General features: G+C 61.6%; 98 protein-coding genes and 1 pseudogene (1 of these 99 running past the window's edge). 41 read left to right on the forward strand and 58 right to left on the reverse strand.

What is annotated here, in order from left to right:
* Positions 1-224 precede the first annotated feature (224 nt).
* The 11 genes from rnr to AC07VF_RS11195 all read left to right on the forward strand — a co-directional run bounded on the left by rnr (position 225) and on the right by AC07VF_RS11195 (position 16,985).
* On the forward strand, positions 225-2,843 hold the full coding sequence (gene rnr / locus AC07VF_RS11145; RefSeq protein ID WP_282367748.1) for a ribonuclease R: 2,619 nt from the start codon (positions 225-227) through the stop codon (positions 2,841-2,843).
* On the forward strand, positions 2,840-3,589 hold the full coding sequence (gene rlmB / locus AC07VF_RS11150; protein WP_495008518.1) for a 23S rRNA (guanosine(2251)-2'-O)-methyltransferase RlmB: 750 nt from the start codon (positions 2,840-2,842) through the stop codon (positions 3,587-3,589). Before rnr ends, rlmB begins: the two co-directional genes overlap by 4 nt.
* A gap of 265 nt (positions 3,590-3,854) precedes the next feature.
* Positions 3,855-4,277 (forward strand): 30S ribosomal protein S6, encoded by a 423-nt coding sequence (gene rpsF / locus AC07VF_RS11155; protein ID WP_065987796.1) that lies wholly within the window; start codon positions 3,855-3,857, stop codon positions 4,275-4,277.
* A 28-nt stretch (positions 4,278-4,305) separates the two neighbouring features.
* Positions 4,306-4,536, forward strand: coding sequence for a 30S ribosomal protein S18 (gene rpsR, locus AC07VF_RS11160; RefSeq protein ID WP_037015707.1), 231 nt, complete (start codon positions 4,306-4,308; stop codon positions 4,534-4,536).
* A gap of 38 nt (positions 4,537-4,574) precedes the next feature.
* On the forward strand, positions 4,575-5,471 hold the full coding sequence (locus AC07VF_RS11165; protein ID WP_346629330.1) for a YybS family protein: 897 nt from the start codon (positions 4,575-4,577) through the stop codon (positions 5,469-5,471).
* 19 nt (positions 5,472-5,490) lie between these two features.
* A complete protein-coding gene (gene rplI, locus AC07VF_RS11170; RefSeq protein ID WP_122533812.1) occupies positions 5,491-5,937 on the forward strand; it encodes a 50S ribosomal protein L9 in 447 nt (148 codons plus the stop codon).
* Between the two features lie 149 nt (positions 5,938-6,086).
* The gene (gene dnaB, locus AC07VF_RS11175) at positions 6,087-7,484 is read left to right on the forward strand and encodes a replicative DNA helicase (RefSeq protein WP_495008611.1); all 1,398 of its coding nucleotides are present in this window, start codon (positions 6,087-6,089) and stop codon (positions 7,482-7,484) included.
* Between the two features lie 127 nt (positions 7,485-7,611).
* A complete protein-coding gene (locus tag AC07VF_RS11180) occupies positions 7,612-9,912 on the forward strand; it encodes a YgiQ family radical SAM protein (RefSeq protein ID WP_495008517.1) in 2,301 nt (766 codons plus the stop codon).
* 247 nt (positions 9,913-10,159) lie between these two features.
* Positions 10,160-13,453, forward strand: coding sequence for a transglutaminase family protein (locus AC07VF_RS11185; RefSeq protein WP_495008516.1), 3,294 nt, complete (start codon positions 10,160-10,162; stop codon positions 13,451-13,453).
* 134 nt (positions 13,454-13,587) lie between these two features.
* Positions 13,588-16,089 (forward strand): circularly permuted type 2 ATP-grasp protein, encoded by a 2,502-nt coding sequence (locus AC07VF_RS11190; RefSeq protein WP_495008515.1) that lies wholly within the window; start codon positions 13,588-13,590, stop codon positions 16,087-16,089.
* Positions 16,089-16,985 (forward strand): transglutaminase family protein, encoded by an 897-nt coding sequence (locus tag AC07VF_RS11195; protein ID WP_192171084.1) that lies wholly within the window; start codon positions 16,089-16,091, stop codon positions 16,983-16,985. The genes AC07VF_RS11190 and AC07VF_RS11195 overlap by 1 nt, the downstream gene beginning before the upstream one ends.
* Before the next feature lie 147 nt (positions 16,986-17,132).
* On the opposite strand, the gene AC07VF_RS11200 is transcribed toward AC07VF_RS11195, so the two are convergent.
* Positions 17,133-17,363 carry a hypothetical protein gene (locus tag AC07VF_RS11200; protein WP_192171083.1) on the reverse strand — a complete coding sequence of 77 codons (231 nt, stop codon included), beginning with the start codon at positions 17,361-17,363 and terminating at the stop codon, positions 17,133-17,135.
* 425 nt (positions 17,364-17,788) lie between these two features.
* Here AC07VF_RS11200 and azu point away from each other — a divergent pair, with 425 nt between their 5' ends.
* The gene (azu, locus tag AC07VF_RS11205; RefSeq protein ID WP_495008514.1) at positions 17,789-18,235 is read left to right on the forward strand and encodes an azurin; all 447 of its coding nucleotides are present in this window, start codon (positions 17,789-17,791) and stop codon (positions 18,233-18,235) included.
* Here azu and AC07VF_RS11210 read toward each other — a convergent pair whose 3' ends face one another.
* The 4 genes from AC07VF_RS11210 to AC07VF_RS11225 all read right to left on the reverse strand — a co-directional run bounded on the left by AC07VF_RS11210 (position 18,236) and on the right by AC07VF_RS11225 (position 22,711).
* Positions 18,236-19,264, reverse strand: coding sequence for a DUF1338 domain-containing protein (locus AC07VF_RS11210; protein WP_495008513.1), 1,029 nt, complete (start codon positions 19,262-19,264; stop codon positions 18,236-18,238).
* Between the two features lie 151 nt (positions 19,265-19,415).
* Positions 19,416-20,243, reverse strand: a complete 828-nt coding sequence (nadE, locus tag AC07VF_RS11215; RefSeq protein WP_282367777.1) for an NAD(+) synthase — start codon at positions 20,241-20,243, stop codon at positions 19,416-19,418.
* A gap of 60 nt (positions 20,244-20,303) precedes the next feature.
* On the reverse strand, positions 20,304-21,503 hold the full coding sequence (pncB, locus tag AC07VF_RS11220; RefSeq protein ID WP_192171079.1) for a nicotinate phosphoribosyltransferase: 1,200 nt from the start codon (positions 21,501-21,503) through the stop codon (positions 20,304-20,306).
* 302 nt (positions 21,504-21,805) lie between these two features.
* Positions 21,806-22,711 (reverse strand): LysR family transcriptional regulator, encoded by a 906-nt coding sequence (locus tag AC07VF_RS11225; RefSeq protein ID WP_282367779.1) that lies wholly within the window; start codon positions 22,709-22,711, stop codon positions 21,806-21,808.
* A 156-nt stretch (positions 22,712-22,867) separates the two neighbouring features.
* Here AC07VF_RS11225 and amaB point away from each other — a divergent pair, with 156 nt between their 5' ends.
* The 8 genes from amaB to AC07VF_RS11265 all read left to right on the forward strand — a co-directional run bounded on the left by amaB (position 22,868) and on the right by AC07VF_RS11265 (position 32,894).
* The gene (gene amaB / locus AC07VF_RS11230; RefSeq protein WP_495008512.1) at positions 22,868-24,358 is read left to right on the forward strand and encodes an L-piperidine-6-carboxylate dehydrogenase; all 1,491 of its coding nucleotides are present in this window, start codon (positions 22,868-22,870) and stop codon (positions 24,356-24,358) included.
* A gap of 233 nt (positions 24,359-24,591) precedes the next feature.
* Entirely contained in the window at positions 24,592-25,875 is a 1,284-nt protein-coding gene (amaA, locus tag AC07VF_RS11235; protein WP_495008511.1) for an L-pipecolate oxidase, read from the forward strand.
* Positions 25,876-26,231: 356 nt separating this feature from the next.
* Positions 26,232-27,368, forward strand: coding sequence for an ABC transporter substrate-binding protein (locus AC07VF_RS11240; RefSeq protein WP_463583871.1), 1,137 nt, complete (start codon positions 26,232-26,234; stop codon positions 27,366-27,368).
* A 184-nt stretch (positions 27,369-27,552) separates the two neighbouring features.
* Positions 27,553-28,467 carry an ABC transporter permease subunit gene (locus AC07VF_RS11245; RefSeq protein ID WP_037015668.1) on the forward strand — a complete coding sequence of 305 codons (915 nt, stop codon included), beginning with the start codon at positions 27,553-27,555 and terminating at the stop codon, positions 28,465-28,467.
* 2 nt (positions 28,468-28,469) lie between these two features.
* A complete protein-coding gene (gene livM / locus AC07VF_RS11250; protein ID WP_495008510.1) occupies positions 28,470-29,765 on the forward strand; it encodes a high-affinity branched-chain amino acid ABC transporter permease LivM in 1,296 nt (431 codons plus the stop codon).
* Positions 29,765-30,640: an ABC transporter ATP-binding protein gene (locus AC07VF_RS11255; RefSeq protein ID WP_423570840.1), complete on the forward strand. Its 876-nt coding sequence runs from the start codon at positions 29,765-29,767 to the stop codon at positions 30,638-30,640. The genes livM and AC07VF_RS11255 overlap by 1 nt, the downstream gene beginning before the upstream one ends.
* The gene (locus tag AC07VF_RS11260) at positions 30,637-31,353 is read left to right on the forward strand and encodes an ABC transporter ATP-binding protein (RefSeq protein ID WP_065987777.1); all 717 of its coding nucleotides are present in this window, start codon (positions 30,637-30,639) and stop codon (positions 31,351-31,353) included. Before AC07VF_RS11255 ends, AC07VF_RS11260 begins: the two co-directional genes overlap by 4 nt.
* Before the next feature lie 770 nt (positions 31,354-32,123).
* Positions 32,124-32,894, forward strand: coding sequence for an SDR family oxidoreductase (locus AC07VF_RS11265; protein WP_065987776.1), 771 nt, complete (start codon positions 32,124-32,126; stop codon positions 32,892-32,894).
* Between the two features lie 200 nt (positions 32,895-33,094).
* Here AC07VF_RS11265 and AC07VF_RS11270 read toward each other — a convergent pair whose 3' ends face one another.
* The 7 genes from AC07VF_RS11270 to AC07VF_RS11300 all read right to left on the reverse strand — a co-directional run bounded on the left by AC07VF_RS11270 (position 33,095) and on the right by AC07VF_RS11300 (position 38,274).
* Positions 33,095-34,231 carry an AGE family epimerase/isomerase gene (locus tag AC07VF_RS11270; RefSeq protein WP_495008509.1) on the reverse strand — a complete coding sequence of 379 codons (1,137 nt, stop codon included), beginning with the start codon at positions 34,229-34,231 and terminating at the stop codon, positions 33,095-33,097.
* Positions 34,232-34,507: 276 nt separating this feature from the next.
* On the reverse strand, positions 34,508-35,080 hold the full coding sequence (locus tag AC07VF_RS11275; RefSeq protein WP_282367795.1) for a HupE/UreJ family protein: 573 nt from the start codon (positions 35,078-35,080) through the stop codon (positions 34,508-34,510).
* A 33-nt stretch (positions 35,081-35,113) separates the two neighbouring features.
* The gene (ureG, locus tag AC07VF_RS11280) at positions 35,114-35,728 is read right to left on the reverse strand and encodes an urease accessory protein UreG (RefSeq protein WP_037015648.1); all 615 of its coding nucleotides are present in this window, start codon (positions 35,726-35,728) and stop codon (positions 35,114-35,116) included.
* A gap of 58 nt (positions 35,729-35,786) precedes the next feature.
* The gene (locus tag AC07VF_RS11285) at positions 35,787-36,461 is read right to left on the reverse strand and encodes an urease accessory protein UreF (RefSeq protein ID WP_495008508.1); all 675 of its coding nucleotides are present in this window, start codon (positions 36,459-36,461) and stop codon (positions 35,787-35,789) included.
* Positions 36,458-36,958, reverse strand: coding sequence for an urease accessory protein UreE (gene ureE, locus AC07VF_RS11290; RefSeq protein WP_192171068.1), 501 nt, complete (start codon positions 36,956-36,958; stop codon positions 36,458-36,460). The genes AC07VF_RS11285 and ureE overlap by 4 nt, the downstream gene beginning before the upstream one ends.
* A gap of 211 nt (positions 36,959-37,169) precedes the next feature.
* The gene (locus AC07VF_RS11295) at positions 37,170-37,802 is read right to left on the reverse strand and encodes a TetR family transcriptional regulator (RefSeq protein ID WP_463583982.1); all 633 of its coding nucleotides are present in this window, start codon (positions 37,800-37,802) and stop codon (positions 37,170-37,172) included.
* Positions 37,803-38,052: 250 nt separating this feature from the next.
* Complete coding sequence (locus tag AC07VF_RS11300) at positions 38,053-38,274, reverse strand: hypothetical protein (RefSeq protein ID WP_122533791.1); 222 nt, start codon at positions 38,272-38,274, stop codon at positions 38,053-38,055.
* 315 nt (positions 38,275-38,589) lie between these two features.
* Between AC07VF_RS11300 and AC07VF_RS11305 the strand changes: the two genes are divergently transcribed.
* On the forward strand, positions 38,590-40,659 hold the full coding sequence (locus AC07VF_RS11305) for an AsmA family protein (RefSeq protein ID WP_495008507.1): 2,070 nt from the start codon (positions 38,590-38,592) through the stop codon (positions 40,657-40,659).
* Between the two features lie 328 nt (positions 40,660-40,987).
* On the opposite strand, the gene AC07VF_RS11310 is transcribed toward AC07VF_RS11305, so the two are convergent.
* Both AC07VF_RS11310 and osmE read right to left on the reverse strand, forming a co-directional pair.
* On the reverse strand, positions 40,988-41,521 hold the full coding sequence (locus AC07VF_RS11310; RefSeq protein WP_065987767.1) for a ferritin-like domain-containing protein: 534 nt from the start codon (positions 41,519-41,521) through the stop codon (positions 40,988-40,990).
* Positions 41,522-41,809: 288 nt separating this feature from the next.
* Entirely contained in the window at positions 41,810-42,148 is a 339-nt protein-coding gene (osmE, locus tag AC07VF_RS11315; RefSeq protein ID WP_133774484.1) for an osmotically-inducible lipoprotein OsmE, read from the reverse strand.
* Between the two features lie 174 nt (positions 42,149-42,322).
* Between osmE and AC07VF_RS11320 the strand changes: the two are divergent.
* Both AC07VF_RS11320 and AC07VF_RS11325 read left to right on the forward strand, forming a co-directional pair.
* A pseudogene (locus tag AC07VF_RS11320) lies at positions 42,323-42,522 on the forward strand (triacylglycerol lipase); the annotation flags it as partial.
* Positions 42,523-42,580: 58 nt separating this feature from the next.
* Positions 42,581-42,817 carry a hypothetical protein gene (locus AC07VF_RS11325; protein WP_037015625.1) on the forward strand — a complete coding sequence of 79 codons (237 nt, stop codon included), beginning with the start codon at positions 42,581-42,583 and terminating at the stop codon, positions 42,815-42,817.
* A 26-nt stretch (positions 42,818-42,843) separates the two neighbouring features.
* Here the strand turns inward: AC07VF_RS11325 and AC07VF_RS11330 are convergent, their stop codons facing one another.
* On the reverse strand, positions 42,844-43,728 hold the full coding sequence (locus AC07VF_RS11330) for a DMT family transporter (protein WP_495008506.1): 885 nt from the start codon (positions 43,726-43,728) through the stop codon (positions 42,844-42,846).
* Positions 43,729-43,879: 151 nt separating this feature from the next.
* Here AC07VF_RS11330 and AC07VF_RS11335 point away from each other — a divergent pair, with 151 nt between their 5' ends.
* A complete protein-coding gene (locus tag AC07VF_RS11335; protein WP_346626821.1) occupies positions 43,880-44,170 on the forward strand; it encodes a PsiF family protein in 291 nt (96 codons plus the stop codon).
* A 187-nt stretch (positions 44,171-44,357) separates the two neighbouring features.
* Positions 44,358-45,368, forward strand: coding sequence for an AI-2E family transporter (locus AC07VF_RS11340; RefSeq protein ID WP_133774480.1), 1,011 nt, complete (start codon positions 44,358-44,360; stop codon positions 45,366-45,368).
* 420 nt (positions 45,369-45,788) lie between these two features.
* Here the strand turns inward: AC07VF_RS11340 and AC07VF_RS11345 are convergent, their stop codons facing one another.
* On the reverse strand, positions 45,789-47,054 hold the full coding sequence (locus AC07VF_RS11345) for an Hsp70 family protein (protein WP_282367805.1): 1,266 nt from the start codon (positions 47,052-47,054) through the stop codon (positions 45,789-45,791).
* Positions 47,055-47,348: 294 nt separating this feature from the next.
* Between AC07VF_RS11345 and cbpA the strand changes: the two genes are divergently transcribed.
* Together cbpA and AC07VF_RS11355 are read left to right on the forward strand one after the other, a co-directional pair.
* Positions 47,349-48,308: a curved DNA-binding protein gene (gene cbpA, locus AC07VF_RS11350; protein WP_172610563.1), complete on the forward strand. Its 960-nt coding sequence runs from the start codon at positions 47,349-47,351 to the stop codon at positions 48,306-48,308.
* 2 nt (positions 48,309-48,310) lie between these two features.
* Positions 48,311-48,607 carry a chaperone modulator CbpM gene (locus AC07VF_RS11355; RefSeq protein ID WP_282367806.1) on the forward strand — a complete coding sequence of 99 codons (297 nt, stop codon included), beginning with the start codon at positions 48,311-48,313 and terminating at the stop codon, positions 48,605-48,607.
* A gap of 174 nt (positions 48,608-48,781) precedes the next feature.
* On the opposite strand, the gene AC07VF_RS11360 is transcribed toward AC07VF_RS11355, so the two are convergent.
* From AC07VF_RS11360 to cbiE, 21 genes are all read right to left on the reverse strand, one after another.
* The gene (locus tag AC07VF_RS11360) at positions 48,782-49,915 is read right to left on the reverse strand and encodes a sensor histidine kinase (protein WP_192173462.1); all 1,134 of its coding nucleotides are present in this window, start codon (positions 49,913-49,915) and stop codon (positions 48,782-48,784) included.
* Positions 49,916-50,188: 273 nt separating this feature from the next.
* On the reverse strand, positions 50,189-51,889 hold the full coding sequence (ureC, locus tag AC07VF_RS11365) for an urease subunit alpha (RefSeq protein ID WP_495008505.1): 1,701 nt from the start codon (positions 51,887-51,889) through the stop codon (positions 50,189-50,191).
* Between the two features lie 141 nt (positions 51,890-52,030).
* Positions 52,031-52,336 (reverse strand): urease subunit beta, encoded by a 306-nt coding sequence (locus AC07VF_RS11370; RefSeq protein WP_065987755.1) that lies wholly within the window; start codon positions 52,334-52,336, stop codon positions 52,031-52,033.
* Positions 52,333-52,869, reverse strand: a complete 537-nt coding sequence (locus AC07VF_RS11375) for a GNAT family N-acetyltransferase (RefSeq protein WP_495008504.1) — start codon at positions 52,867-52,869, stop codon at positions 52,333-52,335. Before AC07VF_RS11375 ends, AC07VF_RS11370 begins: the two co-directional genes overlap by 4 nt.
* A gap of 26 nt (positions 52,870-52,895) precedes the next feature.
* Positions 52,896-53,447 (reverse strand): GNAT family N-acetyltransferase, encoded by a 552-nt coding sequence (locus tag AC07VF_RS11380; RefSeq protein ID WP_463583860.1) that lies wholly within the window; start codon positions 53,445-53,447, stop codon positions 52,896-52,898.
* Positions 53,448-53,508: 61 nt separating this feature from the next.
* On the reverse strand, positions 53,509-53,811 hold the full coding sequence (locus AC07VF_RS11385) for an urease subunit gamma (RefSeq protein WP_020293711.1): 303 nt from the start codon (positions 53,809-53,811) through the stop codon (positions 53,509-53,511).
* 198 nt (positions 53,812-54,009) lie between these two features.
* Positions 54,010-54,855 carry an urease accessory protein UreD gene (locus AC07VF_RS11390; RefSeq protein WP_495008503.1) on the reverse strand — a complete coding sequence of 282 codons (846 nt, stop codon included), beginning with the start codon at positions 54,853-54,855 and terminating at the stop codon, positions 54,010-54,012.
* Between the two features lie 49 nt (positions 54,856-54,904).
* On the reverse strand, positions 54,905-55,603 hold the full coding sequence (gene urtE / locus AC07VF_RS11395) for an urea ABC transporter ATP-binding subunit UrtE (RefSeq protein ID WP_282367820.1): 699 nt from the start codon (positions 55,601-55,603) through the stop codon (positions 54,905-54,907).
* 144 nt (positions 55,604-55,747) lie between these two features.
* On the reverse strand, positions 55,748-56,602 hold the full coding sequence (urtD, locus tag AC07VF_RS11400) for an urea ABC transporter ATP-binding protein UrtD (protein WP_495008502.1): 855 nt from the start codon (positions 56,600-56,602) through the stop codon (positions 55,748-55,750).
* Positions 56,599-57,678, reverse strand: coding sequence for an urea ABC transporter permease subunit UrtC (gene urtC, locus AC07VF_RS11405; RefSeq protein ID WP_495008501.1), 1,080 nt, complete (start codon positions 57,676-57,678; stop codon positions 56,599-56,601). The genes urtD and urtC overlap by 4 nt, the downstream gene beginning before the upstream one ends.
* Positions 57,678-59,267 (reverse strand): urea ABC transporter permease subunit UrtB, encoded by a 1,590-nt coding sequence (gene urtB, locus AC07VF_RS11410; RefSeq protein WP_282367823.1) that lies wholly within the window; start codon positions 59,265-59,267, stop codon positions 57,678-57,680. The genes urtC and urtB overlap by 1 nt, the downstream gene beginning before the upstream one ends.
* A gap of 186 nt (positions 59,268-59,453) precedes the next feature.
* Positions 59,454-60,719, reverse strand: coding sequence for an urea ABC transporter substrate-binding protein (gene urtA / locus AC07VF_RS11415; protein WP_122533769.1), 1,266 nt, complete (start codon positions 60,717-60,719; stop codon positions 59,454-59,456).
* Between the two features lie 249 nt (positions 60,720-60,968).
* Complete coding sequence (locus AC07VF_RS11420) at positions 60,969-64,445, reverse strand: dermonecrotic toxin domain-containing protein (RefSeq protein ID WP_495008500.1); 3,477 nt, start codon at positions 64,443-64,445, stop codon at positions 60,969-60,971.
* 264 nt (positions 64,446-64,709) lie between these two features.
* Positions 64,710-66,083, reverse strand: coding sequence for a PepSY-associated TM helix domain-containing protein (locus tag AC07VF_RS11425; RefSeq protein WP_495008499.1), 1,374 nt, complete (start codon positions 66,081-66,083; stop codon positions 64,710-64,712).
* 85 nt (positions 66,084-66,168) lie between these two features.
* Positions 66,169-66,636, reverse strand: coding sequence for a DUF2946 domain-containing protein (locus AC07VF_RS11430; RefSeq protein WP_495008610.1), 468 nt, complete (start codon positions 66,634-66,636; stop codon positions 66,169-66,171).
* Positions 66,637-66,671: 35 nt separating this feature from the next.
* Positions 66,672-67,148, reverse strand: a complete 477-nt coding sequence (locus AC07VF_RS11435; RefSeq protein WP_346626812.1) for a copper chaperone PCu(A)C — start codon at positions 67,146-67,148, stop codon at positions 66,672-66,674.
* Positions 67,149-67,197: 49 nt separating this feature from the next.
* Entirely contained in the window at positions 67,198-67,614 is a 417-nt protein-coding gene (locus tag AC07VF_RS11440; RefSeq protein ID WP_495008498.1) for a DUF2946 domain-containing protein, read from the reverse strand.
* Between the two features lie 97 nt (positions 67,615-67,711).
* Complete coding sequence (locus AC07VF_RS11445; protein ID WP_346626810.1) at positions 67,712-68,002, reverse strand: addiction module antidote protein; 291 nt, start codon at positions 68,000-68,002, stop codon at positions 67,712-67,714.
* Between the two features lie 145 nt (positions 68,003-68,147).
* Positions 68,148-68,870: a cobalt-precorrin-6A reductase gene (locus tag AC07VF_RS11450; protein ID WP_346626940.1), complete on the reverse strand. Its 723-nt coding sequence runs from the start codon at positions 68,868-68,870 to the stop codon at positions 68,148-68,150.
* Positions 68,871-68,881: 11 nt separating this feature from the next.
* Positions 68,882-69,979 (reverse strand): cobalt-precorrin-5B (C(1))-methyltransferase, encoded by a 1,098-nt coding sequence (locus tag AC07VF_RS11455; protein ID WP_346626809.1) that lies wholly within the window; start codon positions 69,977-69,979, stop codon positions 68,882-68,884.
* Positions 69,979-71,181 (reverse strand): precorrin-6y C5,15-methyltransferase (decarboxylating) subunit CbiE, encoded by a 1,203-nt coding sequence (cbiE, locus tag AC07VF_RS11460; protein WP_495008497.1) that lies wholly within the window; start codon positions 71,179-71,181, stop codon positions 69,979-69,981. The genes AC07VF_RS11455 and cbiE overlap by 1 nt, the downstream gene beginning before the upstream one ends.
* A 208-nt stretch (positions 71,182-71,389) precedes the next feature.
* Here cbiE and cobG point away from each other — a divergent pair, with 208 nt between their 5' ends.
* The 7 genes from cobG to AC07VF_RS11495 all read left to right on the forward strand — a co-directional run bounded on the left by cobG (position 71,390) and on the right by AC07VF_RS11495 (position 78,316).
* On the forward strand, positions 71,390-72,742 hold the full coding sequence (gene cobG, locus AC07VF_RS11465) for a precorrin-3B synthase (protein ID WP_495008496.1): 1,353 nt from the start codon (positions 71,390-71,392) through the stop codon (positions 72,740-72,742).
* Positions 72,735-73,361 (forward strand): precorrin-8X methylmutase, encoded by a 627-nt coding sequence (locus AC07VF_RS11470; protein ID WP_108119017.1) that lies wholly within the window; start codon positions 72,735-72,737, stop codon positions 73,359-73,361. The genes cobG and AC07VF_RS11470 overlap by 8 nt, the downstream gene beginning before the upstream one ends.
* Positions 73,358-74,092, forward strand: coding sequence for a precorrin-2 C(20)-methyltransferase (locus AC07VF_RS11475; protein ID WP_244655966.1), 735 nt, complete (start codon positions 73,358-73,360; stop codon positions 74,090-74,092). Before AC07VF_RS11470 ends, AC07VF_RS11475 begins: the two co-directional genes overlap by 4 nt.
* Positions 74,092-75,801, forward strand: a complete 1,710-nt coding sequence (gene cobJ, locus AC07VF_RS11480) for a precorrin-3B C(17)-methyltransferase (RefSeq protein ID WP_495008495.1) — start codon at positions 74,092-74,094, stop codon at positions 75,799-75,801. Before AC07VF_RS11475 ends, cobJ begins: the two co-directional genes overlap by 1 nt.
* Positions 75,802-76,139: 338 nt before the next feature.
* Positions 76,140-76,931 (forward strand): hypothetical protein, encoded by a 792-nt coding sequence (locus AC07VF_RS11485; protein ID WP_495008494.1) that lies wholly within the window; start codon positions 76,140-76,142, stop codon positions 76,929-76,931.
* Between the two features lie 45 nt (positions 76,932-76,976).
* Entirely contained in the window at positions 76,977-77,681 is a 705-nt protein-coding gene (locus AC07VF_RS11490) for a hypothetical protein (protein WP_495008493.1), read from the forward strand.
* Positions 77,678-78,316 (forward strand): hypothetical protein, encoded by a 639-nt coding sequence (locus tag AC07VF_RS11495; protein WP_495008492.1) that lies wholly within the window; start codon positions 77,678-77,680, stop codon positions 78,314-78,316. Before AC07VF_RS11490 ends, AC07VF_RS11495 begins: the two co-directional genes overlap by 4 nt.
* A gap of 7 nt (positions 78,317-78,323) precedes the next feature.
* Here the strand turns inward: AC07VF_RS11495 and AC07VF_RS11500 are convergent, their stop codons facing one another.
* The 13 genes from AC07VF_RS11500 to AC07VF_RS11560 form a co-directional block, all read right to left on the reverse strand.
* The gene (locus AC07VF_RS11500) at positions 78,324-78,920 is read right to left on the reverse strand and encodes a MarC family protein (protein WP_192173441.1); all 597 of its coding nucleotides are present in this window, start codon (positions 78,918-78,920) and stop codon (positions 78,324-78,326) included.
* 67 nt (positions 78,921-78,987) lie between these two features.
* A complete protein-coding gene (locus AC07VF_RS11505; RefSeq protein WP_346626804.1) occupies positions 78,988-81,783 on the reverse strand; it encodes a hybrid sensor histidine kinase/response regulator in 2,796 nt (931 codons plus the stop codon).
* A 93-nt stretch (positions 81,784-81,876) separates the two neighbouring features.
* Positions 81,877-83,172: a phosphoribosylamine--glycine ligase gene (gene purD, locus AC07VF_RS11510; RefSeq protein WP_282370780.1), complete on the reverse strand. Its 1,296-nt coding sequence runs from the start codon at positions 83,170-83,172 to the stop codon at positions 81,877-81,879.
* Positions 83,173-83,355: 183 nt separating this feature from the next.
* Positions 83,356-84,963 (reverse strand): bifunctional phosphoribosylaminoimidazolecarboxamide formyltransferase/IMP cyclohydrolase, encoded by a 1,608-nt coding sequence (gene purH, locus AC07VF_RS11515; protein WP_346629294.1) that lies wholly within the window; start codon positions 84,961-84,963, stop codon positions 83,356-83,358.
* Between the two features lie 78 nt (positions 84,964-85,041).
* Positions 85,042-85,362, reverse strand: a complete 321-nt coding sequence (gene fis, locus AC07VF_RS11520; RefSeq protein ID WP_007907419.1) for a DNA-binding transcriptional regulator Fis — start codon at positions 85,360-85,362, stop codon at positions 85,042-85,044.
* Entirely contained in the window at positions 85,359-86,372 is a 1,014-nt protein-coding gene (gene dusB / locus AC07VF_RS11525; RefSeq protein ID WP_122533752.1) for a tRNA dihydrouridine synthase DusB, read from the reverse strand. The genes fis and dusB overlap by 4 nt, the downstream gene beginning before the upstream one ends.
* Before the next feature lie 277 nt (positions 86,373-86,649).
* Entirely contained in the window at positions 86,650-88,026 is a 1,377-nt protein-coding gene (locus tag AC07VF_RS11530; RefSeq protein ID WP_495008491.1) for a DUF3426 domain-containing protein, read from the reverse strand.
* Positions 88,027-88,081: 55 nt separating this feature from the next.
* Positions 88,082-88,960, reverse strand: a complete 879-nt coding sequence (gene prmA, locus AC07VF_RS11535; protein WP_192173436.1) for a 50S ribosomal protein L11 methyltransferase — start codon at positions 88,958-88,960, stop codon at positions 88,082-88,084.
* A gap of 175 nt (positions 88,961-89,135) precedes the next feature.
* Positions 89,136-90,485 (reverse strand): acetyl-CoA carboxylase biotin carboxylase subunit, encoded by a 1,350-nt coding sequence (accC, locus tag AC07VF_RS11540; RefSeq protein ID WP_192173435.1) that lies wholly within the window; start codon positions 90,483-90,485, stop codon positions 89,136-89,138.
* Between the two features lie 17 nt (positions 90,486-90,502).
* Positions 90,503-90,955, reverse strand: coding sequence for an acetyl-CoA carboxylase biotin carboxyl carrier protein (gene accB, locus AC07VF_RS11545; RefSeq protein WP_346626798.1), 453 nt, complete (start codon positions 90,953-90,955; stop codon positions 90,503-90,505).
* Between the two features lie 80 nt (positions 90,956-91,035).
* Entirely contained in the window at positions 91,036-91,488 is a 453-nt protein-coding gene (aroQ, locus tag AC07VF_RS11550; protein WP_192173433.1) for a type II 3-dehydroquinate dehydratase, read from the reverse strand.
* 152 nt (positions 91,489-91,640) lie between these two features.
* Positions 91,641-93,437 (reverse strand): protein-disulfide reductase DsbD, encoded by a 1,797-nt coding sequence (locus tag AC07VF_RS11555; RefSeq protein WP_495008490.1) that lies wholly within the window; start codon positions 93,435-93,437, stop codon positions 91,641-91,643.
* 127 nt (positions 93,438-93,564) lie between these two features.
* Complete coding sequence (locus AC07VF_RS11560) at positions 93,565-95,229, reverse strand: GGDEF domain-containing response regulator (protein WP_495008489.1); 1,665 nt, start codon at positions 95,227-95,229, stop codon at positions 93,565-93,567.
* A 348-nt stretch (positions 95,230-95,577) separates the two neighbouring features.
* On the opposite strand from AC07VF_RS11560, the gene AC07VF_RS11565 reads away from it, so the two are divergent.
* The 5 genes from AC07VF_RS11565 (at position 95,578) to AC07VF_RS11585 (ending at position 100,842) form a co-directional block, all read left to right on the forward strand.
* Positions 95,578-96,678 carry a DUF2333 family protein gene (locus AC07VF_RS11565; RefSeq protein WP_192173430.1) on the forward strand — a complete coding sequence of 367 codons (1,101 nt, stop codon included), beginning with the start codon at positions 95,578-95,580 and terminating at the stop codon, positions 96,676-96,678.
* A 3-nt stretch (positions 96,679-96,681) separates the two neighbouring features.
* A complete protein-coding gene (locus tag AC07VF_RS11570) occupies positions 96,682-97,227 on the forward strand; it encodes an NUDIX hydrolase (RefSeq protein WP_192173429.1) in 546 nt (181 codons plus the stop codon).
* A 163-nt stretch (positions 97,228-97,390) separates the two neighbouring features.
* Positions 97,391-97,762: a translation initiation factor Sui1 gene (locus AC07VF_RS11575; protein ID WP_495008488.1), complete on the forward strand. Its 372-nt coding sequence runs from the start codon at positions 97,391-97,393 to the stop codon at positions 97,760-97,762.
* 182 nt (positions 97,763-97,944) lie between these two features.
* The gene (gene speA, locus AC07VF_RS11580; RefSeq protein ID WP_074890462.1) at positions 97,945-99,858 is read left to right on the forward strand and encodes an arginine decarboxylase; all 1,914 of its coding nucleotides are present in this window, start codon (positions 97,945-97,947) and stop codon (positions 99,856-99,858) included.
* A gap of 90 nt (positions 99,859-99,948) precedes the next feature.
* Complete coding sequence (locus tag AC07VF_RS11585; protein WP_495008487.1) at positions 99,949-100,842, forward strand: alpha/beta hydrolase; 894 nt, start codon at positions 99,949-99,951, stop codon at positions 100,840-100,842.
* Here the strand turns inward: AC07VF_RS11585 and AC07VF_RS11590 are convergent.
* Positions 100,832-102,172, reverse strand: a complete 1,341-nt coding sequence (locus AC07VF_RS11590; RefSeq protein WP_495008486.1) for an MATE family efflux transporter — start codon at positions 102,170-102,172, stop codon at positions 100,832-100,834. The genes AC07VF_RS11585 and AC07VF_RS11590 overlap by 11 nt on opposite strands.
* A gap of 663 nt (positions 102,173-102,835) precedes the next feature.
* On the opposite strand from AC07VF_RS11590, the gene AC07VF_RS11595 reads away from it, so the two are divergent.
* Positions 102,836-107,764, forward strand: a complete 4,929-nt coding sequence (locus AC07VF_RS11595; RefSeq protein ID WP_495008485.1) for an alpha-2-macroglobulin family protein — start codon at positions 102,836-102,838, stop codon at positions 107,762-107,764.
* A 162-nt stretch (positions 107,765-107,926) separates the two neighbouring features.
* Here AC07VF_RS11595 and AC07VF_RS11600 read toward each other — a convergent pair whose 3' ends face one another.
* Positions 107,927-108,220 carry a hypothetical protein gene (locus tag AC07VF_RS11600; RefSeq protein ID WP_122535324.1) on the reverse strand — a complete coding sequence of 98 codons (294 nt, stop codon included), beginning with the start codon at positions 108,218-108,220 and terminating at the stop codon, positions 107,927-107,929.
* 173 nt (positions 108,221-108,393) lie between these two features.
* Here AC07VF_RS11600 and pbpC point away from each other — a divergent pair, with 173 nt between their 5' ends.
* On the forward strand, positions 108,394-110,730 hold the full coding sequence (gene pbpC, locus AC07VF_RS11605; RefSeq protein WP_495031055.1) for a peptidoglycan glycosyltransferase PbpC: 2,337 nt from the start codon (positions 108,394-108,396) through the stop codon (positions 110,728-110,730).
* 491 nt (positions 110,731-111,221) lie between these two features.
* Here the strand turns inward: pbpC and AC07VF_RS11610 are convergent, their stop codons facing one another.
* The 6 genes from AC07VF_RS11610 to AC07VF_RS11635 form a co-directional block, all read right to left on the reverse strand.
* Positions 111,222-111,791: a DUF4136 domain-containing protein gene (locus AC07VF_RS11610; RefSeq protein WP_495008483.1), complete on the reverse strand. Its 570-nt coding sequence runs from the start codon at positions 111,789-111,791 to the stop codon at positions 111,222-111,224.
* Positions 111,792-111,833: 42 nt separating this feature from the next.
* The gene (locus AC07VF_RS11615; RefSeq protein WP_192173423.1) at positions 111,834-112,463 is read right to left on the reverse strand and encodes a DUF4136 domain-containing protein; all 630 of its coding nucleotides are present in this window, start codon (positions 112,461-112,463) and stop codon (positions 111,834-111,836) included.
* A 48-nt stretch (positions 112,464-112,511) separates the two neighbouring features.
* A complete protein-coding gene (locus tag AC07VF_RS11620) occupies positions 112,512-113,261 on the reverse strand; it encodes a methyltransferase domain-containing protein (RefSeq protein ID WP_495008482.1) in 750 nt (249 codons plus the stop codon).
* Entirely contained in the window at positions 113,258-113,563 is a 306-nt protein-coding gene (locus AC07VF_RS11625) for a MazG-like family protein (protein WP_192173421.1), read from the reverse strand. The genes AC07VF_RS11620 and AC07VF_RS11625 overlap by 4 nt, the downstream gene beginning before the upstream one ends.
* Positions 113,564-113,778: 215 nt before the next feature.
* Entirely contained in the window at positions 113,779-114,636 is an 858-nt protein-coding gene (locus AC07VF_RS11630) for a MaoC/PaaZ C-terminal domain-containing protein (RefSeq protein ID WP_495008481.1), read from the reverse strand.
* 87 nt (positions 114,637-114,723) lie between these two features.
* Positions 114,724-115,343: the end of a 3-oxoacyl-ACP reductase gene (locus AC07VF_RS11635; protein ID WP_495008480.1), read on the reverse strand. Its footprint extends 736 nt past the window's final position; the window shows 620 of its 1,356 coding nt (coding positions 737-1,356); its start codon lies off the right edge, out of view; the stop codon is at positions 114,724-114,726.

Raw genomic sequence — 115,343 nt, forward strand, 5'->3', positions numbered from 1 at the left:
ACCATCTGGGCAGTTCGTTGATTTCATTCGATATTTCGTTTGATTTCAACTACAACTTGGCAGTGCCGTCGTTGTGGGGCGCATCTTACGGAGGAGATTGAAGGCTGTAAAGCCCCCGTGCAAAAATAATTTGAAATAGCGAAAAGTCCCAGCAAATGCTGTCTTCGCGTTTCAATCTGGTATATGCCAAACTAATTACATCCAGATAAGGTGAACTCATTCTAATGGCCGATTGGCAGTCCCTCGATCCCGAGGCCGCTCGTGAAGCGGAAAAATACGAAAACCCCATCCCTAGCCGTGAGCTGATTCTGGCGCACCTTTCCGAGCGCGGTTCGCCCGCCGCCCGTGAGCAGTTGGTGGAAGAGTTTGGCCTCACGACTGAAGATCAGATCGAGGCCTTGCGGCGTCGGCTCCGCGCTATGGAGCGCGATGCGCAACTGATTTACACCCGCCGCGGCACGTACGCGCCGGTCGACAAGCTGGACCTCATTCTGGGCCGCATCAGCGGTCACCGTGACGGCTTCGGCTTCCTGGTGCCAGATGACGGCTCCGACGACCTGTTCATGAGCCCTGCGCAAATGCGTCTGGTGTTCGATGGCGACCGTGCACTGGCGCGCGTCTCGGGTCTGGACCGTCGCGGTCGCCGGGAAGGCGTGATCGTCGAAGTCATTTCCCGTGCACACGAAACCGTGGTGGGTCGCTACTTCGAAGAAAGCGGCATCGGTTTCGTCCAGCCGGACAACCCAAAAATCCAGCAAGAAGTGCTGATTACCCCAGGCCGTAACAACGGCGCCAAGATCGGTCAGTTCGTCGAGGTGAAAATCACCCACTGGCCGACACCGCGCTTCCAGCCCCAAGGTGACGTGGTTGAGGTGGTGGGCAATTACATGGCGCCCGGCATGGAGATCGATGTCGCGCTGCGTACCTACGACATCCCTCACGTCTGGCCTGAGGCTGTGCTGAAAGAAGCCGCCAAGCTCAAGCCAGAAGTGGAAGAGAAGGACAAGGAAAACCGCGTCGATCTGCGTCACCTTCCGTTCGTGACCATCGACGGTGAAGATGCCCGCGACTTCGACGATGCCGTTTTCTGCGAAGCCAAGCCCGGCAAGCTGCGCCTGTTCTCCGGCGGCTGGAAGCTCTACGTGGCGATCGCCGACGTATCGAGCTATGTGAAGCTTGGCTCGGCGCTCGACGCTGAGTCTCAGGTGCGCGGCAACTCGGTGTATTTCCCCGAGCGCGTGATCCCGATGCTCCCTGAGCAGCTGTCCAACGGCCTGTGCTCGCTGAATCCGCTGGTTGATCGTCTGGCAATGGTTTGCGAGATGACCATCTCCAAAACCGGCGAGATGACTGACTACGTTTTCTACGAAGCCGTGATCCACTCCCATGCGCGTCTGACCTACAACAAGGTCAGCTCGATGCTGGAGCATCCAAAAGCCGCCGAAGCCAAGCAGCTGCGCGAGCAGTATGGCGACGTCGTGCCGCACCTGAAGCAGCTTTATGCGCTGTACAAAGTGCTGCTGGGCGCCCGGCACGTTCGCGGTGCCATCGATTTTGAAACCCAGGAAACCCGGATCATTTTCGGAACCGAGCGCAAAATCGCCGAGATCCGCCCGACCACTCGCAACGATGCGCACAAGCTGATTGAAGAGTGCATGCTTGCGGCGAACGTGGCGACTGCAGCGTTTCTCAAGAAACACGAGATCCCTGCCCTGTATCGCGTCCACGACGGTCCGCCGCCCGAGCGTCTGGAAAAGCTGCGTGCCTTCCTCGGCGAGCTGGGTCTTTCCCTGCACAAGGGCAAAGACGGCCCGACGCCGAAGGATTATCAGGCGCTGCTCGAAACCATCAAGGACCGTCCGGATTACCACCTGATCCAGACTGTCATGCTGCGTTCGTTGAGTCAGGCGGTGTACAGCTCCGATAACCATGGCCACTTCGGCCTGAATTACGAAGCGTATACCCACTTCACCTCGCCGATTCGTCGCTACCCGGACTTGCTGACTCACCGGGCGATCCGCAGCGTGATCCGCTCCAAGCAGGAAACGCCGCACGTTCGTCGTGCCGGTGCTCCCGTCATTCCGAAAGCGCGCATCTACCCGTACGACGAAGCGATGCTTGAGCAGTTGGGCGAGCAGTGCTCGATGAGCGAACGCCGTGCCGATGAGGCCACCCGCGACGTCACGAACTGGCTGAAATGCGAGTTCATGAAAGACCGCGTTGGCGAGTCGTTCCCGGGCGTGATCACGGCTGTGACCGGCTTTGGTCTGTTCGTCGAGCTGACCGATATCTATGTCGAAGGCCTGGTTCACGTCACCGCATTGCCGGGTGATTACTACCACTTCGATCCGGTCCACCATCGTCTGGCCGGCGAGCGCACAGGCCGCAGCTTCCGCCTGGGCGACACCGTTGAAGTGCGCGTCATGCGTGTTGATCTTGACGAGCGCAAGATCGATTTCGAAATGTCCGAGAAGACCACCAGCGCACCGATCGGCCGCAAACGTCGGACGTCCGAGCCTGCCGCGGCAGAGAAGGGCAAGGATTCCAAGGAGTCGTCGTCTGCTTCCAAGTCCGGTCGCCGGACCGCGAAAGAGCCTGTTGCCGAGGCTTATCGGCCAAGTGATGCGGCTGCCAAGAACGCAGAAGTGCGCAAAAGCCGTGAAATGAAGAAAGCGCTGCTGACTGAAGCCAAGGGTGGTAGCAAGGCATCGTCGGGAAAGTCGACGAGTGATTCCGCTGGCGCTTCCGGTAAGTCGAGCAAGCACCGCAAGGGTTCGTCGAAATCGGGCTCGGCTTCTTCTGCAAGCAGTGGCAGTGTTCGCAAACCTAAGGCCAAGTCATGAGTCAGCTGGAAAAAATCTACGGTGTTCATGCCGTAGAGGCGCTTTTGCGTCATCACCCGAAGCGGGTCAAGCAGATCTGGCTGGCTGAAGGGCGCAGCGATCCACGGGTTCAGGTGCTCATCGAGCTCGCTGCGCAGAATCGCGTGTCGGTGGGGCAGGCCGAGCGCCGCGAGATGGATGCCTGGGTTGAGGGCGTTCACCAGGGCGTGGTGGCGGATGTCAGTCCGAGCCAGGTCTGGGGCGAGGCGATGCTCGACGAGCTGCTCGACCGCACCGAAGGTCCGCCGCTGATCCTAGTGCTGGATGGCGTCACCGATCCGCATAACCTGGGCGCCTGCCTGCGGACTGCCGATGCGGCCGGTGCGCTGGCGGTGATCGTGCCGAAGGACAAGTCCGCGACTTTGACGCCGACCGTGCGGAAAGTGGCGTGCGGCGCGGCCGAGGTCATTCCTCTCGTGGCCGTGACCAACCTGGCGCGCACGCTGGAAAAACTCCAGCAACGCGGCCTGTGGGTTGTCGGTACCGCAGGTGAGGCCGAGCAAGAGTTGTATCAGCAGGACCTGACTGGCCCGACCATCCTGATCATGGGGGCTGAAGGCAAAGGCATGCGCCGCCTGACCCGCGAGCATTGCGATTATCTGGTACGTCTGCCGATGGCGGGCAGCGTCAGCAGCCTCAACGTTTCGGTCGCGACAGGCGTCTGCCTGTTCGAAGCCCTGCGCCAGCGCTCGGCTGCCAAGACGTAGTCGTCAGTAGCGAGCTGCAAGCTGCAAGCCTCAAGCTCGAGCCAGTCACGCTCTGGCTTGTAGCTTGTAGCTTGTAGCTTGTAGCTCAAAGCCATTGTTCAAATATTCACCAATCTCCTTGCGCCCCTCCGACCCCTTCTCTACAATCGCGTCCCTTGCTGTCATGGCAGGTGCTCATGTGCCTGTTCCTGTGCAAGATAAACCAGTGTTATTCACTCCTTGTCTGACCGCTTTGGCGGCAGGCTACAACCCGTAAGGAGCATTCATGCGTCATTACGAAATCATCTTTCTGGTTCACCCGGACCAGAGCGAGCAAGTCGGCGGCATGGTAGAGCGTTACACCAAGCTGATCGAAGAAGACGGCGGCAAGATCCACCGTCTGGAAGATTGGGGCCGTCGTCAACTGGCCTACGCAATCAACAATGTTCACAAGGCTCACTACGTGATGCTGAACGTTGAGTGCACTGGCAAGGCTCTGGCCGAGCTGGAAGACAACTTCCGTTACAACGATGCCGTGATCCGTAACCTTGTCATCCGTCGCGACGAAGCTGTTACTGGCCAGTCCGAAATGCTCAAGGCTGAAGAAAACCGCAGTGAGCGCCGTGAGCGTCGCGACCGTCCTGAGCACTCCGACGCCGATGGCGCCGATGGTGATGACAGCGACAACAGCGATAACGCTGACGAGTAATCCACGGACCTTTTGAGGAGCCCATTACATGGCACGTTTCTTCCGTCGTCGTAAATTCTGCCGCTTCACAGCTGAAAATGTGAAGGAGATCGATTACAAAGATCTCAACACCCTGAAAGCCTACGTATCTGAAACCGGCAAGATCGTTCCTAGCCGCATTACTGGTACCAAAGCTCGTTATCAGCGTCAGCTGGCTACCGCTATCAAGCGCGCCCGCTTCCTGGCCCTGTTGGCCTACACCGACAGCCACGGCCGCTGAGACCAGGTAGTCGACAAACGCAGTAAGGGATAGATCGCATGCGCGCCATGGCTGAATTCATCATGCGCGGCCGCATGCAGGCCACTCTCGTAGTGGTTGGATGTGCGGCATTGCCGCTGTTGTTCTGGTTGAGTGCTGCCGCAGGTTGCCTTGTGCTCCTGCGACGCGGAATGAGTGACGCCTTAGGCGTCCTCGCCTGGGCTCTGCTGCCGGCTTTGGTCTGGTGGTATTTCGGTGAACCCCGCACCCTGATGGTGTTGCTGGGTTCTTGGGGGTTGGCCGCCGTGTTGCGTGCCAGCGAGTCCTGGGTCCGCGTGCTGCTGGTCAGCGTAGCGGTTGGATTGTTGTATGCAGTGGTTCTGGGCGCGGTGTTTCGCGAGCCCATCGAAGCCATGGCGGGAGAGCTGCAAAAGCTCTTGCCCCACGTCTTCGGTGATGTCTACCAGCAGATGTCGGTAGAAGAGCGAGCGCGTCTGGGGGCACTGATTACACCCGTCCTCAACGGCCTGATTGCAGCGTTGTTGCAGATCGTCAGCGTGGTATGCCTGATCCTTGGGCGGTACTGGCAGGCGTTGTTGTATAACCCGGGCGGTTTCGGGCGCGAATTTCGCAGCCTGAAACTCCCGCGGGCACCGATGCTGGTGCTGCTGGTGTGCATGTTGGTGGGGCCGAACTTCGGTCCTCAACTGGCGATGCTGACACCGTTGTGCAGCGTACCGCTCATGTTCGCGGGCCTTGCCCTGATTCACGGTCTGGTGGCTGCAAAGCGCCTGACACGGTTCTGGCTGGTGGGGTTGTACGTCACGCTGTTGCTGTTCATGCAGCTGATCTATCCGTTGCTGGTGGTGATTGCCATTGTCGACAGCCTGATTGATTTTCGCGGCCGTCTGGCGTCGAAAGATGCCGATAACGGTTCTGCGAACGGTGAAGGTTAAAGTTAAGAGGTTTTACCAAATGGAACTCATCCTGCTGGAAAAAGTCGCCAACCTGGGCAACCTGGGCGATAAAGTAAACGTTAAGGCTGGCTACGGTCGTAACTTCCTGCTGCCTTTCGGCAAAGCAACCGCTGCAACCGCTGCCAACGTGGCCGCGTTTGAAGAGCGTCGTGCTGAGCTGGAAAAAGCTGCCGCCGAGAAGAAAGCTTCTGCTGAAACTCGTGCTGCTCAACTGGCTGAGCTGGAAGTGACCATCACTGCCACCGCTGGTGACGAAGGCAAGCTGTTCGGTTCGATCGGTACTCACGACATCGCTGACGCACTGACCGCCTCTGGCGTTGAAGTGGCCAAGTCTGAAGTTCGTCTGCCGAACGGCACCATCCGTAACGTTGGCGAATACGACGTAGCCGTGCACCTGCACAGCGATGTTGAAGCTACCGTTCGCGTTGTTGTTGTAGCTGCTTAAGCAGTATGGTTTCTGCGCTTCGGTGCAGAAGTCTGACCGACTGACGACTCGCTCCTCGGTCGGTTAGCATTGGGCACGTTCCTGTTCGCAGGTCGTGCCCTTTGTCATTTCTGAGTATCCTGATTCAACCCCCTGATTTCCGTGTGGCCATGAACGACATCTCCACTCCCGAGCAATATGATCTGCAAACCGCTGCCCTGAAGGTGCCGCCGCATTCCATCGAGGCCGAACAGGCCGTGCTCGGTGGTTTGATGCTGGACAACAACGCCTGGGAACGAGTGCTTGATCAGGTGTCGGATGGCGATTTCTATCGTCATGACCACCGTCTGATATTCCGCGCCATCGCCAAGCTGGCGGATCAGAACCAACCGATCGACGTCGTCACCCTGGCCGAGCAGCTCGACAAGGAAGGCCAGACCTCCCAGGTCGGTGGCCTGGGTTACCTGTCGGAACTGGCGAAGAACATTCCGTCCGTCGCGAACATCAAGGCCTACGCCCAGATCGTTCGTCAGCGCGCGACGCTGCGCCAGTTGATCGGCATCAGCACCGAGATTGCCGACAGTGCGTTCAACCCGGAAGGGCGTACCGCTGAAGAGATTCTCGACGAGGCCGAACGGCAGATCTTTCAGATCGCCGAGGCGCGGCCCAAAACGGGCGGCCCGGTCAGCGTCAACGACCTGCTGACCCGCGCGATTGACCGCATCGATACGCTGTTCAACATCGGCGACGGCATCACTGGCCTTTCCACGGGCTACGCCGACCTGGATGAAAAGACCAGCGGTTTGCAGCAGTCTGACCTGATCATCGTTGCAGGCCGTCCGTCGATGGGTAAGACCACCTTCGCGATGAACCTTGTGGAAAACGCGGTGCTCCGCAGCGACAAGGTGGTGTTGGTCTACTCGCTGGAGATGCCAGGCGAATCGCTGATCATGCGTATGCTTTCGTCGCTGGGCCGTATCGACCAGACCAAGGTGCGTTCCGGTCAGCTGGATGACGATGACTGGCCGCGCCTGACGTCGGCGGTCAACCTGCTCAACGATCGCAAGCTGTTCATCGACGACACGGCTGGCATCAGCCCGTCGGAGATGCGTGCGCGTACGCGGCGTCTTGTCCGCGAGCACGGCGACATCGGCCTGATCATGATCGACTACCTGCAGCTGATGCAGATCCCTGGCTCGAGCGGGGATAACCGGACGAACGAGATTTCCGAGATCTCCCGTTCCCTCAAAGCGCTCGCCAAGGAATTCAATTGCCCGGTGGTCGCGCTGTCCCAGCTGAACCGCTCCCTCGAGCAACGTCCCAACAAGCGCCCGGTGAACTCCGACTTGCGGGAATCCGGAGCGATCGAGCAGGACGCCGACGTCATCATGTTCGTGTACCGGGATGAGGTGTATCACCCCGAGACCGAACACAAGGGCATCGCTGAAATCATCATCGGCAAGCAGCGGAACGGCCCGATCGGGTTCATTCGGCTTGCGTTCATCGGCAAGTACACCCGCTTCGAAAACCTCGCGCCGGGCAGTTACAACTTTGATGATGATGAGTAGGTAGCCGGTTCAGGGCTAACCACTAATCCGACCTGTGCCGTCGGATTTGATCAAAATTTGTGCTATTCTCCGCGCCCGCGAATTTCCAAGCGAAAATCGCCCCCAGACACGAACACTGGTCATCGATATGCAAGCAGCCAAGCCGTTATTTGACTATCCGAAGTACTGGGCCGAATGTTTCGGACCAGCGCCTTTCCTGCCCATGAGCCGGGAAGAAATGGATCAGCTTGGCTGGGATTCCTGCGACATCATCATTGTCACGGGTGATGCCTATGTCGATCACCCGTCGTTTGGCATGGCAATCATCGGCCGGCTGCTGGAGTCCCAGGGCTTCCGCGTCGGGATCATTGCGCAGCCTGACTGGAAGTCAAAAGACGACTTCATGAAGCTCGGCGAACCGAACCTGTTTTTCGGCGTCGCGGCCGGCAACATGGATTCGATGATCAACCGTTACACCGCCGACAAAAAGATTCGCTCCGACGATGCGTACACGCCGGGCGGTATGGCGGGCAAGCGTCCGGACCGTGCGAGTCTTGTCTACAGCCAGCGTTGCAAGGAAGCCTACAAAAACGTGCCCATCGTTCTGGGTGGCATCGAAGCATCGCTGCGCCGCATCGCTCACTACGACTACTGGCAGGACAAGGTTCGCAACTCGATCCTGATCGACGCGTGCGCCGATATCCTGCTGTACGGCAACGCCGAGCGTGCCATCGTCGAAGTGGCCACTCGCCTGTCCTATGGCGAGACGATCGAAAGCATCACTGACGTGCGCGGCACGGCATTCATTCGCCGTGATACGCCGGAAGGCTGGTACGAAGTCGACTCCACGCGTATCGACCGTCCAGGCAAGATCGACAAGATCATCAACCCGTACGTGAACACTCAAGACACCCAGGCCTGCGCCATCGAGCAGGAAAAGGGTGACGTCGAGGATCCGAACGAAGCGAAGGTCGTGCAGATTCTGGCGAGCCCGCGCATGACCCGCGACAAGACGGTCATCCGGCTGCCGTCGATGGAGAAGGTCCGTAACGACCCGGTTCTGTACGCTCACGCCAACCGCGTATTGCACCTGGAAACCAACCCGGGCAACGCCCGCGCGCTGGTCCAGAAGCACGGCGAAGTCGACGTCTGGTTCAATCCGCCGCCCATTCCGATGACCACCGAAGAAATGGACTACGTGTTCGGCATGCCTTATGCGCGCATCCCGCACCCGGTGTACGGCAAGGAGAAGATCCCGGCCTACGACATGATCCGTTTCTCGGTGAACATCATGCGCGGCTGCTTCGGCGGCTGTACGTTCTGTTCGATCACCGAACACGAAGGCCGGATCATCCAGAACCGTTCCCACGATTCGATCATTCGCGAAATCGAAGAGATCCGTGACAAGGTCCCCGGCTTCACCGGCGTGATTTCCGACCTCGGCGGGCCGACGGCGAACATGTATCGCATCGCTTGCAAGAGCCCGGAGATCGAGTCCGCGTGCCGCAAGCCGTCGTGCGTGTTCCCTGGCATCTGCCCGAACCTGAACACCGATCATTCGGCATTGATTCAGCTGTACCGCAGCGCCCGTGAACTGCCCGGCGTGAAGAAGATTCTGATCGCCTCCGGTCTGCGTTACGACCTGGCTGTCGAATCGCCCGAGTACGTTAAGGAGCTGGTCACCCACCACGTCGGCGGTTACCTGAAGATTGCGCCTGAGCACACCGAAGAAGGTCCGCTCAACCAGATGATGAAGCCGGGCATTGGCAGCTATGACAAGTTCAAGCGCATGTTCGAGAAGTACTCCAAGGAAGCGGGCAAAGAGCAGTACCTGATTCCTTACTTCATCGCGGCCCATCCGGGCACGACTGACGAAGACATGATGAACCTCGCGCTGTGGCTCAAGGGCAATGGCTTCCGTGCGGATCAGGTGCAGGCGTTCTATCCGTCGCCGATGGCCAGTGCGACGGCCATGTACCACTCCGGCAAGAACCCGCTGCGCAAGGTCACGTACAAGAGCGACTCGGTCACCATCGTTAAGAGCGAAGAGCAGCGCCGTCTGCACAAGGCGTTCCTGCGCTACCACGATCCGAAGGGCTGGCCGATGCTGCGTGAAGCGCTGGAGCGTATGGGCCGTGCCGATCTGATCGGGCCGGGCAAGCATCAGCTGATTCCGCTGCACCAGCCGGAAACCGACACCTATCAGAGCGCGCGCCGCAAGAACTCGACGCCGGCCGGTAGCCACAAGGTTGCCAGGACTACCAAGATCCTGACGCAGCACATCGGCTTGCCACAACGCGGCAGCGACGGCAGCAAACCTTGGGACAAGCGCGAAGAGGCCAAGGCCGCGGCGGCTGCTCGTAACAAGCAGGCAGCCAAGGATCGCTCGGATGCGGCCAAACCCGGCAAAGGCAAGAAGCCAACGCGTCAGCCGGTCTTTCCACGCTAACGCCCTCGCGCCAACGCTTCTTCGCTCCAACAAAACGCCAGCTTTCGAGCTGGCGTTTTGCATTCCGGTGCAAATAACCCCACCCGCCTCATTTCCGTGCGACCCTTGCACCATTCGTTGAAGCGGGCGCGATTTTGGTGCTGTGCTTGGCTGAACAAGCTACCTCCACGCCGGAGGCGCCTGATTTGCCGGGGTGGCATAAGTCTTGCGCAGCTCCGTTACCGTCCAGGCTCGCAGGAGGCACGCCGTGTCGATTCACATTGCCTTGCACCATGTCACGCATTACCGCTACGAACGCGCGGTTGAGCTGGGTCCGCAGATTGTCCGCTTGCGCCCGGCGGCCCACAGCCGCACGCGCGTGTTGTCGTATTCGCTGAAAGTCCTTCCTGAAAACCACTTCATCAACTGGCAGCAGGACCCGCAGGGGAATTACCTGGCGCGGTTGGTGTTCCCGGAAAAGACTGACGAGTTGCGCATTGAAGTGGACCTGGTCGCCGAAATGGCGGTGTTCAACCCCTTCGATTTCTTCCTTGAGCCCTACGCCGAGAAGATCCCGTTCACCTACGCCCGCGAAGAGCATCATGAGCTGCAGCCCTATCTGGAAAAGCTGCCGCTGACCCCAAGATTCCAGGCGTATCTGGACAGCATCGACCGCACGCCGATTCCGGCGATCGACTTTCTGGTCGGCCTCAACCAGCGTCTGGCCAATGACATCGGTTACCTGATTCGTATGGAGCCGGGCATTCAGACGCCGGAATACACCCTGGAAAACGCTTCCGGTTCCTGCCGCGACTCCGCTTGGTTGCTAGTGCAGTTACTGCGACATATGGGTTTGGCTGCGCGGTTTGTGTCCGGGTATTTGATTCAGCTCAAGGCCGATGTCCAAGCGTTGGACGGACCATCCGGCACCGACGTTGATTTCACGGATCTGCACGCCTGGTGCGAGGTGTATCTGCCGGGCGCAGGCTGGGTGGGCCTTGACGCGACGTCCGGCCTGTTTGCCGGTGAGGGTCACATTCCGCTGGCGTGCAGCCCCGAGCCGTCTTCAGCGGCGCCGATCAGTGGCATGGTCGAGCCCTGCAACACCGAGTTCACCCACGAGATGTCGGTGCAGCGCATCTGGGAGGCGCCCCGCGTAACCAAGCCCTACACCGAAGAGCAGTGGCAGGACATTCAGGCGCTGGGCCGGCAGATTGATAACGACCTGATGGCACACGACGTGCGCCTGACCATGGGCGGCGAGCCGACCTTTGTGTCCATCGACGACCGTGACGGCGATGAATGGAACACCGCCGCACTGGGTCCGAAGAAGCGTCTGCTCTCGGCCGAGCTGTACCAGCGCATGCGAGATCATTACGCGCCCCAGGGCATCGTTCATTTTGGTCAGGGCAAGTGGTACCCCGGTGAGCAATTGCCGCGCTGGTCGCTGAACTGTTTCTGGCGCCGGGACGGGCAACCGGTGTGGCGCAACAACGCGCTGGTCGCTGACGAAACCCGGGACTACGGCGCCGACAGCGAAATGGCCGGCAGCTTCCTGCGTAGCGTGGCCGAGCGGCTGAAGCTGCCGGCGCGCTACGTTTTCCCGGCCTACGAAGACCGTTTCTATTACCTGTGGCGTGAGGGCGCGCTGCCCAAAAACGTCAGCGCCGAAGCGTCGCGTCTTGAGGACCCCCTTGAACGCGCGCGCCTGCGCAAAGTGTTTTCCCAAGGGCTGGACACCATCATCGGCCACGTGCTGCCGCTGGCGCGAACCGCCGCCGACGATCACTGGCAGAGCGGTCGCTGGTACCTGCGTGACGAGCATTGCCGGCTGGTGCCGGGGGACTCCGCGCTGGGCTATCGCCTGCCACTGGCTTCCCAGCCTTGGGTCAAGGCGGCGGAATACCCGTACATCCACCCGACCGACCACAATCAGGCATTTGCCGAGTTGCCCGACCGCGACGAGGTTCAGTCGCGACTGGATGGCCTGGCAGAGCAGGGCGACCCGGGCGTCGAGCGCGAACCCGAGATCGACGAGTCCGCCGATTGGCTGACCCGCACCGCCTTGAGTGCCGAGGCGCGGGGCGGGCGGTTGTATCTGTTCATGCCGCCGCTGCAGTCCCTTGAGGCCTATCTGGAACTGGTCGCAGCCATCGAAGCGACGGCCGAGGACATGCGCTGCCCAGTGTTGCTGGAAGGGTATGAGCCGCCGAGCGATCCGCGTCTGGCGAACTTCCGCATCACCCCGGATCCGGGCGTGATCGAAGTGAACGTGCAGCCGTCGTCCACCTGGGATGAGCTGGTCGAACGCACCGAGTTTCTCTACGAACAGGCGCGCCTGACCCGGCTGACCACCGAGAAATTCATGATCGACGGGCGCCACACCGGCACCGGCGGCGGCAACCATTTTGTCCTCGGTGGCGCAACGCCAGGCGACTCGCCCTTCCTGCGCCGGCCGGATCTGCTGCGCAGCCTGTTGAGTTACTGGCATAACCACCCGTCGTTGTCCTACTTGTTCTCTGGATTGTTCATCGGCCCGACCTCCCAGGCACCGCGTGTCGACGAAGCACGCAACGACTCGTTATACGAGTTGGAAATCGCCTTCTCGCAAATGCCCGCGCCGGGCGAAGAATGCGCGCCGTGGCTGGTGGACCGGCTGCTGCGCAACCTGCTGATCGACGTGACCGGCAACACCCACCGCGCCGAATTCTGCATCGACAAGTTGTACTCGCCCGACGGTGCGACCGGCCGGCTGGGCCTGCTGGAACTGCGCGCCTTCGAGATGCCGCCCCACGCGCGCATGAGCCTGGCGCAGCAGCTATTGCTGCGGGCACTGGTCGCGCGTTTCTGGCGCGAACCCTATGCACCGGCGAAACTGGCGCGCTGGGGCACCGAGCTGCACGACCGCTTCATGCTGCCGCATTTCATCGAGCAGGATTTCGCCGACGTCATCGCCGAGCTCAACAGCGCCGGTTATCCCGTGCGCGCGGAGTGGTTCGCGGCGCATCTGGAGTTTCGCTTTCCGAAGGTCGGCGATTACACCGTCAGCGGTATCGAGCTGGAGCTGCGTCAGGCGCTGGAGCCGTGGCACGTGCTGGGCGAGGAGGGTGCAGCGGGTGGCGCGGTTCGTTATGTGGACTCATCCCTTGAGCGCTTGCAGCTGAAGGTCACCGGCCTGCCGCCGCAGCGTTACATGCTCACCTGCAACGGCGTGCCGGTGCCGCTGCGACCGACCGGGCGCGTAGGCGAGTTCGTCGCGGGGGTGCGTTATCGCGCCTGGCAGCCGACCAATGCCTTGCAGCCGACGATCCCGGTGCATGCGCCGCTGGTTTTCGACATTCTCGACACTTGGATGCAGCGTTCGCTGGGGGGCTGCGAGTATCATGTCGCCCATCCTGGCGGGCGCAATTACGAAACCCTGCCGGTGAATGCCAATGAGGCGGAAAGCCGACGTCTGGCGCGGTTCTTCCGGGTCGGACACAGTCCCGGCAAACTGGACGTCCCCACGCTAACCCTCAACGATGAACTGCCGATGACCCTGGATTTGCGCCTGCATCGGTAATCGCGCCGGCGGCCTGACGTGGGTCAGGTCGCCGTGCCGCACGTCTAAAAATGGAAAGCGCCCTGCGCGTCATGTTGTCTGCGCTACTCTGAGCGCAGTTGATTCGAGTCCTTTTGTTGTCTGCCGAGCCTTCCATGCCTGACCTGCTTGACCACTATCCGCTCACCCCGGGTACCTACCACGAGATGCTGGATGCCAGCGGTGCCGTTCGGCCCCACTGGCAGCGCCTGCACGAGCATCTCCAGCGCAGCACACCTGCGCAGCTCATCCAGCGTCAGGCGCTGCTCGCCAGGCAGATTCAGGAAAACGGCGTCACCTACAACGTCTACGCCGACCCCAAGGGCGCCGATCGGCCCTGGGAACTGGACATGCTGCCCCACGTGATTCCGATGGAAGAGTGGCAGCCACTGGCGGCCGGTATCGCCCAACGCGCGCGTTTGCTCAATGCCGTGCTGGCTGATCTCTACGGCCCGCAGGAACTGATCGCCGAAGGTTTGCTGCCGGCGGAACTGGTGTTCGGCCACAACAACTTTCTCTGGCCATGCCAGGGCGTAAAGCCGCCTGAAGGCACTTTTCTGCATGTGTATGCGGTTGACCTGGCGCGCACGCCCGATGGCCGCTGGTGGGTGACCGCCGACCGGACTCAGGCGCCGTCGGGTGCCGGTTACGCGCTGGAAAACCGGCTGATCGTGTCTCGGGCGTTTCCCGAGTTGTACCGGGATCTGCAAGTCCAGCACCTCTCGAATTTCTTCCGGTCGCTGCAGGAAACCCTCGCGCGCCAGGCACCCACCAGCCACGAAGCCCCGCTGGTGGTACTGCTAACACCTGGGCGTTTCAACGAGAGCTATTTCGAGCATCTTTATCTGGCCGGTCAGTTGGGTTATCCACTGGTGGAAGGCAGCGACCTGACCGTGCGCGACGCGACGGTGTACCTGAAAACCCTCAGCGGGTTGCGTCGTGTTCACGCGATCATGCGCCGTCTGGACGACGATTTTTGCGACCCACTCGAACTGCGCACGGATTCCGCGCTGGGCGTGCCGGGCCTGCTTCAAGCGGTGCGACAGGGCCGCGTGCTGGTCGCCAATGCCCTGGGCAGCGGCGTGCTGGAATCGCCGGGGCTGTTGGGGTTTCTGCCAAAGATCAATGAACACTTATTTGGTGAAGAGCTGCTGCTGCCGTCGATCGCCACTTGGTGGTGTGGCGAGCCGCCGGTGCTGGCCCAGGCGCTGGAGAAGATGCCGGAGCTGCTTATCAAGCCTGCGTTCCCGTCCCAGAGTTTCGCCCCGGTCTTCGGCCGCGATCTCAGCGACGATGACCGCCAGGCCCTGGCCGCGCGTATGCAGGCCCGGCCTTATGCCTACGTCGCGCAGGAATTGGCGCAGTTGTCCCACGCGCCAGTCTGGCAGGGCGAGGACAGTCAGCTGCAGCCCCGCGCCATCGGCATGCGCGTTTACGCGGTGGCAACGGCCGATGGCTATCGCGTCCTGCCGGGCGGCTTGACCCGCGTGGCGGCCGATGCCGACGCTGACGTGGTGTCGATGCAGCGCGGCGGCGCAAGCAAGGACACCTGGATTCTTGGCGAGCGCCCCCTGGGTAGTGAACCGTGGAAAAACCGTCACTCTCTGGGCGTGCACGACTTGATCCGCCGCGACCCGTACCTACCGTCGCGTGTGGTGGAAAACCTGTTCTGGTTCGGTCGTTATTGCGAGCGCTGCGACAACAGCGCGCGCCTGCTGCGGATCATGCTCACACGCTATGTTGACGGCGATGATCCGGTCGCACTGCAAGCGGCGGTCGAGCTGGCCGAACGGTTGAATCTGCTTCCGCTCCAGGACGAAGATGAGCCGAGCGAGCTGCATGAGCGTCTGCTCGAAGCGCTGTTGGGTGACGACTGGCCGTTCAGCCTGCGTTCCAATTTGCAGCGCCTGCAGTGGGCGGCCTCACAGGTGCGCGGCAAGTTGTCCCGCGAGAACTGGCAGGCGCTGGTCGAATTGCAGCGTGAAGCCCTGAGCCTGGAGACTGAGAGCCCTGATTTCGGCGAGCTGCTGGATTTTCTCAACCGGCTGGTGATGTCGCTGGCGGCGCTGTCCGGTTTCGCCCTGGACGACATGACCCGCGACGAGGGCTGGCGCTTCCTGATGATCGGGCGGCGCATCGAGCGCTTGCAGTTTCTCTGTACGACGCTGGCGGCGTTCCTGTGCAGCGAGGCGGTGTTTCATCAGGACGCCTTGGACGGGCTGTTGGAACTGGGCAACAGCGGGATCACCTACCGCTCGCGCTATCTGGCCCTGCCGCAGTTGATCCCGGTGCTCGATTTGCTGGTGCTGGACGACCAGAACCCCCACGCGGTGTTGTTTCAGCTCAAGCTGGTGGCGCGCTCGGTGAAGCGCATGAACGAGGATTTCGGTGTGCCTCAAGACAACAGTCTCGCGACGCTGATTCAGCGGCTGGCGGTGTTCGATCTGGGTTGCCTTGAAGAAGGGTTGTTCGGTGAGAGCAGCATCAAGGCAGCACTGGATGGGCTGGCGGATCTGCTGCAAACCATCGGCGAGACCAGCGGCCACGTTTCGGACCGGCTCGCGCTGCGTCATTTCGCCCACGTCGATGATGTCAGCCAGCGCACGGTGTCGGTCTGATGAACAGCGCCCAGTATCAAGTCCTCCACGACACCCACTACAAATACGACAGCCCGGTTTCCCTGGCCCAGCAGCTCGCCCATCTGTGGCCACGGCGCAGTCCCTGGCAGCGCTGCCTTGAGCAGCATCTGGTCATCAGCCCGACCCCGACCACCCGCCGTGATGAGCTGGACGTGTTCGGCAATCCGCTGACGCGGCTGGCATTCGAACGTCCCCATGATGAGCTGCAGGTCAACGCGCGCCTGCGCATTGAGGTGCTGGAACGACCGCAGCTGGATTTCAATGGGTCCGCTCCATGGGACGAGGCGCAGCATCGACTGACTTACAGCGCCTCGAGAATGGCGCCGGATATCCTCGACGCCTGCCGCTATCGCTTCGAATCGCCCTACGTGCATCTGAAGCAGACCTTCGTCGAGTTTTCCGCCAGTTGCTTTCCCGCCGGACGGCCGATGCTGCTGTGCGCGCAGGCGCTGATGGAGAAGATATTCGAAGAGTTCACGTTCGATGGCGAGGCGACTCAGGTGGCCACGCCGCTGGTGGAAGTGCTGGAAACCCGACGAGGTGTCTGTCAGGACTTCGCTCACTTGATGCTGGCGTGCGTGCGCTCGCGCGGGCTGGCGGCGCGGTATGTCAGCGGCTATCTGCTGACCCAGCCGCCGCCCGGCCAGCCACGGCTGATTGGCGCCGATGCGTCCCACGCGTGGGTGTCGGTGTTCTGTCCGGTGTTGGGGTGGGTGGATTTCGATCCGACCAACAACGTTCAGCCTGCGCTTGAGCACATCAGTCTGGCGTGGGGGAGGGATTTTTCTGACGTGTCGCCATTGCGGGGGGTGATTCTGGGAGGCGGGAGCCACGATCCGGAAGTGCGGGTGACGGTGATGCCGATTACGGGTTAGGCGGGCGTTGGTAACGACTGGGCTGTGAGCGCGCTTGCGATATCGGGGTGTCAGCCAATGGATGGATCATGGCGAAAATCCCATCGTGAGCAAGCTCACTCCTACAGGTTCTCGCGTTCATCCATCCCATTGCGCTGAATCAGATGATCACTCAGCAGGCTTTTCTTCAGCGGAGCCTTTTACTTCGGTGGAGCCTTCAGCATCGGTAGAGTGTTCAGCTTCAGTGGCGCCTTCGGCGTTTTCGCCGTCTACGACTGCACCTTCTCCAGCCTCTGCTTCAGCCTTCTCGGCCTGCTTGCGCTGTGCTTTTTCCTCTTTCTTTTGCTCTTTTGCCAGATCACGTTGGCGTTTGGCGAAGGAATAGTTGGGTTTGGCCATGGGCAGTCCTCGAGGCAGACGATAAGTCAGCACATTCTGCCTGAGAATGGTGCAAAACCGGCGTGGTATTTTTCCTCACCCGATCATCAATCACGGTCAGTCGCCCGCCATTACAGGTCTCAGCCGTTGAAAACCGCGCGTTTATAGACGCCGTAATCCTGGCTGGCGCGGTCGTAATTGCCCGATGCGCCGCAGGCGTAAGCGGCGAGCAAGCTGCGGAAAATGCTGGAAAGTTGCATGGAATCGTCCTGAAGATGGGTGACAGGGCGATCTTATGCAGCCATCGTAGCGCTGACTGTTTGATTGTCTCGATGGCTCTGATAGAGGCCGCTCAGAGGCGCTCAGTAACAGCGCTTGATACATTGTTCTAATTTAGGGCAGTCTTTGTATACAAAATAAAGGGCTGCCCCACCAGGAGACGCACCATGATTCGCAAGCTTGTCGCTGCATCCGTTCTGACTTTGGCCAGTGGGCACCTGCTGGCGGCCGAATGCTCGGTCGAAGTCGATTCCACCGACCAGATGACGTTCACCACCAAGGCGATTGAAATCGACAAGAGCTGCAAGCAGTTCACCGTCAACCTGAAACACACGGGCAGCCTGCCGAAGGCGGTCATGGGCCACAACCTGGTCATCAGCAAATTCGATGACATGTCGCAGATCGCCACTGACGGCATGAGCGTCGGCATCGACAAGGATTATCTGAAGGACGGTGACGCGCGCGTCATTGCCCACACCAAAGTCATCGGCGGAGGCGAGTCGGATGCGGTCACGTTTGACGTATCCAGGCTGGATCCGGCCCAGGCATATGGCTTCTTCTGCTCGTTCCCGGGCCACATCGGCATGATGAAAGGCACTGTCACGCTGAAGTGATCATTGGGCCTGCTTCGAGTCGGTCATCTTGAATATGCCCTGGGCGTTGCTGCTGTCGAAGTTGAGATCGATCTTGCCGTTGTCGGGGTCGATCTTGCGCTGAATGAACTCCACGAATGAGCCCGGCACCTTGTGCGTCACCACGACGCCCTCGGCGGTCAACAGCCCTCGGTTTACCGTGCACGCCTTGTACGCGGTCTGCATGACCCTTCCCGAACCTGACACCTCGATACTGTCCTTCATCGGCCGCTCGCGCCGATTCTGTTCGGCCACCGTCGCTTCCAGATCCACCACCCGATCGGTCAGGTGATTGAAGCTGTTGCCCTCGGTGGCGATCCACGCCATTTCCGCGCTTTCGCTCAGCAGCTGGCGATAGTCATCTTCCCGAACAACGCCGTGTTGGCGGCCAAACGCGCGATACAGCGCCGGTAGCAGCTGAGTGGCTTCCATGAGGCTGCAATGCCGGGTCGTGCGCAGGCGACTCAGAACGCTCAAGTCTTCAGGGCTCAACGGGTCGCGGCTCGAACCGACGACACGGCTGACCGCCTCTTGAAACGGCTGACTGAGTCGGCCGGGGTGCAGTTCGGAGACGAAGAACTGGGCGATGTCTTCCGGCAGATCCATCTGACGATAGCCCCAGCCGGTCATGTTCAGTTTGGTCAGCGGATAGGTGCGCACATCGGTGAAACCCAGCGGCTCCAGCAGGCGCGAGAAGGCTTGACGACCGCGCGGCAATTCGCCGTTGTCCGCCCAGTCGACGGTGCGGATCGCGCCGTGGTCAAACACCACCTTGCGGCCGCCCTCGGATTGCTCGTCCACGTAGCGAAGTCCGTCAGGCACGGCCTCCACCAGCTTGTGGAACAGGCACAGGTTCAACGCTTCAGCGAGCCAGACCCGATGGACCGCCTCGTCAGACCATGAAAATCCGCTCAGCGCCTGAGGCACCTCGACGCGGTGTTCGAGCCATGCCGCAGCGGGCTGGCCGACGGTGGACGCAACGAGGGAGAAGAGGCCTTGGAAAGCAGTCATGGATAGCGGCTCTGGGCGGGGAAGTCAGAGCGCTATGTAAGCCGTGATGGCGAGCGCCATCAAGCGAAAAGAAATAACGGGTTCATTCCGTTTTTGAATGCTGCCCGATGGATTTTCATCCAAACCCATCGGGCATCTTCATTACCGAGCCTTATGGCGCGTACGGCAGATCCCGTTTGTGCTGGGTCTTGCGGTAGGTGCTGACAATGATCTCGGCGGTTTCCTGCTTCACCGGCTCACCGTGCAGGAAGGCGTCGATCTCTGCGTAACTGATGCCGTGGGCCGCTTCGTCCGGTTTGCCGGGGACCAGTTCTTCGAGGTCGGCGGTGGGGACTTTCTCGACCAGATTTTGCGGCGCGCCGAAGCTGCGGGCGATCGCGCGGACCTGATTCTTCACCAGACCGCTCAACGGCGCCAGGTCGCAGGCTCCGTCGCCGAACTTGGTGTAAAAGCCCATCACCGCTTCAGCGGCGTGGTCGGTGCCGATGACCAGACCGCCTTTCACGCCGGCAATGGCGTACTGCGCGACCATCCGCGTCCGGGCCTTGATGTTGCCTTTTACGAAATCCACGGCACTGGCGGCCTGGCCTTCGAAGGCTTTGATCTGATCAACCAGCGCTTTCACCGAGGGCGCGATGTCCACCGTGTGGCGCTCGTCCGGGTTGATGAAATCCACCGATGCCGTGGCTTCATGTTCGTCGTGCTGGATGTGGTACGGCAGGCGCACGGCGATGAAGGTGTAGGCATTGTCGCCGGTGCTTTCACGCAGCTCGCGGATGGCACGTTGGGCCATCAGACCCGCTGTCAGCGAATCCACGCCGCCACTGATGCCGAGCACCAGCACTTTCAGGCGGGCGTTGTTCAGGCAGTCCTTGATGAATTGCACGCGGCGGCTGACTTCCGCCTGCAGTGCTTCGTCGTTGGCGAAAGGCGGCTGGACGTTGAGCTGCCGGGCGATCTCGCGCTGTACGTCTTGCATGATTGACTCCTTGAGCAAAAAAGGAATGGCATGGAAAAGGGGCGGCGGTCGGTGCTCGACTCAGGCTGGCACCTTGAATACGTGGCGCAGATAGGACACGAACTCCGGGTCCTTGCACTGGGTTTTGCCGGGCTCGTCGGAAATCTTTGCCACGGGCTGGCCGGCGCAGGCGGTCATTTTCAGCACGATGCTCATCGGCTTGATCCCCGGAATGTCGGCTGTCAGGTTGGTGCCGATCCCGAAGCTGACGTTGATGCGACCCCGCAGCGCGCGGAATATTTCCAGCGCCTTGGGCAGATTCAAGCCGTCGGAGAACACCAGCGTCTTGCTCATCGGCTCGATGCCCAGCTTCTGATAATGACGGATGCATTTTTCGGCCCACTGCACAGGATCGCCCGAATCGTGGCGCAGGCCGTCGAAGAGCTTGGCAAAGAACAGGTCGAAATCACCGAGGAAGGCATCGGTGGTGATGCAGTCGGTCAGCGCAATACCCAGCAGGCCACGGTACTCGCGCACCCAGCAGTCGAGCGCGGCGATCTGGCTGTCGATCAGCCGCGGGCCAAGTTGCTGATGGGCCATGATCCATTCGTGGGCCATGGTGCCAAGGGGTTTGAGGTCGAATTTGCGCGCCAGGTGCACGTTGCTGGTGCCGACGAACTGGCCGGGGAAATCCTTCTTCAGCACTGAAACGACATCTTCCTGCACTGCATAGGAGAAGCGCCGGCGCGTGCCGAAGTCAGCCACTTTCAGTTCCGCCAGTTCATCGGCGGTGGCGGTGGCGGTCAGCCAGTCGAACTTGCGGTACAGCTGATCGCGGGCCTGGCTGAGCAAGGTTTCCGGGTTGCGGTGGCGGTTTCGGACCTCGCTGACGATGGCCAGGACGGGCACTTCGAAGAGGATCACGTGCAGCCATGGGCCAGACAGGCGGATGCACAGTTCGTCATTTTCGATGGTGGTCTGGACGTAGCGCAGGTTGAAGCGGAACAGCCCGAGGAAACGCAGGAAGTCGGGCTTCATGAAGTTGATGCGTTCGAGGAAACCGGTTTCCTCGATGCTCAGCGACAGTTCGCAGAGCTGCTCGATCTGATGGCGGATCTCGGCCAGATACGGCCTGAGGTCTTCACCGTTGCGGCAGCGAAACTCCCACTCGACTTCGACGTTGGGGTAGTTGTGCAGCACGGCCTGCATCATGCTCAGCTTATAGAGGTCGGTATCGAGCAGGTTCTGCACGATGCGGTCCGCGAAAGCGCTCTCACTCATTGTGTCGCTCCAGCCAGCAGCGGGCCGCCAAGGTGCGGCCCGGGATTCAATTGGGTGTCGCATACAACCTTGCGGTAGCGCTGTGGCGGTACGTCCGGTTTGTTATTGACGATGGCCGACATAATGCCAGTCGTCGTGGAAGAGGGGCAGAAATGTTTCAGCGATTGTGGGACCGGCTTTAGCCGGGAAGGCGTCGGTGGTCACGCCGCAGATGTGATCGTATGCAAAAGGGCCTCTTCCAGGCTGAAGCCGGTCCTACGAACACCGCGTGTGTCCAGTGCGAAAGGCGGGGACTCCCTAACTCACTGCGGCGTTGGCTCGTTGAGCTGTTCGAGCATCCATTCCACAAACACGCGAATCTTCGGCACTTCGGCCGCGTGCTCCGGGTAGGCGAGGTAATAGGCGTCCTGACTCGGCAGGGCGTGGGGCCATGGGATGATCAGTTTGCCGTCAGCCAGTTCTTCTTCGACCAGAAACCGGGGCAGCAGCGCGACGCCGCATCCCACTTGCGCCGCGCGAATGCACATGTAGATCGTTTCGAAACGCGGGCCGTGGTAGCTGTGTTCCGTCTGGTAGCCCTGACTCTCGAACCAGTCATGCCAGGCCTGGGGGCGATGCGCGTTTTGCAGCAGGACCAGATCGGTCAACTGCGTAGGATCGGTGAAGGGCTCAATCGGTAAACTGCCGGGGGCGCAGACCGGGATTAGCTCCTCACTGAACAGCCTCACGCTCTCGGCACCGGGCCGGGCGCCACCGCCGAAATAGAACGACAGGTCGCAGCGGCTCTGCGCCAGGTCGTCGCTTTCCTGCTCGTTGACCAGATCCAGATGAATGTGCGGATGACGCATGCGCCAGCCCTTCAGTCGCGGCACCAGCCAGCGGGCACCGAAGGTCGAGGGTGTCGACACCCGCAGGACTTCGGTTTCGCCGCCGTAGGAACGCAGGAAGTGCGTCGACATTTCCATCTGCGTGAGCACTTTGCGCACTTCTCCCAGATACAGCGCACCGGCTGGCGTCAATTGCAGGCGCCGACGAACCCTTCGAAACAACAGGTGTTGCACCAATTCTTCCAACTGGGCGACCTGCTTGCTGACCGCGCTCTGGGTAAGGTTCAGCTCCTCGGCCGCGCGGGTAAAACTCAGGTGGCGGGTCACCGCTTCAAAACATTGCAGCGCGGTGACCGACGGGAGATGGCGTTTGCTCAGCATATTCGGCTCGTTAAGCGTCGGCATGAAAAAACGGAATGATATCTCGCTTAATCGTCGTTTGTTGCAGTGCCGCCCGCCAGCTATTACTAGAGGCTGACGAAATAACCCATATTTGGCATTCCGCTTTCGCGCTTACAATCAGTTTCAGGAGAAACCATGCTCAACGACCTGCTTACCCGACTCGGTGTCGATGCCGCGCTTTATCAACAGGGCGACAAGCCTGTTCACACGCCTATCGATGGCAGTCAGGTGGCGTCGGTGAACTGGGAAAGCGCCGCCGAAGTCGAGCAGCGCATCACCCGCGCCGACCACGCCTTCGAGGCGTGGCGCAAAGTCCCTGCGCCCCGGCGTGGCGAGCTGATCCGCCTGTTTGGCGAAGCGCTGCGCAAGCACAAGGCCGACCTGGGCGAGCTGGTGTCGTGGGAGGCCGGCAAGATCACTCAGGAAGGGCTGGGTGAAGTGCAGGAAATGATCGACATCTGCGACTTCGCCGTCGGCTTGTCGCGCCAGATGTACGGCCTGACCATCGCTTCCGAGCGCCCGGGCCACCACATGCGTGAAACCTGGCACCCCCTGGGCGTCGTCGGCGTCATCAGCGCGTTCAACTTCCCCGTTGCGGTCTGGTCGTGGAACACCGCACTGGCGCTGGTCTGCGGTAACTCGGTGATCTGGAAACCGTCGGAAAAGACCCCGCTGACGGCGCTGGCTTGCCAGGCACTGTTCGATAAAGTCGCCGCTGAGTTCTCGGACGCTCCGCAGTACCTCACCCAATGCATCGTCGGCGGCCGCGAAGCCGGTGAGGCGTTGGTGGATGACGCCCGCGTCGCGCTGATCAGCGCCACCGGCAGCACGCGCATGGGCCGCGAAGTGGCGCCGAAACTCGCCGCACGTTTCGCCCGCAGCATTCTGGAGCTGGGCGGCAACAACGCGATGATTCTGACCCCGAGTGCCGATCTGGACCTGGCCGTGCGTGCCGTGCTGTTCAGCGCTGTCGGTACGGCGGGTCAGCGTTGCACCACCCTGCGTCGTCTGATTGCGCACTCGTCGGTCAAGGCCGAGTTCGTCGAGCGCTTGAAAGCGGCGTACGCCAAAGTGCGTATCGGGCATCCGCTGGAAGGCAATCTGGTCGGTCCGCTGATCGACAAGCAAAGCTATGAAAACATGCAGGAGGCGCTGGAACAGGCGTTAAGCGAAGGCGGCAAGCTGTTTGGCGGCAAGCGCCAGTTGGAAGATAAATTTCCCAACGCTTACTACGTCTCGCCGGCCATCGTCGAAATGGCGGAGCAGAGCGATGTGGTGCGCAGCGAAACCTTCGCGCCGATTCTGTACGTCGTGGGCTACGAAGAATTCAGCGAGGCGGTGCGCCTGAACAACGACGTGCCCCAAGGTTTGTCGTCCTGCATCTTCACCACTGACGTGCGCGAGGCCGAGCAGTTCATTTCGGCGTTGGGCAGCGATTGCGGCATTGCCAACGTCAACATTGGCCCGAGTGGTGCAGAGATTGGTGGCGCGTTTGGTGGTGAGAAAGAAACCGGCGGCGGTCGCGAGTCCGGCTCGGATTCGTGGAAGGGCTACATGCGTCGCCAGACCGCCACGGTGAACTACTCCCGCGAACTGCCGCTGGCGCAGGGGATTACGTTTGATTGATTAGCAGTGACGGAGTGTAGTCATCGCACCGCGTTGACTTCATTCGCGAGCAAGGTGGAGCGCCACCCCGGTCGCTCCCACAGATTTAGGTGATCGTACCCACGCGCTCTGCGTGGGCACGCCCTCGATAGGCGCTCTGCGCCTGCTTGTAGTGACGCGGAGCGTCATCGGCTGCATTACCACGCGGAGCGTGGGAACGATCAGGTCTGGCTGTCTCTTTCCGAGGGTTTGCGATGCCGTTACGCGAAGAGTGTCTGTGGGAAACGCTGACGCCGCAAAGGCCGGAAGCGCCCGCGTTGAGCGGGGAAGTGACTGTCGATGTGTGTGTCATCGGCGCAGGCATCACCGGTTTGTCGGCGGCCATTCATTTGCTTGAGCAAGGCAAGACCGTCGCGGTCGTCGAAGCCCATCGCACCGGGCAGGGCGGGTCCGGCCGGAACGTAGGACTGGTCAACGCCGGCCTGTGGATTCCGCCTGACGAGATTGAAGCGGGCTTCGGCGAGAAAGTCGGCAGCCAGCTCAACACCATGCTCGGCAATGCGCCGTCGCTGGTATTCAGTCTGATCGAAAAGTACGGCATCGAGTGTCAGGCGACGCGCAAAGGCACGCTGCACATGGCCCACAACGCCAAGGGTGAGCTGGACCTGCGCAGCCGTGAGGAACAATGGAAACGTCGCGGCGCGCCTGTGGAATTGCTCACTGGCAAGGCTTGTCAGGAAGCTACCGGCACCACCGAGATCACCTCCGCCTTGCTCGATCACCGCGCCGGCACCATCAACCCGATGGCCTATACCAGCGGGCTGGCGGCGGCCGTCGCGCAATTGGGCGGTCAGCGTTTCGATCACTCGCCGGTCAAACGCCTTGAACGTCAGGGCTCGCGCTGGTGCGTGATCACCCAAAACGGCGCGGTGCTTGCCGAGCAAGTTGTTATCGCGTCCAACGCCTACACCGAGGGCGAGTGGACCGAGTTGCGACGCAACTTTTTCCCTGGCTATTACTATCAAGTGGCCTCGGCGCCACTGACCGAAGACGCTGCCCGGCAGATTTTGCCAGGCGGGCAGGGTTCCTGGGACACGCGGCAGGTGCTCAGCAGCATTCGTCGCGATGCGGATGGTCGGCTGTTGTTGGGCAGTCTGGGCAATGGCAATCAGAAGCCAGGCTGGTTTTTGAAGGCGTGGGCCGATCGCGTGCAACAGCATTATTTCCCGTACCTCAAGCCGGTGGAGTGGGAATGCACGTGGACCGGCTGCATCGCGTTCACGCCCGATCACTTGCTGCGAATGTTCGAGCCTGCACCAGGACTGGTCGCTGTCACCGGTTACAACGGACGCGGCAACACCACAGGGACGGTGGTTGGCAAAGCCTTCGCCGATTATCTATGCAGCGGCAACGCCAGTGTCTTACCCATCCCCTTTGCGCAGATGCAGCCGCTGGCGGCCGTTGGACTGCGCAGTTCTTTGTACGAGGCTGGCTTTTCGCTATACCATGCGGGCCAGTGCCTTAGAATCGTGATCTGAGAAGAATTTTCTCTTCAAAACAACGATTTCTCCTACATCCACTACCCTCAAATGGTGCGTCCCGTAGCGGATCCGCACCGACGGTGTGCAGTTCGGTGACGCAGGCTGTAACAACAGGGTTGTACAGGTGAAGGCGGCGCGGTTGCGCGCCTGCTTCCCTGCGGTTGCTCTTTTAAAGTCGCAAGGTTGCACCTTGCGCGGTTTAGACGGTTGCACGCCCCGTGAAAAAGGGCAGAAATCAGTCGGATAGCGACAAAACGACGAGTTTCTCAAGAATAAAAAACCGATGGCACGCCACTTGCTCGCAGCAGCTTCGTGGTCGCAGTGCTAATTAAAAAACCCAGGAGCACCAACTCATGTCGCAGACGTTCTACAGAAAAGGCTTTCTTGCACTCGCCGTGGCTACTGCCATGGGTGCGGCTTCATTTGCGCAGGCAGCCGACATCAAGATCGGCGTTGCTGGCCCGATGACTGGCGCCAATGCCTCGTTCGGCGAGCAATACATGAAGGGCGCTCAAGCAGCTGCCGATGCCATCAACGCTGCGGGCGGCGTCAACGGCGATAAAATCGTCCTGACCGCCTACGATGATGCGTGCGAACCGAAACAGGCCGTTGCCGTTGCCAACAAGGCGGCGTCTGACAAAGTTGCCGGCGTTGTCGGTCACTTCTGCTCCTCCTCGACCATCCCGGCGTCGGAAGTCTATGACGAAGCCGGCATCATCGCGATCACCCCTGGCTCCACCAACCCGACCGTTACCGAGCGCGGCCTGAGCGCCATGTTCCGTATGTGCGGCCGTGACGATCAGCAAGGCATCGTTGCCGGCGACTACATCGTCGACGTGCTCAAGGGCAAGAAGATCGCCGTCATCAACGATAAGGACACCTACGGCAAAGGGCTGGCAGACGCCACCGCCAATCAGCTGACCAAGCGCGGCGTGACGCCTGTGCTGCAAGAAGGTCTGACCCGTGGCGAGAAAGACTTCAGCGCCCTGGTCACCAAGATCCGTTCCGTTGGCGCCGACGTGGTTTACTTCGGCGGTCTGCACCCGGAAGCCGGTCCACTGGTTCGCCAGTTGCGTGAACAAGGCCTGAAAGACGTGAAATTCATGTCTGACGACGGCGTCGTGACCGACGAACTGGTGACCACCGCTGGCGGCGCGCAATACGTCGATGGCGTGTACATGACCTTCGGCGCCGACCCGCGCATGCTGCCAGACAGCAAGGCCGTGGTTGAGCAGTTCCGCAAATCCGGTTACGAGCCAGAAGGCTACACCCTCTACGCTTACGCTTCGGTTCAGGCCCTGGCGGCCGGTTTCAACGGCGCCAAGTCGAACAAAGGCGAAGACGCTGCCAAGTTCCTGAAAGCCCATCCTGTCAAAACCGTCATGGGCGAGAAAGCCTGGGACACCAAGGGCGACCTGAAAGTCTCTGACTACGTGGTTTACCAGTGGGACAAGGACGGCAAATACCACCAGCTCGAAAAGCAGAAGTGAGTCAAGCGCTTAGTCGGATCTGGTGTTTCCCGGGGGTGAGCCGGGAAACAGCCTGATCCGGTAATCGGCGCTGTCTGACGGCGGCGCCGGATTTCTTCTGTTGCCACTGTGTGCGCCGCTCTATTCCTCACGAGGGAATGGTCGCGCGCGCCAGGTCGGCCTTTCAAGTTCGTGAGCGTGCGTGATGGACGGTATTTTCCTGCAGCAAATGGTCAACGGCCTGACACTGGGCTCGGTCTATGGCCTGATCGCCATCGGTTACACGATGGTCTACGGCATCATCGGCATGATCAACTTCGCCCACGGCGACGTGTACATGATCTCCGCCTACCTCGCAGCCATCGGCCTTGCCGTGCTGTCTTTCTTCGGCGTTGAGTCATTCCCCTTTCTGATTCTTGGCACACTGATCTTCACCATCGTGGTCACCGGTGTGTACGGTTTCGTCATCGAGCGAGTGGCGTACAAACCGCTGCGTAACTCGACCCGTCTGGCGCCACTGATCAGCGCGATCGGCATCTCCCTGATTCTGCAGAACTACGCGCAGATCGCTCAGGGCCCACGCCAGCAAGGCGTTCCGACCCTGCTCGAAGGCGCCATGCGCTTCGATGTCGGCAGTGGTTTCGTACAGATCACCTACACCAAAATCTTCATCCTGATCGCTGCCTTCGTCGGCATGGGCGTACTGACCTACATCATCAAGTACACCAAGCTGGGCCGGATGTGCCGCGCCACGCAACAGGATCGCAAGATGGCCTCGATTCTGGGCATCAACACCGACCGGGTGATTTCCTACGTATTCGTCATTGGTGCGGCCATGGCGGCATTGGCCGGCGTGCTGATCACCATGAACTACGGCACCTTCGACTTCTTCGCCGGCTTCGTCATCGGCATCAAGGCATTTACCGCAGCGGTACTCGGCGGCATAGGTTCGTTGCCGGGGGCCATGCTTGGCGGCCTGATCCTGGGGGTTGCCGAGTCGCAGTTCTCCGGTCTGATCAACTCCGACTACAAAGATGTGTTCAGTTTCGGCCTGCTGGTAGTGATTCTGATCTTCCGTCCCCAAGGCCTGCTGGGTCGCCCACTTGTGGCGAAGGTATAACCATGTCTGCACCTACTAAACCCATTGATATCAAACAAAGCCTGATCGACGCGGTGATCGCCGGGCTGCTGGCGCTGATCGTGTTCGGCCCGATTGTCGGCATCGTGCTGGATGGCTATGGCTTCAACCTGCAACCGGGCCGCGTCGCCGTGCTCGTCGGCGTTGGCGTTGTCGGTCGTTTCTTCATGAGCCTGTTCCTGCAGACGCCGAAGGGCGTGGCCATCGCGCAGAGTTTCGAAAGCTCGGGCTCCGGCGTGCACGTGCTGCCGCCGGGTTACAAGACGCGCCTGCGTTTTATCATTCCGCTGATGATTCTCATCGCAGTGATCTTCCCGATCTTCGCTGACAAGTACGTGCTGACCGTGGTGATCCTCGGCCTGATCTACGTGCTGCTGGGCCTGGGCCTTAATATCGTGGTCGGCCTCGCCGGTTTGCTCGATCTCGGTTATGTGGCCTTCTATGCAATTGGCGCGTACGGCCTGGCGCTGGGTTATCAGTATCTGGGCCTGGGGTTCTGGTCGGCGCTGCCGCTGGCAGCGATTGCGGCGGCGCTTGCCGGTTGCATTCTCGGCTTTCCGGTGCTGCGCATGCACGGGGATTACCTGGCCATCGTGACCCTGGGTTTCGGCGAGATCATCCGTCTGGTGCTCAATAACTGGTTGTCGTTCACCGGCGGCCCGAACGGCGTGCCGGTGCCTTCGCCGACCTTCTTCGGCCTGGAATTCGGGCGTCGCGCCAAAGACGGCGGCATCCCGATCCACGAGTATTTCGGCTTCGAATACAACCCCGACCTGAAATTCATCTTCATCTACACCGTGCTGTTTCTGGTGGTGCTGGCGGTGCTGTACGTCAAACACCGCCTGACCCGCATGCCGGTAGGCCGCGCGTGGGAAGCGCTGCGTGAAGACGAGATCGCCTGCCGCTCGATGGGCCTGAATCACGTGCTGGTCAAGCTGTCGGCCTTCACCATCGGCGCGTCGACGGCCGGTCTGGCGGGGGTGTTCTTCGCCAGTTATCAAGGCTTCGTCAACCCGACCTCGTTCACCTTCTTCGAGTCGGCGCTGATCCTCGCTATCGTCGTGCTGGGAGGCATGGGCTCGACCGTCGGCGTGGTCATTGCGGCGTTCGTGCTGACCGTCGCACCGGAACTGCTGCGCAGCTTCGCGGAATACCGCGTCTTGTTGTTCGGCATCCTCATGGTGCTGATGATGATCTGGCGTCCCCGTGGCCTGATTCGCATCAGCCGTACCGGCGTGCAGCCACGCAAAGGCGTGCTGGCCAAAGTGGAGGGCGCGTGATGAGCGACGAAATCGTTCTGTCCGTCGAAAACCTGATGATGCACTTCGGCGGCATCAAGGCCCTCAGCGACGTCAGCCTGCAAGTGCGGCGCAACTCGATCTTCGCCCTCATCGGCCCGAACGGCGCCGGCAAGACCACGGTATTCAACTGCCTGACCGGCTTTTACAAAGCCACCGGCGGGCGCATCGAGCTCAATGCGCGGGGCAAGAAAACCAACGTCATTCAGTTGCTCGGCGAGCAGTTTCGCGCCGCCGACTTCGCTTCGCCGAAGCGCTTCGGCAGCCGGCTGTACTACAAGATGTTCGGCGGCACGCACCTGGTAAACCGTGCAGGGCTGGCGCGTACTTTCCAGAACATTCGTCTGTTCAAGGAAATGTCCGTCGTCGAGAACCTGCTGGTCGCACAGCACATGTGGGTCAACCGCAACATGCTCGCCGGCATCCTCAACACCAAGGCCTATCGCAAGGCCGAAGACGACGCCATGAACACTGCGTTTTACTGGCTCGAAGTGGTGGATCTGGTGGACTGCGCCAACCGTCTGGCCGGTGAGCTTTCCTACGGCCAGCAACGCCGTCTGGAGATCGCCCGCGCCATGTGCACGCGTCCGCAGGTCATCTGCCTGGACGAACCGGCAGCAGGCCTGAACCCTCAGGAAACCGAGGCGTTGAGCGGCATGATTCGCCACTTGCGCGACGATCACGACATGACCATCGTGCTGATCGAGCACGACATGGGCATGGTCATGGGGATTTCCGACGACATCGTCGTGCTCGACCACGGCAACGTGATCGCCAGGGGCAAACCGGAACAGATCCGCAACGATCCGAAAGTGATCGCAGCGTATCTGGGCGCTGATGAAGAGGAGTTGGTATGAGTAAGCCGATCCTCGAACTGAAAGAGATCGACGTGTATTACGGGCCGATCCAGGCCCTGAAGAAAGTCTCGATGCACATTGACGAGGGCGAGACGGTCAGCCTGATCGGCTCCAACGGCGCGGGCAAATCCACGCTGCTGATGTCGATCTTCGGCCAGCCACGGGCGGCCAGCGGCCAGATCATCTATCAGGGCACCGACATCACCCACAAGTCGTCCCACTACATTGCGTCCAACGGCATCGCGCAATCGCCGGAAGGCCGCCGCGTGTTCCCGGACATGTCGGTGGAAGAGAACCTGATGATGGGCACCATCCCCATCGGCGACAAACACGCCAGCGAAGACATGCAGCGCATGTTCGAGATGTTTCCGCGGCTCAAGGAGCGTCGTAACCAGCGGGCGATGACCATGTCCGGCGGCGAGCAGCAAATGCTCGCCATCGCCCGCGCGCTGATGAGCCGTCCCAAGTTGCTGTTGCTGGACGAGCCGAGCCTGGGGCTGGCGCCGATCATCGTTAAGCAGATCTTCGCGACGCTGCGTGAGCTGGCGCAGACCGGCATGACCATCTTCCTGGTCGAGCAGAACGCCAACCATGCGCTGAAGCTGTCGGACCGCGCTTACGTGATGGTCAACGGCGAGATTCGTCTGACCGGCACGGGTAAGGAATTGCTCACCAATGAGGAGGTCAGGAACGCCTATCTCGGCGGTCATTGATTCCTGATCCTGCTGTTAAAACAAGCCCCGGGTGGATAACTCCCGGGGCTTTTTTGTGGGGAAGTGGAATTGTGGAAAACAATTTTGGGCAGTTGCGAAAACGCGACATATAGCCGCTGCAAATCGCTGTTTTGTCACGCTTTTGACTTGTTCAGTTTTACTGTGGAGGTGACTGTGAATAAGTTGTCAGCAGCTGGCTGCAGGCCTTTGTTTACGTGGCTTACAGCCTTCTGATCAATTTTTGACCAGTCGTTTCGGCCGGTATTTTGCGGGGGTTTGTCAACGTTGTTCTGGCTGGTTTTTTATACAGTCTTTAGGCGGCGCCCGCCTGTGGATAAGTCTGTGCGCAACCGTTGGAAAGACCGCCGCAGATAGCGCAATCTCTGGCCTCGACGCGTCATTCCTGTCCGCGCACCCAAGTCCCGGGGGAATTGGACGGCAGATGGCCCATGGCCGGTCAAGTAAAAACATCGTTCGAGTTACCCACACGCCCCGTATGCCGGGGCTTCCGGCGTTTCGAGTTGCCCCCAGAAAATGGTTGTCTGACTGTGGATAAGGTGGGCAAAAGTGTCTGCAGGCCAGATGGCATAAGGCCTTGGAGTAATTGGTTGTTTTTTATACAGCAAAGCGGTTGTATGACGATGTTGCTGATGGTGCTTGATCCCGGCCTGTCTGCGCGGGCATTCTCCAGAACCTTCTTACACGCAACGCAGCTTGCGTGACATTCCCGCTTGGCTTGATAAGCCCGCATCTTTAGTCAGGAGAAAGAAATGACCTCTACCGTATTCATTACCGGGGCCACTTCCGGGTTCGGCGAAGCCTGCGCCCGTCGTTTTGCCGAGGCGGGCTGGTCGCTGGTGCTGACCGGTCGCCGTGAAGACCGCTTGCAGGCGCTGAGCGCTGAATTGTCGAAACAGACCAAGGTGCACACGCTGACGCTGGACGTGCGAGATCGCGCAGGCGTGGAGCGCGCTGTGGAAAGCCTGCCGGCTGAATTCGCGAAGATTCGTGGCCTGATCAATAACGCTGGCCTGGCGCTGGGTATCGATCCTGCACCCAAGTGCGATCTGGATGACTGGGACACCATGATCGACACCAACATCAAAGGGCTGGTTTACACGACGCGCACGCTGCTTTCGCGTCTGATCGCCTACGGCCGCGGCGCCAGCATCGTCAACCTTGGTTCGGTGGCGGGGAATTATCCGTACCCGGGCGGTAACGTGTACGGCGGCACCAAAGCGTTTGTCGGTCAGTTCTCGCTGAACCTGCGCAACGACTTGGTCGGCACCGGCGTACGCGTGACTAACCTTGAGCCGGGTTTGTGTGAAAGCGAGTTCTCGCTGGTACGTTTCGGCGGCGATCAGGCCAAGTACGACGCGACCTATGCGGGTGCAGAGCCTATCCAGCCCCAAGACATCGCCGACACTATCTTCTGGATCATGAACACCCCGGCCCACGTCAACGTCAACAGCCTGGAGCTGATGCCTGTGAGCCAGACCTGGGCCGGCTTTGCGATTGATCGCAGTCGTGGGGAGAAGTAAGTAGGGTTTTAGCTGATTAGCGCCGCCCGGCACGCGGCGCGTTTTAGAAAGCAGCGCCGTCCATGTGAGAGTGAGCTTGCTCACGAAGACGGCATTTCAATCGCTGAATCTTTAGCGGACGTACCTGCCCATTCGCGAGCAAGCTCGCTCCCACAGGGGGCGTCGCCAATCTCTGATGGGATGACCATCAGGGAGTCAGCTCAGCCGCTGAAATACTCGGCCAGCCCGATGTAGCAGGTCGCCAGGTGATACGGCGTCGTCGACGGCATGTCGCTGCGGCTGATCTGCCCCTGGCTGTCGAGGCACTCGTTCCAGCCGGTGGGGTGCAGGAACTGCGCTTGCAGCGCGTTCAACTGACGCGCCAGCAGGTGCTCGCTATCAGGCCGTAACGTCAACGCGCGCAGGTATTCAGCCTGGGCCCAGATACGCTGCGTGCCGTCTTTCACCGAACCGTCCACTTCCAGCATCGCCGCGACCGCGCCCGTCGTTTGATCGACGCCCTGTGCCTCGGCATGGGCGAACGCGGTCTCCAGCGAGCGATACAGCGGCGTGCCCCGCAGCCGCGTGGAAGACGCCAGCAAGTAGAACCATTCGAACTGGTGACCCGGCTCGGACCAGTTATCCACAGCGTCCAGCGGCTTCTCCAGCATCACTCCGTGCTCGACATCGACAAAGCGTCGTTGCATGGCTTCCACCAACCCATCCAGCGCCGCCCGCGTGTCAGCGTCATCGCGCACGGCCAGTGTGCCGAGAAAGGCTTCGGCGAGGTGCATCAGCGGGTTCTGCAGCGGGCCGGCGTTCAGCGAAGACCAGTCTTCGGCCAGCACGGATTCATACAAGCCATCGCCGTCGGCAAAGCGCTCGGCGACCACGTTCAGGGCGGCATTGAGCACCGACTCCACCAGCGGCTCACGGACTTTGCCCCAGTAATGGGCGCAGGCGAAGACGATGAAGGCGTGGGTATAGAGGTCCTTGCGGCGATCCAGCGGCGCGCCCTGTGGATCAATGCTGTAGAACCAGCCGCCGTGCTCGGCATCGTGAAAGTGCTGCTGCAACGAACGAAACAGCGCGGCCGCTCGGGTGGCGGCGTCGGGGACGTCGGGGTGATCGATCAGGCTTGAAAACAGGAACAGCTGACGCGCACAGGCCATGGCCCGATAGCGCTGCGGCGGCAGAGGCCGATGTTGGGCGTCGACCGCCTCGAACGGCAACGCCATCTCGGCATTCCACCCCGGGCCTTGCCACAACGGCACGACCACGCCCATGAAATGCTGCTGCAGCTCAGTGAACAGGGCGGACAGTTCAGACTTGGCGGTGGGGAGGGAAGCGTCAGGCATTGGATGGCGTCACGGCAGTGGCAAATTGCGCGACATGGTAGCAGGAGGTGAGGCGAGCGGGGCAGCGGGGATCAATTGATCCCCGCCAAGCCCTATCGGAAATGCCTGCCGTTCAACGCAAAACGCGATCCCTGTAGGAGTGAGCTTGCTCGCGAAGACGGTATTTCAACCGCTGAAGATTGAGCGGATGTTCGGACCTCTTCGCGAGCAAGCTCGCTCCCACAATTGACCTGTCGGTAGACATATATCTGCGGTCTGGATTTATCGGAGCGTCATTCAGCCTGCGAACAACCAGACGCCGGTCGCCGCCGACAAGGCGCCAGCGATCCGCACGACCGGGGCCGCCGCCGTTGGCAGGAAGCGCACCACGGCATAGCCCGCCGCGTGCAGCGCAGCGGTCGCGCCGACGAAACCGAGGGCGTAGCCCCAAGGGCTCGACATCTCCGGCAGTTCCAGACCATGGGCCACGCCGTGGAACAGCGCAAACAGCGCCGTCGCCGCCACGGCCACGATCAGTGGCGGACGCACCGCCAGCGCCACCGCCAGGCCCAACGCAAACACCGAGGCCGCAATCCCGCTTTCCAGTGCAGGCAGCGCCAGCCCTTCAAACCCGAGCAAGCCGCCGAGCAGCATGGTGCCGACAAACGTGCACGGCAACGCCCAGCGCGCGGCGCCTTTTTGCTGTGCAGCCCAAAGCCCGACAGCAATCATCGCCAGCAGGTGATCGATGCCGCCCAATGGATGGCTGATGCCTGCCACAAGACCGCTTTCGTCGTGGCCGGGGTGGGCGAAGGCCAGCGCCGGAACGAGGAGCAGCGCCAACGCGCCGAATACTTTTTTGCCGTTCATGAATGAATTCCTTGAGTCCTTAAGATGTACGAATCAGGCCGCAGTCAGCAGGCCCTGGCGCTCGATGAACGCGACGATCTGCTCCAGCCCGTGACCGGTTTTCTGGTTGCTGAACACGAACGGCTTGTCGCCGCGCATCTTCTTCGTGTCGCGGTCCATCATCTCCAGCGAGGCACCCACCAGTGGCGCGAGGTCGATCTTGTTGATCACCAGCAGATCGGATTTGCAGATGCCGGGGCCACCCTTGCGCGGCAGCTTGTCGCCTGCCGACACGTCGATCACGTAAATGGTGAGGTCCGACAGCTCCGGACTGAACGTCGCGGACAGGTTGTCGCCACCGGATTCGACGATGATCAGGTCCAGACCCTCGAAGCGCCGATTGAGCTGGTCGACGGCTTCCAGATTGATCGACGCGTCTTCGCGGATCGCCGTGTGCGGGCAGCCGCCGGTTTCCACGCCGATGATGCGCTCAGGCGCAAGTGCTTCGTTGCGCACCAGAAAATCAGCGTCTTCACGGGTGTAGATGTCGTTGGTGACCACCGCCAGGTTGTAGCGATCTCGCAGGGCCAGGCACAGCGCGAGCGTCAGGGCGGTCTTGCCGGAACCGACCGGACCGCCGATGCCGACGCGCAAAGGTTGGCTGTTCATTCGTTCTCTCCGTTAAGCAGGTTGTGCGGTTCGAGGCGCTGCGCCGATGGCGGCCACCTCATGATCGGAACAGGCGGCTGTACTGCCGCTCATGGTTCATGCTCGCCAGCGCCAGACCGAATGGCGCGCTGCCGATGTGTTCAGGATTCAGCTCGGTCGCGTGTTGCTGGGCGTTCTGCAGCAGCGGCAGCAACTCGCTGGTCAGGCGCTGGGCGGCTTGCTGCCCCAGTGGCAGGGTTTTCATCAGCACCGCCAGCTGGTTTTCCAGCCAGCTCCAGAGCCAGGCGGCGAGCGCGTCCTGAGGACTGATCTGCCAGGCGCGCGCAGCCAGTGCCCAGCCCAGCGCCAGATGCGGCTCGCCCATGCGCTGCAGAAAATCCCGTGCGGGCTGATCCATTTCCGGCAGGCCGTTGAGCAATTGCTGCAGCGAGTAACCCATCTGCCGACTTTCCAGATGCAGCTCGCGGGTTTCGCGGCTGGCGCGGTGTGCTTCGCTCAATTGCAGCAACGTCGCCCAGTCGTCTTCGGCAGCCGCCGTGCAGTGCGCTAGTAAAAGCGGCGCTTCGAATCGCGCAAGGTTGAGCAGCAATTGGTCGCCAATCCAGCGGGCGGCGCTGGCCGAGTCGTGAACAGTGGATTGCTCGACCGCCATTTCCAGTCCTTGGGAATAGCTGTAACCGCCGATCGGCAATTGCGGGCTCGCCAGACGCAGCAGCGCCCAGGCAGCGTTCACGTGCGCACGCCGAATTGATGAATGCGCGGCGCGTAATTGAAGTCTTCTTCACCGGCGCGGGAGTGGTGATGGCCGCCACCGTAGGCGCCGTGCTCGGGCTGGAAGGGCGCTTCGATGGATTCGGTGGTGGCGCCCAGTTGATCGAGCATGGCCTTGAGCACGTAGTCGTCGAGCAGACGCAGCCAGCCGTCGCCCACTTGCAGCGCCACATGGCGGTTGCCCAAGTGATACGCCGCGCGGGTCAGTTCGAACGCGTTGCTGCAGGTCACGTGCATCAGTTGTTCAGGGCGAGCGCAGACACGCACGATCCGGCCGTCTTCAGCCTTGAGGAAATCTCCGTCACGCAACGGCGGCTGACCCCGTTCAAGGAAAAGCCCGACGTCTTCACCTTCGGCACTGAAACAGCGCAGCCGGCTTTTGCTCCGGGCCTCGAAAATCAAATGCAGCTCTGCGGCCCATTCAGCCTGAGGTTCGGTTCTTTGATGAATGACGAGCATCAGAAAGCTTCCAGCAATGTGCGATGCAAGGGCTAGAGCAAGTGCCTTGCCAACAGGCGTGAAGCGCAGCAATTGCCTGAATACGGTGCAGCGATGAATGGGCAGAGCTATCGGATGCGTCTTACCGGTGCATCAATCGCAGCGATGCATTTCGGTGGTGCAGTGTGGTTGGGGGGTGATGGCGTAATGCACAGCAGTGAACGCTCGCGGGTCACTCGGTGCTGCCCAGTCCCTGCCAGCGCTTGGCGCCGATAAAGATGAAGCGCAGTTGCTGGGTGATTTTCGCGCGCGGGGTCAGGTGTGCGGCCAAGGCCGGGGGCGGCGGGTCGATCAGCTCTGGGAGCATGGCGAACACGCTCTTGACCACAAGGTCGGCCATGACCGAGAGGTCATCGGTGTTCAGGTGCTGGAATTTGGGCATCGACGCCAGGTCGGTCGCGAGGTCCGCGATGATGCCTTCGCGCAGTGCACCAAGCGCCTGACGCACTTTCAACGAGCCGCCGTATTGCTCGCGCGCCAGAAACAGAAACTGCGAGCGGTTGGCGGCCACGACATCCAGAAAGATGCGGATAGAGGCGTCGATGATGCCGCTGTGGATGTTGTGGTTGTGGCGCACGCGGCGGATGGTTTCACGGAAGGTCTGGCCGACTTCGCTGACCAGCGCCAGGCCGAGGTGGTCCATGTCATCGAAATGCCGGTAGAAACCGGTGGGCACGATGCCGGCGGTTTTCGCCACTTCGCGCAGGCTCAGGCTGCCAAAACCACGTCCGCTCTCCATCAGGCCCCGGGCTGCATCGAGCAGGGCATGGCGGGTCTGCTGTTTCTGTTCGGCGCGGGGCAGCATGGGGCGTGTATCTGATGAAGGCATGGGCCGCAACTCTAGCAAATGCGTTTGCGTGGCGTCGAACCCGGTTTCACGTCGGGCAATAAAAAGCCCGGCGATCAAGGCCGGGCGGTTCTCGCGCTTATGCTGGTGGATTGAGGGTGCTCAAACCGGCCTCTTCCCGGCTAAAGCCGGTCCCACTAATCCAGCGCCGCGTTGTTTCCGTAGGACCGGCTTTAGCCGGGAAGCTTTTCGATGCAACGGGTAAGAATCAGGAAACCCGCTGATACTGCTGAATCAGCCGATCAGGGCCGTTGTCGGCAACGCGCTGGTATTGATTGATCAATCGATCCGGGCCGTCCTGCGCAACGGTCGGCAAACCGGAATGCTGCGTCGCCTTCGCTTCGCCAAGGATCGCTTGTTCGCTGGCAGGCATCGCAAACGCGCTCGAGGCAAGTAGGGAAAGGGTCAGGGCAATCAATTGGCGTTTCATGGAAGGATGCTCGGGTGTAAAGGGTTGTGTGAACGTGCTGGCGATTTTACCGCTGACCTGTGGATAAAGAAGTTCAGCGGGCTGATGGTGACCATCGACAGAAATGATGCGGCTGCGGACCCCTTGCCGGGCGGGCTTCTCAGCGCGTTTCGGATCAACAGTGGCGATCGTCTGGACGTACGGTATGGGCGGGGGGCGGAACTTTTCTGACCCTGAATACAGATTTCATCAAACCCACGCGGCTTTTCTCAGTCGAACCGTTACGACGTACGAGACGCGCCCTGGACGGCGCGTCGGTTTTGGGGAGATGACGCAATGACGCGAGGCCGTAAAATTTTCGCCTGGACAGCCGCAATCCTGCTGCTGTTGCTGGTGATTCTGATCATTGTGATCGCCACGTTCGACTGGAACCGGCTCAAGCCGACCATTAACGAGAAGGTGTCTGCAGAACTGCATCGCCCCTTTGCCATCAACGGCAATCTGGCCGTGAACTGGCACCGTGAGCCCGACGAAGGCGGCTGGCGCGCCTGGGTGCCGTGGCCGCATATGTCGGCGGAAGACATCGCATTGGGCAACCCGGAATGGTCGAAGACGCCGCAGATGGTCACGCTCAAGCGCGTCGATCTGCGCTTGTCTCCCTTGCCGCTGCTGGCCCAGCGCGTGGTCATTCCACGTATCAACCTGACCGAGCCCAACGCCAAGATCGAGCGCCTGGCCGATGGCCGCGCCAACTGGGTGTTCGATCTGCCTAAGAGCGACCCGAACGCCAAGCCGTCGAGCTGGGTGGTGGACATCGGCTCGATCGGCTTCGATAAAGGCTTCGTGAGCTACAACGACCAGAAGATCAACACGGCCGTTGACGTGGTCATCGACCCGCTGGGCAAGCCGATTCCCTACAGCGACATCGTCGGCAGCAGCGAGGCGAAGAAGGTCCAGGACAAGGGCGCTTCGGCTCAAGATTACGCTTTTGGCTTTACCGCCAAAGGCCAGTACCACGGCCAGAAACTCAACGGCAGCGGCAAAGTGGGTGGGCTGTTGGCGCTGAAAGACGCCGCGCTGCCATTCCCGGTACAGGCCGACGTCAGTGCGGGCGCTTTGCGTGTCGCCATCGCGGGCACCGTGACCGATCCGCAGAACCTCGGTGAACTGGACCTGCGCCTGAAACTGTCCGGCGACAGCCTCAGCAACCTGTATCCGCTGACCGGCGTGACCCTGCCGGATTCCCCACCGTACTCCACCGATGGCCGCCTAGTCGCCAAACTGCATGACCCGGCCGGTGCGTCGTTTCAGTACAAGGGTTTCAACGGCAAGATCGGTGACAGCGATATCCATGGTGATCTCGGCTTCGTGGCGAGCGAAACGCGTCCCAAGCTGACCGGCGCGCTGGTGTCCAATCAGTTGCTGATGACTGACCTCAAGCCGCTGATCGGCGCCGATTCCAACGCCGAGCAGAAGACCCGCGGCGGCGAGAGCAAACAGCCGACAGGCAAAGTGCTGCCGGTCGAGGAATTCAAGACCGACCGCTGGGCTGCCATGGACGCCGACGTTGAGTTCACCGGCAAGCGCATCGTGCAGAGCGCCGACCTGCCGTTCACTGATCTTTACACCCATGTAGTGCTCAACGATGGCGTACTGAGCCTGCAGCCGCTGCGCTTCGGTGTCGCCGGAGGCAAGCTCGACGCCGATATCAAGCTCAACGGTCACACCCAGCCGCTGGAAGGCCGCGCCAGGTTGTCGGCTCGAGGTTTCAAGCTCAAGCAGCTGTTCCCGACCTTCGAACCGATGAAAACCAGCTTTGGTGAGCTCAACGGTGATGCCGATCTCAGTGGTCGGGGCAACTCGGTTGCTGCCTTGCTGGGCACCTCCAACGGCGAGCTGAAGATGCTGGTCAACGACGGCGCTGTCAGCCGTGGCCTGATGGAGATTGCCGGGCTGAACGTGGGTAACTACGTGGTCGGCAAGCTGTTTGGCGACAAGGACGTGAAGATCAACTGCGCGGCCACCGATGTGGGCTTCAAGGACGGCCTGGCGAGCACCAAGGTGTTCGTGTTCGATACCGAGAACGCGATCATTTACGTCGACGGCACGGCGAACCTAAAGACCGAACAACTGGACATGAAGATCACGCCGGAATCGAAAGGCTTCCGGGTCTTCTCCCTGCGTTCGCCGCTGTACGTGCGGGGGCCGTTCAGCAAGCCCAATGCGGGTGTGGAGTCGGGTCCGCTGTTGCTGCGTGGCGCGGGAATGGTGCTGCTGGGCGCGGCAGTGGGGCCGGCGGCGGGATTGCTGGCACTCGTAGCGCCGAGCAGCGGGGACGCGCCTAACCAGTGCACCGCGTTGCTGGAACAAATGCGCTCGGGCAAGGCGCCGAAAACGGTGAAGTGAGTTCGGCACCGGATCTGTGCCGTCTTCACTTCCACAATATGCCCGGCTTCGGAGCGGGCTTGCGTTGTACCCGGTCCTGTAGGAGTGAGCTTGCTCGCGAAGGCGGCATCACGGCCGCCTGACATGCGTCGGATGTGCGGGCCTTTTCGCGAGCAAGCTCTCTCACACATAACCGGGTTCGGCGCCTGATTCAGCGTCTGGTTGATCTGGCCCTTGTGGGAGCGAGCTTGCTCGCGAATAGCTCGGTATACCCTAAACATCCCGCCTGAAAGTTATCCACAAAAAAGCCAGGGCATGTGCCCTGGCTTTTTGCATTGCGTGGTGCGTATCAGAGGCCGTCGAGCAGGTCGGCCATGTCGTCAGCGTGCTCTTCTTCCTGCGCCAGGATCTCTTCAAAGATGCGGCGGGTGGTTGGGTCTTGGTCGCCGATGTACTGAATGATTTCGCGGTAGCTGTCGATCGCGATGCGCTCGGCCACCAGGTCTTCAGTAATCATCTCTTTCAGCGTGTTGCCAGCCACATATTGCGCGTGGGAATTCTTGCTCAGCAGGTCCGGATTGAATTCCGGCTCGCCGCCCAGCTGCACGATGCGCTCGGCCAGCTTGTCAGCGTGTTCGAGTTCTTGATTGGCGTGTTCCAGAAACTCATCGGCTGCTGCGTGGGATTTAATCCCCTTGGCCATGAAGTAATGGCGCTTGTAACGCAGGGTGCAGACCAGTTCGGTGGCCAGCGACGAGTTCAGCAAACGCAGGACCTCATCACGATCACCGTTGTAGCCTTCAGTGACGGCGCCGTCTTCGACGTTTTTGCGCGCGCGCTCTCGCAGGGTGGCGACGTCGGTCATTGGGTGCAGATTGATCATCAGATTTCTCCAGGGCTGTTCCGGTTTTTTTCCGTCGCGCTCTGTTGCGCCATGCCTGAAGCAGGCGCCCGGCAGGATCGGGGTCTTAAGGTGTGAGTGGTGGGCACTGGCAAAAGTTTGATTTTTGTTGAGGGACTTTTTGACGCGGGGGTTTTTCAGCGTGGGGCAAAGCGGGGCGAGCGTGCTTAAGGACGAATCCCCCGCGATCACGGCAGTGCCGGGCATCCTTGCGATGCACCGGCACAGTGATTACGGGTGGACTCATCCATTCAAACCAACGGCGTTAGATCACATGGCGCGTTCGTTGGCGTCACGCTGTTCGCACGTCATGAAGCCCTTGCTGTTGACGCGGCCATTGTTGTCGAAGGTGACGTAGTAAGCCTGCTGATGGCCTTCGCGATTCAGCACGTAGTTGTTACAAGTGCCGGGGTGGGCGCGACGTTGAACAGTTGTCGATGGCGTGCCGCCGATGGTCAGAACCTGTTCCTTGGTCATGCCTTCTTCGACTTGCTTGACCAGCGGCTCATTGCGATAGGTCGCGTAATCAACCGGGTTGGGCAGGGTGGTCGATGCGCAACCAGCCAATGCGGCCATGGAAATCACTACTGCCAGGGATTGCTTGAACATTCGAATCGCTCCGCGAAAAAGGCCATTGTTGGCCCGTTGCTGTTAGGAGCGTTGGAGAGGCAAAAGAGTTCGATCAAATTGATGGCGATGGGGCATTACCCGCACCTGTCGCGCCTAGGGGCAATTCCGGGCCATCCTGGGCTGATTGTCGTCAAATCTCACCTGCCGAAAATTGCTCGCACGTTCGCGAAACAGCGAGGTCAATCTGATGGCATGGTCGGGAGATGCAGTTCTCACCTGGTTTAAATCAGCGATGACTACCCGCTCGACCATTTCGACATCGTCAACCAGCACTTCGGTCTGGTGGGCAAGGGAGCCAATCCCTTGAGTGGTTCCTGAAACACGCCGCGCGTCTCAAAGCCGCCGGTCTTTGACTTATTTGGCCGTAGTTCGTGATCAGTCGACCCGTGAGGTCGCGTAGGAAGAGATGCGATGAGCGATAAAGAGCTTTATGAAATCGAGTACACGCTGGCCGGTGAGCACCATGTCGATCTGATTGAAAACCTCGACGTGCCGATCATCGAGGTTGTGCACGAGCTGGCGCTCAAGCACAACGTGGCCGTTGAAGATGACCCCTTCGATACCGGCGAAGACACCATCGGTCTGCCCCATGTGCTGGGCATTACCGATGTGTCGATTCACGCTGCGGAGGATCACGACAAAGCCTGATTGCCGGGCTCATCCGACAGACAGGTTTAACGGATCGCGGCCTTGCGCAGCGGTGTGGTCCAGCGTTCTGCCAGGATCACCCCGCCCAGCGTCAGGGCACCGCCGATAAAGTGATACGACGCCAGCTGCTCGCCCAGCGCGAGCGCGGCAACCAGCGCCGTCAGGATCGGCACCAGGTTGAAAAACAACGTGGTACGGCTGGGTCCGAGGATGGAAATCGCTTTCATCCACAGCAGCGGCGCGAGCATCGAGGTCGGGATGCACGCATAGAGCACCAACGGAATGTTGCTCGCGTTCAGGCCAGTCTTCGGTGAAATCACGAACAGTGGAAACAGCGCAATGATCGCCACCAGAATCTGCAGGTAGAGCAGCTGCAATGGCGGCATGCGCAACTGCCATTTCTTCAGCAGCGTGCTGTAGGTCGCGTAGGCCAGCGTTGCGACAAGCATCATCACATCGCCGACGTTGATGCCATGGGCAACCAGCAAGCTCCAACTCCCCTGTGACACCACCCATAAGACGCCGGCAAACGACACAATTGCACCGACCAGTGCGCCTGCAGTCAGCCGCGTGCCGAGGCTGGCGATCGACATGCCCAGCGTCATCACCGGCACCAGCGACAGAATGATGCCCATGTTGGTGGCCGTCGTGATATTCGCCGCGTAGTACGCCAGGCTCTGATAAATCGCCATGCCCAGGACGCCCAGCACCACCACTTTGCCAATGATGGGTTTGATCTGCACCCGGTTGCGCAGCACGGGGCCGAGCAGAAACGGCGTGAACAACACCCCCGCCAGCAACCACCGATAGAAGCCGATTTCAGCCGGGAAAATACGCCCTGCGGCGGCCTTGGTGATGACGTTGTTGCCCGCCCAGATCATGACGGTCAGCAGTGGATAAAGGTATTGCATGAGCGAACCGGCTGTTGAATGAGGCGCCATTATCGGCCTGTCAGTCCGCACGTCCAGCGCACGCTGTGCATTTGCAGAAATATGCAGCAACATTCTTTGACTACACTGCTTTGAAAGCCATGCAGGTGCCTGGCGCTTCCGGAGAAAACCGATGACGATGCTGCGTATTCCTCTGCTGGTGTTGGGCCTGCTGCTGAGCGCCCAGGGTTTTGCCGCCACCGCGCAACAAAACAAGATGACCACCTGCAACGCCGATGCCTCGGCCAAATCCCTGAAGGGCGACGAGCGCAAGGCGTTCATGAGCACCTGCCTGAAGGCCGCGCCTGCGCCTGCCGCCACTCAGCAGGAGAAGATGAAAACCTGCAACGCCACGGCCAGTACCCAGGCGCTCAAGGGCGATGCGCGCAAGGCATTCATGAGCGATTGTCTTAAAAAGAAATAGTTTCCGAGCCGATTCCAGGCGCTGAAAAGCGGCGCCAGCCCCTGTACTTTCTGCGATTGCGGCCGATGATCTGGCCTGCAATCGCAGCCTCCTTGCGCTTGAGCCCTCAAGGGCTTTCGCGTCGCTGGTTCTCCACTCAGAACGCTGGCAGACTGCCCATCCTTCACGCCGCTCGTTTTGAGGCTGTATGCCAACGTTTACGCCCCGTCAAGTCTATCTGGCCAGTTGCATTCTCGTGTTCGGCGGGTTGCTGCTGGTCCTGCCGCTCAACCTTCTGCCCAGTCTGCTGGCGGGTTTGCTGGTGTATGAGCTGGTCGACATGCTCACGCCGCAGCTGCAACGGCTGATTGCCGGCGAGCGCGCGCGATGGCTGGCGGTGGCGTTGCTGGGGACTCTGGTGGTGACCGTACTGGCGTTGCTGTTTGCCGGCGCGATCAGCTTTTTGCTGCACGAAGCGGAAAACCCCGGCGCGTCGCTGGATAAATTCATGATTCTGGTGGACCGCGCCCGCGGCCAGCTGCCGCCCTTCATCGACAACTACCTGCCGGCCAGCGCCACCGAGTTTCAGGTGTCGCTCAGCGCCTGGCTGACCAAGCACCTCGGCGAGCTGCAACTGCTCGGCAAGGGCGCGGCGCACATGTTCGTGACGCTGCTGATCGGCATGGTGCTGGGCGCGATCATTGCCTTGCAGCGCATTCCCGATGTCACCAAGCGCAAGCCATTGGCGGCGGCGCTGTTCGAGCGTCTGCACCTGCTGACCCAAGCCTTCCGCAATATCGTCTTCGCGCAGATCAAGATCTCGCTGCTGAACACGGCGTTCACCTCGATCTTCCTGGCGGTGATCCTGCCTCTTTGTGGCGTGCACCTGCCGCTGACCAAAACCCTGATCGTGCTGACCTTTCTGCTGGGCCTGCTTCCGGTGGTGGGCAACCTGATGTCCAACACGCTGATCTTTATCGTCGGCATGTCGTTGTCGATCTGGGTGGCGATGGCGGCGTTGGGGTACCTGATCGTGATCCACAAGGTCGAGTATTTCCTCAACGCACGGATCGTCGGCGGGCAGATCAGCGCCAAGTCGTGGGAATTGCTGCTGGCGATGCTGATCTTCGAAGCCGCCTTCGGTCTGCCGGGCGTGGTCGCAGGGCCGATTTATTACGCGTACCTGAAAAGCGAACTGCGCCGGGCGGAGTTGGTATAGCGACTGGTGCTCAACAGATGTGCCCCCTTTTCACGGCTGCACGCGGTCAGTGGGACCGGCGTCAGCCAGGAAGAGGCCAGTGGGTGCACCTTAAGATTTGCGGCGTGACACCCGACGCCTTCCCGGCTAAAGCCAGTCCTACATGTGCACGCGATGTCCTAGTGGGACCGGCTTCAGCCGGGAAGAGGCCAGTGGGTGCGCCATAAGATTTGCGGCGTTACACCCGACGCCTTCCCGGCTAAAGCCAGTCCTACGTTTGCACGCGGTCAGTAGGACCGGCTTCAGCCGGGAAGAGGCGTGTACCAACACCCTCAATTTCGCGGCGTGACGCCTGACGCTTTCCCGGCTAAAGCCAGTCCTACAAGTGCATGCGGTCCCACTAAGAGCATGCGGTCCCACTGAGGGCAAGACAGCTGCGAATCAGCCGTAGCGCTTCTTCGCTTCGATCGCCAGGCCGCTGCCGATGCTGCCGAAGATGTTGCCTTCGACGTGCCGGGCCTTGGGCAGCATGGCGGCGACGCTGTTGCGCAGGGCCGGGATGCCGCTGGAGCCGCCGGTGAAGAACACGGTGTCGACATCGGTCACGCCCACGCCTGCCTGATTCAGCAGATTCGTCACGCTGCCGCGCACGCGTTCGAGCAACGCATCGATGGACGATTCGAACAGCTGCCGCGTCAGGTCGACACTCAAGCCGGGTTCGACGCGGTCCATCGGCACCAGGCGGCTGTCCGCTTCGGTCAGCTGGATCTTGGTCTCTTCCACTTCCATCGCCAGCCAGTGGCCGGCGCGTTGCTCGATCAGCTTGAACAGCCGGTCGATACCTTGGGTGTCTTCGATGTCATAGCGCATGCTGCCCAGCGCCAGTTGCGACTTTTGCGAATACACCGAGTTGATCGTGTGCCAGGTCGCCAGGTTCATGTGCGTGCTGGTCGGCATGTAGGCGCCGCTTTTCATCCGGCTGCCGTAACCAAACAGCGGCATCACGCCCTGCAGGCTCAGCTGCTTGTCGAAGTCGGTACCGCCGATGTGCACGCCGCCGGTGGCGAGGATGTCGCTGTGGCGGTCATCGATCAACCGACGCTCCGGGGACAGACGCACCAGCGAGAAGTCCGACGTACCACCGCCGATGTCGACGATCAGCACCAGCTCTTCACGGTCCAGGGTCGACTCGTAGTCGAACGCCGCCGCAATCGGCTCGAACTGAAAGGAAACGTCCTTGAAGCCGATCTTGCGCGCCACGTCGGCCAAGGTGTCTTCGGCCTCTTGATCGGCGGCAGCGTCGTCATCGACGAAATGCACCGGACGGCCCAGCACCACTTGCTCGAAGGAATGACCGGCCGAGGCTTCGGCGCGTTTCTTGAGTTCGCCGATGAATAGCCCGAGCAGGTCCTTGAACGGCATCGCCGTACCGAGCACGCTGGTGTCGTGCTTGATCAGCTTGGAACCCAGCAGGCTCTTGAGCGAGCGCATCAGGCGGCCTTCGTAGCCCTCGAGGTATTCGTGAAGGGCGAGGCGACCGTAGACCGGGCGGCGCTCTTCGATATTGAAAAACACCACCGAAGGCAGCGTGATCTTGCCGTCCTCCAGCGCGATCAGCGTTTCCGCTCCGGGACGCAGCCAGCCGACCGTGGAGTTGGACGTGCCGAAATCGATGCCAAGGGCACGGGCCGGGGATGGAGTGCTCATCTGCTTTGCATACCAGTCAAAAAACGGCCGCGCAGTGTATGCGAGTGCGCGCCGGATGCGTAGCGCGAAACGTCGGTTTATCAGCCGCCGGGCATCTATTTCGCGCGCATGTCTTGAACTGCGGCCCCGAGCCCCAATCTAGCAGGCAACTCTTAATGCTTTTGGCCGGTCTGGACAGCGTTTCATTTCGCGCGACTGCGTGCCGATAACCTTGCAACGTTCAACGCTGCCAGCGTTCACATGTGAAACGCGGTGCGGACTGGGCTGGATATTCCAGAATTGGGTGACCGTCAGATGGACTTCAAAGACTATTACAAGATCCTTGGCGTAGAGCCGACGGCGGACGAAAAGACAATCAAGACCGCCTATCGCAAGCTCGCGCGCAAGTATCACCCCGACGTCAGCAAAGAGCCTGGCGCGGAAGACAAATTCAAAGAGGCTTCCGAGGCCTATGAAGCGCTGAGCGATCCGGAAAAGCGCGCCGAATACGACGAGATCCGTAAGTACGGCAGTCAGGGCCGGTTCCAGCCGCCGCCTGGCTGGCAGGGCCGTGGCGGCGCGGGCGCAGGGCCGGGTTTTGGCGGCGGCGGCTTCGAGGACGGAGATTTTTCCGACTTCTTCAGCTCTATCTTCGGCAATCGTGGTGGTCAGCAAGGCGGTCGGGCGCAGAGCCCGGGGCGTCGAGGGCAGGATGTGGAGATGGAACTGGCGGTGTTTCTGGAGGAGACACTCTCCACCGAGTCCAAGCAAATCAGCTTCAAGGTGCCGCAGCACAGCGCCAACGGCCAGCGCATGGCGGACATCACCAAGACGCTGAACGTGAAGATCCCGGCGGGCGTCACCGATGGCGAGCGCATCCGCTTGAAAGGGCAGGGTGCTCCCGGCGTGGCCGGTGGCGAGAAGGGCGATCTGTATCTGATCATCCGTCTGGCGCCGCACCCGATGTTCGACGTCGAGGGCCACGACCTGATCATCACGGTGCCGATCGCGCCGTGGGAAGCGGCGCTGGGCACCAAGGTCGCCGTTCCGACACTGACCGGCAAGATCAATCTGACCATCCGCCCGGACAGTCAGAACGGCCAGCGGCTGCGGGTCAAAGGCAATGGCCTTTTGAACAAGCAAGGCCAGCGCGGCGATCTGTACGCGCAACTGAAAATCGTCATGCCCAAATCCACCGATGAGGCTACCAAAGCGCTGTGGGAGAAGCTGGCCGAGCAGGCCGCGTTCGATCCGAGGGCTCAATGGAGTAACTGATCATGAGCAACACCCTGGTCATCGACATGCAGGAGTTCTGTCAGGTGGTCGACCTGCCGGCCGCCTTCGTCATCGAGATTGTCGAACATGGCATTCTCGAACCCCAGGGAAGGCAGCCGGACGAATGGCTGTTCGACAGCGCGGCGCTGTCGATTGCCAAACGCGCGGTCAAATTGCATTACGAATTGCAGCTGGAGTGGGACGGCGTCGCCCTGGCGCTGAACCTGCTCGACGAGCTTGAACACGTGAGGGCCGAAAACCGCATGCTCAGGCAGCGGTTGGGGCGGTTTCTCGACTGACAGGCTGGCGTGGAGGGCATTGTGGGAGCGAGCTTGCTCGCGAAGAGGCCTTCTCATTCGTTACATCTTCGGCGGCAGGACTGCCGCCTTCGTGAGCAAGCTCACTCCCACAGGTATCGAGCACCCCTGCAACAGCGCGGTGTTTGGCCGATAGCCATTCCGTGCAACCGCCTGCTAGCCTTTCTTCGGCAATTCCACGGTAAACGTCGTGCCGTCACCAACGTTCGACACAACCGTGATGCCGCCGCCATGGGCGTTCACCACTTCTTTGACGATGAACAGTCCCAGGCCCAGGCTGGTGGACGGGTTGTGGATGCCGGCCTTTTCATTGGCCGAGCGCACCAGCGGGTCGAAGATGCTGCCGATGGCTTCTTCCGCAATCGGCTCGCCGTCGTTGTGCACCGAGAGGCTCACGTGGTTTTCGCTGCCGGTGAGCGTGACGGTGACCCGACGCGTCGCCGCGCCATGCTGCAAGGCGTTGCCAATCAGGTTTTGCAGCAATTGCGCGATGCGTGCTTGATCCCACTCGCCCCGGGTCTCACCGGTGCTGGTGAACACTGCGTTGCAATCGGGCTGCCCCGCCGTGGCCGCGTCGATGGCTTCACGGCAGGCGAGGGTCATCTCCATCGGCTTGCGTTCGACCGGCAACGTGACGCCGAGACGGCTTCGAACGAACTCCAGCAAATCGCTGATCATCGTTCCCATCAACAGGCTGCTGCTCTTGATGCGCTTGATATACGCAAGATCGGCGTCCGTCAGCGCGGTTTTGCGCATGAGCACTTCGGACGACATGCCGATGGCCTGCAAGGGCGCGCGCAGGTCGTGGCCGAGAATGGCGAGAAAGATGTCACGGGAACGCGTCACGCGATCGGCGTAGGCGGCCGTCGACTCGGCCAGGGCTTCGTCGATGGCTTCGTTGAAGCGAATCATGTCAGTGAGGTGACTGGCCTGTGGCTCTTTCTGGCTTTCTGCCCAAAAGCGCACAACCGTGGCCCGAAGGTGACGGAATTCGGAGGTCATCTGCACCAGATCAAACCCGACGATATGCCGCAGCTCGCCATGACTGGAGGCGGCCTGATCGAGTGTCGGGGTTTTGCCGATGTCTTCGCCCTGAGCCTTGGCGATGCGCTCGGCCTTGGTCTGGGCGGTGTTCATGTCACGCGCCGCCGCGAGAAGGATCGCCTCGGCGTGGTCGCGCAGCTCGACTGAACTCATCTGCGCGGCTGCGGGCGTCAGCGTGGCCGCAAACCGTTCCCACTCATCGACGATGCGATCCACATTCTGAACGATGAAGTCCGAAAGACGCATGGGGAACTACCTTGCTGGCGGGGCGCTGAATGAGAGCGCGCATAGTACCGCCTTGTTGTTGCAGGAAGCATCACGCATTTGCGTGCGCTTCCTCTTGGTGTCGGCTTGCCGTCCAGTCGAAGCGCTGTCAGGCAGCCAAAACAAGCCATGTAGGAGACCGGGGTCGCGCTCCACCGTGCTCACGAAGGCGGCATTTCAGCCGCTGAAAGAGTGAGTGGATGCACAGGCCCCTTCCCGAGCAAGCTCGCTCCCACAAGAAAGTGAGTTCTCCGCTTAGAACAGAAAATACCGCTGCGCCATCGGCAAGACCTCTGCCGGTTCGCACCACAGCAGCACACCGTCGGCCTTGACCTGATACGTCTGCGGGTCGACGTCGATGTTCGGCAGGTAGTCGTTGTGGATGAGGTCGGCTTTGGTCACGCTGCGGCAGCCCTTCACCACGCCGATCTGTTTCTTCAGCCCCAGCTGCTCCGGAACGCCGGCATCAAAGGCCGCCTGACTAATGAACGTCAGGCTGCTGGCGTGCAACGAGCTGCCGTAGCTGGCGAACATCGGGCGGTAGTGAACCGGTTGCGGGGTCGGGATCGAGGCATTGGCGTCGCCCATCAGACTCGCGGCAATCGACCCGCCCTTGAGGATCAGCGTCGGTTTCACGCCGAAGAAGGCCGGGCGCCAGAGCACCAGGTCCGCCCATTTGCCCACTTCCACCGAGCCCACCTCATGGCTGATGCCGTGGGTGATCGCCGGGTTGATGGTGTATTTGGCGATGTAGCGCTTGGCGCGGAAGTTGTCGTTGCCTTCACCGTCACCGGGCAATGGCCCGCGCTGGCGTTTCATTTTGTCGGCGGTCTGCCAGGTGCGCATGATCACTTCGCCGACGCGGCCCATGGCCTGGCTGTCGGAGCTGAGCATCGAGAATGCGCCCAGATCATGAAGAATGTCCTCGGCGGCAATGGTTTCGCGGCGGATGCGGCTCTCGGCGAACGCGACGTCTTCGGCGATGCTCGGGTCCAGGTGATGGCAGACCATCAGCATGTCCAGGTGCTCGTCGATGGTGTTGCGGGTGAACGGCCGGGTCGGGTTGGTCGAGCTCGGCAACACGTTAGGGAAGCCGCACGCCTTGATGATGTCCGGTGCGTGACCGCCGCCGGCGCCTTCGGTGTGGTAGGTGTGAATGGTGCGGTTCTTGAACGCCGCCAGGGTGGTTTCGACGAAGCCGGATTCGTTCAGGGTGTCGGTGTGGATCGCCACCTGCACGTCGTACTGATCAGCGACGCTCAGGCAGTTGTCGATGGCTGCTGGCGTGGTGCCCCAGTCTTCGTGCAGCTTGAGGCCGATGGCGCCGGCCTTGACCTGCTCGATCAGCGGCTCGGGCAGGCTGACGTTGCCTTTGCCGGTGAAGCCGATGTTCATGGGGAACGCTTCGGCGGCCTGCAGCATGCGCATCATGTGCCACTTGCCGGGCGTGACCGTGGTCGCGTTGGTGCCCGTCGCCGGGCCGGTGCCGCCGCCGATCATGGTGGTGACGCCGCTCGTCAGCGCTTCTTCAATCTGCTGCGGGCAGATGAAATGGATGTGGGTGTCGACGCCGCCGGCGGTGAGGATCATGCCTTCGCCTGCAATCACTTCGGTCGCCGCGCCGATGGCGATGGTCACGCCGGGCTGGATGTCCGGGTTGCCGGCCTTGCCGATGGCCGCGATGCGCCCGTCCTTGAGGCCGACGTCGGCTTTGACGATGCCCCAGTGATCGACGATCAGTGCGTTGGTGATCAGCGTGTCGACGACTTCGGCGGCCACGCCTTGGCCCTGGCCCATGCCGTCACGAATGACCTTGCCACCGCCGAACTTCACTTCTTCGCCATAGACGGTGAAATCCTGCTCGACCTCGATCCACAGCTCGGTGTCGGCCAGACGCACACGGTCGCCGACAGTGGGGCCGAACATGTCGGCGTAGGCTTGTCGGCTGATCTTCATACTTCGTTCCTCGAATCAAAGCGGCAAGCCTCAAGCGGCAAGCTGCGAGTAAAAGCGAATGTTGTGTACGCCGCGGACTGCTGTGCTTGGCGCTTGTAGCTTGGCGCTTGCAGCTTGACTTGGCTGGAAAGTGAACGCGTTTTACAGTTCACCCATAACTCTTCCGGCAAACCCGAAAACCCGCCTCAACCCGGCCAGGTCCACCAACTCCACTTCCCGCGCCTGCCCTGGCTCGAAGCGCACGGCGGTGCCGGCCGGGATGTTCAGGCGCATGCCCCGGCTGGCGGCGCGGTCGAAGGTCAGGGCGTCGTTGGTCTCGAAAAAATGAAAGTGCGAGCCGACCTGAATCGGCCGGTCGCCGCTGTTGGCGACGCTGAGGGTGATGGTGCGGCGACCGGCGTTGAGCTCGATGTCGCCGGGCTGGATCTGGTACTCACCAGGAATCATGCGCTCTTCCTCGACAGTAACTTGTAGTAAATGGCCGTGGCCTTGTATTCGCCGTCGGGGTTGCAGGCGTAGTCCGGCAGCAGGCCAGACAGCTCGTAACCCAGCGCGCGATAGAAATCTTCAGCATCGGAACCTGCCAGCGTGTCCAGAAACAACAGCCCGCGCTGATGCTGCTGGGCCGCTTGCTCGACCGCTGTCATCAATTGAGTTGCCAGCCCGCGCCGACGCGCCTGACTGAGCACCAGCAACTTCTGCACCTCGGCGCGGTTCAGGCCGTTGGCCTTCTGGCACAGCGCCAATTGCACCGTCGCCAGCACCTGGTCTTCTTCTGCCACCACCCACAGCAGCACGTTGCCCTGCTTGACCTCGGCTTTGACGCCTTCCCACCAGTCGGCAGCCTCCTCGGCGCCTAGATCCGCCATGAACCCGACCGACGCGCCGTCTTGCACGGCGTCGAGCAATAGCGCCACCAGGCCCGGGCGGTAGTGGGCAAAACTTTCTGGCGTGACGCGGCGTAAGTGGGCGGCATTCATGGACGAAATCCTTTCAGAATGAACATTCAGGCGACAGGCTTGATGCCGGGCGCTTGCGAGGGTGGAGCAGAGGCGCCGGGCGACAGGTCCAGCTGCATGAAGGTCAGGTCCAGCCAGCGGCCGAACTTGGTGCCGACCTGGGGCATCTGCCCGGTGGTGATGAAACCCTCGCGCGCGTGCAGGTGAATCGACGCCGCGTTTCCGCTTTCGATGGCCGCGACCATCATGTGCTTGTCGCAGGCTCGGGCGCGTTCGATCAGCGCTTTCATGAGCAGCGGACCCAGGCCGTTGCCCCGTTGATCGGCACGCACGTAAACCGAGTGCTCAACGGTGTGGCGAAAGCCTTCGAATGGCCGCCAGTCGCCGAACGACGAATAGCCCAGCACCTGATCGTCGGCGTCGATCGCCACCAGAATCGGGTACGCCTGGGCCTGGCGCGCGGCGAACCAGGCTTCGCGGTTGGCGAGGTCCACCGGTTGCTCGTTCCAGATCGCCGTGGTGTTGAGCACGGCGTCGTTGTAGATGGCCAGCACGGCCGGCATGTCCGTCAGCAATGCGTCACGAATCGAATAGGTCATGTTCGTTTCCACGGGTTCCTGTGTGGCTGTTTCAGTGGGCATCTCAGCGTCGATGCGCCGCTCAGGCAATCGGTTGATGCACGGTGACCAGCTTGGTGCCGTCCGGAAAGGTGGCCTCGACCTGGATTTCCGGGATCATTTCCGGGATGCCCTCCATCACCTGTTCACGGGTCAACAGAGTGGTCCCGTAATGCATGAGGTCGGCAACGGTCTGGCCGTCCCGCGCACCTTCCAGCAGGGCGGCGGAGATGAAGGCCATCGCTTCCGGGTAGTTGAGCTTCACACCGCGTGCCAGCCGTCGCTCGGCCACCAGGCCTGCGGTGAAGATCAACATCTTGTCTTTTTCGCGTGGTGTCAGGTCCATGGGTTTTGTCCGTCTTAAATAACTGAATAAGTCAGCGCTGCAATGTATCTGTAGGAGTGAGCTTGCTCGCGATTGCGGTGTGTCAGAGACATATTCCTATCTGACGGATCGCAATCGTCCGGATGCGGCCCAGACCAAGCTCACTCCTACAGCATGTCTATGCGTGCCCCGAGGGAGCGGGTCGGGCAACGCGTCCCATCAAGTGCTCCAGATCCGCGGCGCCACCGCTTCCCGTCCCAACAAGGCAGGGCGCAGCAGCTTCCATAATGCAATCAGCCAGGCCCGAGCATGCAGGGCTTCGTCCGCCAGGCAACGGGCGATGATCAGGCCGGGCAACTGGCTCAGGTCGCCGCGCACGGGTGAATGTTCGGCCAGCTCGCGGCAGCGCTCCATCAACTCAGCGTCTAATTCGCCGGTTACGATCAGCGTCGCGAACACTGGCTTGCCGCCCAGGCCGATCGGCGAATCCAGCAAGCCGTCATTGCCGACGATGCGCTGGCGCTCGTGCCACAACAGCGTGCCGTCACGCCGGATATCCAGATGCGCCTGAAAGTGGCCGTGATCGAAACGCTCGCCGCTGGCCGGTCGGCCCAGTGCAACCACATCCCAATAAAACAGCCGGGCGTCACCCTCAAGGTCGATTCGCGTGGTCAGTTCAGCCTTGGCCTCGCTGAAGACGATGCTTTCCTGCGGCAGCCACTCCAGCGTGCCGCCTGCAGCGACTTTGATGTCCAGCTGTTGATAAGCCGGACCCGCCGCGCGGTACCACTTCGCTGCGCCGGGACTGGTCAGTTGCGCCCAGGCGTTGGCGCCGACGCTGGCGCTGATGTCCAGCCGGTCGCCGCCGGCAATGCCGCCCGGCGGGTGAACGATGATGTGTTGGCAGACCTGCGGGCCTTCGGCGTACAGATGCTTTTGCACCCGCAACGGACCTTTGTGGCGTCGCTGGGTCGGGCGCGTGCTGTCGCCGAAACGCCCATACGCCAGCTCCAGCTCGGCATGCCAGCTGGGGGTGAACAGGGCGGTGTGGGCAGGAAGATTCATAAGTCGATTATCGTGTTATCGAAGGACCGTACCTTAGCTGATCGGCGCATCAAATGGTGACCAGGCCCCGAACGCCTTCGGTCTCCATGTTTTCGCCACGGCCCTGCTGGACGATCTCGCCCCGGGACATGACGATGTACTGATCCGCCAGCTCGGCGGCGAAATCATAGAACTGCTCGACCAGCAGAATCGCCATGTCACCACGCGCCGCGAGCTTTTTGATCACCGCACCGATTTCCTTGATGACCGAGGGCTGAATGCCTTCGGTGGGCTCGTCGAGAATCAGCAGGCGAGGGCGACTGGCCAGAGCGCGCCCGATCGCCAGTTGCTGTTGCTGACCGCCGGACAAGTCGCCGCCGCGCCGGTGCTTCATCTGCAGCAGCACCGGGAACAGCTCGTAAATGAACGGCGGGACTTCCTTGGCCTCTGAGCCCGGGAAACGCGACAGGCCCATCAGCAGGTTTTCCTCAACGGTCAGTCGGCCGAAAATCTCCCGGCCCTGGGGCACGTAGGCGATTCCGGAATGCACGCGCTGGTGGGGCTTGAAACCGGTGATCGGCTTGCCTTCCCACTGCACCACGCCCTCTTTGGCGGGCAGCAGCCCCATCAGCACTTTCAACAGCGTGGTCTTGCCCACGCCGTTACGACCGAGCAGGCACGTGACCTCGCCGATTTTTACGTCAAACGACAGGCCTCGGAGGATGTGGCTGCCGCCGTAGTACTGGTGGAGCTTTTCGACTTGGAGCATGGCCAGTTTCTCAAGAAATCCTATGATCGTTCCCACGCTCTGCGTGGGAACGCCGCATCGGGCGCTCTGCGTCTGCTTCATGACGCGGAGCGTCACCGGATGCATTCCCACGCGGAGCGAGGGAACGATCAGCAGATCGGAGGTTTACCGCCCCAGATACACCTCAATCACCCGCTCATCCGCCTGCACGTCTTCCAGCGATCCTTCTGCCAGCACGCTGCCCTGGTGCAGGACGGTGACGTGGTCGGCGATGGTGCCGACGAAGCCCATGTCATGCTCGACCACCATCAGCGAGTGCTTGCCAGCCAGGCTCTTGAACAGCTCGGCGGTGAATTCGGTTTCGGCGTCGGTCATGCCAGCGACGGGCTCATCGAGCAGCAGCAATTGCGGGTCCTGGACCAACAACATGCCGATCTCCAGAAACTGTTTCTGGCCGTGGGACAACAGCCCGGCGGGCCGTGACATCGACGCGGTCAGGCGAATGGTGTCCAGCACCTCGTCGATGCGGTCGCGCTGTTCGCCGTTGAGCTTGGCCCGCAGGCTGGCCCATACCGATTTGTCGGTCTTCTGCGCCAGCTCCAGGTTTTCGAACACGCTCAGCGCTTCGAACACCGTGGGTTTCTGAAACTTGCGCCCGATCCCGGCCTGGGCGATCTGCACTTCGCTCATCTTGGTCACATCGAGTGTTTCGCCGAACCAGGCCTTGCCGTGACTGGGGCGGGTCTTGCCGGTGATCACGTCCATCAGCGTGGTCTTGCCCGCACCGTTGGGGCCGATGATGCAGCGCAGCTCGCCGACGCGGATGTACAGATTCAGATCATTAAGAGCCTTGAACCCGTCGAAGCTGACGCTGATGTCTTCCAGCGTCAGGATCGTGCCGTGCAAGGTGTTCAGCCCCTTGCCGGCAACCTGCCCGAGACCGATGGCGTCGCGGCTGGTACCGGCATCGCTGTTCGGGTCGAGCACCGGATCGAATGCGGGCGTCGGAGTGCTTTTCATTGCTCGCCCCTTTTCTTGATCAGGCCGATCACGCCTTTGGGCAGATACAGCGTCACCACGATGAACAGCGCGCCGAGGAAGAACAGCCAGTATTCAGGGAAAGCCACGGTGAACCAGCTCTTCATGCCATTGACTACACCGGCGCCGAGCAGCGGGCCGATCAGCGTGCCGCGACCGCCCAGGGCGACCCAGACGGCCGCTTCAATGGAGTTGGTTGGCGACATTTCGCTTGGGTTGATGATGCCGACCTGGGGCACATACAACGCCCCGGCCAGGCCGCACAACACCGCGCTCAACACCCAGACGAACAGTTTGAAGCCGCGCGGGTCGTAGCCGCAGAACATCAGGCGGTTCTCCGCATCGCGCACGGCGGTCAACACGCGGCCGAACTTGCTGCGCGCCAGACGCCAGCCGACAAACAGGCTGCCCGCCAGCAACGCCACTGTCAGCAGAAACAACACGGCGCGGGTGCCTTGGGAGGTAATGCTGAACCCCAGAATGCTGCGAAAGTTGGTGAAGCCGTTGTTGCCGCCAAAGCCGGTTTCGTTGCGGAAAAACAGCAACATGCCGGCGAAGGTCAGGGCCTGGGTCATGATCGAGAAGTACACGCCCTTGATCCGCGAACGGAAGGCGAAGAAGCCGAACACCAATGCCAGCAACCCCGGCGCCAGCACCACCAGGCACATGGCCCAGAGGAAATGCTGCGTGCCGACCCAGTACCACGGCAGTTCGGTCCACGACAGAAAGGTCATGAACGCCGGCAGGCTGTCACCCGACGCCTCGCGCATCAGGTACATGCCCATCGCGTAACCGCCGAGGGCGAAGAACAGCCCGTGGCCCAGGGACAACAGGCCGGCGTAACCCCAGACCAGATCCAGAGCCAGCGCGACGATCGCGTAGCAGAGGATCTTGCCCACCAGCGTCAGCGTGTAGGCCGACACCTGCAGGCCGTTGCTTTCAGGCAGCAAGGACAACAACGGCAGGGCGATCAGCAGGGCAAGAATGACCGCGCCGACCGCGACCGTGACTTTGGTGCCGGCGCGTTGCGCGGCAGTGACCATCAATGGCTGATTCATCAGTCGATCACCCGTCCTTTGAGTGCGAAGAGGCCTTGCGGACGTTTCTGAATGAACAGAATGATCAGCGCCAGGATCAGGATCTTGCCCAGCACCGCGCCGATCTGCGGTTCGAGGATCTTGTTGGCGATGCCCAGCCCGAAGGCCGCCGTGACGCTGCCGGCCAGTTGACCGACGCCGCCGAGCACGACCACGAGGAAGGAGTCGATGATGTAGCTCTGGCCCAGGTCAGGGCCGACGTTGCCGATCTGGCTCAGGGCCACGCCGCCCAGACCGGCGATGCCGGAGCCGAGCCCGAAGGCCATCATGTCGATGCGCCCGGTGGGCACGCCGCAGCAGGCGGCCATGTTGCGGTTCTGGGTGACGGCGCGCACGTTCAGGCCCAGGCGTGTTTTGTTCAGCAGCAGCCAGGTCAGTACGACGACAAACAGCGCGAACGCAATGATGACGATGCGGTTCCAGGGCAGCACGAGGTTGGGCAGCACTTGAATGCCGCCCGACAGCCATTCCGGGTTGGCCACTTCGACGTTCTGCGCGCCGAACACTACGCGGATCAACTGAATCAGCATCAGGCTGATGCCCCATGTCGCCAGCAGTGTTTCCAGTGGGCGGCCGTACAAGTGGCGAATGACCGTACGCTCCAGCGCCATGCCGATGCACGCAGTCACGAAAAACGCGATCGGCAGCGCCACCAGCGGATAGAACTCAAGGGCGCCGGGGGCGTAGCGCTGGAACATCATCTGCACGACGTAGGTGGCGTAGGCGCCGAGCATCAGCATCTCGCCGTGGGCCATGTTGATCACGCCGAGCAGGCCGAAGGTGATCGCCAGTCCCAGCGCCGCCAGCAGCAGAATCGACCCGAGCGACAGGCCGGCGAAGGCTTGCCCGAGGATCTCGCCGAACATCAATTTGCGTTTGACCTGAGCCAGGCTGGTTTCGGCCGCCAGGCGCACGGTAGCGTCGGTTTCGACGTTGGGTTCGAGCAGGGTTTCGAGACGGGTGCGGGCCAGTGGATCACCGGTTTCACCGAGCAGACGCACGGCGGCGAGCCGCACGGTGGGGCTGATGTCGACCAGTTGCAGATTGGCCAGCGCCAGGGTCAGGGCGGCGTGAACGCTGTCGTCCTGTTCGCTCGCCACTTGCTGCACCAGCAAGGGCAACTGCGCCGGACGGGCGCTTTTTTGCAGGACCTGCGCGGCAGCCAGACGGACTTTCGGGTCGGCGGCTAAAAGCTGATGGCTGGCCAGCGCGGTGTTGATCAGGCCGCGAAGGCGGTTGTTCAGGCTGATGGCTTGGGGCGCATCGGGGTTGGGTGCATCGGCCAGCGCGGGGGCGTCCGGGTCGACGGCGATAAAGCTGTCGCCGTTCTGAATGAACGCCCGGTTGCTGCTGTCGGCAGCGACGCGGCCATCCTGCAGGGCAACCAGCAACTCGACGCGCGCCGGGTCAGGCCTGGCGGCCCAGCTTTCCAGCAATTGGGCGCGCTCGGAGGAGTCGGCCGCAACAAAGTCGCCGGCCTCGCTGGCGTGGGCGGCGAAGGGCAGCCACAGGCACAGCGCGAGAATAAGGTGGTGGAAGTATCTGGGCATATCGAGTCCTGGGAGCACCCGCCATGACGTAACGTCAGACGGGGAACCTGTAGGAGTGAGCTTGCTCGCGATGGCGGTATACCAGCCGACATCATCGTCACAGGCAGATCGCAATCGCGAGCAAGCTCACTCCTACAGGGATAGGTTCAGCCGGAACATTTCAGCCGACCGTTTACCCTGTTTTCCTTAGTTGCTCTTCACCGCGTAGTCAGGCTTTTTGTCGTTGCCCGGAATGAACGGGCTCCACGGCTGGGCGCGAATCGGTTCTTTGGTCTGCCAGACCACATTGAACTGACCGTCGGCCTTGATCTCGCCGATCATCACCGGCTTGTGCAGGTGGTGGTTGGTTTTGTCCATGGTCAGGGTGAAGCCCGACGGCGCGGCGAAAGTCTGGCCAGCCATGGCTTCGCGGACTTTATCCACATCGGTGGACTTGGCTTTCTCGACCGCTTGCGCCCACATGTGGATACCCACGTACGTGGCTTCCATCGGGTCGTTGGTCACGGCCTTGTCGGCGTTCGGCAGGTTGTGCGCCTTGGCGTAGGCCTTCCAGTCGGCGACGAACTTGGTGTTGACCGGGTTCTTCACCGATTCGAAGTAGTTCCACGCGGCCAGGTTGCCCACCAGCGGCTTGGTGTCGACGCCGCGCAATTCTTCTTCGCCGACCGAGAACGCCACCACCGGTACGTCGGTGGCTTTCAGGCCCTGATTGCCCAGCTCTTTATAGAACGGCACGTTGGAGTCGCCGTTGACCGTGGAGATCACAGCGGTTTTGCCGCCTGCCGCGAACTTCTTGATGTTCGACACGATGGTCTGGTAATCGCTGTGACCGAACGGGGTGTAGACCTCTTCGATGTCCTTGTCCGCCACACCTTTGGAGTGCAGGAACGAGCGCAGAATCTTGTTGGTGGTGCGCGGGTAGACGTAGTCGGTGCCCAGCAGGAAGAAGCGCTTGGCCGCGCCGCCGTCTTCGCTCATCAGGTATTCAACCGCAGGAATGGCCTGCTGGTTAGGCGCGGCGCCGGTGTAGAACACGTTCGGTGACATCTCTTCGCCTTCGTACTGCACCGGGTAGAACAGCAAGCCGTTCAGCTCTTCAAAGACCGGCAACACCGACTTGCGCGACACCGAAGTCCAGCAACCGAACACCACGGCGACCTTGTCCTGGGTCAACAACTGACGACCTTTCTCCGCAAACAACGGCCAGTTCGACGCCGGGTCGACCACCACAGGCTCAAGCATCTTACCGTTGACGCCGCCCTTGGCGTTGATTTCATCGATGGTCATCAGCGCCATGTCCTTGAGCGAGGTCTCCGAGATGGCCATGGTGCCGGACAAAGAATGCAGAATGCCGACCTTGATGGTCTCGGCCGCCTGAGCGGTCCAGGTCAAACCCATCGCTGCGATCGATGCAGACAAAGTGAACGCTTTCAGCAAACTACGACGCTTCATTGGCTAGCTCCATTCTTTGATTTTTTTAGATGACGGCTGTTGGCGGTGCAGAGTTGAGTCTGCTTAGGCTTTAGCAAACGCTGGGCCAAGGCCGCGCGCGTCGCAAAATGGAATGAAAAAGTCGCCTGCACAGGGCGCCCCGCACCAATGTGGATCGGTGCGAGTCAGGTGGTGCGTCAGGCGCGCCCAACTGGTGCGATCCCTTTGGAGCCGCAAGGCTGGGTAGTCTGACGCGATTGGATAGAAGGGCTACCTCACAAAAAGCTCACGCTCGCCGGTGAACAGATCGAATGTTTCGTACACCAGCCTGTCCGGCGCGGTGAAATAGGCGAACGTTTCTCCGTTCACCTCTCTGAACGCCCTGAGTTGCAGGCGGGTGCCGGGCGGGATGGCGACGTGATCACCGAGAAAACCAGAGAACATGTTTTTCTTCGGAACCGACGGCGCGAAGATCAGAAACACCGGATGCGTATTGCTCGGCGCCGGGTCAGTCACGAAGCTGTCCAGGCTCCAGCGCACGGCATTGGTTCGGCTGATCGACGCCGATTGCACGCCCGCATCCACGAACACCGCACCGAGCTCGCGTCGCAATTGCTGCAAGCCCTCGTCTGTTACGTGCGCGGCGCGGAACGCATCGCCTTTCCATGAGCGCAGGCGGTGGAACTGGTTGAGGAATGCCTGCGTGCGGGGCGTTCGCGCGCCGGTTCTCAAGAGTCGGTTGATCTCGGCCGAGCCGCCTTCGATATAGTCGAGCAGTTCGGGGTAGAGCTCCGCTTTGGCGTGGTTCGCGAGGGCCAGGAAGCGCGGTTCATCAAGGGACGGTTCAGTGATGGAAATGCCTTCAATTGGAGTAGGCCATCCGTTGAGCAATCGGCTCAAGTCATGCCGGGCCTGTCGGTCGGCCTGTGGACTCAGGCGCACGACCGGTTGCGAGACCTTCTTCCAGCCCCCGGCGCTTGACCGGACGACATATTCATCCTCATGAATCAGTTGCGCTGGATCGCGAAGATAGGGGCGATATAGGCGAGATCGTCCGAACAGGTTGAAGCGTCGAGCCACGTAACCTGTTTCAGAACCGAAGGTGATTTCGGTGAATTTGTTCGGGTCCAGCCGCGTGACCATGCCCGACTCCGCAAAGAAGGGCGCACCAGCGGGTGACAGCATATAGCCGATTTGCACCTGCCCATGGCGTCCGGTGCGGCGGACCAGATGCGGGCGTTTTATCTTCGCCAGTTGAGGCCCCTTCAGCGCCGCGGCGCTTGCTCGACCAATCCCGGCAGTCAGCAAATAACCGGCCGCGTCCATAAACTCTTGGGCGGCACCCTCCCAGTCGTTTTCATCCACTTTTTGAAAGCCGCTCCAGGCGTTATAAAGACCCAGCCCCAGTGCGAGCGGAATCATGACCGGCGGGGGCAACAGCAGCAGTGCGATGCTCACGACCATGTCGAATACCTGCTTACGGGAATTGCCGCCACCGGGCTGGACCAACAGGGATTTCGCTTCTTCTTTCAGTTGGCGAATCCTGATCCTGAAATGCTCGTCAAACAGGTCGCCGGTCTGCGTCACGAAGACCACTGGCTTTATAAAGTGGGACGGGGCGGGAATTGGACCTGGCAGCGACGTCAACGCGTCTGGAAGACGCCAGTGCTTGAGCCACTCCTCATAATCGAGCATCACCCGGGCCAGGCGCCTGTCGGCCAATGGCATCAACCTCGCCACGTAGGATTTGTACACGTCATGTTCCAGAAACGCCTGGGTGAGGTGGAACATGCTGTCGAAGGCGCGGAACACTACGTTATCCGGCGCGTTGAGCGTGCAAAGGACCAGAGGCCCCCTGTCGAATTTGCCCACTGGGGCAATCAGCATGATGTCCGGGATTTTTACCCCGCTGATCTGCAGTAATCGCACCTCGATCCTGACCCCGTCCACCCCCTGACGCCGCTGTGAATCGGGACCGTCCAGTATCGCTTTGATCCACGCCAGCCGGTTTTCAGGAAAGCCGTTCAGCTCACTCTCGATATACGCCATGCCCAGGCGCGCCAACAGCAACTCGCGGTGCTGGTGCTTCAACTGGTCAGCGAAATCAGAGTGGTCAAAGTGTTCGGCAAGGTAGTCATCCAGTCGCTTTGGCATGTCGATTCGCGCGAGCAGCTCGCGTGTGAACGCTGCGCAGAGTCCGGGTATTTCTGCACCGTGCCCGTCTGCAGCCCGCAACTCGCTGGCATCCTGAGCGGTCACCCGCAGTGCGTTGTCGTGGGCCAGGGCGTGCAGTGAGAAGGTCTGCGAGTGAGTCTCGGTTTCCATCACGGTGATAGGGTAAAAGCGCACCGGGATGGGCTGGTGGAACATCGCCGTTACCACAATCTGTCGGGGCGACAGTTGAATGTTTTTCTCCGCCAGTGCGGCGCTGACCGTCGCATCGGCGTAAGCCCTCAGGACGTGCAGGCTGTCAGCTTGTGGTGTGTTGAAGTGATCAAGGCTGATGCGCCGGATTGCGCGGATCGCCTGCGCGTACACCGTCGCGTGTCGCGCCCATTCGACGTGCTGATCTTCATTCATCCGTTGCCACCACTCAGGCATCTGCTCGCGCACCACATCGCAATCCAGCAGGCGCTCGATGCGGTGGTTATCGAACAGCTGTTCCGAGGCCATCAGCTCGAAAATCAGCCGCTGGAATGAGGGTTGATCCAGCCTGAGGGACTGAGCGATTTTCACCGCGTGATCAAAGTCGGCCTTCTGTTTGATGATCTGCAATGTCAGCAGCAGGCTCATGAAATTGTTGCCCAGCCTCTGCAAGCTCCAGCGCAGAGCGGGCTGCGCGTTTTCAACGCCGGGAAGCGCCAGTGCCACTACGTCATCGAGCGTGAGATGGCTCAGCAGCCGACCGCGTTGAGTGCCCTCGGCAAGGCGTCGGGTGAGAGTCTCGGTGAGCTGATGCAGTGAATCGAATCGCTCCAGGCTGTCGGCGGGGGTGTACAGAATGACCTCGCCCAGTGACGCGTCGTCGGTTGCCGGAGCCTGATCGCTGCGTTGTTCGGTGATCACAAACGTGCCGGTCAGAGGAAACAGCGGACCGTCGCTCCTACCCAGCGACAAGCTGAACACATCGTATTTCTGCAACGGCTCGGGCGAGGTGTCGACGCCGTAATCCAGCGTGTCGTTAAGCATGCTGTGCAGATGCGGCTGAAACTGGCCGCGCTCCACACGCATCTGGCCTTCCAGCCTGAGCAGTTGAACCCGGTCGGCGAGAAAGTCATCGCGCCGGGTTTTGCCGGAAGGCTGAATCTCTGCCCAGTGATCCGAGAGCCGTTGCTTGTACCGCTCGGCCAGCGTTTGTGCGACGCAGGTGTACAAAGTGGCCAGCGCGTCGCGGTCCAGTCCGCCAAGGGAGGGCGTGTCAGACGAAGGAAACTCTGTGGCGTAGAGCCCGGCAGACTCGACGTTCTGCCATTCAAAGAGCCCGGTGAAATGGGCTACCAGGCTGGCAAGCAGCGGGTAACTGCTGATGGTCGCCGTTGCGGCAGGTTGCGGGTTTCGCTCTCGGCAGACGAGCCGCGCACTGGCGCAGTCAACCACAAGACCGGGATGGGTCAGGCGAAGGCATTCGGCAAACGTCTGTTCAAGGGCCTGGGTGAAATCGGGCAGCTCGTAGCGTGTCAGCGCGGGGCTGTCAGCGATGGGTGTGGAGGTAGACGTAGTTGAGGGAGTGACGGTTGTGGGATTCATGGTGCCTGTTCATTGCATGGGGGATGATTCGCAGAACCGTTGGGTTCGGCAACTCATTGCATGGAGTCAGGGCTTGGGGCGTGCGTCTGTAGGCACTCTCTGGCCTGAGCGCGAAGGGAAAGCGACCAGGCAAGTAGGATTTTTCGGGGGAGAAAGGCAGCGCTCAGTGAGCAGATAAAACAGGTGCGGAGCCTGAAACCCGAAATGAGGAGGAATTCATCACTAAACCACCCAAAAGAGGTTCCAGGCCCCGCGAGACGCAATCTAAGCTGTTGTCGCCATTTTGGCAAAGCGCGAACGCACTATTCGATCGAGCAGCCACACCGCCAGCATCGAAACGCCCACCAGTGGGAAGGCCACGCCCAGCACGATCATCACCGCCGTCGCAGTTTTCCAGCGCGGCAAGTCATGGCGCAAAGGCGGAACGCCAAAGCCGTTCTGCGGGCGACGCTTCCACCAGATCACGATTCCGCTCACCGAACTCAGCAGCACCATCAGGCAGATGAACAGAATCAGCAGCTGGTTCACCCAGCCGTACATCTTGCCTTCGTGCAGCATCACGCCCAGTTCAGTGGCCTTCGACACCGTGCTGTAATCGCTGTAACGCACATCCGCCAGCACCTTGCCGCTGTACTGATCGACGTGCAGCGTGGCGTCATTTCGCGGGTCGTCGGCGAATACGGAAACGGTGAATACGCCGTCAGCCGTTTTCGGTTGGGTGATGCTGTAGCCCGGCTCGATATGGTGCGCCTTGGCAATGTCCACCACTTGCTGAAGGGAGATGCCCGGCGCTGCGGGAGCGCTGGACATGTGCATGTGATTCATGTGCTCGGCGTGATCCCCGGACGACACCGGCATCGGCGTGTTTTCCATGGCCCACGGCACGGTCTGTATGCTCGCGCTGTTCAATGCGCCCGCTTGCTTATCCGACTTGGGTACGTCATTCCACATGGCCGCCGGAAAAGTGTTCCACACGTCGGCGTAGACCTTTCCCCACATGCCGGTCCAGGTCATGCCGCTCAGCAGCATGAACAGCAGCGCCACCGAACCCCAGAATCCGGTCACCGCGTGCAGGTCGCGCCAGAGAATGCGACCACGCGCGGTGAGGCGAGGCCAGAGCACGCCGGCCGGTGATCGCCCTCGCGGCCACCACAGATACACACCTGAAACCACCAGCACGATGCCCCAGCCAGCGGCCAGTTCCACCAGCCGGTCACCGACGGTGCCAATCATCAGTTCGCCGTGCAGTTCGCGCGCGATGGCTTGCAGGTTTTGCTTGGCGTCCTGGGTACCGAGCACCGTGCCGCTGTACGGATCGATGAACACGTTCACGTCGCGGCCGTCGTTTTTCACCACGAACTGCGCGCTGCCCTCGGCATTCAGCGGCGGCAGGTACTTGCTCACCTGCGCCTGTGGAAAGGTCGCCAGCACGCGCTTTTGCAGGTCATCGGCACTGAGTGAGTGGTGCGCGGGTTTGACCGTCAGCAGGTCGCTGTACATCAGCGCGTCAAGCTGAGGCTTGAACAGGTAAATGATCCCGGTGACCGCCAGCAGGATCATGAACGGCGCGACGAACAGGCCGGCATAGAAATGCCATCGCCACGCCAGGTTGTAGAAAGACACATTCGGTTTGGACATGGTGCAACGCTCCCGTCAGGGAAAACACGGCGCAACCCGCTGGCGGCCGGAAAGCCGTCAGCGGGTACGAATCAATTTGTGGTGTTCAGGCGACTGACGAGAGGGGCGGCGCGCGACTGCGGGCGTTGGGGAAGACGTTGCGCTGGGCGTGGCCGTGTTGCGGGGACTCGTTATAGAAGTCCGCGGGCTTAGACGGGACCGGCGCCAATACGGCCACGGTTTTGGTCAGCGCCGGGCAACTGAACAGCAGCGTGCAATAGCCGCACTTGGCCCAGATGACGTGATCGACGCCGGCGCTTTGCTCGGCCTTGACGTGACTACTGTGCTCGCCTGCGCCCATGTCGATGGACATGTCCATCGACGCCGACATGTCCATCTCGCCATGCATCGACATGGACGTCGGCGCGGGCATCGCCATGCCGCTGTGATGCTCCATCGGCATGGATTGCGAGATCAGCGGACCGATGAAGATCATCAGCATGGCGAACAGGCTCAGCCAGGCGCCCTGCGGATGACGAGGGGCGGTGGCGGATCTGGCGCGGGTCGCGGGCAGGCGGTTCAAGTGGAGTGGTGTCGGTATTTAGCGGATCAGTGGGCGTGGGCCGGAGCGGCAGCAACCGGTGGTTGTTTCAGTACCACGACGTCAACGGTCAGGTCGCCCGCTTTTTGAAAGTGCAGGGTCAGCGGGAAGGTCTGGCCGTCGATGAGTCGGGTGCGGTCTTTCAGATCCAGCAGCATGACGTGATAGGCCATGGGGGCGAATGTCACGGTGCCACCGGCAGGGATCTTCACCGTCTCGACGTGCTGCATCTTCATCAGGCCGTTTTGGCTCACGTGTTGATGCAACTGGGCGGCACCGGCGATGGGGCTGTCGACCGCTTCCAGTCTGTCAGCGTCAGGACCGTTGTTGGTGATCACAAAATAGGCCGCGACGGTGGGCGCGTTAGGCGGCAGCGCCATGGACCATGGCTGCGCGACGGTCAGTTGCCCCTTGGTGTAATCCTGGGCTTCAACGAAACCGGCTGGCAGCGCGAGGGCGATCAGCAGGAGGATTTTGTTCAGCATCTACGCAGGTCTCCGGTTCATTCAGGTACGCGACGGCACGATCGGGACATCAGACCTTGGGCGATGCGTGAGGATTACGGTCAGGCCAGTGCTGACGTGGTGCCGCGCGCAGCACCAGCACCGCGACAGGGAAACGCACCGGCTCGACCAGGGCGAACAGTCCGAAACCGATGCGGGTCGGCACTGCAACCAGTGGCGTGGCGTGTGTGCAGCAGGCGCAGTGCTGCATGAACGCGATGTCGGGGTAATAGGGTGATTGTCTGTCGATGACTTCAACGGGCGTCATGGCCAGTCGTGACGTGGCGCCAGTGCAGGCGCTTCCCCAAACCAGCCGCTCACCCTCGGGGCGCGGCATGGTCGGTGTCATCGGCATTGCCAGTACGCCGAACAGCAACGCGAAACAGGCCACCCAGGCAAAGGCCCGGCGCCGCTTCCGCGTGATGATTTGATCTTGTTGTTTTTTCATGTCGGCCATTTAGCCTGATCGGCCGCCAGATGTAAAAAGCCCGCCCGCGACGTTATGTCGCGCGGCGGGTTTGGTTCAGTCAGGGTTCAGCAGGGGTTCAGGCGGTGGAGGCGCGGAGTTTCAGGCCAAGGGCTTTGATGACTTTCATGATGGTGGCGAATTCGGGGTTGCCGTTTGTGCTCAGCGCTTTGTACAGGCTCTCTCTACCCAGCCCAGTATCACGTGCGATCTGAGACATGCCATAAGCCCGCGCGATGTTGCCCAGAGCTTTGCGTATGAGCACACCATCGCCATTGTCTTCTTCAAGGCACGCGTCCAGATAGCCTGCCATGTCTTCGGGTGTTTCCAGATATTCCGCTGCGTCGAACGGTTTGAATTCTTCTTTCATCATTGTTCCCTCGCCGTGAAGCGTTCCGCACAAAACACACGGGAAGGTATCCCGGAGGATACATTTCCGATGTCAGGCGAGTCAGACGGTGGAAGTCGGACCGATCCGCAAACCCGGACGATTTTCACGGCATCTTTGGCATGCGTCAGCCAACGTCCCGCAACGCATCCAGCACCTCACCCACACTCCAGAACGCCCGATCCACCTCCGGCAACACCGGCCGCTTCAACACCAACACCGGCATCCCGCGCTCCCGCGCCACTTCCAGCTTCGGCTCGGTCGCGGTGCTTCCGCTGTTCTTGCTGATGAGGACGTCGATGTTGCGAGTCTCGAACAGCTCGCGCTCGTCCTCCAGGCGGAAAGGCCCGCGGGCGCCGATCACTTCACAGCGTTCATTGCCGGGGTAGATGTCCAGTGCGCGCAGCGTCCAGAATTGATGGGCGGGAATCTCGTGCAGATGCTGCAAAGGCTCGCGGCCCAGGGTGAACAGGGGGCGTTGAAAGGGAGCGAGGGCGGCGATCAGTTCTGCCCAGTCCGCGATTTCGCGCCAGTCATCGTCTGGCCCCGGCTGCCACGCCGGTCGCCGTAACGCCCAGCACGGAACCCCCGCCAGCTTCGACGCCGTGACAGCGTTCTGGCTCATCTGCGCAGCGTAAGGGTGCGTCGCATCCAGGATCAGATCGATGCCAGTTTGCTGCACGAAGTTTGCCAAACCTTCAGCACCGCCGAACCCGCCTACACGGACTTCACAGCGCAAGTCGGTGGGCACGCGACCCACCCCCGCCAGGCTGTAAATATGTTGAGGCCCCAGCGTGCGGGCGATCGCGAGCGCGTCGGTCACGCCGCCGAGCAACAGCACGCGTTTGATGGCTGCCTTTTTCAAACGAAGCCCCCGGCATGCCCGACAATCCCGCCTTGCCGGTCGATGGCAAAAACCTCGACCTGAACCTGCGCCGGCACCACACTGCGGGCGAAATTCAGCGCGTGCTGACACACCGCATCACCCAGCGCGATGCCGAAGGCGGAGGCCATGGCCAGCGCTTGCTGACTGGTGTTGGCCTCGCGAATGTTCTGTTGCAGCTCGGCATCGGCGCCCACATCGGCAGCCCATCGCGCAAGCTGATGCAGATCGATGCTGGAGTGCCGGCTGTGAAGGTCCATGTGGCCGGCCGCCAGTTTGCTGATCTTGCCGAAGCCGCCGCAGACACTGAGCCGCTCCACCGGAGTTTTGCGCAGGTGCTTGAGGACGGCGCCAACAAAGTCGCCCATCTCAATCAGCGCGATGTCGGGGATCTGATACACCCGACGCATCGTGTCTTCGCTGGCGTTGCCGGTGCAGGCGGCGATGTGCTGATAACCGTTGGTGCGCGCAACGTCGATGCCTTGGTGGATCGACGCGATGTACGCCGCGCAGGAGAAGGGCCGAACGATGCCGCTGGTGCCCAGAATCGACAGCCCGCCGAGAATCCCCAATCGCGGGTTCATGGTTTTCAACGCCAGTTCGCTGCCGTTTTCGACGCAGACCGTCACTTCAAACCCGCCGCCATAGTCGACCTCATGGGCCAGTTGCGTGAGGTGTTCGGCCATCATCCTGCGCGGCACCGGATTAATCGCCGGCTCGCCGACTCCCAGCACCAGGCCCGGGCGGGTAACGGTGCCGACCCCTTCGCCCGCGACAAAACGCACGCCCGGCTCAGGGATCAGCCTGACCTGAGCAGACACCAGCGCGCCATGGGTCACGTCCGGATCGTCCCCGGCATCCTTGAGCGTGCCGGCCTCGGCGCCGCCCGCAATCAGGCGGCAGAATTCCAGGCGCATCTGCACGCACTTGCCTTTGGGCAGCGTGATTTCGATCGCATCGTTGGTTTCGCCGGCCAGCAACAGGCGCGCAGCAGCGAGGGACGTCGCCGTGGCGCAACTGCCGGTGGTCAAGCCGCTGCGCAATGGCGCGGGTTGTTCGGCGGTTTCGTCGCGCATCAGGGTTTGATCGCTTCGAGCAGGGTGATCGGCAGCACCTGACGCCAGGTGTCGAACTCGCCCAGCGGCTTGGCGTGGGCCAGATGAATGCGGGTCAGTTCGCCGCCGTATTGCTCGCGCCAGTTCACCAGCATCGCCTCGCTTTGCAGCGTGACGGCATTGGCCACCAGTCGACCGCCCGAGCGCAGGTTTTGCCAGCAGGCGCGCAGCACACCTTCGCGCGTCACGCCGCCGCCGATAAAGATGGCGTCCGGTTGCTCAAGGCCTTCAAGGGCATCAGGCGCACGGCCGCGAATCAGTTGAAGGCCGGGCACCCCCAGCGCATCGCGATTGAATTCGATCAAGTGTTGCCGGCCCTCATCAGCCTCGACAGCGATGGCGCGGCAGGTCGGGTGCGCGCGCATCCACTCGATGCCGATGGAACCGCAGCCTGCGCCCACGTCCCACAGCAATTCACCAGGAACGGGGGCGAGGCGGGCCAGGGTAATCGCGCGCACGTCTCGCTTGGTCAGCTGGCCGTCATGCCGAAACGCTTCGTCCGGCAGACCGCCCAGCGGCGAGAGGCGCAGTGCATCAGGCTGTGCGCGGCACTCGATGGCGACCAGATTCAGCGCCGCGATGTCGGTGGCGTTCCACTCACCCGCAGTGCCCTCGATCTGTCGCTCGGCGCTGCCGCCCAAGTGTTCGAGGACGATCATGGGACTCGGACCAAAACCGCGTTCCTTGAGCTGCGCCGCGATGGCCGCCGGGCTCGAACCGTCGTTGCTCAGCACCAGCAGGCGCAGGCCGTTTTGCAGGTGGGCATTCAGCGCGGCGACCGGGCGGGCGACCACCGACAGCGTCACCACATCCTGCAACGCCCAACCCAGGCGCGCCGCTGCCAGGGAATAAGACGACGGCGCGGGAATCACCCGCATCTCATCGAAGGGGACGAGTTTTGACAGGCTTGCGCCGACGCCGAACAACATGGGATCGCCGCTGGCCAGCACGCAGACCGGGGCGCCGTGTTGTTCCAGCACTGGGCTCAGGGAAAACGGGCTCGGCCACTGGCGCTGCTCCGCCTGTATGCACGGAGGCAACAAGGCAAGCTGCCGCGCGCCGCCGAACACCTGCCTCGCCTGCAACAGCGCGTGCCGAGCGTTTCGGCCCAGGCCTTTATAGCCGTCCTCACCGATTCCCACGACTGTCAGCCACGGCGACATGAATTGCCCTCAACCCGATTGCGTGCAACAGGCCCGCCTGCTCGGCCTGTAAAAGTGGCCGGCATGATACCGCGCCGACGGGCCCGGTTCGTACGGGTTTGTGAATCCGACAGAGCGTCTTTTCATGGCAACGGCCAAAGCAGGCATAATACGGCCCCTGTAACTTTTCGTTTCTCTACGCGTCCGCCCGTTCGCACCAGGTGATCCTTTGACCGAGCCGTTGTCTGCTCGCCCATCCGCTACGCCCATCCGCCCCTCGGCCTGCCCGGGGTTGCTGCGTATCGTCCCGGCGCTGGATGGCGGCATCTGCCGGATCAAACTGCCGGGCGGGGTGCTTTCAGCGGAACAGGCGATGGTCGTGGCAAGTGCCGCCGAGGGGTTCGCAGGTGGCGTGATCGAGGCGACCAATCGCGGCAATCTTCAGATTCGCGGCATCGGCGCCGACCACGACGGGCTGATTGCCAGCCTGCTCGATGCCGGTCTGGGGCCGAGCAATCCCGCCAGTGACGACGTGCGCAACCTGATGCTCAGCCCGACCGCAGGCATCGACCCGCAGCAGCTGCTCGACGTGCGTCCGCTGGCCGGGCAGATTCTGCATTCCCTTGAGCACCACCCGCGTTTCCATGAGCTGTCGCCCAAGTTCGCGCTGTCGCTGGACGGCGGCGAGGGGTTGGCGATGCTCGAGCATCCCCATGACCTCTGGCTGTCCCCGTTGCAGGTCGATGGCCAGACGTTGCTGGGATTTGGATTCGCGGGTTGCCCGGCCACCGATTCGCCGGTGGCCGCAGTGGCGCCGGACGCAGCGCACGCATTGGTGGTCGCGGTGCTGGAAACCTTTCTGAATCTCGCTCGCCCCGAACATGCCCGCATGCGTGATCTGTTGAAAGAAGTGCCCGTTGCGCGATTCATCGAACACGTCGCCGCGCGTTCGCCGCAGCGACTGGTGATTGATCATAAAGTAACCGATTGGCGGCGTGCGCCTACCCGGTCTTTCGCGCACATCGGCACGTATTCCCAAGCAACAGCCGGCATCATGGCCGTGGGCGCAGGCGTGCCGTTGGGGCGTCTGCGGCCGTCCATGTTGCGCGAAGCCGCCCGACTGGCGATCGCGTTCGGCGACGGTCAGTTGTGCATGACGCCATGGCAAAGCCTGATGCTGCGCAATGTCCCGGCAGGCCATTCGGTGACCGTGATGGAAGGCTTGAGCCAAGCGGGTTTGATCGTCGATGCCGCTCAGTCGCTGTCGAAAATCGTCGCCTGCACCGGCTCCGCTGCCTGCGCGAAAGGGCTGGCGGACACCAAGGCCGATGCCCTGCATCTGGCCGCACTGCTGCAAGAAAACGCCATCAGCCGCGCAGTGCATCTGTCCGGCTGCGCGCGTTCATGCGCCGCTGCGCACGTGATGCCGGTGACCTTGCTGGCAGCGTCGCCCGGTCGGTACGACCTTTATTTTCGTCATGCAGAAATGTCCGGATTCGGCGATCTGCATGCACGTGACCTCACTATTGAAGCAGTCGGCGCGTTGTTGACCGCCAACTCACGGAGCAACACCGATGATTGATTACATCCGCGACGGCCAGGAGATCTACCGTAACTCCTTCGCGATCATTCGTGCCGAAGCCCGGCTCGATTCCATCCCGGCCGACCTGGAAAAACTCGCCGTTCGGGTGATTCACGCTTGTGGCATGGTCGATGCGGTCGAGGGCCTGCGCTTCTCCCCCGGTGCGGGCACGGCCGGCCGCCGCGCGCTGGCGGCCGGTGCGCCGATTCTGTGTGACGCGCACATGGTCGCCGAGGGGGTCACACGCACGCGCCTGCCCGCCAACAATCAAGTGATCTGCACCCTGAAAAACGAACGCGTGCCCGAGATGGCCCGTGAGCTGGGCAACACCCGCTCGGCGGCGGCGCTGGAGCTGTGGCGGCCGCACCTGGAAGGGGCGGTCGTGGTGATCGGCAACGCGCCGACTGCGCTGTTTTATCTGCTGGAAATGCTTGATGCCGGAGCGCCCAAGCCTGCGCTGATCCTGGGCTTCCCGGTAGGTTTCGTCGGCGCCGCTGAATCCAAGGACATGCTCGCCGCCGACAGTCGCGGCGTGCCCTACGTGATCATGCAGGGTCGTCGTGGTGGCAGCGCCATGGCGGCGGCGGCGGTCAACTCACTCGCCACGGAGATCGAATGATGGCACCACGCGGTCGTCTGATTGGCCTGGGCGTGGGGCCGGGTGATCCGGAACTCATTACCGTCAAGGCGCTGCGCCTGCTGCGCGAATCGCCCGTGGTCGCGTACTTCGTCGCCAAGGGCAAGAAGGGCAATGCGTTCGGCATCATCGAAGGTCATTTACAGCAGGCCCAGACGCTGATGCCGCTGGTGTACCCGGTGACCACCGAGGCGTTGCCCGTTCACATGTCTTACGAGCAAGTGATCAGCGATTTCTACGACCGCTGCAGCGCTGATCTGGCGGCGCATCTGGACGCTGGACGCGACGTGGCGGTGATCTGCGAAGGCGACCCGATGTTCTACGGGTCCTACATGTACCTGCACGATCGTCTGGCCGATCACTACGACGCCGAAGTCATCCCGGGCGTCTGTTCGATGCTCGGTGGCGCGTCGGTACTGGGTGCGCCGCTGGTTTACCGCAATCAGAGCCTGTCGGTATTGTCCGGCGTGTTGTCCGCCGAGGAACTCAAACGCAAGCTTGAGGACGCCGACGCTGCGGTGATCATGAAACTGGGGCGCAATCTGCCGAAAGTGCGCCAGGTGCTGGTTGAAACCGGGCTGGCCGAGCGCGCGCTGTACGTCGAGCGCGCGACCATGGCCAATCAGAAGATCGTGCCGCTGGCCGAGGTCGATCCGATGTCGTCGCCGTATTTCTCGCTGATCATTGTCCCCGGTGAACGGTGGCAGGGCTGATGAGCACAACCCCTCTCAACGCCCCGGCCATCGTCATTCTGGGCAAAGGCGCGCTGGCGACGGCGCGACGCATTCAGCAGCTGTACCCCCAAGCGCTGATTTATGGGCTGGCCGGACGTGTCGAAGACGTCGACCGCCGCTATTCGGAATTTGGCGCGACGCTGCGCCAGCTGTATCAGCAAGACACGCCGATCATCGCGCTGTGCGCGGCGGGTATCGTCATCCGCACGCTGGCGCCGGTGTTACTGGAGAAGGGCGTCGAGCCGCCGGTGCTGGCCGTCGCCGAAGATGGCAGCGCAGTGGTGCCGCTGCTTGGCGGACTGGGCGGTGTCAATGTCATGGCCCGGGAAATCGCCGCCTCGCTGAACACCGCCGCCGCCATCACCACCAGCGGCGAACTGCGCTTCGGCACCTGTCTGCTCAACCCGCCGGCGGGTTACGCGTTGGGCGATCTTGAGCTGGGCAAGCGCTTCGTCAGCGATTTGCTGTCGGGCGAAAGCGTGCGCGTCGAGGGCGCGGCGCCGTGGCTGGCTCAGGCACTGTTGCCTGAAGATGACCAGGCGCAGTTGGCTATTCACGTGGGTTACGCCGAGCGCGAGCCCAGCGACCACGAACTGTTGATCTACCCGCGCAACGTGCTGGTGGCGGTGAGCGGTGATCTGGCAGATCCCGCCGATACCGTGAAGGCCGCGCTGCATGATTCGCGCATCGCCGTGCAGGCGCTGGGCTGTTTACTGGCCAGCAAAGCCGAGATGGCCAATCCGGCGCTGCACGCGGCTGCCGACGCACTGGGCGTACCGTTGCGTTTTACCACCGCCGGTACGCCCGCCGACATGACCCGGCAGGTCCTGCCGCAATTGTTGCCACCGTTGACCCCGGCGGCGGGCATCGCCATTGCCGTCGCGCCGCAGCCGTTGGAGGTTGAACAGATCGGCTGTGCACGAGGACGACTGGCGGTTATCGGGCTTGGCCCGGGCGCCACTGACTTCATGATTCCCGCCGTGAAAGCCGAACTCGCCCGCGCCAATGACGTGCTCGGCTATGAGACTTACGTGCGCATGGCCGGACCGTTCCGCGCCGACCAGGTGCTGCACTGCACCGACAACCGCGAAGAAATGCTGCGCGCTCGGCATGCATTCGAGCTGGCCGCTGAAGGCCGTTCGGTGGTGGTGGTTTCATCGGGTGACCCCGGCGTGTTCGCCATGGCCGCGGCGGTGCTGGAAGCGCTGCACGAATCGGATAATCCCGACTGGCACCGGGTTGATCTGCACATCCTTCCGGGGGTGTCTGCCTCGCTGGCGACGGCGGCGCTGGCGGGTGCGCCGTTAGGTCACGACTTCTGCGTCATGTCCCTGTCGGACAACCTCAAGCCATGGGAGATCATCGAGAAGCGCCTGGATCTGGCCTGTCAGGCCGATCTGGCGCTGGCGTTCTACAACCCGATCTCGCGCTCTCGCCCTTGGCAGCTGGGGCGGGCGCTTGAAATCGTGCGCCAGCATCGCAGCCCTGAGACGCCGGTGACGCTGGGGCGTGATGTGGGTCGGCCGGCGCAGACGTTGCGGGTCATTACGCTTGGCGAGCTGAGGCCGGAGCACGTCGACATGCGCACGATGGTGTTGATCGGCTCGTCGCTCACCTGTGTATTCCCTCGCGCCAACGGCCAGCAGTGGGTCTACACGCCGCGCTGGTACGGTGCCAAGCCGACGTGAGCGACGGTTCGGTTTGCACTGTGGGATTGGTCCGATAACTCGCGCAGGCCTGACGGCAAGGCCATGACGAAACCGCTGCAGACGCCTGCGGAAATCCCGTTGGACCGGCTCCGGGTTACGTCGTCTGGTTCCGCGCTGACTGAGCCCCAACCTCGAGGGCATCCGTGTTCCTTGAGGTTCAGGGGCTTCATGTTTCCCTGAATTCAACGCCTTGCTGTAGGACATGCTGCGCACACACAGCGCGAGGGGCTCTTTGCCACTGCGTTGCGACCCCAGAAAATTCCGTTAACCTCGGTGTGTCCACGACGGACATTCCCACCAGTTAAAGGAGTAACGAAATGACACATGAAGCAAGCCTGACCGACTCTGAACGCCGCGCCTATATCGCCGGTTGCCAACTGGCCGACTGTTCTCACTCGCTGATTGACCACGTTTCAAAGATGGATGTGCCGGCCTTGGACAGTCCACCTCAGGGCGCTGTTGTCGGCAGCAATCTCCTCGCCTTTGCAGAAGGTGTTTCGCGACAGAACAAGCAAGACGTTATGGATTCCTTCCTGTTCGCGACGATGGTGGCTAACAAAGCGTTCAATCCAGAAACTCAGAGTCAGGAGTGGTACGGACGTTTTAACCGAGTGTTGTCAACCCAGGGCTGGTTTTCAACCAACTGGAATTACGCTCGTTATCGCTCCACCCACCAGCGTTTCAGCATGGAACAAGCGGGGCTTGAAATCCTGGGCTCCGCCATTGCTGCTGCGGCTCTGCCCGGACCCGCCAGTGCCGCAATGCTCAAAGTGGCTGGCGATGCCATCGCGGCACTTAGGGCTCAGGAAAAACCGCTGCGTTTGTTCGAACGTCAGACCAAGACCCATCGGGGTGCAAACTTCCGGGTCGGCGCATGTGCGGAGTCTGCTGAAGGAACCGTCACGATGGCGCTGGGCGCGGTCAACTTCTCCGCCAACTCGACCGTCACCGACGTGCTCTTCTGGACATGGAACAGCGCAGACGTTTCGACTTTCCGCGGCGAGGATATGCTGGTGTTCAACACCCGCGCCTACGCGCGGGTCCGCAACCAGGTTCAGGACCAATTGAGCAAGAGCGCTTCTTTGGCCATCTTGGAATTCGAGATCTGAACAAAAGGGAGGCGCCATGCGCCTCCTTTTCTCTGGAGATGTGCCATGCATCAGGGAATGATTGAAACCCGGATCAGCGCAGGGTGCTTATTGTTCATGCACCGTGACTGCACTGAAACCCAAAAGAGCGATATCGCTGACTGCGTGTTGTACACGCAACTGGCGGCCACAAAAAAACACGAACGGTTTGCCGCAACGCCTGCGTGGAACGAGACCTGGCTCGCGGCCTTCACGCGCTTTGGCGGGGTGCTGAAAGCCCATGAGGCGATCAGCTGCCCGGCGCTGGAGCTTGGTCCCGGCTGTGTGTGGGCATGGCTGAAAATCAGACTACCGCTCTTCATGCCCAGCGATATGGTATTCGAGGGTGAATCCGCCGCCTGGCGCGCTCTATCCAGCCATCCCGCTCAGCCAGCCTTCGACCTGCTGGCCGCGCAGGTGCTTGAACCGATGACGACGGCGATTCCGGGGAAGATCCGCATCGAGCAGAAAGTGGCGATGCAAATCGCTTTCTTGGATGAAAGCGCAGCGCTCTCGGTTGTCCTTGTCACTTTTACTCACCGCTTGCCGCTGAAAAATGACTTTCTTTTCGAGCCTCTGCTGCCCGGCGATATCATCGGCAATGTTGAGTTACGGTTCTACTCTCTTCGCCTGATGGATTTGGTCTACTCGCCGTTTCGGCAAAAGATCAGCCAGGCGCTGGAGGATCGTCGACCCCATCTGGTGTCTGCGCTGGAAGGAGCTGAAGCATGAGCGCCACAGGTGCGGTGGTCGGTAACGGTCTGGTGTCGCTGTCCACCGGTATCAATAAGCAGGACCGCGAGGATCTGTTTGACTGCTTGCTGCGAGCCGAGCGCGTGGCTGGTCAGGTCAGTCGGGATGAGCACTTCACCTACTGGGCGTACCGGTATGGCAAGGCACTGGAGCAACGAAGTTTCGTCAAGTTGAGTCCGATCATGCATGAACCCATGGTGATCCGGAGCGCGTCGGAGCTAGAGGAAATCAGCTTCCGTGTTATCGAATCGCGCGGGTCGGCTCGTTTGGCGCGACAGGCGCAGGCGTCGCTTCAGGCCATGCAGATTCACCACTACGCGGAGCACTTTTTTGAAAGCGTCAACGGGAACAGCGTCATCGCGGGTTTTCAGGTCATTCCATGCGCAGTGGATTCGGCAGGCGCTGTGATGGTGCTGCTGTGCGGCATCCAGATGACAGGTCACGTCGAGACGCGGGATTTCGATTTCTGGTCTGACTCACGCAGTGAGCTGATGTTGCGCATCACGGGAGGGGCCTATCGTTTTGATCGTCGAGATTATGCGAAGCATCGCGATGCCGTCGCCAGGGAGCTGGACGCCCATGGGTCGAGGGCCATTCAGACATTTGCGCTCTGAGCGCGCCTCAGGTCAGCAGGTAGCCCTTGATGCCCGTGAAGATGATCTGGGCCGCGAGTGCGCACACAAACAACCCCATGAGGCGGCTGACAATCTGTAGCCCCTGATCCCCCAGAATTCGCTCGATGCTGTTGGACAGATAAAGGATCACGCCCACCGTCAGGCTGGCCAGCGCGATGCTGACGATGGCAGTGAGTTTGTCATCCCAATGGGGCTGGCTGATCCCCATGACCAGCAGTGCGCCAATGGTGCCGGGACCGACGGTGATGGGGATGGTCAGCGGCACGATCGCAACGTCCTGCTGCACGTTGTCGGTCTGCACGCCGGATTTACCCTGGGCCATGGCCAGGGCTGAGATGAACAGCACGCTGCCGGCGCCAATTCTGAAGGCGTCGGCGGTGATGCCGAAGACCCCGAAAATCACCCGCCCGAACAGGTACAGCAAGACGCTGGACACCAGGGTCGCCAAGGCGATCTTCCAGGCCAGCTGCCGGCGTTCCTTGCGCGAATAACCGCGGCTCAGGGAAATGAAACAGGACAGGACGAAGAACGGGCTATAGAGCACCAGCATCTTCAGGTAAACGCTGAACAGCACGTGAAGCATGGTTTGAGCTCATGGCAGCAGACTGGGACGGCGCCAAGTCTATCAGCCCGTCACGGACACTTGGCGGTCAGTTTTGCTCGTAGCGGTCTTCGCCACGGGTGGCGCGCGTCGCCTCATCCCGGGCACGCTGTTCCACCCAGTATTCGACCAGCTCGCGTAACTGCGACAGCTCCACCGGTTTGGACATGTGGCCGTCCATCCCGGACTGGCGCGCGCGATCCTTGTGCTCCGCGAGGATGTGCGCGGTCAACGCCACCACAGGGGTGCGAATACGCTGGTTGCCGGTTTCCCAGGCGCGGAACTGCTGTGTGGCCGAGAACCCGTCAAGGATCGGCATTTCGCAATCCATCAGCACCAGGTCATAGCGCTGGGTCTTCATCGCCAGCAGCGCCTCTTCGCCATTGCTGGCGGTGTCCGGCTGCAGGTTGAGCTTGCCGAGCATGCCGCGAATGACCTTGGTGGAAATGCTGTTGTCTTCGGCGACCAGAATGCGGAAATCGCTGGGCACATCGATGTCGCTGATCAGCCCCGGCACCGCAGGGAAGGGCACGTTACCTTTGTTGCGCTGATTGAGCTCGTCCGCCAGCGTGGTCTTCAGCGTGTACCCGGCGACCGGTTTGGCGAGGATGCGTTTGACCCCGGCATTGCGCGCGATGACCTTGCTCGGCGCGTTGCTGATACCCGTGAGCATGATCAACAGAATGTCGTGGTTCAGGCTCGGGTCTTCCTTGATCTTGGCGGCCAGTTGCATGCCGGTCATGCCGGGCATGTTCTGATCGAGCAAGACGATATCGAAGTAGTCGCGCAGGTGAGCCTTGGTGCGCAGCAGCGCCAGTGCTTCCTTGCCCGATGGCACGGCGCTGACGTTCAGCCCCCACGCGCTGCACTGCTGGACCAGTACCTTGCGGCAGGTGTCGTTGTCATCGACGACCAGAACCCGCGCACCTTTGAGCGGGCTGTCCAGATCAGCGGGCGGCTGCTCCAGTCGTTCTGCATCAAGGGGCAGACTCAGCCACAGCGTGCTGCCCTGATTGGTGCCGCTCTGGATGCCGAACTCACCGTTCATCAACAGGATCAGCTGTCGGGCAATGACCAGCCCCAGATGACCGCCGACCTTGCTGGCAGCCAGGAAGTTCTTGCTATGCAGCTCGGCGTGCAGCAGTGCGTCGCGTTCCTTGGCCGTCAGCGGCGTGCCGCTGTCCTGCACCGCGATGCGCAGCCGTGGCTTGCCGCCGCGGGAGTCGAGGGCGACGACCAACAGGATCTCGCCCTCGTCGGTCTTTTTTAAGGCGTTCTCCAGCAGACTGAGCAGCGTCTGCCGCAGGCGTGTCGGGTCACCGCTGATGACGCGCGGCACCTGGGGCTGAATGAAGCTGATCAGCTCGACGCTTTGCTGCTCGGCCTTGGCGCGGAAGATACTCAGGCAGTCCTCGATCATCGCGTTGAGGTCGAACTGCACGTCATCCAGCTCGATCTGCCCTGACTCCAGTTTGGTGATGTCGAGGATTTCGTTGATCAGGGTGAGCAGTTCGTTGCCGGCGCTGTGAATGGTCTGCACGTAATCGCGCTGTTTGACCGACAGCGGCGTGCCCAGCAGCAACTCGGTCATCCCCAGCACGCCGTTCATGGGGGTGCGAATCTCGTGACTGATCTTCGCCAGAAACTCGGCCTTGGCGTTGATTTCTGCCGTGCTGGCGGCCAGTTCGCGGCTGATGCTGAAATTGTCTTCGGTGATGCTGCGATGACGCTCGCTGAGGGCGATGCTCATCAGCAGGCCGCACAGGCAGAACACCGCCAATACCCCGATGATCAGCGTCTGCGCGGGAAAGCTTGTCAGCCAGAGCATGGCCGGCAGCACCACGAGGTTGCCGAGATTGAACGCGATCATGGCGATCACAAACGGTCGGGCAGGGGAGTAACCCTTCTGCAGGTGGTAGATCGACACCAGGGTGATGCTGACCGTGGTCAATGCCACCAGCAGGAACGTCATGATGTTCAGTGGCAGCGTTTCAACGAACAGCACCAGCAGCGCGCCAAAGCCGACCACCAGCAGCACGCCCATCAGCAGCCGGTTGAGCATCTCGACCCCGCGCTGAATGAAGAAACAGTACGTGTACATCAGGCCTGTCGCGGCGGCGAGCAGCAGAGCCAGGTGAGCGCTCGGCGTCTGCGCCAGATGCCAGCGCGGCAGCCATGGCGCCTGAAGGTTGAGCAGCAGTAAGGCGCTCAGCCCCAGAAACGCCTCGCAGGCTGCCAGCCACAAGCTACTGACCGAGCGGGACTGGGCGAAGCGCGTGAGGTTCTGCACGATCAGCATGGCCAGCGAACCGAAGAACAGGCCGAGCAGCAGGGGGCGGCGCTCGTCTGCGGCACTGGTGACGGCGGACTGCAGAGTGATGTTCGGGCGCAGTTCCTGTTCGGATTTGAGGCGCAAATACAGGTCGAGGGGCTTGTCGCTCTGGGGCACCGGCAGCAGGAAGTCCAGTGACGGCAGGGGTTGGGCTCCGCGCGGCACCCGGTTACCGGAGCGCGAATGATCGATCAGGCTGTCGCCGTCGAGCACGTACATGTCGACCGTCGCCAGGTCGGGCGCGAAGATCCGCACCAGTTGCTCATGGGTGGTCGGGGGCAGGCGGTAGTGCAGCCACAATGCGGCGTCGCGGCTGGTCGCGCGCACTTGATCGAGTTCGACCGGGCTGAACTGGGATTCGTAGTGGGGGGAGCGGACGTCGCTGAGGTTCAGGTTCGCCTGGTCGTCGACAAGGGTTGACCAGCCTGCACTGACCTCGGCGGCGGCGGAGGATATACAGAGCAGGGTCAGCAATGTGACGGTCAAACGAGTGGCAATCCTGAGCCAGCGCACGGCGAAATCCCTTCGTGAATGAAGCCTGTTTAACTCTGGGGCACCGGATGAACGATCAGCGACTCCACGAGGAGTCGCTGATCGGGCCGAGGCTCACGCCAGATCTTCGCCGCGTTCCCGGGCAATGGCGCGGTAGCCAATGTCCTTGCGGTAGAAACAACCGTTCCAGTCAATCTTTGCCGCCAGTTCGTACGCTTGTTTCTGCGCATCGCCAACGGTGTCGCCCAGGGCCGTCGCACACAGCACGCGACCGCCGGAGGTCACGATACGGCCATCCTGCAACGCGGTGCCAGCGTGGAACACTTTGCCCGGCAACGCCGCCGCAGCGTCCAGCCCGTGAATCTCGTCGCCCTTGGCGTAATCGGCCGGGTAACCGCCTGCTGCCAATACGATTCCCAGACTCGGACGCGGATCCCACTGAGCATCCACTGTATCCAGCGTTTGCGCCAGAGCGGCTTCGACCAGCGATACCAGGCTCGACTGCAGACGCAGCATGACCGGCTGGGTTTCAGGATCACCAAAGCGGCAGTTGAACTCGATGACTTTCGGATTGCCCACCTTGTCGATCATCAGACCAGCATAGAGGAAACCGGTGTAAATGTTGCCCTCGGCAGCCATGCCCCTGACGGTCGGCCATATGACCTGATCCATCACGCGCTGGTGAACCTCGGCGGTGACCACAGGGGCCGGGGAATATGCGCCCATGCCACCTGTGTTCGGGCCGCTGTCGCCGTCGCCGACGCGTTTGTGGTCCTGGCTGGTGGCCATGGGCAGCACGTTCTTGCCGTCGACCATGACGATGAAGCTAGCTTCTTCGCCATCGAGGAATTCCTCGATCACCACGCGTGAACCTGCGTCGCCGAAGGCATTACCGGCCAGCATGTCACGCACGGCGTCTTCTGCTTCCGCAAGGGTCATCGCGACGATTACGCCTTTGCCCGCTGCCAGGCCGTCAGCCTTGATGACGATCGGTGCGCCTTTCTCTTGCAGGTACGCCAGTGCCGGTTCGATCTCGGTGAAGTTCTGGTAATCGGCGGAGGGAATAGCGTGGCGCGCCAGGAAATCCTTGGTGAAGGCCTTGGAGCCTTCCAGCTGCGCGGCGCCCTTGGTCGGGCCGAAGCAGTTCAGGCCACGGGCGCGGAACAGGTCGACAACACCGGCCACCAGCGGCACTTCCGGGCCGACGATGGTCAGCGCGACGTTCTTCTCGGCGAAGTCGGCGAGTTGCTCAAGCGCCAATACGTCGATGGCAACGTTTTCGCACTTGGCTTCAGTGGCAGTACCCGCATTGCCCGGTGCGACGAAGACTTTCTCGACACGAGCGTCCTGCGCGACCTTCCAGGCCAGAGCGTGTTCACGGCCACCGCTGCCGATGATCAAAACATTCATTTCCAAAACCTCAATAACGACAACGCGTAAAAATCCGAAGGCAAACAGTGTGGAACGCCGAACGCAGACTGTGGGACCGGCTTTAGCCGGGAAGAGGACAGTACATCCGACACATCTGTCGGGTCAGTCATGCCGCCTTCCCGGCTAAAGCCGGTCCTACAAAAGCCAACAGCGTAAACCGTATCAGTGACGGAAATGGCGCATGCCGGTGAATACCATCGCGATGCCTGCTTCGTCCGCTGCCGCAATCACCTCGGCGTCGCGCATCGAGCCGCCTGGCTGGATCACTGCGGTGATGCCAACCTTGGCCGCATTGTCGATGCCGTCGCGGAACGGGAAGAACGCATCGGAAGCCATGACAGCGCCCTGCACCTGCAAACCGGCGTGTTCGGCCTTGATCGCCGCGATGCGCGCGGAATTCACGCGGCTCATCTGGCCTGCGCCGACGCCGATGGTCTGGCGGTTCTTGGCGTAGACAATGGCGTTGGACTTCACGTACTTGGCGACTTTCCAGGCGAAGATCAGGTCGTGGACTTCCTGCTCGGTCGGCGCGCGCTGGGTGACCACTTTCAGGTCGTCGGCGCCGATCATGCCGATGTCGCGGCTCTGCACCAGCAGTCCACCGTTGACGCGCTTGTAATCCCAGGCCGGCGCGCGCTCGGCGTCCCACTGGCCGCTGGTCAACAGGCGCACGTTGGCTTTGCTGGCGATGATGGCCTGGGCTTCGGCGCTGACGCTCGGGGCGATGATCACTTCGACGAACTGACGCTCGACGATGGCCTTGGCCGTGTCGGCATCCAGTTCACGGTTGAAGGCGATGATGCCGCCGAACGCCGATTCGCTGTCGGTGGCATAGGCCAGTTCGTAGGCCTGACGAATCCCGCCTTCGGCATCCGGGCTGACTGCAACGCCGCACGGGTTGGCGTGCTTGACGATCACGCACGCGGGTTTGACGAAGCTCTTCACGCACTCAAGCGCCGCGTCGGTATCGGCGACGTTGTTGTAGGAAAGCTCTTTGCCTTGCAGCTGGGTCGCGGTGGCGATGCCCACTTCGGCGGGCTTGGCTTCAACGTAGAACGCCGCGCTCTGGTGCGGGTTCTCGCCGTAGCGCATTTCCTGCGCCTTGACGAACTGAGTGTTGAAGGTGCGCGGGAATTCGCTGCGGCCTTCGGTGCTCAGGGTTTCAGCGGACTGGTCAACGCTGCCCAGGTAGTTGGCGATCATGCCGTCGTAGGCCGCGGTGTGCTCGAAAGCCTTGAGCATCAGATCGAAGCGCTGCGCGTAAGTCAGGCCACCGGACTTGAGGCTTTCCAGCACGTTCGTGTAATCGCTGGCGTTGACGACGATGGCGACGTCTTTGTGGTTTTTAGCGGCGGAGCGAACCATGGTCGGGCCGCCGATATCGATGTTCTCGATGGCCGTAGGCAGGTCGCAGCCCGGCTTGGAAACCGTGGCTTCGAACGGATAGAGATTCACGGCGACCAGGTCGATCGGCTTGATGCCGTGTTCGCTCATGATGGCGTCGTCGATGCCGCGACGGCCGAGGATGCCGCCGTGGATTTTCGGGTGCAGCGTCTTGACCCGGCCGTCCATCATTTCAGCGAAGCCGGTGTAATCGGCGACTTCTACTGCGGCAACGCCGTTGTCCTTGAGCAGCTTGAACGTACCGCCAGTGGAGAGGATCTCGACACCGAGGGCTTCGAGTTCACGCGCGAATTCAAGGATGCCGGTCTTGTCGGATACGCTGATCAAGGCGCGGCGGATCGGCAGGCGGGTCGTCTGGTCGGTCATCTCAACTTCCATCAAAAGCAAAAGAATTTTGCAAAAAAAACGACCGCATTGAAGTGAGGTCGCTTGTTTTTCGGATGCTTACAGCAGGTCGTACTGCTTGAGTTTCTTGCGCAGGGTGCCGCGGTTCAGCCCCAGCAGCTCGGAGGCCTTGGTCTGGTTGCCCTTCACGTAGTTCATCACGCACTCGAGCAACGGCGCCTCGACTTCCGAGAGCACCAGGTTGTAGACATCAGTGACGGCCGCACCTTCCAGATGAGCGAAGTAGTTGTGCAACGCCTTCTCGACGCTTCCGCGCAGGGTCTGACCCTCTTCGCTCGGCGTATTGAGGTGTTGTTTCAAATTGACGTTGTCGCTCACGGGTGTTGTTCCACTCACTAAAGTCTCAGTCATCATCGTCATGCGGCCACCTCTTCTTCGTTCCCTGCCGGGCGGGATTTATCGCGCTGGGAAAAGAACTCCCGAACGTTGGCGCACTGTGCTTCTGTATCGTCCAAACGGTTGAAAAGGGCGCGAAACTCCCGGGCGCCCGGCAACGTTGCGAGGTACCAGCCGACGTGTTTGCGGGCGATTCGCACGCCCATCACGTCGCCATAGAACGTGTGAAGCGCAGCCAGATGCTCTAGCAGAATGCGTTCCACTTCACCGACGGGCAGGCCCGGAAGTTTTTCCCCGGTCTGCAGGTAGTGTTCTATCTCGCGAAAAATCCATGGGCGCCCCTGGGCGGCCCGGCCAATCAACAGCCCGTCAGCGCCGGTAGCGTCGAGGACGTAGCGGGCCTTTTCCGGTGAATCGATGTCGCCGTTGGCAAACACCGGGATGGACACCGCCTGCTTGATGGCGGCGATGGTGTCGTACTCGGCTTCACCGGTGTAGAGATCGGCACGGGTTCTCCCGTGTACCGCCAGTGCCTGAATGCCGGCTTGCTCGGCGATTCTGGCGACGGTCAGACCGTTCTTGTTCGCCCGGTCCCAGCCGGTGCGAATCTTCAGCGTGACCGGTACCTCGACTGCCGCGACCACCGCGTGCAGGATTTCGGTCACTAACTGTTCATCTTTCAACAGCGCCGAGCCAGCGGCCTTGTTGCAGACCTTTTTTGCCGGGCAACCCATGTTGATGTCGATGATCTGCGCGCCGAGTTCGACGTTGGCGCGTGCTGCATCCGCAAGCATCTGCGGGTCCCCGCCAGCGATCTGTACCGAGCGTGGCTCGGGATCGCCTTCGTGAATCATGCGCAACCGCGACTTGCGGCTGTTCCAGAGGCTCATGTCGCTGGTGACCATTTCCGAAACCACCAGGCCTGCGCCGAGCTGGCGACAGAGTTGTCGGAAGGGCTGGTCGGTGACACCCGCCATCGGGGCGAGAATCAAGCCGTTTTGCAATGTGTAAGGGCCGATGCGTACCGCCGACATAGGGTGACCTGTTGTGGGGCCGAATCACGAGGTCTGGTCCGAAAAGTGCTTCAGCGCCAATTCAGACGGGACCCAGAGTATGAAAAAGGGTGGGCATGATACCCGCTCTCGATGACTGGATAAAGGCTGAATTGGATAAAATCTGAACAGCTCCGTTCTTATCGCGAACGGTTAGGTTTAGGCCGGTATTGTCATAAAAGTGTCGTCGGATTTCGGGCATCCCGTCCCGCGCAGGGTGCTGCATTTCGGTGCGGACAAACCCGCAACGGGCGGTGTTTTACTCCGGCGAACGGAAGCTCAGGCTGTAGTTCGCCGCCTTGGGGCCCGGATCGAGAATGTCCAGTGCGATATGAATCGGCGTCTGCGGCGGCATCTCGTCCTTGCCCGCCAGCTCGCCGCTCAGGTACTCGCCCGGTTTGAATCGACGACTGGCGATCAACTGACCGGTCGCATCGGCAAAGCGTAGTTCGAGCAGCGGGAACGGCTGGGAAAAGGACGCGCGGTTGTAGATGATCGCGTCAACCACCAGCGCACCCTGGAATTCGGGGTGGCTGCGCACGACAAGGTTGCTGCTCTTGAGCAGTTTGATATCGACCTTGGACGGGACCTTGCAGCCGAGTGTCGGGCACAGATCCTGGAAGAGGGGGCGGTACTGATCCTGCCGCGCGAGTTCTTCGAAGTGGTAGGCAACGTATTGCCCGGCCAGCGCGCCCAACGCAATCAGGATCAACAGCATCCACAGCAGGCGCCGACCCCAGCGCGGTTTGGGTTTTTGCCAGGACAACTGCAGCGGATCATCCGTCAGATCGAGCAGCGCCCTGTCCCGCAGACCCGGTTCATTGCGCCCGCCGCGCTTGCCGCCGGCAGCAGCGAGCGGGGCCTCGTCGTCTTCATCATCGTGACGGGCGCTGAGGCGATCCTGATCGTCATGGGTGTCGAGGGCGGAGAAGCGTTCCGACGGCTGATCATCGGGTTCGCCTTGAGGCTGGAGCGAGTGGGGGCGAGCCGATTCGTCGTCCAGGTCGTCCGGGGTCAGCGAGAATGACGGCTCGGTGCGATGACGGTCGTGCGGGTTGATCGGCTCGTCCAGCGGGCCTTCGTCTATCGTGTGGTCGGTATGCTCTTCGCGTTCCTCAAGCACTTCGGCGCGCAGTTCGGGGAGCCGGTCGACATCGTCGTCACTCATGCCGTGGGCCCACGACTCCTGCGCGACGTCAGGCTCGTCACGCCTTGCGCTGAAGGACTCGACTTCGTCGTGATCGAGCGCCTTGCTGACACGACCGAAGGACTCGGGCAGCTGAATCTCGCGCTGTTCGAGACGGGCCAGTTCCACGTCGAGATCGTCCAGGTCCAGGCTGTCCAGATCGACTTCACGCTCTTCACGCTTGACCGGCAGTGGCGCTGGCTGGGTGACAACGAGTGACTGCGACGCGAGAATTTCCGGTTTTTTCTCAACGGATTCAGTATTTGGCACTGAAGTCAGCGGCGCTTCCGGGGGTGTCCCGCCGCGTTGTTCCAGCAGCTGCTTTGCGGCGTTGAACACCTGCAGGCATGAGCCACAGCGCACCATGCCTCGGGCCACGCTCAACTGAGCGTGACTGACGCGGAAACTGGTCTGGCAATGCGGGCACTGAGTGACGAAGCTGTCGGTCATGCGGGTATCCGGGGTTAAAGAGCGCCTGATGGTTGGATCTTAGGGCAACTGGCTGTCAGCGGCGACGACCGGTGATCCGTACCCAGCCTTCGCGGTTGGCAATCGGGTCCAGCTCGAAGGTGTCGGCGTAGGCGGCAGCGACTTCATCGCCTTGCTCGGCAAGGATGCCGGACAGCGCCAGACGGCCGCCGGGCTTGACCAGGCTCGCCAACTGCGGCGCCAGAGAAACCAGCGGGCCGGCGAGGATATTGGCGACCAACACGTCGGCCTGCACCTGGGGCAGGTCTTCAGGCAAGTACAACGGAAATTTCTCGGCCGGGACGTTGTTGCGGCCGGCATTGTCGCGCGAGGCTTCGAGGGCCTGGACGTCGATGTCGGTGCCGACCGCCTGTTCGGCGCCCAACAGCAACGCGGCGATGGCGAGAATGCCGGAACCGCAGCCGAAATCCAGCACATTACAGCCGGCGAGGTCCTGACCGTCGAGCCACTCAAGGCACAGCGCAGTGGTCGGGTGGGTGCCCGTGCCGAACGCCAGGCCCGGGTCGAGCAACAGATTGACTGCGTCGGGTTCCGGCGCGGCGTGCCAGCTCGGCACGATCCACAACCGCTGGCCGAAGCGCATCGGGTTGAAGTTGTCCATCCAGCTGCGTTCCCAATCCTGATCTTCGATCACTTCATGGGTGTGTTCCGGCAGCTCGGCGTCGGTGAGCAATCTCAGGTGAGCGAGCACGTGATCGGCATCGGTGTCGGCTTCGAACAGCGCCAGCAGGTGCGTGTGCGACCACAGCGGCGTGGTGTTCAGCTCTGGCTCGAAGATCGGCTGGTCTTCAGCGTCCATGAACGTCACCGATACGGCGCCGACTTCGAGCAGCGCGTCTTCGTAGGTTTCGGCTTGTTCTGGGCTAATGGCGAGACGGACTTGCAGCCAAGGCATGGCGGGTGACCTTCGAGTTGGAAAATTGAAAGGGGGCCGACGGCCACGAAAGACCGGCAAGTTTACGGGGTTCGCGGGGAAACAACAAAGCGGGTGTCGCAGCGATGCCGGTCCTGCGAAAACCAACAAAGCCGCTCGAGAGCGGCTTTGTTGGTCTGTCGCACTTACTGGCGGATCAATGCTTGTCAGCGGCCAGCTTGTGTTCCAGGTAGTGAATGTTGACGCCGCCTTCGCAGAAGCCTTCATCGCGGGTCAGATCACGGTGCAGCGGGATGTTGGTCTTGATGCCGTCGACCACGATTTCATCCAGGGCGTTACGCATGCGCGCCATGGCTTCATCGCGAGTGGCGCCCCAGGTGATCAGCTTGCCGATCAGTGAGTCGTAGTTGGACGGAACCTTGTAGCCGCTGTACAGGTGCGAATCCACACGCACGCCGTTGCCGCCCGGCGCGTGGAAATGCTTGACCAGGCCCGGACTCGGAACGAAGGTTTTCGGGTCTTCAGCGTTGATCCGGCATTCCAGCGCATGCCCGGTGATGACCACGTCATCCTGGGTGTACGACAGCTTGTTGCCGGCGGCGATGCTGAGCATCTCCTTGACGATGTCGATACCTGTGACCATTTCCGATACCGGGTGCTCTACCTGAACACGGGTGTTCATTTCGATGAAGTAGAAGCGGCCGTTCTCGTACAGGAACTCGAACGTGCCAGCGCCACGGTAGCCGATGTCGATGCACGCTTTGACACAGGCCGCGAACACGTCCTTGCGGGCTTGTTCGTCGATGAAGGGCGCCGGCGCTTCTTCCAGGACCTTCTGGTGACGGCGCTGCAGAGAGCAGTCGCGATCGCCCAGGTGGATCGCGTGGCCCTGACCGTCGGAAATCACCTGAACTTCCACGTGACGTGGGTTGGTCAGGTATTTTTCCAGGTAGACCATCGGGTTGCTGAACCAGGCAGCCGCTTCAGCACGGGTCTGCTTGGCCGCTTCGATCAGGTCTTCTTCCTTGTGCACCACGCGCATGCCGCGACCGCCGCCGCCGCCAGCGGCTTTGATGATCACTGGATAGCCGACTTCACGGCCGATGCGCAGCGCGGTTTCTTCGTCTTCCGGCAACGGGCCGTCGGAACCGGGAACGGTTGGCACCTTGGCAAGCTTCATGGCGTCTTTGGCGGAAACCTTGTCACCCATCAGGCGAATGGTTTCGGCTTTCGGGCCGATGAACGCGAAGCCGGATTTCTCGACCTGTTCGGCAAAGTCTGCGTTTTCCGCGAGGAAACCGTAGCCCGGGTGAATCGCCGTGGCGCCAGTCAGCTCAGCTGCCGAAATAATGGCCGGAATGTTCAGGTACGACAGGTTGGCTGGCGCCGGGCCGATACAGACGGTTTCGTCTGCCAGGCCAAGGTGCATCAGCTCACGGTCTGCCGTGGAATGGACCGCGACGGTCTTGATGCCCAGTTCTTTACAGGCACGCAAGATGCGCAAGGCGATTTCGCCGCGGTTGGCGATCAGGACTTTTTCCAACATCGCAGGCTCTCCCCGGTTCAAACGATGGTGAACAGCGGCTGGTCATACTCAACCGGCTGACCGTTTTCTACCAGGATGGATTCGATCGTGCCGCTGACTTCAGCTTCGATGTGGTTCATCATTTTCATCGCTTCAACGATGCAGATGGTGTCGCCTTTCTTGACGGTCTTGCCGACTTCAACGAACGCTGGCGAGCCAGGCGCCGGGGTGCGGTAGAAGGTGCCGACCATTGGAGATTTGACGACGGTGCCGTTGAGCTTCGGAGCAGAAGGTGCTTCCGCGGCGGCCACTGGCGCTGCAACCGGGGCAGGTGCCGGAGCGGCAACCGGAGCAGGCGCGTAGTACTGCTGTGCTGGAGTCTTGCTGTGACGGCTGATCCGTACGGATTCTTCGCCTTCACGGATTTCCAATTCGTCGATGCCGGACTCTTCCAGCAATTCGATCAGTTTCTTGACTTTACGGATATCCATTAATCATCAACTCCCAAGGGACGGTCAGGGGGATTTGGTAGCCGGTTCCGGCGGTCTGGCTCAGTGCGGGACTGTGCCGTTCACGCTTTCGAACTCTTGGCCAATTGTTCCAGGGCGGCCTCCAGGGCCAGTCGGTAACCGCTGGCGCCAAGGCCGCAGATCACGCCTACAGCAACATCTGAAAAGTAGGAGTGATGGCGGAAAGGTTCGCGCTTGTGCACGTTCGACAGGTGCACTTCGATGAATGGGATGCTCACTCCCAGCAACGCGTCACGTATCGCAACGCTTGTGTGCGTAAAAGCAGCCGGATTGATCAGGATGAAGTCCACGCCTTCATCGCGCGCAGCGTGGATGCGATCGATCAGCTCGTATTCAGCGTTGCTCTGCAGGTACATCAGGTGGTGACCGGCTTCGCGCGCACGCTGTTCCAGATCCTGGTTGATATCGGCCAACGTGACCGAGCCATAGATCCCCGGTTCACGGGTTCCCAGCAGGTTCAGGTTAGGTCCGTGAAGAACCAGAAAAGTCGCCATCGAGTGTTCCTTGTTGTTCGCGTTTTCGACGCTCACGCACAGAGTGAGCCGCTGATGGGCAGCGACTATGCCGGAAAGTACGATGGACTGTCCAGTTACCCACAATATTCAGCACGATGCCCGATGTTCGCGCGAAGTTTGTGACCATGACGCTAAATTTGGTCATTTGCTCTAGAAAGGCGCTCTGCGAAGGCTTCGACGTCGATTTCGCCGACGACACGCACGTTTTCCAGCTCGTTGCCGTTTTTTCCGAAAAACAGCAGCGCTGGAGGGCCAAACAGTTTGTAGCGATCCAGCAAGGCGCGTTGCTCGGCGTTACTGTCGGTCATGTCGAAACGGACCAGCCTGAAAGCGCCTAGCTCACTGGCAATTTTCGGGGCCGGCAGAACTTCGTGCTCGATGACCTTGCAGCTGATGCACCAGTCCGCGTACCAGTCGACCAGGACCGGCTGACCTGCGCTTTTGGACTCCGCAAGAATTCGGTCCAGTTCACTCGCTTGGGTCACCGTCTGCCAGCGGCTGTCGGACTTTGGCTGGGCCCCGCTCGCAATGACTTGAGCCTGACCCAGCGGGCGCATCGGGTCAGTCTGACCACTCAGCGCGCCGTACCAGCACGCGAGGGCGTACACCAGCAGGAACAGACCCAGCAATTGGGCGATGCGGCCTCGGGTGGTCTTTTCGCCCAGCTCCAGCGCACCCAGAAAGACCGCAACGCCGGCTCCTAGCAGCCCGATCAACAGCAACGTGGCTTGCCCCGGAATCACCCGGCTCAGCAAACCGATGGCCAGGGCCAACAACAGCACGCCGATGGCGTTCTTGACCGCAACCAGCCATGGCCCGCTTTTCGGCAGCCACGCCGCGCCACCCGTCGCCACCATCACCAGTGGAGCGCCCATGCCCAGGCCCAAAGCGAACAGCTTCAAAGCTCCGCCCAGCGCATCGCCGCTCGCGCTTATATAAAGCAGTGCGCCGGCCAATGGTGCCGAGACACAAGGCGAGACCAGCAGGCTTGAAACCACGCCCAGAACCGCTGCTCCCCACAAGGATCCGCCCTGGGTATTGCCTGCGATGCGGTCCAGCCGGTCATTGAGCGCGCGGGGCAGGCGCAGCTCGAACGCGCCGAACATGGCGATAGCGAAGAGCGCAAAGAACCCGGCGAACGGCACGAGGACCCATGCCGACTGCAGGCGTGCTTGCAGGTTGAGACTGGCGCCAAACATGCCCATCAGTGCGCCGAGGATGGCGAAGCAGACCGCCATCGGCAGCACGTAGGCCAGGGACAAAGAGAAACCGCGTAGCCCGCCGATCTGCCCCCGCAGGACCACGCCTGAGAGGATCGGCAGCATGGGCAATACGCACGGCGTAAAGGTCAGCCCGACGCCGGCGAGGAAAAACAGCGCCAGTTGTTTCCAGCTGAAGGAGCGTACCGGTTGCTCATTGCCTGATGGCGCCGCAGCAGATGCGTCGGCAGAAGAGCTCGCGCTGCCGCCGATGCTCAGGCGCTCGGTTTCCGGCGGATAGCAGAGCCCTTTGTCCGCGCATCCCTGATAGGTGACGACTAGCGTGAAAGGGCGGTCGTCCCCGGCGTTGCGCGGCAAGTTGACGTCGAGAATGCCGTGATAGACCTCGACGTCGCCAAAGTACTCGTCGTGTTTCTTTTCGCCGTCTGGCAGTTGCGCGGCGCCGAGGCCGATGTCGGCGGGCTCGGTGCGAAATTGAAAGCGATGGCGATACAGGTAGTAGCCTTCGGTGGCGACAAACTGCAACTTGATGGAGTCAGCGGTGGTGTCGCTCAGGTTCAGCTGGAACGCCTGGCGAACCGGCAGGAAGTCCTTGCTGTTGTCGACTGCTGCGCTGCCCAGTGTGGGGCTCGATCTGTTCTCCAGAAAGCTCGCGCCGACAGCGGGGAGGGCACAGATCAGCAGTAGCAGACAAAGCAGGCGGCGCATGGCGGTCTCGCATCACAGAAGTCCGCGCATGATAGCGGAGTGGCTGCGGGCGTGCAGGGAGGGCTTGAGTTCTTCGGTCTGCTTCGGTCTGAAAATGATGTAGGAAACAGCGGTCAAGACGCAGTGGTCAAACAGTGTCCGGCTGGGTGTGTTTGCTCAAGGGCGACACTGCAACGCGCTCCTCGAGCCCATGCACCTGATTGCGGCCAGCCTTTTTTGCGCGGTACAGCGCTTCGTCTGCTTGCGAGGCCATCATCAGCGCATCGTCGTCCTCGGCGATTTCCACCACCCCGGCGCTGAACGTGCAGAACAGATCAACGGGCTGCGCGGGGTAGTGGATTTCGGCGAAGCGCTGGCGGATTTCGTCGAGCACGCCGTGGGCGGCTGCCAGATCTGTGTCCGGCATGACCACCGCGAACTCCTCACCGCCATAGCGACCGATGTAATCGGTCTTGCGCAGGCGTTGCTTGAGGAACAGCGCCAGGCTCTTGATCACACGGTCGCCCATGGGATGGCCGTGGCTGTCGTTGACCTTCTTGAAGTGGTCGATGTCCAGCATGGCGAAGCTCAGCGGCTTGTTCTCCCGCCGCGAGCGGAAGCTGCAATCTTCGAGCAATTGCAGGATGTGCGTGTGGTTGTACAGGCCGGTCAGGCTGTCGCGGACCATGCGCGCTTTTAGGTTGCGCGCCCGCGCCGCGCGATTGCGCACGGTGGTGATCAGGTGGCGGGGCTTGATGGGTTTGGTAAGAAAATCGTCGCCGCCTTCGCTCATCGCATCCAGCTGTTTATCCAGATCGTCCTCAGCCGAGAGGTAGATGATCGGCACGCTGACGTAGCGGTCATTGTGGCGGATCACCTTGGCCAGCTCGGTGCCAGTGCAGCCGGGCATGTACATGTCGAGAATGATCAGGTCAGGCTGAAATTCGGCCAGTTCAGCCATGGTCTTGATCGGGTCGAACAGGGTCCGGGTGACAATTCCGGCGCCGTTGAGCAAGCGCTCGGTGTGTGTGGCCTGGGCGCGCGAATCATCGATGATCAGGACCTTGTACGGTTCGTACTGCGCGACCCGGGTCAGGATTTCGATCTTCTCCAGCAGGCTGGAGGCCTCAAGCGTGCCGGTCAGAAATTCTTCCCCTCCGGCGCGCACGGCCGCAAGGCGTGTGGGGGTGTCCGTCTCGTGATGGCTGAAAAACAGCAGCGGCAGTTTTTGCTCCAGTCCTTCCTGCATTTGAGTGGCGAGCTTCAGGCCCTGGCCCGGGGCGCCGAAGTCGACATCCATGACGACGGCGGCGGGCAAGCGCTCGGCCATGGTCATGTGGAAGGAGTCGACGTTTGCGAGTGACTGCGCGCTCAGGCCGAAGAACTCCAGCTGCTTGGCCAGACGTTCGCCGCGTTCGTGATCCTGAAGCACTATATAGATCGGCTTGCGCAGGGGCGGCAGGGCGGTTTGCTCAAGGCGGTCGCCGTGCCGGAGGCCGGTTCGGGACAGGCGTTGCATCAGGCGATTGAGGTCGGTGATCAAGGCGCTGCTCAAACGGCCTCGGTTGGCCTCGACGTCAAGCAACGCCAGGTTGATCGCGGTCGCCAGTTGCACGTGCTCGGCCTGCTCGAAGCGTTCGGCGAAACGCAGCAGGCGCTGGTTGGCCTCGCTGAGTTCAGCCATGTCCGTTGCCGACCATTCACTTTGCTGCAGGCGTTGCCACACCTCAAGAATCTGACGGGCCTGATGGATAACGCGTTGGGCAAAGTGGTGTTTGAGCCGGTCGCGGCTCGGATCTTCTGCTTCGGTCATGTGCTGACTTCTTTACAGGGGAAACCCCGATATAAATGCTGGCGCTATGCTAGCACTACTTCTCCGGATCAGGATTGCCGCAAGTCATTTTCTCGTCATTTTTGACGGTTTTATCCGTCAAATTTCTATCTTTAAACCCATTTGAGTGTTCGAACCAGTTGGTTCAGTTCAAGGCAGGAAGCGTAGCTGCGGATAGCGGGATAGGAGAATGGATAAGGTGCCTTTGGCCGGGGACGCGCTCGACTCAGCTGCTAAACAATTGCACCTGCCACTACATTCCTGCCAAACGCACCTTGCTGTAAGGTTGCGGTCAGAAGCACTGAATTCCGTGATTGAAAGGACAAGGCCATGCTGGATTGGAAGAAGCGCTCGGGCAGCGCGGGAACTGAACGCGTTGACGAAAAGCCGATGGGCAAGGCGCCTCGGGGTTCTCGGGGGTATTGGGGCGGCCTGTTGTTCAGTCGTGCCGTCGGGGCCGTGGTGGGTATTTATCTGGTGGTCACCGTGGTGCTCGGCATCTGGTGGAGCAGCGAACCGCCACTGTTTCCGGTCCAGCAGCAAGCCCAGGCCGCCGCACAAAGTGAAGGCAAGCAGATGGTGTTGGGCTACACCACCGTCGAAACCCTGAAGACCGTCGCGTCCACTTTGCTGGATAAGCCGGGCGGTTACATTTCCAACGATCGTTCGCCGCCCGGCCTGTGGATGGACAACATGCCGAGCTGGGAGTACGGCGTGCTGGTCCAGGTGCGCGACCTGAGCCGCGCACTGCGCAAGGACTTCGCCCGCTCGCAGTCGCAGTCCGCCGAAGACGGCGATCTGGCGCGCGCCGAGCCACTGTTCAACTTCGACAATAAAAGCTGGGTGCTGCCTTCGAGCGAGTCTCAATACCGCGACGGCATCGCTGCGTTGAGCCGCTACCAGGCGCGCCTGTCTGACCCCAATCAAAAGGGCGCGCTTTTTTACACCCGCGCCGACAACCTGAATAACTGGTTGGGCGACGTGGGTACGCGACTGGGCTCTCTGTCCCAGCGACTGTCCGCCAGCGTCGGTCGGGTCAAGCTGAACAGCACCCTGAAAACCGAGGCGCAGTCCACGGTCACGGTCAAACCGGGCGAAGTGCCGCAGGTTGACGAAGAAATCGTTGAAACCCCATGGATGCAGATCGACAACGTCTTCTATGAAGCACGCGGTCAGGCTTGGGCGCTGTCGCACCTGCTGCGTGCGATCGAAGTCGACTTCGCCGATGTGCTGGCGAAGAAGAATGCAACCGTCAGCGTGCGTCAGATCATTCGTGAACTGGAAGCCTCGCAAGAGCCGATCTGGAGCCCGATGATCCTCAACGGCAGCCCTTTCGGTATCTTCGCCAACCACTCGCTGGTCATGGCCAACTACCTGTCCCGTGCCAACGCGGCGGTGATTGACCTGCGCCAGTTGCTGTCCCAAGGCTGATCGATGAGCGTTTCCGATCAAGAGGCCGCCCACCGTGCGGCCTCCGACGCCGAGCTGATTGCCTGGGTTGATCGTCACGATCAATCCCTTGGCGCGCTGCCCCGGGCAGAGCTGCGTGAGCGCGGTCTCATCGGACGCGGCACCTATATCCTTCTGTTCAACTCGGCCGGTGAGCTGTGTGTGCATCGACGCACGCTGAGCAAGGCGATCTATCCCGGGTATTGGGATGTGGCGGCGGGCGGCATGGTACAGGCCGATGAAAGCTACGAGCTTTCGGCAGCGCGCGAGCTGGAGGAAGAGTTGGGCGTCTCTGGCGTGCCGCTTACCCCTCACGAACGTTTCTTCTTCGATCAGCCGGATAACCGACTGTGGTGCGCGGTGTTCTCTGCAGTCTGGGACGGACCGCTGAAACTGCAGCCGGAAGAAGTGCTGGAAGCGCGCTTTCTCAGCATTGATCAGGTGCTGCGCGAAACCACCGAAAAGCCTTACTGCCCGGACTCGCTGGCCGCCTTCAGGCGCTATTTGGAAGGCGTCGCAAAAGTCCCGTAAATTGGCGCATATTTGCTCTTAGCATCGGCGCCTTTTGCCGTTACACTGCGCGACTTTTCACGCCGGACCGTTCTTTCGATCCGGTAGCGCTGCCCCTGCCTGAGTGGGGCTTCGCGGTCGGTTCCCGCCGGCCAGACTTCGCTCCTCAACAAGAGGATTGCCGGTGGCCAAAAAAGCCGCATCCTTCGCCGCCCTCGGTGGCCTGGTATTTTCAACCAACGCCGGTCGGCATTGTCCCGGCTGCCGTCAGCCCGTCGACGCCTGTACCTGCAAAAGCACGCTCATCCCGGAAGGTGATGGTATCGCCCGCGTGCGCCGCGAAAGCAAAGGCCGGGGCGGCAAGACTGTCACGACCATCACCGGCGTTCCGCTGGCCGAAGACGCGCTCAAGGACCTGGCAAAGACCCTCAAGCAACGGTGTGGAACCGGCGGCGCGCTGAAGGATGGCGTGATCGAGATCCAGGGTGACCACGTCGAAACGCTGTTGGCCGAGTTGGTCAAGCAGGGTTTCAAGGCGAAGAAGTCGGGCGGTTGAGCCGTCTGTTTCGAGCCCGTTGATTTAGTCGTCGGTCTGGCCGCATTCATCCATGCAAACTCTGCTGCGCAATGCGGGTCTATTGCCCCACAGCGAGCAGGCGCCAAACCGTCATTTCCACGCTCTACACTGCGCCCAGCCGATCAGGCCGGGGCTTTATGACTTTTCTATAGGGGACTTTGATGTCCGTACGACGCACACGCAAAGACGATGGCAGCCAATGGACCGTGGCAGACAGCCGCAGTGTCTACGGGATCCGTCATTGGGGGGCCGGTTATTTCGCAATCAACGAAGCCGGTCGCGTTGAAGTTCGCCCCAACGGGCCGACCAGCTCGCCCATCGATCTTTACGAGCAGGTCGATCAGCTGCGCAAGAGCGGCTTGTCCCTGCCACTGCTGGTGCGTTTCCCTGACATTCTGCAGGACCGCGTGCGTCAGTTGACTGGTGCGTTCGACGAGAACATCGCCCGCCTGGAATACCAGAGCAAGTACACCGCGCTGTACCCGATCAAGGTCAACCAGCAGGAAGCGGTGGTGGAAAACATCATCGCCACGCAAAACGTGTCCATCGGCCTCGAAGCCGGCTCCAAGCCTGAGCTGATGGCCGTGCTGGCCTTGGCGCCGAAGGGCGGCACCATCGTCTGCAACGGCTACAAGGACCGCGAGTTCATTCGTCTGGCCTTGATGGGTCAGAAGCTGGGCCACAACGTCTTTATCGTCATCGAGAAAGAGTCCGAAGTCGAACTGGTCATCGAAGAAGCCGCCGAGCTGAAGGTCGCGCCGCAAGTAGGTCTGCGTGTGCGCCTGTCGTCCCTGGCGTCGAGCAAGTGGGCCGACACCGGTGGCGAAAAGTCCAAGTTCGGGCTGTCCGCCGCGCAGTTGCTGTCGGTCGTCGACCGCTTCACCAAGGCCGGCCTCGATCAGGGCATTCGTCTGCTGCACTTTCACATGGGCTCGCAGATCGCCAACCTGGCGGACTACCAGCACGGTTTCAAGGAAGCGATTCGTTACTACGGCGAGCTGCGCAACCTCGGCCTGCCGGTGGACCACATCGACGTGGGCGGCGGTCTGGGTGTCGACTACGACGGCACGCACTCGCGCAACGCCAGCTCGATCAACTACGACATGGACGATTACGCCGGTGTCGTGGTCGGGATGCTCAAGGAATTCTGCGACGCGCAGGGCCTGCCGCATCCGCATATTTTCTCGGAAAGCGGCCGCTCGCTGACCGCGCACCACGCCATGCTGGTGATCCAGGTCACCGACGTCGAGCGTCACAACGACGAAGTGCCTGAAATCACCGACAAGGAAAGCCTGCCGGAAACCCTGCAGTGGTTGATCGATCTGCTCGGCCCGACCGACATCGAAATGGTCACCGAGACCTACTGGCGCGCCACGCACTACATGAGTGACATCGCGTCGCAGTACTCCGACGGCAAGATCACCCTGGCGCAGAAGGCTTTGGGCGAGCAGTGCTATTTCGCGGTGTGCCGTCGTTTGCACAACTCGCTGAAAGCCCGCCAGCGTTCCCATCGTCAGGTGCTCGACGAACTCAACGACAAGCTGGCCGACAAGTACATCTGCAACTTCTCGGTGTTCCAGAGCCTGCCGGACACCTGGGCGATCGATCAGGTGCTGCCGATCATTCCGCTGCATCGTCTGGACGAAGAGCCACTGCGTCGCGCCGTGCTGCAAGACCTGACCTGCGACTCCGACGGCAAGATCAACCAGTACGTCGACGAGCAGAGCATCGAGACCAGCCTGCCGGTGCACTCATTGAACGAGGGTGAGGACTACTTGCTGGGCGTGTTCCTGGTCGGCGCGTATCAGGAAATTCTCGGGGACATGCACAACCTGTTCGGTGACACCGATTCGGTGAACATCTACCAGAACCAGGATGGCAGCGCGTATTCGGCCGGGATCGAAACCCACGACACCATCGAAGACATGCTGCGTTACGTGCACTTGTCGCCGGAAGAACTGATGACCCATTACCGGGACAAAGTCGCCAGCGCCAAGATCACCCCGCGCGAGCGCACCCAGTTTCTGGATGCCTTGCGTCTAGGCCTGACGCGGTCGTCCTACCTGTCGTCGTAATGAGGTAGCGACTCCCAAAAACGGGCCCTTGTGGCCCGTTTTCGTTGTCTGCACAGTCAGGCGTCCTTCACTGTTTCGGGAGCATGAACGATGATCAAGCTGGCGCTCAAAGCGGTGTTCGCCGCCTGGTTGATGACCTTGTTGATGGCCTGCTCGCCGTTGAAGGTGCTCAACGCGTTTACCCCGAGTAGCACGTTCAGCAGAACGTCTGACTTGGCGTACGGCCCGGACCCGCGCAACAAACTCGACATCTACACGCCCAAAGATGCAGCGCCGGACGCGCCCGTCGTCGTGTTTTTCTATGGCGGCAGCTGGATCAGCGGATCGCGGGGTGACTACGCCTTCGTCGGTGAGGCGCTCGCGTCCCGGGGCATCGTTGCGGTGCTTGCCGATTACCGGTTGTACCCGCAAGTGCATTACCAGGAACTGCTGCAGGACAGCGCCCAAGCGGTGGGCTGGACCCACGCGCACATTCGTCAGTACGGCGGTGATCCGGGGAAGTTGTATGTGATGGGCCACAGTGCCGGGGCCTACAACGCCGCGATGCTCGCTCTGGACCCAAAATGGCTGGCGGCAGCGGGTACGACGCCTTCCATCATCAAGGGCTGGATCGGTCTGGCCGGACCCTATGATTTTCTGCCCATCGACGACCCGGAAGTAAAGCCGGTGTTTTACTTCCCGGATTCGCCGCCCGACTCGCAGCCGATCAATCATGTCAACGCAGCGTCACCGCCGGCGTTGCTGATCGCTTCCTCCGATGACACGGAAGTGAACCCGCAACGCAACACGGGGGGCATGGCCAGTCGTTTGCGCGCTCAAGGCGTGTCAGTGCGGGAGGTGTATTTCTCTCGCACCAGTCACCGCACGCTGGTGGGTGCATTTGCCCGCCCGTTACGCAGCCTGGCGCCGGTGCTGGAGGAGGTCGCAGCCTTTATCCACGCACAGGATCAGGCGCCGGTGTCGAGCGTCTCGGTCAGCCGTTGAACCAAGCGCCGCTGCGGTTGAGCTTCAACGCCAGATACCCCAGCGTCAGCGCCCTTAATGCCATGAACAGCAAAAACGCCAGCCACAGACCGTGGTTGCCTAATCCGCTTGCCAGCCAGGCAAACGGTGCGGTGATCAAGGCCGTGACGACCATGGCGTTGCGCATCTCGCGGGCGCGGGTGGCGCCGATGAAAAGGCCGTCGAGCAAGTAACTCCAGACCGCGACAAAGGGCAGCACGGCGAGATAGGGCAGATAGACGAAGGCGATGTCGCGCACTGCGGTGATGTCGGTCTGCATTTCGATGAACAGGTGCCCGCCCAGCAGAAACAGCGCCACAAACGCGACGCTGCAAATCAGCGACCAGCCTCCCGAGACATTCAACGAGCGCCGCAACGCCCCGCGGTCCCGCGCGCCGATGGCGTGTCCGCAGAGGGCTTCGACGGCGTGGGCCAGTCCGTCCAGCGCGTGGGCCATCAGCAACAGCCCATTAAGCAGCAGCGCGTTGGCCGCAACGGTGGCGTCGCCCAGTCGAGCGCCTTGCACCGTGATCAGGAAGAACACCGATTGCAGGATCAGGCTGCGAATGAAGATGTCGCGGTTGACCGTGAGCAGTGGTCGCCAGCTCTGCCAGCGCTTGAGTGCGGACACTGCCAGCTGTCCCGGGTATGCGCGCAAACCTCTGTGGGTGAGGGCGAGGCCAAGCAGTGCGCCGGTCCATTCGGCGATGACCGACGCACGCGCACTGCCGACCACGCCCCAGTCCAGGCCCATGACGAACCACAGGTTCAGCGCGATGTTGACCAGGTTGGTGGTCAGCAGAATCGCCAGCGGCGCTCGGGCGTTTTGCAGCCCGAGGAACCAGCCCACCAGCGCGTAACTGGCCAGCGCGGCGGGTAAGCCGAACAGGCGGGTATGGAAGAAGTTGCGGGTCAGCTCGTTGAGATCGTCCGAGGGCTGCATCATTTCCAGCGCCAGGTGCTGGAACGGCAAGCCGATCAGCCCCAGCAGCACAGAGAACCCCATCGCCAGCAGCAAGCCCTGCAACAGCACCTGGCGCAGCGCCGCTCCATCGTTGCGGCCGGCGGCCTGGGCAGCGAAACCGGTCGTGCCCATGCGCAGAAAACCCATCGCCCACGCGAGAAAGCTGTACAGCGTGCCGCCGACCGCCACAGCGCCGAGCTGGTGAGCGTGGGGCAGGTGACCGATCACCGTGCTGTCCACCAGCGAAACCAGCGGCACGGAGATATTCGACAGGATCATCGGTGCGGCTAGCGCCCACACCTGTCGATGCGTCGCGCGCTGACGCCAGTCGTTGAAGAAGTTGGACATGAAGACTCCCGGGCAAGCGCGCGAGTGTAGCGATGACGACGCGTGAATGCAGGACTTCTGCATTCCCGTGCACCCGTCTTGGGGCGCGCCCTGGATTCTGGGTCCAGCAAGCTCACTAACACCTTTTAGCGGCACTGCCTGGATTCCGAGTTGCCTCGATCATGTGGGAGTGAGCTTGCTCACGAAGAGGTTGGTACATCCGCCGCGTCTTCATCTGTAATGAAAATGCCTTCGCGAGCAAGCTCGCTCCCACCGGTTGAGCGGAGTGGCCTGGATTCTGGGTCCAGCAAGCTCACTCACATCTTTTAGCGGCACTGCCTGGATTCCGAGTTGCCCTCGATTAGGTGGGAGTGAGCTTGCTCACGAAAGCGTCGGCACATCCGCCGCACCTTCATCGGGAGTGAAAATGCCTTCGCGAGCAAGCTCGCTCCCACCGGTTCAGCGGAGTGGGCTGGATTCCGAGTCGACCAAGCTCACTCCCACCAGTCCCCGAGCATGGCCGAGAAATCAAGTCGACTCCCGCAAGGGTAGGAACCATGGCTGCGTTTCCCCCTCGAGAACAAACGCACAAACCCACGGTCTATCTCCGCGCCGCGCTTTACGATTGCCAAAGCGGTGCTATAACTTCTGCTCCCTCATCGCTGCCGTCCAAATGAGTGCCTCATGCTAAACAAAGGATTGTTCCTGGCCTGCGCGCTGGTACTGCTCAGTGCCTGCGATTCCTCCACCTCCGATAAGCCCGCTTCAGCGGCGGCCACCCCTCCGGTTGCTGCGGCTTCATCAAGCGCCGCCGAGTCCGCGAAGCCCAAGCCTGCAGTAGACATTCCTGCGCTGAGCAAGCGCTACGCCGGCCGCGAGTTGACCGTGGTGGACGTCTCCGAAGTTCAGCTCGATGGCGCCAGCACGCTGTCGTTGAGCTTCTCGGTGCCGTTGAACCCCGATCAGAAATTCGCTGAAAAAGTGCACCTGGTCGACAGCAAGGACGGCAAGGTCGATGGCGCCTGGGAGCTGTCGGACAACCTCATGGAGCTGCGCCTGCGTCACCTCGAGCCCAAGCGCAAGCTGGTGCTGACCATCGATCCGGGTCTGGTGGCGGTGAACAACAATACTCTGGCGGCAGAGTATTCCGCACGGCTGGAAACCTCCGATCTCCAGGCGACCGTGGGCTTCGCCAGTCGCGGCAGCCTGCTGCCCACCCGGCTCGCTGAAGGCCTGCCGGTAATCGCCCTCAACGTCGATAAAGTCGACGTCGAATTCTTCCGCATCAAGCCTGAGTCACTGCCTGCGTTTCTTGGCTCATGGGAAGGCTCGTCCAGTCTTGAGAGCTACCAGTCCAAAGAACTGCTGCCCCTGGCCGATCTGGTCTACAGCGGCCGTTTCGACCTGAACCCTGCGCGCAACACCCGCGACACCGTGCTGCTGCCGATCTCGGGCCTCAAACCGCTGCAACAACCGGGCGTTTATCTGGCCGTGATGCGCGCCTCCGGTACCTACAACTACACCCAGCCTGCCACGCTGTTCACCCTCAGCGACATCGGCTTGTCGGCGCACCGTTACGCCAATCGCCTGGACGTGTTCACTCAGGCGCTGGAAGGCGGCAAAGCCCTGAGCGGCGTCGACGTCGAGCTGTATGACGAGAAAGGCCGCGTGATCGGCCAGGGCAAGACCGACAACGCCGGCCACGCCGAGCTGCCACTGCCGGCCAAGGCTGAAGTGCTGCTGGCCCATCAAGGCGAGCAAACCAGCATGCTGCGTCTCAACAGCGCCGCGCTGGATCTGGCGGAATTCGACATCACCGGCCCCAAGGCCCACCCGCTGCAATTCTTTATTTTCGGCCCGCGCGATCTCTATCGCCCGGGCGAAGTGGTGCTGCTCAACGGTTTGCTGCGTGACAGCGACGGCAAGAGCGTGAAGCCTCAGCCGATCACCGTGGAAGTGCGCCGACCGGATGAGCAGGTCAGTCGCAAGTTCGTGTGGGACGCTGACGCCACCGGGCTGTATCAATATCAATTGCAGCTGTCGGAAGAAGCGCCGACGGGTCGCTGGCAACTGGTGTTTGATCTGGGTGACGGCAAGCCGCAGCTGTATGAATTCCAGGTCGAAGATTTCCTGCCAGAACGCATGGCCCTGGAACTCAAGGGCAGCGACATCCCGCTGGCACCCGACGCGCCGTTCGATGTGGCGATTACCGGTCGTTACCTCTACGGCGCACCCGCGTCGGGCAATCGCCTGAACGGTCAGCTCTATGTGCGTCCGCTGCGGGAAGCCGTGCCCGGCCTGCCGGGTTATCAGTTTGGTTCGGTGACCGAGGAGGACCTCAAGCAGGACCTGGAAATCGAAGACAGCACGCTCGATGCCAACGGCAAGCTGGACCTGAGCATCGACAGCCAATGGGCCAAGGCCCGTTCACCGCTTGAGCTGGTGCTGCAAGCCAGTTTGCAGGAGTCGGGTGGGCGTCCGATCACGCGGCGTCTGACCCAGCCGGTCTGGCCCGCTGACGCAATGCCGGGCCTGCGCGGTTTGTTCGACGGCGAAGCCACCGACGGCGACGGCCCGGTTGAATTTGAAGTGCTGATGGCCGACGCCCAGGGCCACAAACTGGCCGCCGACAACCTCAAAGTACGGCTGGTCCGCGAGCGGCGCGATTACTACTGGAACTACTCCGACAGCGACGGCTGGAGCTATCACTTCAACGAGAAATTTCTCAACCTCTCCGAAGAAACCCTCAGCGTGAAGAAGGACTCGACGGCGAAAATCAGCTTCCCGGTGGAGTGGGGCCCTTATCGCGTCGAAGTCGAGGATCCGGCCACGGGCCTGATCAGCAGCGTGCGTTTCTGGGCTGGTTATCGCTGGCAGGACAATGCCGAAGGCGGCGCCGTGCGTCCCGATCAGGTCAAGCTGGCGCTGGACAAACCGGCCTATGCCGACGGCGACACCGCAAAAGTCAACGTCACGCCGCCGTCGGCGGGCAAGGGCTATCTGTTGGTGGAGTCGAGCGAAGGGCCGCTGTGGTGGCAAGAGATCGACGTGCCGGCCGAAGGCAAAACCTACGACATCCCGATGGACAAGAAATGGGCGCGGCATGACCTCTACGTCAGCGCGCTGGTGATTCGTCCGGGTGAACGCAAAGCCAATGTCACGCCGAAACGCGCCGTGGGCGTCCTGCACCTTCCGCTGGACCGCTCGCAGCGCAAGCTGGCGCTGACCGTCACGGCGCCCGAGAAGATGCGGCCCAAGCAGCCGCTCAAACTGAAGGTCAATGCGAAGAACGCCGACGGCACGATCCCGAAGAGCGTGCATGTGCTGGTCGCTGCGGTGGACGTCGGCATTCTCAACATCACCGAGTACGCCACGCCGGATCCGTTCGCGGCGATGTTCGGGCGCAAGGAATACGGCGCCGATCAGCTGGATATCTATGGCCAGTTGATCGAGGCCGGACGTAATCGCCTCGCCAGCCTGGCCTTCGGCGGTGACGCGGCGCTGGCCAAAGGCGGCAAGCGGCCGGAAACCAGCGTCACCATCGTCGCTCTGCAAAGCGCGCCGGTGGCCCTGAACGAGCAGGGCGATGCGGAAGTCAGCGTCGACATCCCGGATTTCAACGGTGAGCTGCGGATCATGGCCCAGGCCTGGACCGACGAGCGCTACGGCATGGCAGAAGCCAAAACCGTGGTGGCGGCGCCGCTGATCGCCGAGCTGTCGGCACCTCGATCCCTGGCGGGCGGCGACCAGACCAAGGTGGCGCTGGACCTGTCGAACCTGTCCGGCAAGGCGCAGAAGCTCAACGTGCAAGTCGTCGCTGAAGGGCAACTGAGCCTGGTCGAAGGCGAGAGCGCCAAAGCCATCAGCCTGAACCAGGGGCAACGCACGACGCTGCAGATTCCGGTCAAGGCGCTGGGCGGTTTCGGTCAGGGCGTCATTCGGGTCACGGTCAACGGTCTGGACCTGCCGGGCGAGAACCTGCCAGCCTTCAGCCGCGAATGGACCATCGGCGTGCGCCCTGCGTACCCGGCGATGCTCAAGCAATACCGCGCGGTGCTCAAGGATCAGGCATGGAGCCTGCCGGACGGCGCCCTTGAGGCGTTCGAGCCAGCGGGACGCGAGGCGCTGCTGTCGGTGTCGAGCCGTCCGCCGCTGAACCTAGGCGAACAGATCCGCGCGCTGAAAGCCTATCCCTACGGTTGCCTGGAACAGACCACCAGCGGCTTGTACCCGTCGCTTTATGCCGACGCCGCAACGCTCAAGCGTCTGGGCCTGCAAGGCGAGTCCGATGCCGAGCGCAAGCGCAAGATCGAGCTGGGCATCGAGCGACTGATCGGCATGCAGCGCTACAACGGCAGCTTCGGCCTGTGGGCGGCGGACGGTGAGGAGGAATACTGGCTGACCGCATACGTCACCGACTTCCTGCTGCGCGCCCGCGACCAAGGCTTTGCCGTGCCGCCGGATGCGCTGAAGAAGGCCAACGAGCGGCTGCTGCGTTACTTGCAGGAGCGCAATCAGATCGAGGTGAATTACAGCGAAAACGCCGACCACACCCGTTTCGCTGTGCAGGCCTACGCTGGTCTGGTGCTGTCGCGCAGTCAGCAGGCACCGCTGGGTGCGTTGCGCAGTCTGTTCGAGCGTCGCAGCGATGCGCGATCGGGCCTGCCGCTGGTGCAGCTGTCCATCGCGCTGGAAAAAATGGGCGACAAACCCCGCGCCGATCAGGCTTTGCTTGCCGGGCTGGCAGCCGGTCGCAAGGCCAACGACTGGCTCGCCGATTACGGCAGCCCGTTGCGTGATCAGGCGTTAATTCTGTCACTGCTGGAAGAAAACAAACTGGCACAGGAGAAGGTCGAGGAGCGGCTGTTTGCGCTGTCCGATCAGGTCGCGGCGAACCGTTATCTGTCGACCCAGGAGCGCAACTCGCTGTTCCTCGCCGGTCGCGATCTGCTGGGCAAGCCGGAAGGCAAATGGGCGGCGACCTTGACCAGCGGCAGCAACAATCGCGAACTGAGCAACGACCAACCGGGCGTCAAACTCGACAGTTCAGTGCTGGCCGCGCCGTTGACGGTGCAGAACACCGGTGGCGACACGCTGTACCAGCAGATGACGATTTCCGGTTATCCGTCGCAGCCGCCAGCGGCCGGGGGTGAGAACCTGTCTATCAGTCGCGACTACTTGGGCATGGACGGCGAGGCGCTGAATCTCAATGCCTTGAAGAGCGGTGAACTGGTCTTGGTGCACCTTGAGATCAAGGCCAAGGAGCGCGTGCCGGATGCGCTGGTAGTGGATCTGCTGCCCGCAGGTCTTGAGATCGAAAACCAGAATCTGGCGCAGAGTTCGGCCAGTCTGGAAGACGCCAGCGAGTCGGTGAAGCAGTGGCGCGAATCGATGGAAAACGCTGGCGTGAAGCATCAGGAATTCCGTGGCGATCGCTATGTGGCTGCGGTGGATCTGGAAGGCTTCAACACGGTGCACCTGCTGTATCTGGCGCGTGCTGTGACGCCGGGCGTGTACCGCGTGCCGCCGCCGCAGGTGGAGTCGATGTACCGGCCGAACTGGCAGGCACTGGGCGAAGCGCCGGCGCAATTGGTGGTGAAGGGCAAGAAGTAGAGGAGGGGTGATGCCGGTTGCTCCCACGCTCTGCGCGGTAGCACCTCGGTCGACGCTCTGCGTCAGGGGACGCGGAGCGTCTTGGGCTGCATTTCCGCGCGGAACGTGGGAACGATCAGCGCCGAGCGGACGATCAGCGCCGCGAGGGAACGATCAAAGCAATCAATGAATAATCCAGCTCAACAGCCACAACCCCAGAAACAGCCAGATGATCCCCATGATGATCGAGGCGCGCATGAAGGCGCGGATCGCTGAATACAGCAGCATCAGTCCGACGACCAGGGCGACGATGCTGACGATTGAAGTGTCCATGCCCAGCGTGCGCGACAGACCGTCAACGAAATTGCCGCCCGCGTGAGTGAACATGTTGAACAACCAGCTTAAGCCGTCGACGACGAAGCGGATCACGGCGCCAATCACTTGGCCGAGCCATTCGAAAACGCTTTCTACCTGCATATCTGCTTCCTGATGAGGGACGTGGACCAAAAACGGCACTGCCCGCTTTGGCTGCTGATTGTCCGGGCGAGTTCCCTGTCGGGTAAAGGCTTTCTGTGAAGATCACGCGATTATTGCCGCGAAGGAACCGCCCGGGATTCACAAGTCCATTGTGGGAGCGAGCGTGCTCGCGAATGGGACGACGGTGTACTCGCGTTTTGGGCTGGCTCATTGGCAGCCTGCTCATCGTGTGTCTGCTGCTCTGGCTCGCCGACCGGATCTGGCCGCTGCCCTTGCCCAAGGATGATCTGGCCCGCGTGGTGCTCGCCGAAGACGGCACGCCGCTGTGGCGATTCGCCGATGCCAATGGCGTCTGGCGCTACCCGGTGACGGTCGATCAGGTGTCGCCCTATTACCTCGAAGCGCTGCTGACCTACGAGGACCGTTGGTTCTATCAGCATCCCGGCGTGAACCCCATGGCGCTGGCGCGCGCCGCCTGGCAAAACCTCAGCGGCGGCCATGTGGTGTCCGGGGGCAGTACGCTGTCGATGCAGGTGGCGCGTTTGCTCGACCCCCATTCGCGCACCCTGGCGGGCAAGCTTCGTCAACTGTGGCGCACCGCGCAGCTGGAATGGCACCTGTCCAAACAGGACATTCTGGTGCTGTACCTGAATCGCGCGCCGTTTGGCGGCACGTTGCAGGGCGTCGCCGCGGCCAGTTGGGCGTATCTCGGCAAGTCCCCGCAACAACTGACCCGTGCCGACGCGGCGCTGTTGGCGGTATTGCCCCAGGCGCCGAGTCGTCTGCGCCCGGATCGTCACGCCCAACGAGCCCAGGCCGCGCGGGACAAGGTGCTGCGGCGTCTGGCTGAGTTCGGCACGTGGCCTCAGGGCGCGGTCGACGAAGCGCTGGAAGAACCGCTGCTGCTTGCGCCCCGTCAGGAACCGAGCCTGGCGCCTTTGCTGGCCCGGCGCCTGAACCGCCCGAACAGCCCGCCCCTGATCCGCACCACGCTGGACGCCGGCCTGCAGCGTCGTCTCGAAGACCTGCTGCTGGGCTGGCGCGCACGCTTGCCCGAGCGAACGTCCGCCGCGATTCTGGTGGTGGAAGCGCAGAACATGGCCGTCCGCGCGTACGTTGGCTCGGTGGACATCGGCGACGCCAAACGTTTTGGTCATGTGGACATGGTCAGCGCGCTGCGTTCCCCCGGTTCGACGCTCAAACCCTTTCTCTACGGCAAGGCCATCGACGCCGGGCTCATCCATTCCGAATCGTTGCTGCAGGACGTGCCCCGGCGCTACGGCGACTATCGTCCCGGCAATTTCTCGTCGGGGTTTAACGGCGCGGTGGCGGCGAGTTCGGCGCTGTCGATGTCGCTCAACCTGCCGGCGGTGCAGTTGCTGGAAGCCTACGGACCCAAGCGCTTTGCTGCCGAATTGCGCAACGGCGGCGTGCCGCTGACCCTGCCGCCTCTGGCTGAGCCCAATTTGGCGCTGATTCTCGGCGGCGCGGGCAGCCGACTGGAGGATCTGGTGGGCGGCTACAGCGCGTTTGCGCGGGGCGGGCGCAGCGCGGACATTCGCTTGCAGCCCGATGATCGTCTGCGTGACCGACCGATGATGTCGCCGGGGGCGGCGTGGATCATCCGGCGGATTCTCAGCGGCCAGTCACGACCTGATCTCGACCCCCATGCCGAGCTTGTGCAGCGGCCGCAACTGGCCTGGAAAACCGGCACCAGCTACGGCTTTCGGGATGCGTGGTCGATTGGCGTGGGGCCAAGGTTTCTGATTGGCGTGTGGATTGGCAGGCCCGACGGGACGCCGGTGCCGGGGCAGTTCGGTCTGGCGTCGGCGGCGCCGCTGATGCTGCAGGTTCACGACCTGTTGGTGAACCGCGACGCCCAGCGCAACATCCTGCCGCCCGTGTTGCCGGTGCCGCTCAACGTTGGCGTCGCGGCGATCTGCTGGCCGCTGGGGCAGCCGATGAGCAAGAGTGATCCGAACTGCCGCCGTCAGCGTTTCGCCTGGACCCTCGACGGCACGACGCCGCCGACCTTGCAGGCGACCGATCAGCCGCTGGGATTGGGGCTCACGGAAAAAGTCTGGCTGAATGATAAGGGCCTGCGTGTCGCGGCAAGTTGTCCACAGGCTCAACCAAAAGACATTGCCCTCTGGCCGGCGCCGCTTGAGCCTTGGCTGCCGAAAACCGAGCGGCGCGAGGCGCGCTTGCCGGACATCGACCCGTCATGCCCGCCCCAGGGATTGAGCCTGGCGCCGCCGTTGTCCGTGGTGGGGGTGCGAGAGGGCGATCAGTTGCGCTTGCCGGCCGGCAGTCAGCAACTGTTGCGGCTCACGCTGTCGGCGCTGGGCGGAAGTGGCCGGCGCTGGTGGTTCATCGACGGCACGCCGGTGGGCGACACCGCCAGTCAGGACAGCTACACCCACACCTTCACGCGCTTGGGGCGATACCAACTGAGCGTGCTGGATGAAAGCGGGCAGACCGCCCGGGTGGAGTTCAGTGTGGTGGAGTGAGGCAATGCCCTGGACTCTGTCTGCGGGCGCTCAACTGGGCGCAATCCATTGTAGGAGTGAGCTTGCTCGCGAATGGGCGGTACGACCGCTAAAGATTCAGCGGCTGGAATACCGTCTTCGCGAGCAAGCTCACTCCTACGTGCGATGTATCGGCTGGGAGATAGCGCGGTGTCAGAGGACGCCGCAGATGTATCTGTTGAAGCACGGATTGTAGGAGTGAGCTTGCTCGCGAATGGGCGGTACATGCGCTAAAGATTCAGCGGCTGGAATACCGTCTTCGCGAGCAAGCTCATTCCTACATGCGATGTGTCAGCTCAGAGATAGCGCGGTGTCAGAGGACGCCGCAGATGTATCTGTTGAAGCACGGAGTGTGGGAGCGAGCTTGCTCGCGAATGGTCGGCACATCCGTTAAAGATTCAGCGGCTGAAATACCTTCTTCGCGAGCAAGCTCACTCCTACATGGACCTCACAGGCTGAGCACTGATCAACCTTCAATGCGGTGGATATTGCTGCAGAATTTGCTGCACGGTCTGGCGCAGGGCCTGCTCGCGTGCAGCAGGGTTGGTATTGCTGTCGTTGACCATCTGCTCGGTGCTGCCACGCCACACCAGCTTGCCATCCTTGCCGTCGAGCATGTCGATCTGCAGCGTCGAGACTTTGTAATCGATGTTGCGCGTCTCGGTGCCGATCGGGCCGCCCCAGTAGCCGCCCCACGGATTACCCCAATAACCGCCAGCGCCGCCATAGTTGGTAGTCACCGTCTGTTGGCGGTTCTCGACGATCAGCCATGCCTGCAGTTGAACATCCGCTGTCACGCCGGGCGCTGCCATGCGCAGGCCGCGTTGCTCCAATTGCTCGCCGACCGCCTGGCGAATGCGCTGCTCGGTCAGATCACTTTTGATGCGCGGATCGTTAGGCTGATATTGCAAGCCGGGCTCTTTCCACGCCCAAGAGCGGTAAGCGCCGAAATCCCGCTGGGAGTCGAAGTCACGGTTGACCCGATCGGTCTGGCAGGCGCCGAGCAGCAGGGCGACACAGAGGACAGCAATGCGGCGATACATGGGTTTCTCCAGCGTGAAAACAAAACGCCACGGGGCGCGAAATCAGGACGGCGGGTAAGCCGTCAGGGCTTGTTGTACGGCCTGGCGCAGGGCTTTGGCGCGTTCTGACTGATCGCCGCCGCTGGCGGTTTCGGCACTCGCGCTCCACACCGGCTGGCCGCTGCGGGCATCGAACAGGCTGATGCGCACCACGACCACCTGCTCTTGATACGTGCGCACGATCGGGACGCTGGCATAACCGCCGTAACCGTTGCGGTAGCCATTACCACCGTAATAGCCCACACCTGAACCGCCGTAGTACGGATCGTAATAGTCGTCGCGCACCTGACGAATCCGGGTTTCGGCGTGGGCATCAGCCGCGACGCGCAAGTCCGCCGCCTGCGGGTTCTGCGAAGGCCGCAAACCCCGTTGATCCAGCCCGTTGCTGACGGCTTCAGCCAGCTGAGCCGAGTCAGCCCACAGGGTGCCCGGCGGCAACTGACCGTTGAGCCAGGACCAATTGCGATAGCGGCCATAGTCGCGCGGCGCCGCAGGATAAGCGCTCATGTCGATGGCGTTGGCAGCCTGAGGCGGCGCCGGTGGAATGGCCGCAGACACGGCACGATAAGGGCTGGGACTCTGGCAGGCGGTGAGGCCCAGGCAGAGGGAAAGCAAAGCGAGACGGCGTTTCATTAGGGTCTCCGCAGCGTGTGTTAAGCAGTGTGTATCAACCAGCGTGGGTCAGACAGCCCGGCACATCCAGTGCAGATAGCGTCCCAGTCCGGCGAAGGCCGGATGGCGACGATGGGCGAGCTCCATTTCCAGGAGATCCGCAAGCTCGGCCTTGGCCTGAAACTCGACCGGCATGTAGTCGTGGAAAACCCGAATGCCACTTTGCGTTTCGACTCGCCACAGGGAGCCAAGTTGCGCTGCCAGTTCGCGCGGATCAACAGGCTCCTGCGGGGTCAGGCTCTGTTTTTCGCCGGCCAGGGTGTTCTTGCGCATTTTGCGGAAGTGACCCTTGAGCAGATTGCGATAAATCAGCGCGTCGCGGTTGTAGAAGGCCAATGACAGCCAGCCTTCGGGCTTGGTTAGCTGATGCAGTACCGGCAGAATCGTGAACGGCTCTTCCAGCCATTCCAGCACGGCATGGCAGATCACCAAGTCGTAACGCTCGGTCAGAATATCGGGCAGTGCTTGCCACGGCGCCTGAATCAAATTCGCCGTCTGCCCCGCGTCGGCAAAGCGCTGGCGGGCGCCTTCGAGCATGGGCGCGGCGGGTTCGGCCAGCGTGACGTCATGACCGCGCTCGGCCAGCCACAGCGACATGTGCCCAAGCCCGGCGCCGATGTCCAGCACGCGCAACGGACGATCGGGGAGGCTTTCGATGAGGTCAGCTTGTAGCACCGCCAACCGGATCGCGCCCTTGGCACCGCCGTAGATTTTTTCAGCGAAGCGCGTCGCCAGTTGATCGAAATGACGGTCGCTCATTTGCTGAACCGCCGTTCGCCGTCCGCCAGTTTCGCGCGCACCACTTCATCCATGTCCAGCCCGAGTTCGCTGCACAACAGCAGCAGGTAAAGCACGATATCCCCGACTTCCTGCCCGGCGTGGGCCAGCTCATCAGCGGGCAGCTGACGGGATTGATCCTCGGTCTTCCACTGAAAGATCTCCACCAGCTCGGCCATTTCGACGCTGGCGGCCATGGCCAGGTTTTTCGGGCTGTGAAATTGCCGCCAGTCGTTGTTGTCGCGGATGCGATGCAGGCGTTGGGTGAGTTCGTCGAGGTTCATGGGGGTCTCCTGAAGGTGCGTAGCTTCAGGGGGATAGGCGATTGACGCAAGGGGGGCGCGATGCTCCGGGACGCATGTTTTATACCCGCTACGGCGGTGCGCCGATTCCCGGCTGAAGCCGGTCCTACAGTCTGCGTACTTAGTGGGACCGGCTTTAGCCGGGAAGGCGTCAGATGTCACACCGCAAAACCACTGGCGCACGATAGGCGCAGCCATCACTCCGGCGCCGGTCGCCAGCTCCCCACCATATGCACGATCCCTTCCGCCCCTTCCAGCTTGAACTGCCCATGGGACGCCGCCGCGCTGGCCGACAACGTCACCCCGCTGGGCAGCCGCACCGGTTTGTGAAACTCCACCGATATCTCCACGTTCGACGCCGGCAGGTGATCCTCAAGCGCCGCCAGCGCACGGCTTTTTATCCACAGCCCGTGGGCGATTGCCTTGGGGAAACCAAACAGCTTTGCGCTGCTGTCGCTGAGGTGAATCGGGTTGTAATCACCACTGACCTTCGCGTACTGACGACCAATGTCCGACGGCGCCGACCACGTCGCCAGCTCCGTCATCGGCAGCGGTGCCGGCTCGTAATCGCCGTCGATTTCGCCGTCCACCTGAACACCTCGGCACAGCATCGTGCTCTCTTCCTCCCACAGCAAGCCCAGCGCGTCCTCGATTTGGGTGATCAGACTGAACGTCGCACCTTTGGCGTGGGGCTTGAGGTGGCCGACACGCACGCTGACCTGAACCTTGATCACGCTGCCAAGGGGCCGACGAATGCTGATCCGGTTATGCAGGTGGACCAATCCGAGGAGCGGGAAGGGAAAGTCCTTGTCGGTGAGCAGCTTCATCTGCAGCGGGAAAGCCAGCACATGGGGATAGGTTGGCGGCAGCAGACTGCCGGGCACGAATCCGCAGACGTGGGCAAACGCTTTCACCCTGTCCGGGTCCACCGACATCCAGCACCGCAGCCCCTGATCCGGCAATTGCGTGCCGCTGACCTTGCGCCGCAGCGCCGCTTGCATGAACAGGCCGGGAAGGGCCGGGGGCGTGTCCAGATACCGCCAGTGCACACTCATCGAGCTACTCCTGTGGTCATGCTACAGATCAGGCAGGCCTCGGATCGACGGGGCGCCTATTCAGACACTTTTTTTCTTAATGCCAGCTCAGGCGCCGAGCACGCTTTGGCCGCACACCCGCAGCACCTGGCCGCTCATTGCGCCGGAACCCGGTTGACCCAGCCACGCCACCGCTTCCGCCACGTCTTGCGGCTGGCCGCCCTGGCCCAGCGAACTCATGCGTCTGCCCGCTTCGCGCAGGGCAAAAGGCATGTGCGCCGTCATGCTGGTTTCGATAAAGCCCGGGGCCACGGCGTTGATGCTGATGCCGCGGGCTTTGAGTGTCGGCGCCATCGCTCGGGCATAACCGATCAGGCCGGCCTTGCTGGTGGTGTAGTTGGTTTGCCCACGATTGCCCGCCAGCCCGCTGATCGACGCCAGCAGAATCACGCTGCCGTTTTCGTGCAGCGCGCCGGTGTCGAGCAGCGCCTGGGTCAGCACCTGAGGCGCGTTGAGGTTGACGTCGAGCACCGAGTCCCAGAAGTCCGCCGGCATATTGGCCAGCGTTTTGTCCCGGGTGATGCCGGCGTTGTGCACGACGATATCGAGCCCGCCGGGGACGTGTTCAATCAACTGAGCGGCAGCGTCCGGTGCGCAGATGTCCAGAACCAGCGCCTGCCCACCCAGACGCGCCGCCAAGGCATCCAGATCCGATTTGGCCTGGGGCA

Source organism: Pseudomonas sp. GW821-FHT02H06, from assembly GCF_059421525.1.

Bases quoted from the DNA above. Each gene is read 5' to 3' on its own strand.
- rnr (WP_282367748.1), top strand. From the start codon at position 225: ATGGCCGATTGGCAGTCCCTCGATCCCGAGGCCGCTCGTGAAGCGGAA.
- rlmB (WP_495008518.1), top strand. From the start codon at position 2,840: ATGAGTCAGCTGGAAAAAATCTACGGTGTTCATGCCGTAGAGGCGCTT.
- rpsF (WP_065987796.1), top strand. From the start codon at position 3,855: ATGCGTCATTACGAAATCATCTTTCTGGTTCACCCGGACCAGAGCGAG.
- rpsR (WP_037015707.1), top strand. From the start codon at position 4,306: ATGGCACGTTTCTTCCGTCGTCGTAAATTCTGCCGCTTCACAGCTGAA.
- AC07VF_RS11165 (WP_346629330.1), top strand. From the start codon at position 4,575: ATGCGCGCCATGGCTGAATTCATCATGCGCGGCCGCATGCAGGCCACT.
- rplI (WP_122533812.1), top strand. From the start codon at position 5,491: ATGGAACTCATCCTGCTGGAAAAAGTCGCCAACCTGGGCAACCTGGGC.
- dnaB (WP_495008611.1), top strand. From the start codon at position 6,087: ATGAACGACATCTCCACTCCCGAGCAATATGATCTGCAAACCGCTGCC.
- AC07VF_RS11180 (WP_495008517.1), top strand. From the start codon at position 7,612: ATGCAAGCAGCCAAGCCGTTATTTGACTATCCGAAGTACTGGGCCGAA.
- AC07VF_RS11190 (WP_495008515.1), top strand. From the start codon at position 13,588: ATGCCTGACCTGCTTGACCACTATCCGCTCACCCCGGGTACCTACCAC.
- AC07VF_RS11195 (WP_192171084.1), top strand. From the start codon at position 16,089: ATGAACAGCGCCCAGTATCAAGTCCTCCACGACACCCACTACAAATAC.
- AC07VF_RS11200 (WP_192171083.1), bottom strand. From the start codon at position 17,363: ATGGCCAAACCCAACTATTCCTTCGCCAAACGCCAACGTGATCTGGCA.
- azu (WP_495008514.1), top strand. From the start codon at position 17,789: ATGATTCGCAAGCTTGTCGCTGCATCCGTTCTGACTTTGGCCAGTGGG.
- AC07VF_RS11210 (WP_495008513.1), bottom strand. From the start codon at position 19,264: ATGACTGCTTTCCAAGGCCTCTTCTCCCTCGTTGCGTCCACCGTCGGC.
- nadE (WP_282367777.1), bottom strand. From the start codon at position 20,243: ATGCAAGACGTACAGCGCGAGATCGCCCGGCAGCTCAACGTCCAGCCG.
- pncB (WP_192171079.1), bottom strand. From the start codon at position 21,503: ATGAGTGAGAGCGCTTTCGCGGACCGCATCGTGCAGAACCTGCTCGAT.
- AC07VF_RS11225 (WP_282367779.1), bottom strand. From the start codon at position 22,711: ATGCTGAGCAAACGCCATCTCCCGTCGGTCACCGCGCTGCAATGTTTT.
- amaB (WP_495008512.1), top strand. From the start codon at position 22,868: ATGCTCAACGACCTGCTTACCCGACTCGGTGTCGATGCCGCGCTTTAT.
- amaA (WP_495008511.1), top strand. From the start codon at position 24,592: ATGCCGTTACGCGAAGAGTGTCTGTGGGAAACGCTGACGCCGCAAAGG.
- AC07VF_RS11240 (WP_463583871.1), top strand. From the start codon at position 26,232: ATGTCGCAGACGTTCTACAGAAAAGGCTTTCTTGCACTCGCCGTGGCT.
- AC07VF_RS11245 (WP_037015668.1), top strand. From the start codon at position 27,553: ATGGACGGTATTTTCCTGCAGCAAATGGTCAACGGCCTGACACTGGGC.
- livM (WP_495008510.1), top strand. From the start codon at position 28,470: ATGTCTGCACCTACTAAACCCATTGATATCAAACAAAGCCTGATCGAC.
- AC07VF_RS11255 (WP_423570840.1), top strand. From the start codon at position 29,765: ATGAGCGACGAAATCGTTCTGTCCGTCGAAAACCTGATGATGCACTTC.
- AC07VF_RS11260 (WP_065987777.1), top strand. From the start codon at position 30,637: ATGAGTAAGCCGATCCTCGAACTGAAAGAGATCGACGTGTATTACGGG.
- AC07VF_RS11265 (WP_065987776.1), top strand. From the start codon at position 32,124: ATGACCTCTACCGTATTCATTACCGGGGCCACTTCCGGGTTCGGCGAA.
- AC07VF_RS11270 (WP_495008509.1), bottom strand. From the start codon at position 34,231: ATGCCTGACGCTTCCCTCCCCACCGCCAAGTCTGAACTGTCCGCCCTG.
- AC07VF_RS11275 (WP_282367795.1), bottom strand. From the start codon at position 35,080: ATGAACGGCAAAAAAGTATTCGGCGCGTTGGCGCTGCTCCTCGTTCCG.
- ureG (WP_037015648.1), bottom strand. From the start codon at position 35,728: ATGAACAGCCAACCTTTGCGCGTCGGCATCGGCGGTCCGGTCGGTTCC.
- ureE (WP_192171068.1), bottom strand. From the start codon at position 36,958: ATGCTCGTCATTCATCAAAGAACCGAACCTCAGGCTGAATGGGCCGCA.
- AC07VF_RS11295 (WP_463583982.1), bottom strand. From the start codon at position 37,802: ATGCTGCCCCGCGCCGAACAGAAACAGCAGACCCGCCATGCCCTGCTC.
- AC07VF_RS11300 (WP_122533791.1), bottom strand. From the start codon at position 38,274: ATGAAACGCCAATTGATTGCCCTGACCCTTTCCCTACTTGCCTCGAGC.
- AC07VF_RS11305 (WP_495008507.1), top strand. From the start codon at position 38,590: ATGACGCGAGGCCGTAAAATTTTCGCCTGGACAGCCGCAATCCTGCTG.
- AC07VF_RS11310 (WP_065987767.1), bottom strand. From the start codon at position 41,521: ATGATCAATCTGCACCCAATGACCGACGTCGCCACCCTGCGAGAGCGC.
- osmE (WP_133774484.1), bottom strand. From the start codon at position 42,148: ATGTTCAAGCAATCCCTGGCAGTAGTGATTTCCATGGCCGCATTGGCT.
- AC07VF_RS11325 (WP_037015625.1), top strand. From the start codon at position 42,581: ATGAGCGATAAAGAGCTTTATGAAATCGAGTACACGCTGGCCGGTGAG.
- AC07VF_RS11330 (WP_495008506.1), bottom strand. From the start codon at position 43,728: ATGCAATACCTTTATCCACTGCTGACCGTCATGATCTGGGCGGGCAAC.
- AC07VF_RS11335 (WP_346626821.1), top strand. From the start codon at position 43,880: ATGACGATGCTGCGTATTCCTCTGCTGGTGTTGGGCCTGCTGCTGAGC.
- AC07VF_RS11340 (WP_133774480.1), top strand. From the start codon at position 44,358: ATGCCAACGTTTACGCCCCGTCAAGTCTATCTGGCCAGTTGCATTCTC.
- AC07VF_RS11345 (WP_282367805.1), bottom strand. From the start codon at position 47,054: ATGAGCACTCCATCCCCGGCCCGTGCCCTTGGCATCGATTTCGGCACG.
- cbpA (WP_172610563.1), top strand. From the start codon at position 47,349: ATGGACTTCAAAGACTATTACAAGATCCTTGGCGTAGAGCCGACGGCG.
- AC07VF_RS11355 (WP_282367806.1), top strand. From the start codon at position 48,311: ATGAGCAACACCCTGGTCATCGACATGCAGGAGTTCTGTCAGGTGGTC.
- AC07VF_RS11360 (WP_192173462.1), bottom strand. From the start codon at position 49,915: ATGCGTCTTTCGGACTTCATCGTTCAGAATGTGGATCGCATCGTCGAT.
- ureC (WP_495008505.1), bottom strand. From the start codon at position 51,889: ATGAAGATCAGCCGACAAGCCTACGCCGACATGTTCGGCCCCACTGTC.
- AC07VF_RS11370 (WP_065987755.1), bottom strand. From the start codon at position 52,336: ATGATTCCTGGTGAGTACCAGATCCAGCCCGGCGACATCGAGCTCAAC.
- AC07VF_RS11375 (WP_495008504.1), bottom strand. From the start codon at position 52,869: ATGAATGCCGCCCACTTACGCCGCGTCACGCCAGAAAGTTTTGCCCAC.
- AC07VF_RS11380 (WP_463583860.1), bottom strand. From the start codon at position 53,447: ATGACCTATTCGATTCGTGACGCATTGCTGACGGACATGCCGGCCGTG.
- AC07VF_RS11385 (WP_020293711.1), bottom strand. From the start codon at position 53,811: ATGGACCTGACACCACGCGAAAAAGACAAGATGTTGATCTTCACCGCA.
- AC07VF_RS11390 (WP_495008503.1), bottom strand. From the start codon at position 54,855: ATGAATCTTCCTGCCCACACCGCCCTGTTCACCCCCAGCTGGCATGCC.
- urtE (WP_282367820.1), bottom strand. From the start codon at position 55,603: ATGCTCCAAGTCGAAAAGCTCCACCAGTACTACGGCGGCAGCCACATC.
- urtD (WP_495008502.1), bottom strand. From the start codon at position 56,602: ATGAAAAGCACTCCGACGCCCGCATTCGATCCGGTGCTCGACCCGAAC.
- urtC (WP_495008501.1), bottom strand. From the start codon at position 57,678: ATGAATCAGCCATTGATGGTCACTGCCGCGCAACGCGCCGGCACCAAA.
- urtB (WP_282367823.1), bottom strand. From the start codon at position 59,267: ATGCCCAGATACTTCCACCACCTTATTCTCGCGCTGTGCCTGTGGCTG.
- urtA (WP_122533769.1), bottom strand. From the start codon at position 60,719: ATGAAGCGTCGTAGTTTGCTGAAAGCGTTCACTTTGTCTGCATCGATC.
- AC07VF_RS11420 (WP_495008500.1), bottom strand. From the start codon at position 64,445: ATGAATCCCACAACCGTCACTCCCTCAACTACGTCTACCTCCACACCC.
- AC07VF_RS11425 (WP_495008499.1), bottom strand. From the start codon at position 66,083: ATGTCCAAACCGAATGTGTCTTTCTACAACCTGGCGTGGCGATGGCAT.
- AC07VF_RS11435 (WP_346626812.1), bottom strand. From the start codon at position 67,148: ATGCTGAACAAAATCCTCCTGCTGATCGCCCTCGCGCTGCCAGCCGGT.
- AC07VF_RS11440 (WP_495008498.1), bottom strand. From the start codon at position 67,614: ATGAAAAAACAACAAGATCAAATCATCACGCGGAAGCGGCGCCGGGCC.
- AC07VF_RS11445 (WP_346626810.1), bottom strand. From the start codon at position 68,002: ATGAAAGAAGAATTCAAACCGTTCGACGCAGCGGAATATCTGGAAACA.
- AC07VF_RS11455 (WP_346626809.1), bottom strand. From the start codon at position 69,979: ATGCGCGACGAAACCGCCGAACAACCCGCGCCATTGCGCAGCGGCTTG.
- cbiE (WP_495008497.1), bottom strand. From the start codon at position 71,181: ATGTCGCCGTGGCTGACAGTCGTGGGAATCGGTGAGGACGGCTATAAA.
- AC07VF_RS11470 (WP_108119017.1), top strand. From the start codon at position 72,735: ATGATTGATTACATCCGCGACGGCCAGGAGATCTACCGTAACTCCTTC.
- AC07VF_RS11475 (WP_244655966.1), top strand. From the start codon at position 73,358: ATGATGGCACCACGCGGTCGTCTGATTGGCCTGGGCGTGGGGCCGGGT.
- cobJ (WP_495008495.1), top strand. From the start codon at position 74,092: ATGAGCACAACCCCTCTCAACGCCCCGGCCATCGTCATTCTGGGCAAA.
- AC07VF_RS11485 (WP_495008494.1), top strand. From the start codon at position 76,140: ATGACACATGAAGCAAGCCTGACCGACTCTGAACGCCGCGCCTATATC.
- AC07VF_RS11490 (WP_495008493.1), top strand. From the start codon at position 76,977: ATGCATCAGGGAATGATTGAAACCCGGATCAGCGCAGGGTGCTTATTG.
- AC07VF_RS11495 (WP_495008492.1), top strand. From the start codon at position 77,678: ATGAGCGCCACAGGTGCGGTGGTCGGTAACGGTCTGGTGTCGCTGTCC.
- AC07VF_RS11500 (WP_192173441.1), bottom strand. From the start codon at position 78,920: ATGCTTCACGTGCTGTTCAGCGTTTACCTGAAGATGCTGGTGCTCTAT.
- purD (WP_282370780.1), bottom strand. From the start codon at position 83,172: ATGAATGTTTTGATCATCGGCAGCGGTGGCCGTGAACACGCTCTGGCC.
- purH (WP_346629294.1), bottom strand. From the start codon at position 84,963: ATGACCGACCAGACGACCCGCCTGCCGATCCGCCGCGCCTTGATCAGC.
- fis (WP_007907419.1), bottom strand. From the start codon at position 85,362: ATGACGATGATGACTGAGACTTTAGTGAGTGGAACAACACCCGTGAGC.
- dusB (WP_122533752.1), bottom strand. From the start codon at position 86,372: ATGTCGGCGGTACGCATCGGCCCTTACACATTGCAAAACGGCTTGATT.
- AC07VF_RS11530 (WP_495008491.1), bottom strand. From the start codon at position 88,026: ATGACCGACAGCTTCGTCACTCAGTGCCCGCATTGCCAGACCAGTTTC.
- prmA (WP_192173436.1), bottom strand. From the start codon at position 88,960: ATGCCTTGGCTGCAAGTCCGTCTCGCCATTAGCCCAGAACAAGCCGAA.
- accC (WP_192173435.1), bottom strand. From the start codon at position 90,485: ATGTTGGAAAAAGTCCTGATCGCCAACCGCGGCGAAATCGCCTTGCGC.
- accB (WP_346626798.1), bottom strand. From the start codon at position 90,955: ATGGATATCCGTAAAGTCAAGAAACTGATCGAATTGCTGGAAGAGTCC.
- aroQ (WP_192173433.1), bottom strand. From the start codon at position 91,488: ATGGCGACTTTTCTGGTTCTTCACGGACCTAACCTGAACCTGCTGGGA.
- AC07VF_RS11555 (WP_495008490.1), bottom strand. From the start codon at position 93,437: ATGCGCCGCCTGCTTTGTCTGCTACTGCTGATCTGTGCCCTCCCCGCT.
- AC07VF_RS11560 (WP_495008489.1), bottom strand. From the start codon at position 95,229: ATGACCGAAGCAGAAGATCCGAGCCGCGACCGGCTCAAACACCACTTT.
- AC07VF_RS11565 (WP_192173430.1), top strand. From the start codon at position 95,578: ATGCTGGATTGGAAGAAGCGCTCGGGCAGCGCGGGAACTGAACGCGTT.
- AC07VF_RS11570 (WP_192173429.1), top strand. From the start codon at position 96,682: ATGAGCGTTTCCGATCAAGAGGCCGCCCACCGTGCGGCCTCCGACGCC.
- speA (WP_074890462.1), top strand. From the start codon at position 97,945: ATGTCCGTACGACGCACACGCAAAGACGATGGCAGCCAATGGACCGTG.
- AC07VF_RS11585 (WP_495008487.1), top strand. From the start codon at position 99,949: ATGATCAAGCTGGCGCTCAAAGCGGTGTTCGCCGCCTGGTTGATGACC.
- AC07VF_RS11590 (WP_495008486.1), bottom strand. From the start codon at position 102,172: ATGTCCAACTTCTTCAACGACTGGCGTCAGCGCGCGACGCATCGACAG.
- AC07VF_RS11595 (WP_495008485.1), top strand. From the start codon at position 102,836: ATGCTAAACAAAGGATTGTTCCTGGCCTGCGCGCTGGTACTGCTCAGT.
- AC07VF_RS11600 (WP_122535324.1), bottom strand. From the start codon at position 108,220: ATGCAGGTAGAAAGCGTTTTCGAATGGCTCGGCCAAGTGATTGGCGCC.
- pbpC (WP_495031055.1), top strand. From the start codon at position 108,394: ATGGGACGACGGTGTACTCGCGTTTTGGGCTGGCTCATTGGCAGCCTG.
- AC07VF_RS11610 (WP_495008483.1), bottom strand. From the start codon at position 111,791: ATGTATCGCCGCATTGCTGTCCTCTGTGTCGCCCTGCTGCTCGGCGCC.
- AC07VF_RS11615 (WP_192173423.1), bottom strand. From the start codon at position 112,463: ATGAAACGCCGTCTCGCTTTGCTTTCCCTCTGCCTGGGCCTCACCGCC.
- AC07VF_RS11620 (WP_495008482.1), bottom strand. From the start codon at position 113,261: ATGAGCGACCGTCATTTCGATCAACTGGCGACGCGCTTCGCTGAAAAA.
- AC07VF_RS11625 (WP_192173421.1), bottom strand. From the start codon at position 113,563: ATGAACCTCGACGAACTCACCCAACGCCTGCATCGCATCCGCGACAAC.
- AC07VF_RS11630 (WP_495008481.1), bottom strand. From the start codon at position 114,636: ATGAGTGTGCACTGGCGGTATCTGGACACGCCCCCGGCCCTTCCCGGC.